Consider the following 115343-nt stretch of genomic DNA (forward strand, 5'->3'; position numbering starts at 1 on the left):
TCACTCAAACCAAAAAAGGGAATTCGAGAGAAATGGCCAATATAACACTCATTACAAAGAAGCAAACTTATACGCTTACCGTGCCTTCCGAACAAGGAAAGTGGTTGTTCGAATTGTTACCAACGCTAGGACCGGAAAAAGCAAAACAATCCTTAAAGCAAGTTCAAGACAGCTACGAGAAAAATGGATGGGACGATTTTGAACTGTTTTGGGACAACAAGCCAATGAGTGGTCTGCATAAATTTGGACTCTTGAGGATTTAAAACGGAAAAGCCGCCTTCGAAACTCAATTGAGTTCCCAAGACAGCTTTTTTAAAATACAGTACAGATTGTTTATAGGGTAATTACACTATTTGTACCACCGTAAACATTGGGTGCTTCAGCGTCCGCTTCAGGGTCGTTCAACCACTCTGATTCGTTCACGCGATACTTGAATTCATGTTTTGAATCTTTGGGAAGATTAACGTCTATTGAAAACGTACCATCCTTTTTCTTGTTCATAACAAGCGGCTGCATCCAGTCGCTGTTCAGTCCGAGGATTTCAATAGAAGAGGCGTTATCTGCAACAAATGAAAACTTTACTTTGCAGTAATCCTTGGTTTTGTAGTAGGTCTTAGTTACCATAATGCTTGGTTTATTGAAGGTTGTAAAAGCAATTGATTTTCGCCAAGCAATCGTAGATAAAGGCAAAATTACATACCTTAATACAAAAAATATTAAAAAGTAACCCAATTCATTGAATAGCAAGCTACTAACAAATGATCGTGACGGGTTTTTATTGATGAAATTTCGGTTTGCGCTTTTGAATTAATATTTGAAATATAGAGGGTTATAAAGCTTACTTATTATTTATTCAGTTTATTTAAGACATAAAAATTCATGAAAATTATTCGCAGAATTCTTTCCATTTTAGGCATTATTATTCTTGTTGCCGCTATCGGGTTTTTCTTCTTCGCTCCAAAATACATCGATCAATCGATGAACAAAACCCTCCATAAGAGTATCACTGATAGTGTACCAAAATGGTATGATTCCATTCCATTTATTGCCGATATGCACTGTGATGCTCTTTTATGGGATCGTAATATTTTGAATAAAGCGGATCACGGACATGTAGACATTCCTCGAATGCTGGAAGCCAACGAGGCTTTTCAAGTCTTTTCCATTGTGAGCAAAACTCCAAGAGGAATCAATTATGAGAAGAATACCGCAGAAACCGATCAAGTTGCCTTATTGAGTTTTGCTCAACTACGCAACTGGCACGATTGGTTCAGTATGAAGTCGAGAGCCCTTCACCAATGTGAGGCGCTACATAAAACTGCCGAATATTCAGAAGGAACGTTTCGAGTGATACAAACCAAATCCGATTTGGAGCAATTCATCAACGATAGGGCAAAGAACCGTTCCATTGCGGCCGGAATGTTGGCACTAGAAGGTGCACATTGTTTGGAAAATGATCTTACTAATTTGGACACCTTTTTTAATGCCGGAGTAAGATACATTGGGCTTACCCATTTTTTCGACAATGAATGGGGCGGCTCAGCTCATGGAGTAGACAAAGGTGGCTTAACAGAAAAAGGAAAGCAATTGATAGATGCCATGATCAAAAAGCACATCATTATAGATTTGGCTCATGCATCTCCCAAATTGATCGATGATATCTTCAAATACACATCGGTTCCTTTGTTGGTTTCACATACCGGAGTAAAAGCTACCTGCGATAATGTGAGAAATTTAAGTGACGCGCAAATTGATGAAATTGGCAAACGAAAAGGACTGATCTGTATAGGAATGTGGGAAACCGCCGTATGTGGAACTGACGCCATGGCCACTGCTAAAGCCATCAAATATGTAATGGATCGAATAGGAGTGGAGCGCGTTTCCATGGGCTCCGACTTCGATGGTGCCATTGAAGCTAGTTATGATATCAATGGTTTTAGAGAAGTAGTATCCGCATTACAAAAACTGGGCATTTCAAGAATTGATATTGAAAAGGTAATGGGAGGCAATATTCGCGATTTCTTACTTCAAAACTTACCGGAATAATGAATCAGCAACTAGGGCAATTGGCATTGGTGGTACGCGACTACAATGAAGCCATTGAATTTTATACCACTATTTTAGGCTTTGAAATTTTGGAGGATACCGAATTAAGTACCACCAAACGATGGGTGCGGGTTCGTCCCAAAGGCACCGTTGGTGCTGAACTTTTGCTGGCAAAAGCGGCGAATGAGGAGCAGCTTTCAAGAGTGGGAAATCAAACCGGAGGGCGTGTATTTTTATTTCTTTATACCGACGATTTTGACCGCGATTTTGATAACTATTCATCAAAAGGAGTTGTATTTGTAAGGCCGCCCGAAGAACAATCCTATGGAAAAGTAGCCGTATTTGAAGATTTATACGGAAACTTATGGGATTTGATACAGCCGAAATAGTAAAAAATTAATGTTGCAACACATAAAAATTACCTATGTTTGTATTGAAAATCAATTATTTGTGGTAATTTGGGTGTTGGAACTACGAAAAATGTTTAGTAAAATAGCGATGAAGTGAAATCGTGCAAAAAAAAACTCTCGTAAATACTTTTACTTACGGATTATCTTTTCTTATTTAGCACTTCCTACTCCTATCGATAGAACCTCTTTCTATCCAATTTTCCAAGAAGCCACATACTCTGTAATTTTTTAAACCACATAAAGTCATGAGAAAGCTTTTACTCATTGCTTCTATTCTTGGATTATCAACCTTGTCTTATGCCCAAGTAGGAAGCCTCGTTAACACGTACGGTACAAATGGTGCTACTAACACGCCAATTGGCCTAGGAAACGAAGAAGTTCGCAAATTTGAATTTCAAACCGACGGTAAAGTTGTAGCCGTAGGATATACAGTTGTAGGCGCAACTACAGATATTGCAGTAGTTCGTTACAACCAAAACGGTACTTTAGACAATACCTTCGGAACAGGCGGTATCGTTCAAATTGACTTGGGCGGTGGCAACGACGATGCTTTTGGTGTTGAAATTGACGGCTCAGGCAAAATCATCGTTATCGGAGAAACCAATAGTACTCCTACCTACGATTTCTTTTGTATTCGCTTAAACTCAGACGGAACTTTCGACAATACTTTTAGTGGAGATGGTATTCTTACTGTAGACATTGACGCCGGTTCGGAAGATCATGGCTCAAACGTAAAATTTACTTCTACCGGTAAAATTGTTATTGCAGGTTATAGAAACAAAGGATGTTCCGGTGACTTCGCCGTAGTGCGCATTAACACCGACGGAACGCTCGATAATACTTTCAGTGGCGATGGTATCGTTACAACCGGTATTACAGGTTGTACTGAAGACTTTATCTCAAGCCTTGTTGTGCAATCAGATGATAAAATCATCGCCTCAGGTTCTTCAAAAGACGTTGACTACGATTTCGCGATGGCTCGTTATAATACCGATGGTACTTTAGATGCAACTTTCGGTACCGGTGGTATTGTAGTAACACCGATAGGGCCTGCCGGAATTAGTGACGACCATTGCTATGGCATTGCACTGCAAGCAGATGGTAAAATTGTAAGAACAGGATGGACGCGCGCTTCTACAAGCTCTGATTTCGATTTTGCAACAGCTCGTTACAATACAGATGGTTCACTTGATAATACTTTTGGTACAGGTGGAATTGTGATCACTAATATCGGACCTGGTGCAACCGAAGATCAGGCTCGTGCAGTTGCCTTGATGAAAGATGGTCATATCATTATCGCAGGAAACAGCGATAACGGAGATTTTACCCTGGTTCGCTACAACTCTAACGGAACCTTGGATAACCTCTTCAGTGGCGACGGTATTGCTACAGCTGACTTAGCAGGAGGACAAAACGACTTCGTTCGTTATGTAAAAATGCGTGATCAATACATTTATGCAGGTGGATATATTTCAAATGCAGGTAATAAGAACTTTTCTATCGCTGCCTTCCAAAACGACGGTTTCTCCCTTCCATTCAACGATCTAGCTTTTGCTGCTCAAAGAAATGCCGTAGGTGTAGAATTAACCTGGAAAGCGCTTACAGAAAAGAGTTTGATTCAATACAATATTGAAAAGAGCACCGATGGTCGCAACTTCAAATCTCTAGGTGCCGTTGCAGCCGTTGCTAGTCAGTCTAAATTTAATTTTGTTGACAAAGAAGCGCTTCTCAATACAACCTTCTATCGATTGGCAATGGTATCTGTAGATGGTAAAATAACTTACAGTAATGCTGTTGTTGTAAGAAGCAGTGCTGTATCGTCTAATTTGGAAGTTTATCCAAGTTTGGTTACAAGTACCGTGAACTTGCAAATTCCAGCAGGAATTAAAGGACGCACTCAAATTACTGTAACTGACTTCTCAGGAAGAATTCTCAGTATGAGTACGATGGAACTCCAAGGAACGGCTATTACTACATCATTGGATGTAAATCGTTTATCGAAAGGAATGTACAATATTACCGTTTCTGCTGATGGTGGCAATGTGAAGTTGACTTCTCGTTTCGTGAAACAATAATGTCAACCCCCTAGACTTTACATATGTGGAAATGGGGCCGTATAATTACGGCCCCTTTTTTTATGGAATTTTTTAACTTAGGAATCTCAGACAGTTTAAACCCGCTGCTATGCCTTGGAGATTCCTGTTCTTAGTGTTTCTTTCTACCCCAGCTTTGGCGCAAGACCAGTTGGCTACCACCAATAGTGCACCTCCTGTAGCGTCTTATGAAAAATGCGTGATCAATGCTTCTAAACTACTTACAGAAGTGTTCGATTTAATGAAGAAGAATTATTACAAAAAAGACTTCATTGCCTGGGATTCTCTTCAATTGTTGGCTCAGCAGCAAGTGAAAGCCAGTACCACCTGCGAGGGCGCTTATGATGCCATTAATCATTGTTTTAAATTGCTCAAAGAACAACATAGTTTTGTTATGCCTGCCATAAAAGCGGCTACCTATAACAACGATACCTCTTATGTTTGTTTCTCTCAAAACTGGAAAGAACAAGTGGGGTCTTGCAGAGCGGAACTTCTTGAACCCGAAATAGGTTATTTGGAAGTACCCGCTATTAGCTCTACGGATCGATGGATTTGTGAGAAAATGTCGGATAGTTTGCAATCACTCATCGCTCATCTCGATCGATCCGGAGTTAAGCATTGGATTATTGATTTACGAAAAAATACTGGTGGGAATTGTTGGCCGATGCTCACGGGAATTGGCCCACTACTGCAAACAGATACTTGTGTTTATTTTATTAGAAATGAAGAGCGTGTTCCGGTTATCTATAAAAATGGGAAGACCTACCAAGGAAAGTACGAACGCTGTGGCACTTCTCAACCCGGCTATCAGCTTGCAAATAAACCTCTTCAAATTATCGTTTTAACAGGGAACCGAACCGCCAGCTCCGGAGAAATTGTGGCGCTCGCATTTCGAGGTATGAAAGAAACGATCATGATGGGGCTGCCTACTGCCGGACTTACAACAGCCAATGCTACCTATCAACTCTCCAATAATGCCATGTTAGTACTAAGCGTGTGTCAAGAAGCCGATCGAAAAGGAAGAATACAGGAAGGGAGAATGAAGCCTGATATCATAATAGAAAGCAAATATGGTGAAGATACGGCCCTTCAGGAAGCACTTATGAAATTGCGAGAAGTTAAAATCTTATCAAATTACTAGCCATCCCCAAAAGTTTTTTGTCAACCGAACGTCTTATACTATTATTAGTATAAAATAAGCGTTTAATATGAATTTGACCCGAATTTGGCTCTCGTCTTTCCTTATTTCGACTGCCCTCCTTGGTTTTTCAAACCCTGTAAAACCAATCAAATCTTTCCAATCGCACTATGAAAACGTACTCGGAACTTCTTTCGATCTCAAAGTTTTCACTACTTCAGAAATCAAAGCTGATATAGCAACGGATATTGCTTTGAACGAAATTGACCGACTATCGGCAATCAGTAGTTCTTATGATCCCAATAGTGAATTGAGTCTCTGGTTAAAAACGCAACAAACTCCTATTAAACTAAGTAAGGATCTATATACCTTGTTTGAATTGTTTGATTCTTGGAAACAAAAAACCAAGGGTGCTTTGAATCCCTCAATTGCACTCGCTATTGAATCTTGGAAGGATGCGCAAAAAAGCGGTATGCTTCCCTCAGCCAATGAGTTGTCTGCCATGGCATTTGAAATGCAACAGGCACAATGGGTATTAGATCCGGTGAATCAAACCGCTACTCATATAGGATCTCTGCCCCTCGTTTTCAACACTTTCGTTAAATCATATATTATCGACAAAGCAGCTACAAAAGCACTTCAAGAAACCGGAGTGCAGGGACTTGTTTTAAATATTGGGGGTGACGTGGTTGTGAAAGGGAGTCAACCTGAACTTATCGGTGTTGCTACATCAAAGCAAATAGCAGACAACGAAGTGCCCGCTATTCAGATATCCATTGAGAACAAAGCAATTGCTACTAGTGGGAACTATAAACGGGGCTTTTTGGTAAATAACAAGTGGTACTCTCATATTTTAGACCCGAGAACCGCTGCGCCTGCTCAACAAATACAAAACGCTACAGTAGTGGCCAACGACGCAACAACAGCCGGCGCATTGGCAACTGCATTCAATATTCTTTCCCTAGACGAATCGATAACGCTAGCTAGTGCTATTCCCGGAATGGCCTTCATGATTACAGATGTGAAAGGAGAAGTGCGTTACAACAGCGCTTGGAAAGCATTGGTGAAACCTGCTGAATTGGCAAAAGTTACCACTCCCAATCAAAAAACTTGGAATGAAAATTATGAAGTTTTGATCAACCTTGAATTAGCAAAATTTGAAGGTCGCTCACATCGACCCTTCGTAGCTATTTGGGTTGAAAACGACAAACAAGAAACGCAAAGAACACTCGCACTTTGGTTCAATAAGCCTCGTTGGTTACCTGACCTTAAAGAATGGTTCAGGAAAAACAATGCCCGCTATCGTGAAACGCCGGGTGCCGATATTACGACCATTAGTTCAGCTACTCGACCCGCCGGTAACTATGTGATCAAATGGGACGGAAAGAACGATGCCGGACAGTTTGTATCGCAAGGTACCTATACTATTATCATTGAAGTGGCGCGAGAACACGGTACCTATCAAATTATCAAGCAAGCAGTTGAGTGTAAAAAGAAGGAAGCTAAATTTGCATTAGAAGCCAATACAGAGGTAGCAAGTGCGTCGGTGGAATACAAAAAAGCTTCTTAAAAGAGATGGAGAAACAGCAACAACCGCTAGGTAAAAGAATCTATAAGCAAACAGCACATTGGTCGAGATGGTTTCATTTGTACTTGTCAATGGTGAGTTTTCTAATACTCCTTTTTTTTGCAATTACCGGCATTACATTGAATCATACTGAGTGGTTTGCAGACCAGCAAAAAACGACCACTTTAAAAGACACGGTACCCATGGCATGGGTAGAAGCTAAATTGGATACCATCGCAATTAAAAAGCTAGAGATCGTAGAACGATTTCGAAATAAATTTGGTATCAAAGGCGCCCTTACCGAATTTATAATAGACGAATACCAATGTACGGTTTCATTCAATGGCCCCGGCTATGCAGTAGCAGCTTTTGTTAATCGAGAGAATGGGATTGTTGAAATCAATGAAACCTATGTTGGTTGGGTGGGAGTGCTCAATGATCTACACAAAGGACGAGACACCGGTTCCAAATGGAAATGGCTGATTGATATTAGTGCCGTATTGATGATTTTAGTATCAATTACCGGACTAATGATGCTATTCTTTTTGAAGTCAAAAAGAATAGCCGGTTTGGCGGTAATCATAGTGGGAGGTATCCTTTGTTGGCTGGTATACTATTTTGGAGTGCAATAAGTTCTAGGCATTTACGGTTGCTAAACTTTGAGGTAATGGAATGCGAACAACTATTTCAGTTCCCATTGCCTCGGCTGTTCTAAGTTCAAGTTTCCCGGATACTGCAAGGGTTTTCTCTTTTATGTTTACTAAGCCTAAGCTTGTTTTCTTTTTTTCCTGTGTTTGATCAAATCCACGGCCATTGTCTTTAATTTTCAATACAAGTTCTTTGTTTTCTGTTTGAAGTGAAACGCTTACCATGCTTGCTTTTGCATGCAATTGAACATTAGACAAAGCTGCATCTAGTACTTTCAAAATAGTGACATCGATGGTAGAAGCAATATGGTTTACCTTCAAATTTGACTCAAACTGCACTTCTATGTTACATTTCTTACTAAATTCTAAGAGTTTTGAATTCACAGATTCACGGAGTCCTAAGTCGGCCAAAATAGTTTGATGCAACTCTTTTGATATTACTCTAAGTTTTTGAATGGAGTTCGATAACTGCGAAGTAGCTCGTTCAATGCTTTCTTTTGTTTGAACTTCTTTCGTTCTATCAAAAGTCATAGAAAGTAACAATTTCAATGATGCAAGTTCTTGACTTAGATCTTCGTGGATCTCTCTAGCAATCTTTTGCTTTTCTTTTTCTCTCACAGATTCTAAATGTATTGCTAAGGATCGAATTTCTTCCTGAGTTTTAAGCAATGCTTTTTCTTGTTCTTTCAAACGGGTTATATCCACCCCCATACCAACTAAACAAGGAATGCCGTCATATTCTGTTTGGATTCCGGTAAGAAAATAGACCGGACGAGCTCCTGATTTAGTTTTCATTGGAGCTTCGGCATCGGCAACCCCGTCTATAAATGTTTTCTCAATTCTGCTTTGAATATAGGCTTTGTCGCTATCGTCAAAAAAGTCTAAGGGGTGCATTTCAGAAATTTCTGATCCACTATACCCTGTTACTTTTTCAAAGTTGCTATTCCAACGGAGAATTTTCCCTGTGTGGTCAAAGAAGTAAAATATACCCGGAATACTTTGGATGATGGCTTGAATAAAATGCGTTTCTTGTGATGAATTCTCGCGAAAGAATACACAGAATATTTGTTCGTCCTCTAATTGCATGGGTATCACAGAAAAACTTACCGGAAAGATCTTTCCGGTTTTGGTTTCTGCTCGCGCAGCACCTGAAGTGGCTTTCGCATTCGTGATGATTTGTGTAACCACTTCTATGTGTTGGGCGCGGTCTTCCAAAGGGATAATTATTTCAGGTAAGAATTTACCATCAACCTCTTCAAATTTCCAACCGAATAGATCTTCCGCTGCTTTGTTCCAAAACAAACAGGTTCCATTCGATCTGATGCTGATTACAGCATCGGTCATATCATTAAAAAACGGTCTTAAATTAAACGGGGCCAAATTCATAACAATAGCTTGAGTTGGTGATTCAAATAGTGGCAAGAAAGCTTATGGTGTGTCCCCAAGGTGCATCTTTAATTTGCCTTATAAATCAGAAATTCTTTCTTGATTTTCAGCCATTTCTATTATATAAATTCATAATTTGAGAGACATACGCTGTAATTTATAACGGCTTATCCAACTATTCTGTCTTTATTTATATTGTTTTTAATAGATTTAAGTGACGACTCTTAGTTGGAAGGTAAGACTTCCATTCAACTTTAAAAGTATTATTGACTGAAGTCAAGAGCCTAAACAATGTATTAGTGTTTTTTAACATACTATCTAACATGAACAAACGTTTTTTCCTAAAATCACTTGCACTTACCGGGTTTACTTTTCCGGCATTCGAAAACATCACTGCAGCGTTGCATGATAAAAAGCATCTTCCTGCCACTCAAATAGCTCAAGATGAAAATTTTTGGGAAGCAATTCGCAAAGGATATCGGATCAAACCAGACTATATTAATTTGGAAAATGGCTACTATTGCTTTCAACCCGAAGAAATACTTGAAGCATTCATTAAGAATGTTCGTGAAGTAAACTATCAAGGGTCTTATTATATGAGAACGGTGCAATGGGATAATAAGAAAAAGGCTGCTGCAGCACTTGCTAAAATAGCAGGGTGTAACTCAGATGAAATAATCATTACAAGAAATACTACTGAATCACTTGATACCATTATAGGTGGACTTGCTTGGAAGGAAGGTGATGAAGCTGTGATGGCAGAGCAAGACTATGGAGCGATGCTTGATATGTTTAAACAAATTGCTAGGCGTCATGGAGTAGTCAACAAGATCATTTCAGTACCCAATCATCCGGCTAGCGACGAAGAGATTGTAGCCCTATATGAAGCGGCCATTACCCCGAAAACGAAACTGTTGATGGTTTGCCACATGATCAATATTACCGGTCATATTCTGCCTGTTCAAAAAATTGCAGATATGGCTCACAAACACGGTGTGAAAGTACTGGTTGAAGGAGCACATGCCTTTGCTCATATTCAATATGATATCCCAAGTTTACACTGCGACTTTTACGGAGCATCCTTACATAAATGGTTAAGTGTACCACTTGGGGCAGGTATACTATATGTGAACAAGAATAGTATTCCTGATCCTTGGCCTTTAATTGCAGACGGAGATTCTAAACCATTGACAGATATTTATCGACTCAATCATACAGGAACGCACCCTGTACATACCGACTTAACGATACTCAATGCAATCGATTTTTATTACAAGTTAGGCCCGGAAAGAAAAGAAGCTCGATTGCGGTACTTACAACAGTATTGGACTTCTAAGCTACGAAAAGTGAAAAATGTTGCAGTGAATACACCTGCAGATGTTGAGCGTTCTTGTGGTATCGCTAATGTTGGGATTATAGGAATAAAACCGGGCTTACTAGCTGAGCGCTTGTTGAAAGAATACAAAATTTATACAGTTGCAATAGACTATGCGAATGTACACGGTTGTAGAATTACTCCTAATATTTATACTACAACAGCTGAATTGGATCAACTAGTGAAAGCAATTACTGAAATGGCAAAAGCGGTTTAAATGAGATCGGTATTCTTGATAGTGATTTTTATTTCCCTGTTTGCAATTTCTTCCTATTCTCAAACAAAAAATGTGGAAGCAGTAAAAAACTGGGGGGCTGTTTTTATTCCTTCAGGCAACTATTTTTGGAATGCTGCCGAGAAACAATTACTTCAAGTGATGGATGAGCAAAAACTTGCTGAAGTTAAAACTTTTTCAGTTTTATGCAACTGGCCCTTTGGCTTGTTTGAAATTGATGACCTCTTAGACGATGAATACGAGGAGTGGGAAGCGCAAATGAGCAGACTTAATTTCGAAACTATTGCCGCCATTAGGGTAGGAGCTGCCAATTATTATTTATTGGAGCTGCCTTACCAAAAGAATTTGAATTGGGATAAGCGTTATTTTTGGAAGAAGAGCCTCTATTTTTTCTTTCAAGATAAATACCTCAAACTAAGCAATTAAAAGCGTGAGCTACAAATTATTGATCAATATAGGACAGTTGGTGGGGGTGTCTTCCACTCAAAATCCGCTTCGTGGAAATGATCTCAAGAATCTGAGTATTATAGAAAATGCTTGGCTCTTAGTTGAGAACGATCGCATTCACTCTTTTGGTTCTATGCAGCAAATGACGGTTGTTGTAAAACCGGAGCAGGTGATCGATATCAATCAGCAGACGATACTGCCTACTTGGGTAGACAGTCATACTCATTTGGTTTTTGCAGAGAGTAGAGAAGCAGAATTCGTACAAAAAATACAAGGAGCTACTTATGCAGAAATTGCAGCAAGTGGAGGAGGAATCTTGAACTCTGCGTCCAAAATCGCTCAAATTGATGAAGAAGAGCTCTATGAACGTTCGCAAATTCGGTTGAATGAATTGATCAAACTTGGTACAGGTGCAATTGAGATAAAGTCAGGATATGGTTTGAGCACTGAGGCTGAATTAAAGATGCTGCGCGTGATCAAACGTTTGAAGGAAGTGAATGATATCCCAATAAAGGCAACGTTTTTAGGTGCGCATGCTTACCCACTTAAGTTCAAAGAAAATCATTCAGCTTATATAGATCTTATTATTCACGAAATGCTTCCGGAAATTGAGCGGTTGAAATTAGCCGACTATATGGATGTTTTTTGCGAAAAAGGATTTTTTGAAATAGAGGAATCTCGCAGGCTATTAAATGCAGGGTTGAAACATGGGCTAGTTCCAAAAATTCATGCCAATCAGCTCAATTGTTTTGGTGCTGTAGAGTTGGGAGTTGAACTAGGGGCGGTATCAGTTGACCATCTTGAGTCGATGGACGATGCTTCAATTAAAACACTTGGTGGTAGTACTACTATTGGGACACTCCTTCCCGGCGCTGCCTATTTTTTACGAATGAGCTATCCACCTGCACGCGATTTGATAAATGCCGGGGCAGTGCTCGCCTTGGCATCAGATTTCAACCCGGGGTCTTGTCCAAGCGGTAATATGAACCAAATGGTGTCGATGGCTTGTATTCAAATGAAATTATTACCTTCTGAAGCCATCAATGCTGCTACCATTAATGGGGCTTTTGCTATGGGAGTTCATCAGGAAGTGGGAAGCATTGCTGTAGGCAAAAAAGCCAATCTTATTTTATATGCTAAAATGCCGTCTTTGTCGTATATTCCTTATTCATTTGGCTCTAATTTAATAGAAGCCGTCATGATTAGTGGTTCCTTCATCTAAACTCTGTTTATGCAGCACTTCAAATTCTACCAAAAAGAGGACGTTTTGTCGTTAACCAAGATCAGAAGATTTGAAACAAAATTGGGGGAACGAGTGCACACCTCACATTCCGCTGCCGAGTTTGAAGCCGCTATAAAAAACCCGGAAGTGAAATTTGTTCTTTTCGGAATTCCGGAAGACTTGGGAGTGCGAGGTAATGATGGAGTAGGGGGTGCCGATTCTGCTTGGATTCCTTTTCTGTTTTCTTTTCTAAATACACAAAGCAACGACTTTTTAGAAGGAAGCGAAATCTTAGTTGCCGGTCATTTCGACTTCGGTGATCTCAAATATTTAATAGAACAGAATGCTTCGAGTTTCGATGAAAAGAAAGACGCCTATCGTCACGCCGTTCAAACCATTGATGAAGAAGTTGAAAAACTAACAAAAACCATTACTCAGGCTCAGAAAATACCTGTTGCCATCGGTGGAGGGCACAACAACGCATACCCTCTAATTAAAGGTGCGGCTAAGGGCTGGCACAAAGCAGGTGTATTGCAACTGGCACAGTTAAATGTTGTAAACCTAGATGCTCACACTGATTTTAGACCGGCAGAAGGCCGACACAGTGGCAACCCCTTTCGTTACGCTGAAGAAGATGGATACCTCCAGAAGTATTGTGTAGTGGGCGTTCAAGAAAATTATCTTCCTCAAAATGTTTGGACAGATTTTGTGAACAATCCTTTTCTTGATATGGTGACTTTTGAAGATATTTTCCTTCATGAAAAAAGGAACTTTATTCAAGCCGTGGGGCATGCCATCAGTTTTACCGACGATAATTTGATTGGAGTGGAGCTGGATCTAGACATCGTGGAAAACACTTTAACCAGTGCTCAAACACCTTCAGGTATTTCAAGTGTTCATGCTCGTCAATACATCAATATGGTGGCCGCTCAAGCCAAGCCCGCCTATTTACACATTGCCGAAGGCGCTTCACAATTAACCGACGGACGAAAGTCGGAAACTACAGGAAAACTAATTAGTTATTTGGTAAGCGATTTTATCAAAGCCTTTGCTCACTAAAAGTTGATTCCGAAATTAATATAAGAACTGAATTTCGAAGATTGATCATTGAACTGAAAACTCAATTCTAACGGACCCAACGCCGTATTGTATCCAACACTTAAAGCGTGACCAGATAAAAACTCAGGCTTTTGCAGTAGGTTGTTTTGGCTAATGAAGTTATTGACCAAAGCATTTGTTCTCGCTGCAAAATACAAATTCGTATTCGCGTTTACTCTCAAACCTGCTTGAAGCGCTCCTACACTTGGAGTGAAAAAGCTTCCTTCTTCCAATCCAACAAAAACAATTTGATTTCTGAAGGTTCTAACCATTCCACCAATTACAAAATCATTAAAGATGTTTTGCGCATAGTTGAAGTTTACACCCCCTTGAAACATCAATGAAAATACAGATCGTTTGCCTAGAGGAGTGTACAATTCAAAATTGGCCATCAAGCGCTGGTAGTTGTTAAAGCTAATTCCTAAAGAATCTTTATTTAATGGAATTCCATTTTGTGTGATCGTAACATCCGCTCTTTGATTGAATATATAGCCAAGTTCGGTTTCCAATTTTAAACCTTTTTTAGGCAAAGTTGGTCTGTCTAAGGTATTTACATTCCAATACAAAAAGTGTGTAAAGAAGTGATTATCGCCGTTAAACTGAATGGCGGTTTCAATTGAAGGTTGTAATTCTGTTGATTCGTACCTTATGCCGGTTCCAACTGTATACGATCGATTGCGCGAATATTGAATTTTAAGATTTGACTGTGTGTAATAATTCTTGTATTCCCCCGTCTTTTTAAAATTGGTGTAGGCAGGAAAAATGAGATTTTCAAATTGAATATCAGCAATTGCAGCAACATTTTTTCCGCGACCTAAATATTGTAAATGTTCGCCTTTCAATCGAAAGCGTTCACCAAAATTTAGTGTTAAGTAAGAGCGAGAACTTGCTGTAAAAAAATTGCGTGAAGTAATGTTGGCTAAAACACTGATACCGGTAAACTTGTTGTAATGCAACCCTATTTTGGCAAAAGTTTCGGGGTTCTCTATTACGTCAAAAATGATTCGCGCGCCATGGTTTTCATCCGGATAAAGGGTATAGGTTATTTTGTTATAATAACGCGTTCCAAAAGCTTTGCGAATCATGTTGTTCAATTTCGCAGCCGTGTAATAGCGATTGTCGTAATAACCTACCATATGAGCGAAAAATGCCGGAGTTGTTCTTTCCAAGCCATGTATTTCAATGCTGGTAAGTTTTACTGAATCTGTGAACGACGGGCGAATTATCTTACTTTGTTCGGTTTCACCGTATTGCGCATTGATAGAATCGGCCAGATGTTTGAAGATCGGATACAGGCGTCGGCCTTCTTCAATTCCAAGTCGAAGAATTTCATCCGATTTATTAAAACTGGCTGTATTGTAGTTTTCAATGGGAAGCGGCAAATACAAATCACAATCCTTTATTTGTATTTTTAGGTCTTCAGCTTCTTTAAAGAAGGCGATCTGCAATAATACTTGCAAAGCGTTGTTCACGCGTTCTTTGGGCAATAGACCGGTGGAAACATTGCTTCCAATAACATAATCGGCGCCCATTTCACGAACATCCTTCACCGGAAAATTTCTGACCACTCCTCCATCAACCAATTTCTTTCCATTGTTCTCAACCGCCGTAAATACGGTAGGTATGGCCATACTGGAACGAATGGCAGTTACTATATCCCCTTTGTCTAGTACTACTGCTTCTCCTGTTGCAACATCCGCTGCAATACATTTAAAAGGAATCGGGAGCTTGCTAAAGTCTTTGATCTGATATACATGAAAAAATAATTCAGAGAACTTCAACCATAATTCTTCACTCTCTAACACGCCACTTGGTAAACGAAAACGATTGTTGATCCAAGGTAATTCCACCCCATATTTGCCGTATTCACTTTTCTCTTCCATTACTTGTGCACGAAGCGAAGAGGCATTCGTTAATAGTAATTCCCAATCTAATCTCTTGGCAATTTGTTCAAGTTGGTCGGCCGAATAGCCCGAAGCATAGAGGGCACCTACGATGCTACCCATGCTGGTACCCGTGATATAGTCGATCTTGAGCCCAGCAGAATCAATGGCTTTTAAGATACCAATATGGGCCAATCCTTTTGCTCCTCCGCCACTGAGCGTTAGCCCAATTTTAGGACGTTGCCCCATAGCTTCAAATGAAAAGAGTAGGAGCGCAGCGAAAAGGAATTGCTTCATGTGATTTTTTTAGGATTCTAGTTCCATCAACTTCTCAAATACCTGTTCGTATTCTTTTTGAGCTTTAGTTAAGTTATCTGAAACTGTTTTATAACGATTTTCTGCTTCTTGAAACTTGTTTTTATCAGCATAAATATCTGGCGATGCCAGGGCATGTTGAACAGCCTGTTGCTCTTTTTGCAGTTTTGCCACTTCTTCCTCTAATTGCTGAAATCGTTTCTGATATTTTTGCAATTCTTTCTTCTGTTCCTTGTTGATCGGACCTTGGCTTCCTTTGTCAACAGGCACTGCTACAGGCTCAGGTTGAACAGTTACTACAGGTGCTACTGCCTTCGATGATGTTTTTTCCGGTACGGCAGTCTTCGCCATTCTTTCCTTCCAAGCTACCCACTCTTCATAACCACCATTGAATTCTTTGATTTCCTGGTCTACAATTTCCCAAATTTTATTGGCGGCTTTTGAAATGAAATAGCGATCGTGACTAACAAAAATGTACGTTCCTTCATACTTCATCAAAGCGTCTGCCAAAAGTTCAACAGAGTGCATATCTAAGTGGTTCGTAGGCTCATCCAGCATCAAAAAGTTGGCTTTGCTTACAATGGTTTTTGCCAATGCCACCCTTGCTTTCTCCCCACCACTTAACACTTTAATTTTTTTATCTATATCATCTCCGCCAAACAAGAAACAGCCTAATAAATTACGCAGTTCCTGCTCCGTTAGTTGGCTTCCGCACCCTTTCATTTCATCTAAAATGGTATTGTTCAAATCCAGCGCTTCCAATTGGTGCTGTGCGTAAAAACTCTCGTCAACATTGTGCCCCCATTTACGTTCCCCCATAAATGGTTCGGCGTCTGCAATGATGCGCAATAAGGTTGATTTCCCTTTACCATTTGCTCCAATCAACGCAATTTTGTCGCCTCGGTTGATGGTCGCTTCTGTATTCGACACAATAACATTGTTACCGAATGCCTTTGTGATGTTCTTTAATTCTACAATGATTTTGCCTGGTATGGTATCTACTCTAAAATTGATCTTGATATTGGGACGCTCAATTTCTGCTTCCTCAATTCTATCCAATCGATCTAATTTTTTTTGTATACTTTGAGCTTGTGCGGCTTTACTGGCTTTCGCTTTGAAACGTTCTATGAAGCGTTCTTGCTGTCGAATATAGTCTTGTTGGTTTTCAAAAGCTTTTTGTTGCAATTCCACTCTTACTGCTTTCTCTTTTTCATAGAAATCGTAATTGCCGTTGTAAATATGAATCTGCTGCTGATACAACTCAACGATCTTATTGACCATTCTGTTTAGGAAGTACTTATCGTGACTCACAATAATCACTGAACCTTGATAGTGTTGCAAGTATTTCTCCAGCCATTCAATTGAAGGAAGGTCTAAGTGGTTCGTAGGTTCATCCAACAACAAAAGATCAGGTTGTTGTAAGATCATTTTTGCCAAGAGTACCCGCATTCTCCAACCTCCGCTGAATTCTTTATAAGGTCGGTTCAAATCGTTGTTGGTAAAGCCCAATCCCTGCAACACCTCGGCCGTTTTGTGGTGAATATTGTAACCGTCTAAGGTATCCATTTCGTGCAACCGATCTGTATAGGCGATCAGCGTTTTTTCGTCTCCCGTTTTTTCCAATTCTTTCCCTATTTCTTCAATTTCTCTTTCTAATTGAAGAACTCTTTCAAAAGCGCCTAGTGCAACTTCTAAAATAGTGCTGTTCGTGTCGAAACTGAGTAGATCTTGATGTAAATATCCAATGGTGGTGCTTCTGCTTCTCTCAACTACTCCCTCACTTGCTTGGTATTCTCCCACCAATAGTTTCAACATGGTCGACTTTCCGGTTCCATTGTATCCAATCAATCCTATCCGTTCTCCGGGCTGAATATGCCAAGTGGCTTCTGCCACAATAATTCTTGCCCCAAATTCAAAGGTTACGTTCGTTAATCCTGCTAACATGAAATAAAAATATAATTTGTTGTTTTTGCCTCTTTTTATAATAAGTTGACTATGAGACTCTTAAAATCTCCTTCATTTTAAAACCTAAAACCTTGTATTAAAACGAATTACAAATTTACAGGAAACTAGCGGGATCGATTTTATCTTTTAACTTTGCAAAAAAAATATCACATGAACCGTCGCTTTCTTTGGATCCTCCTATTACTTACCTCCGTACTTGCCGTTTATTTTTTATTCTTTAGAAGCAATTCCGGCCCGGATACACCCAAAGACAAGCCCTTGGCCATTGGTGAGAACACCGCAGGTTTTAACGCTTCATTTCAAGAGCTCTTGAAAACCTATGAGGTTTTAAAAGCAGGCTTTACGGCAAGCGATTCAAACGCTGTGAATGCAGCTGCTGCAGCTATCATTATATCTGCCGATAGCTTAAAGACAAATGAAATTCAAGGAGACAGCACAGGAAGTATTAAACTGTTAGCGATTGATTTGGTGAGCTCATTAAGAGCATCTGCAGAGGCGCTTCAGAAAGAAGCTGACTTAGAGGCTAAGAGAACAGAATTCAAAATGATCTCTGAATATCTTTGGAACCTTGCTCGTGTGGTTCAATACAAAGGAGTGAAATTATACTATATCAATTGCAGTTCGGCTTTGAATAACAATGGTGGTTCTTGGATCGCTGCCCAAAAAGAACGGTTGAATCCTTACCTCGGAAAGGAAACACCCGATTGCGCAAATGCTACCGATTCTATCGACTATTCTAAAAACTAATGTTTTTAGATCAACCTTATTCCTAATTTATTGTTTCCAATGTATATGAAGAATGGCGTGTTTGTATTGTTGCTGTTGTTGAATGGGCTGAACTTGTATTCTCAAGAAAAAGCAACGTTGAGTGGATATGTAAAAGACTCTTTGTCTGGTGAAACCCTTATCGGAGCTACCGTTACAATAGTTGGAGCTAACAAAAGCATTGGATCCAATCAATACGGGTTCTATTCCATTACACTACCAAAGGGCACTTATCAGGTGCTCGCCTCCTATACCGGTTACAATCCTCAACTCATCCAAATAAGAATCGATTCCAGCAAGTCCTTTAATTTTGAATTGAAACAGAAATCAGTTTTGCAGGAAGTGGTAGTTTCCAGCAAACGCAAGGATCTAAATGTGACCAGTTCTCAAATGGGCAAGTTTGATTTATCGATGACTCAAATAAAATCAGTTCCTGTTTTGTTTGGTGAGGTGGATATTCTAAAAACATTGCAACTATTACCCGGTATTCGAAATGCAGGTGAAGGAAATACCGGTTTGTATGTAAGGGGCGGTGGACCAGATCAAAATTTGATCCTTCTCGATGATGCAGTGGTTTACAATACCGGTCACTTATTTGGTTTCTTTTCCATTTTTAATTCGGATGCCATCAAGAATACCTCCATTATAAAAGGAGGCATGCCTGCCCAATACGGAGGCCGTATCTCCTCCGTTTTAGATGTGGCAATGAAAGATGGAAATATGAAGAAAACTGAAGTAGAGGGAGGAATTGGTGCCATTGCGTCGCGTTTGAGTATTCAAGGACCATTGAAAAAAGACAAAGCTTCCTATATCATTTCTGCCAGAAGAACATATATCGATGTACTCGCAAAACCATTCATTCCTAAAACAAGCGATTTCTACGGTTCGGGCTATTATTTCTACGATTTGAACACGAAAGTGAACTACAAATTCAGCGATAAGGACCGCTTGTTTATAAGTGGCTATTTTGGACGAGATGTGTTCACCTTCAATAATTCAGGTCAGTCGTTCAAGGCAAATATTCCTTGGGGAAATGCTACCGGTACGGTTAGATGGAATCACGTTTTCAACAAAAAGCTTTTCTCCAATACAACCTTAGTTTACAACGATTACTTTTTTACGTTCTCAGGTGCGCAGAATGATTTCAACATTAGTTTGAATTCTGGTATTCGTGATCTTTCTGGTAAAGTGGATTTTGATTATTACCCTGCACCTCAACACAAGATCAAATACGGTGTTCAGTACACCTATCATAAATTTACCCCTAATGTAGTAAGCGGTAGTCAAGGTTCCACTCAATTCACTCCGAATAATGAAGGCACGAAATATGCGGGTGAAGCAGGACTGTATATTCAACACGATTGGGATGCAACCGATAAACTAAAAGTGAGTTCGGGTCTTCGCTACAGCAGTTTCACTCAAATGGGACCTTATACGGTTTTCGAGAAAGATGTAAACGGTAACAAAACCGATAGCACCTATTATGGAAGAGGTAAGGCGATTCAACAATACGGTGGATTGGAACCTCGATTAACACTCCGCTATACACTAACTGATGAAAGCTCTATTAAGGCTTCTATTACTCGAAATCTCCAGTACATCCATTTAGTAAGCAATGCCGGTTCAACATTACCCACTGATCTTTGGGTTCCTAGTACGTATCGGGTAAAGCCTCAAATTGGATGGCTCTATGCAGCAGGCTATTTCAGGAATTTTAATAACAATATGTGGGAGACCTCTGTTGAATTGTACTATAAGAAAATGGACAATCAAATTGAATACAGGGAAGGTTACACACAAAGTTTAAAGGATCCGGAGGAAGAGTTCATATTTGGAAAGGGATGGAGCTATGGTGCTGAATTTTACATCAACAAAGCAAGAGGTAAGTTCACCGGATGGTTGGGCTATACCTTGAGTTGGACCAATCGCAAATTCGCACAATTGAATGGTGGGGCTACCTATCCGGCAAAATACGATCGTCGCCACGACCTAAGTTTGGTGACTATGTACGAAGTGAATAAAAAATGGAAATTGTCGGGAGTTTTTGTTTACGGCACTGGAAATGCTACCACGCTGCCTGAGCGATTTTATATAGTAAATGGAGTGCTTACGCAGGAATACAGTAAAGTGAATGCTTACAGACTACCGGCTTATCATCGCCTCGATTTCTCAGCAACATATACGCCTATTCCAAAGAAGAAACATTGGTATTCTCACTATTGGGTGTTCAGTGTATACAATGCCTACAATCGAATGAACCCTTATTTCATTTATTTCAATCAGTCGGGAAGTCCTTACGACGGAACATTAAAAGTAGATGCTCGTCAAGTATCCCTCTTCCCCGTAATCCCTACTGCTACACTCAACTTCAAATTCTAGTTTTAGGATTGTAAACAGATACCGGCCACATTGCTCTGAACTTGAGAGTTGTGCTCACTCTTGAGCATAATCCCCATCTCTCATCTCTAAATATTCTTTTGCTTTTCCCCCCTGTTCTTTCTCTGTATTTCATTCCCAAATTCACAAACTCCCTAATTAACCAACTATTTCCCCAGCTGTTCCATTATTAATTATTACTTATTAATTATTAATTACCCTGGCTGTTCCATTCTTAATTCTTAACTCTTAATTCTTACCTGTATTCCCCAAACACCGTCCTCAATTCATCTGCAATTTCTCCCAACGTACATTTATGCTCAACGGCTTCTAAAACAGCTGGCATGATGTTTTCTCCGCTCACAGCCTTATCATTTAGGATTTGTAACAATTGATCAATTTTTGCAGGATCACGCTGACTGCGCAAAGCCTCCAATTTCTGTATTTGAACAGTTCGAATGGAGTCGTCTACTTTTAAGATAGGAATGGGGCTTTCATCATTTACTTGAAAGGAATTCACTCCCACTATTATTTTTTCTTTTGATTCAATTTGACGTTGGTATTCATAAGCGCTTCGGGCAATTTCGTTTTGAATAAAGCCTTGCTCAATGGCGCTAACGCTGCCGCCCATTGCATCTATTTTATGGATCAGATCCCAAGCCTTTTGTGCAATTTCACTGGTCAATTGTTCAATGAAATAGCTTCCCGCTAATGGATCAACTGTATCAGGAGCCCCGCTTTCAAACGCTACAATCTGCTGCGTTCTGAGCGCAATGCGAGCAGCCTCTTCGGTAGGTAAACTGAGCGCTTCATCGTAACCATTGGTATGCAAGCTTTGCGTTCCACCCAAAACTGCTGCTAATGTTTGAATGGTTACTCTGCTGATATTGTTCAATGGCTGTTGCGCTGTTAATGTACTTCCGCCCGTTTGAGTATGAAAACGAAGCATCATGGCTTTGGGATCGGTGGCGCCTAACTCTTTCATGATTTGCGCCCACATCATTCTTGCCGCACGAAATTTTGCTACTTCCTCAAATAAATTGTTATGCGCATTAAAGAAGAAACTCAATCTTTTTCCAAACACATTAATATCCAACCCCTTTTCGAGAGCGGCTTGAACATATGCTTTTCCGTTACTGAGTGTAAAGGCGATTTCTTGAACAGCCGTACTTCCTGCTTCACGAATATGATATCCCGAAATTGAAATGGTGTTCCATTTTGGCACTTCCTGACTGCACCATTGAAAGATATCGGTAATGATGCGCATGGAGGGTTTGGGAGGATAGATATAGGTTCCTCTGGCAGCGTATTCTTTTAAGATGTCGTTTTGAATGGTTCCGCTGATCTTCTTGAGGTCAGCTCCTTGTTGTTTGGCAAGTGCTACATAGAAAGCAAGTAAAATATAACCCGTTGCATTGATGGTCATAGAAGTTGAAACTTCTTCCAGCTTGATTCCTTTGAAAAGGCGCTGCATGTCTTCAATGCTATCAATGGCAACTCCCACTTTTCCTACTTCTCCTTCGGAGAGTTCATGGTCGCTATCGTATCCTATTTGAGTAGGGAGGTCGAATGCAACACTCAGCCCGTTCACCCCTTGTTTCAAAAGGTAATGATACCGTTCATTGCTTTCTTCGGCAGTACTGAAGCCGGCGTACTGACGCATCGTCCACAGCTTCCCACGGTACATATCGGGTTGAACGCCTCTTGTATAGGGATACTGCCCCGGAGAACTGAGATAGCCCAAGTCGGGATGCTGATTGTACAATTCCTTGATTTCAATACCACTGTCCGTAAAACGTTGAGTGCCGCTCATAAACAACAATTTTGGAATGAGAATCTATTTCAAAAGCTTTTTAGCTTCAAAAGTCAATGCTTCACTTACTACTTCCTGCAAGGAAACTTTCGGATTATTCATCACCATTTCAAGAATCGCCTTGGCTAAGTCTGTTCCGCTGGCTTCTGCCGGCATAAATCCTGCCACCTGGTTGATGATCAAAATGTTTTGATCTTTCATGTTTTTTACGGCATCCCAAGCTTCTTGACTTACATAGATCTGTTGGGTAATGTTATAATCGAATTCCTGGCGAATGGTTTGAGTCAATAATAATTGCATTTCCTTTAAACTCAGCCCGGGTTGATTCACACGAGTAATGAGGTTGGGAAGTGAAATACGGTCAATCAGAAGAATCAAGCGTTCATACGCCTGTAATTGCATGTTGGAAGAGGCTTTTTCTTTAGGACTGTTCTGGGCATTCAGTTGCTCTAAATGCTCTTGTTTTAGATCTTTTCTGAGCTTCAATTGGAAGTAAAGAAACGCACCTCCAATAGCAAAAGCAATCAATATCGCCCAGATCATTTGTTCCGTGGTCATAAAATAGGATGATTTTGTATGGTAAAATTAACGATTGTAAGCGGAACTTATTGAGTATAAATCAACTAATTGACGGAAATTTAGCAGATTTTGAATCTGCGAAATACTTTGTAATTTTGTCAAAATTTGAGTGTATGGAACTTACGATGACGGCTCCGATAGCTTTTACAGAAAATGCCATCAACGAAATCAAACGTTTAATGGCGGCACCGGGCTTCAACACAACTGAATACCTCCGCGTTGGCGTAAAAGGTGGTGGTTGCTCCGGTATGACCTATGTACTAGGTTTCGATAAGAAAGAAGAAAATGACGAACAGTTCGAATTCGAAGGACTGAGTTTTATAATGAACAAGGCCCACGGAATCTATTTGATGGGAATGGAAGTTGATTGGCAAGATGGCTTGAACGCCCGCGGTTTTGTGTTCAATAACCCAAATGCCTCTAAAACCTGTGGCTGCGGTACTTCATTTGCAGTTTAAGTTAACTTCTTTTCATACAAAAAGTCCCGTTCAACGAGCGGGACTTTTTTATTTCTAGCCTAAAGCCTAAAGCCCAAAGCCTAAAGCCCAAAGCCTAATACCTAACACCCAAACCTCTACTGCACCAACCCCGATTTCTTCAATATTCTCCTGTTTTCTCTTCGGTGCATAAACCGATACACCATCGCGTAAATAATAGGTAGTATCAAAAGCGTTAAGAAAGTAGCTGTTACCAGCCCTCCAATTACTACGATCGCCAAAGGTTTTTGAGTTTCGCTTCCAATACCGGTTGAAATTGCAGCCGGCAACAAGCCAATCATCGCCATCAGTGCTGTCATGATTACCGGACGAACTCTTGAACGAACGCCTTCTTTAATGGCAGCATCTAAATGATAGCCCTCTTCCAACAATTTTCGGAATACACTGATTAGTATCACTCCATTTTGAATACATACTCCAAACAAGGCGATAAAACCAATACCGGCAGATATGCTGAAGTTCATTCCGGTTACATGCAAGGCCATGATTCCTCCAATGAGTGCAAAAGGTACGTTCATGATAGTTAGAAACGCATCTTTTACATTACCAAAAGTGATGAACAAAATGATAAAGATGGCCAGCAAACACAGGGGCACTACTCGAGCAAGTGTACCCGCGGCACGTTGCTGATTTTCGAATTCTCCATTCCAAGTAATACGATACCCTGTTTTTAAATGCACGATTTGATTCACTTTTTCTTGCGCTTCAGCAATGGTACTTCCTAAGTCGCGCTCTCGTATAGAGAATTTTACGGCAATATAACGGGTATTGTTGTCGCGATAAACGAAAGCCGGACCCGTTAGCGTTCGAATGGTAGCAATTTCTTTAAGTGGGATTTTGCTGCCATCATTGGCGGGTACCATTAACTGTTCAATGGCCTCCTGTGTATCACGGAATTCTTTCTGATACCGAAGTCGAACATCAAACTTGCGCTCTCCTTCATAAAGTTGAGTGGCAGCCTTTCCACCAATGGCCATTTCAATAACAGCATTGGCATCGGCAGTTGTGATGCCATATAAAGCCATCTTTTGCTGATCGAGTTCAATTCTAAACTCGGGTTGGCCGAGGTTTCGCAACACTCCCAAATCTTCAATGCCGCGAACTGTTTTCAATATTTTGAGTAGAGTGTCGGCTTTCTTATCCAATTCATCAAAATCGGGACCGAATACCTTCACCGCTAAAGCCGCATTCACACCTGCTACCGCTTCTTCCACATTATCACGTATCGGCTGAGAGTAATTGAATACAATACCGGGTATTTTTCGGAGCTGCTCATCCATTTCTTCAATCAATTGTTCCACACTTAAATCGCGTTTCCACTCTTTCTTTGGTTTTAAGTCTACCTGAATCTGTACGTTGAAAAATCCTTTCGGATCAGTACCGTCATTGGTACGACCAACTTGTGACAAGGTTTGTTTCACTTCCTCAAACTTCGATAGAATATCGATCATTTTATTGGAAACGCTGTTAGCTTCAGTTATGGATACACTCATAGGAAGTTCCGCTTCCACCCACAATGCACCTTCATTTAGTTCAGGCAAAAATTCCGTTCCTAGAAAGCGAGCCGAGAAAAAAGTTAATGCCATTACGCCAACTGCTATTAGCAGACTTTTCTTTTGGTTGCGGTAAATTTTATCGAGTAAATTTCCAATACCATGTTCGAAGAAATGAACAATTGGATTGTGTTTTTCCCTTACGTTTTTTCTTAACAAAATGCTCGACAAAGCGGGCACAAGAGTAAGCGTATAAATTAAGGCACCAAGCAAAGCAAAGCCCAGTGTATAGGCGAGGGGAGAGAACATTTTGCCTTCTACTTTTTGGAAAGCAAAGATGGGAACCAAGCAGGTTAAAATAATAAGCTTTGAAAAGAAAATGGCTTTTCCCATTTCTGTTCCTTTGTTTTTAAACAAACCTAGTTTGGCCAATAGATTGAATTTCTCCATGCCCACTTGTTTGGCTCTGGCATCCAATGCTACAAACAGCCCTTCTACCATTACAACTGCACCGTCAATAATGATCCCAAAGTCCACAGCCCCCATGCTTAATAGGTTTGCGCTCATTCCTTTTATACGCATACAAAAGAAGGCAAACAATAGACTCAAGGGAATAATGATGCTTACTATTAAAGTAGTTCTCCAATCGGCCATGAAGATCAAAACAATCAATGTAACCAAAAGGATCCCTTCAATTAGATTATGAATCACTGTTTCCTGAGCATAATCCATCAAATTCGTACGATCATAGAATACATCGATAGTTACTTCTTTAGGTAGCACTTGCTCATTCAACTCTTTTACTTTTTCCCGCACTCGCTCCAATACTTCACTCGGATTTTCTCCTTTTCGCATCACCACAATTCCTTCGATTACGTCCTCCTGCTTATCACGCGCAACATGCCCTAGCCGGGGCTTTCCCGATTCTTTTACTTTCGCTACATTTTTTATGAGTAGCGGTACGCCGTTGGTTTTGGTGATAATGATGTTTTCAATATCAACACTATCATTCAAAATTCCGATTCCGCGTACTACGTACGATTGACCGTTTCGTTCAATTACATCCCCTCCAACATTGATATTGCTCTTTGCAATAGCAGCATATACATCAAGCGACGTTAAATTGTATTTGGTGAGCAGTTCCGGTTGAACACTTACTTCAAAGACCTTCTCCTCCCCACCAAAACTATTCACATCTGCTATACCCGGAACTGATTTAAATTGACGATCAAGCACCCAGTTTTGAATAGTAGTGAGCTCACGAATAGATTTGGTCTTACTTTTTAGAGTGTAGCGGAATATTTCTCCTGTTGGGCCATAGGGCGGTTGCACATCGGGTTTCACTCCGTCCGGTAAATCGGCATTGCTCAATCTGCTCAATACCTGTTGGCGCGCAAAAGCATCGTCAACTCCGTCGTCAAATATGATTCGTATATAACACAACCCAAATGCAGAAGTTGTTCTAAGGTTCGATTTCTTTTGAACAGAATTCAAAACCGTTTCCATTGGAATGGTTACGAATTTCTCCACTTCTTCGGCGCTCCTTCCGGGCCATTGTGCGATAATTACTACCTGCGTATTGGTAACATCCGGAAAGGTTTCAATAGGAGTTTCTCTATAGCTCCATATCCCAATCGCCACCATAACTCCCGTTAAGAAAAAAATGAAATAGCGATGCCTCAGCGAAAAATGAATGATTTGTTTAATGAATTTTTGCATTGCAATCGCTTTTTAGTCTTCTTTGATTCCGTTGTAAATCAAAATCTGGTTCTTTGTAATGATCTTAGTTCCGGGCTCTAAGGCATCTTCCAAATACACGATTTGCGAAGTCTGTTGCTTTATTTTTACTTCTAATACCGCGATATCACAATCGGCCTTGTAAACAATAATGTAGCTTTTGCCATGGTCAGAAATAATGGCACTAGCCGAAACTGCCGCCGCCTTCTTGGTTGATTTATTCTTTACATGAATGGTAGCAAACATCTCCGGTTTTAAGAGGTGATGCGTGTTGTTGATTCGAATCCTTACTTTCATTACTTTGGTTACCGGATCCAATACTTGATTCACTTTGTCGATCACTCCAACAAAGGAAGTGTCGGGATACGCTAACGTACTTACTGAAACACTGGCGCCTTCTCTAATTTTTGCAATATCGGTCTCATACACATTGGCCCATACCCAAACTTCTTCAATGGAACCAACAGTAAACAAAGATTGACTGTTATCGTTTCTGATGAATGCGCCTTGACTGATGTCTTTTGAAACTAGGTATCCAGAAATTGGGGCACTTATCGCATAGCTACCGGAAGCATCTGTCTTTCCGTTCCCATTAATGCGAATAGATTCATTTATTTTTCGGTATTGTGTTTCAGCTTTTGATAATTCTTCTTTTGCCTCCAACATTTCCTTTTCACTGGCAATTCCGTTTTTGAATAAGCTGTTGATGTTTTCGAATTGTTTTTTAGCCAGCGTAACATCGTTACCGGCACTGTTTAAATCGGAATACAATCCGGCAATGTCAGCACTTTTGATTCTCGCCAAAACCTGACCTTTTTGAACCGGATCTCCAATACTGCCCAGCGTTTCTAAAACTTGCCCGCTACTAAAGGGATAAATTTTAACCACTTTGTTTTCATTGAAGCTAATTTCCCCCGATAGTTTCAAATCTTCATCTACGAATTGAATTGATATGGTGTCAATTGAAATCATCTTTTTGAGAGAATCAGAGAGACAATAGCGCGTTTCTGTCTTCTTTTCTTCAACTGGCTTTGATTTACAAGAATGTAGGGTAGTGGTAAATATGACAAAGGCCAAAATTCTGGTTATATTCATGACAGGCTTATTTGATAATTTGAAGGGTAGTATTTGTAGAATAGTTCAACTGAGCGAATGACTGCCACCAAAGGAGCTTTCGATCGATGATTAATTTATTGCTCTCCTTATAGGTTTGAAAGAAGTCAATGAACTCAAGAAAATTTATTTGACGATTTTGATAGCTCTCCGTCATTTTTTGCATCATCTCTTGCATGCTTGTTGATACAACAGCACCACTCATAAGTAATTTTTCAACGTTCAAATAATTGGAAAGCGATGCCCATACTTCCTTTTCTATGCTTTGCTGGAGATCTTCTGTTTGAACTTTTTGCTGTAATACCTGAGCAGAGGCTGCTTTTATATTTCCCTTGTTTTTGTTGAACAAAGGAATTGGAAGAGAAATACTCAATCCGTAATAATTAGGCAGGTAAGAGCTTAATCGATCGTATTCTACACCTGCAGTAATATCAGGATAAACCAAGGATTTCTGATAATTCAAATTGTGTAGGCTCTGTTGAGCCGATAGTTTCGCCAAATTGAGATCGGGTCTATTCTTATTGGCGCTATCCAGCAAACTATTGTAGTCTCCGAGGGTGAATTTTGAAACAGGAATAGGACTACCGGTTTCTGCAACTAAAAAGGTGTCGTTTTGAATTCTTAGTAAAGCCTTCAAGTACTGTTGTTGATTCAATACCTCAGTTTGAATATCAAACCGCTCTTTTGAATTTAGCTGCTGTAAAGCTTGTACTCTCGTTAATTCTTTCAGTGAAATGTATCCCTTTTGGTAGCGTTCTTCACTTGCTTTTACCAATGTTGAAAGAAGCTGAGCTTCATTTGAATTTAAAGTCAAATACGATTGGCTCTGTTCTAATCCCAAATACGCTTGTGTGATACTGAACTTAAGTTGACGAAGCAGCTCTTTCCAACCTTCTTTCGATTTTAGAATTTCATCTTCGTATGAGAGAAGAAGTTTGTTACGTTTACCTGCAGTTTTAATTAACTGCTGAATTTGTATAAAAATTTGCCCCCTAGTGGCAGTATGTTTAAAGAATTGACCATCGTAAATTGATTGATCGGTATTCAATACCGGATTGTCCCAATAGCTTGCCTGCTCTTTTAATGCAGTGGCGATTTCAATATTGTAATTGGCACTTATTAACTGTAGATTTCGCGGTAAAAAAAGTGCTTCTATCGACGGGAGATCCAGCTTTAATGTATCTGTTTTCGTTTGACAAATGCTGTTTTGATATGCAAGACTGCATATCAAAACTACTACGAATTTGCGCATAGTTTTGTAGGTGTTCTAGGTATGCTACAAAACTCATTATAACATTGGTTAATACGCAGATTACATATGTTATTTATCAGTTAACGGACCTGATATTACATAACGTTCGCATTGAAACGAAAGCCAACTCCATGAATGGTTTCTAGAATGATCTCCGGATCTGCTTTAAAATGCTTTCTTAATTTAGCCATGAATACGTCCATACTTCTGCCTAAGAAGTAATCGTCTTTTCCCCAAACATGTAGCAATACTTCTTCACGTTTCAATACCTTATTGGGTTGCTCACATAGAAACTTCAACAAATCGGCTTCTCTTTGCGTGAGTGAAGAAACCTGATCTCCATAACTTAATTTAAGGTCTGTAAAAGAGAAATTCATTTTACCAATAGTGAACTGCACTTTGCCATCGGAATGCAGTTTCTTCGTTCTTTTTAAAAAAACTTCAATTCTCATGATCAGTTCCTTAATACTGAATGGCTTGGCGATGTAATCATCGGCACCTGTTTGAAATCCTTTGATACGATCGTCCTCCATTGAACGAGCTGTAATAAATAGGATAGGCACTACATCACTCATCTGACGAATTTTCTTTGCTACCGCAAAGCCGTCTTTCACTGGCATCATCACATCTAGTAAACAAAGATCGATTTTGGATTTGTCGTATGAATCAATGGCCGACTGACCATCTGTACAATGAATTACTTCAAATTGTGCGTCTTCAAGACTGTCCTTAATTACATAACCAAGTTGCTCGTCGTCTTCTGCTAAAAGAATAGTTGCTCTTGCCATATGAGTTGATATTAAATAGGTAATTTAATTTTGAATTCAGTTCCAATTCCGGGGATACTGTTTAAACTGATTGATCCGTGATGGGCGTCTATCACCTTCTTTACGAAATTTAGTCCCAATCCAAATCCTTTCACATCGTGAACATCACCGGTTGGTACCCTGAAAAATTTATTGAATAGCTGTCGATGGTATTTCTTATCAATCCCGATCCCATTATCTTTCACAGAGATGGAAATATGCTCCACATCTCTTTTAGTACTCACTATAATTTTTGGATCCTTTGAATACTTAATTGAATTTTCAACAAGGTTAACAATCGATTGGGTGATGTAGATGGGGTCAATAGCTGCATTTAAAACTCCTTCTTCCAAATTCAATTCTATTCTTGCCGATTTCGAAACGGCCAAGGGCTCCAACTGCTCCACTGCCGTTCTTATAATTTGATTGATATCATTAATTGACATAGAGAGCGGCAAATGAGTGCTTTCCGTTTTTGCCATATTCAGCAATTTTTCTACTTGCTTTTCCAAGTGCTCATTTTGATTTTCAATGATATTTACATACTTATGTAATTTCTCCGGCTTAGATTCGATCCCTTCTTGTTTTAATACACCGGCTGCAATTTTTACGACTGCCAGTGGAGTTTTGAATTCGTGCGTGAAATTATTAACGAAGTCTTTCTGAATTTCAGTCAAGAACTTTTGACGGTATAAGAAGAAAATGGATACTGTTAACCCAATCAGTACTACAATCAAGGCCCCACTACTAATGATCCAAAAACGCATTTGATTCATTACATAACGCTCCCGATGTGGAAAGTATAGCATGATATAGGGGGTATTCTTTGGTAGTACATTCAGTTCATAGCTTTTTTCCTTTTTGTAACGCGATGCTACGGTAGACAAATAATAGAGCTGGTCAAATTTTTCGTCTCCAGGTGTATAAAATGCATATACAACATCTGTGAGTACATCGAAGTCTTCTAATTCTAATTTTAAGTATTCAGTTAACGTATCTCTATTGGGTAGCACTTTTACTTTAAAAAGGAAATGATCGGTTTCCGGATGTTCAACCAAGCTCTGTAGGTTTAAAGTAGGGTTGTCTACCATTGCTACATCTTCATACAAGCCTCTAATTGCTTTTACAACATTTAAGTTGAATGTTTTTTGTTCAAAAGAGTAGACCTTATTTAGCCATACAATTTGAGTAATAATAATGGCACCAATTAGTAAACTGGCACTCAATACAAACCATTTTAAATGTTGCGCTCTCATGCACTACAAAATTGCGACGTTAGCATTTGTTAACCCAGTTTTATTGGTTAATCACTTGTTAACAACTGTTAACGATTTGATTTACAATAATTAGCATTCAAATAAGGTCCGTTAATCCGCTGTTAAGCAGGATCTGTTTTCGTTTCTGAAACTATTTAATGAATAGCTTCACAATGTTAAACACATTCATATGAAAAGGATTCTTGGAACTATTGGTGTATTGTTGGTAACTATAGCCTCCGTTCAGGCTCAGACAAAGCCAATGAAAACGCCACCGAAACATGTGGCAGCAATCGCTTCTAAAAAAAATGTTGATACAGTATCAAAGAAAGGAGTGGTAGTTGTAAAAAAGGAGGAGAAGAAAGCCGTGGTACACAAACACACTCACCAGGCGAAAGTGGTGAAGTCTTAATTGTCTCTTTTCGTAACATGCGCCAATAAAAAAACCGCTCCATTTGGAGCGGTTTTTATTTTATGAATACGTTTTTACGATTTCTTTTCAGCTACTTCCTTCGATTCTCCGAGAGGCTTTTTCTTTCCGAAATCCATCAGAATTGGAGCCGCCACAAAGATAGAAGAGTAGGTACCGGTAACCACACCAATTAACATAGCGAAAGCAAATCCTTTCGTTACTTCACCACCTACTAAGAACAGGATCAAAATGGTTAAGAACACCGTTAATGAAGTCATGATCGTTCTACTTAATGTATCGTTGATCGCTTTATTAATGATAGTGCCTTTAGGTGATCCGTGCATGCTATGACTGTATTCACGTACGCGGTCGAATACAATTACAGTATCGTTCATTGAGAAACCAATTACGGTAAGAATCGCCGCAATGAAGTGTTGGTCAATTTCCAATGGGAATGGAACGATGTCTTTTAAGAAAGAGAACACCGCTAGCGTTACCAATACGTCGTGCAACAATGCGATGATCGTACCCAATGAGTATCTCCAATCGCGGAAACGAATAAAGATATATGCTGCGATAATTATTAAGCTCCAGAATGTAGCCCATTGCGCACCTGCTTTCAAGTCGTCAGAAATGGTAGGGTCAACCTTCTTCGTTCCTTGTACCCATTTGTTTGTACTCATGAATTCATCTCTTGTTGCAGAAGCAGGCAAGAATGATTTCAAACCTTCGTATAAGGTGCCACGAACTGTTGAGTCTACTGCAGGACCAACTTCAGTGATCTTGTAATCAGTAGTGATCTCCAAAGTAGTTGTAGAACCATAAGTTTTGATTACCGGGAATTTGCCGAAAGTTTTATCCAAACCATCACGAACTGCATCAACGTTTACCGGTTTCGCGAAGTTTACAACATAACTTCTACCACCACTGAATTCAACACCTTCATTAAAACCATGGAACACCGCACCTACACCCAATATCAATACCACTACCGATATAATGTAAGCTACTTTTCTGTATTCAATGAATTTGAAAGCAGCATGCTTGAAGATTGACTTTGATAAACCGGTAAAATAATTGAAGTGACGGTTTTTATTGGTCCAGAAATCTGTTACCAAACGAGATACCATGATACCGCAGAACAAGCTTAATACGATACCCAACATCTGAGTAGTAGCAAATCCTAATACTGGTCCTAGTCCGAAATAAGCTAGGATCGCAGCAGTTAAGAAAGTGGTAACGTGCGCATCTAATACCGGTGGTAATGAGCGCTTGTAACCAATTTTAACGGCTTCATTGTGAGTTAACCCTCTAGCCAATTCTTCTTTAATACGCTCAAAAATGATTACGTTGGTGTCTACTGCCATACCAATGGTCAGTACCAAACCCGCAATACCCGGAGCAGTTAAGGTGGCGTGTAATGAACTTAACACCCCAATTGTGAAGAGCAAGTTCAAGATCAATGCAATGTTAGCTACAATACCTGCTGTATTATAATATACTAACATTAGAACGAAGATCACGATAAATGAAATAGTGAAACTCATGATACCACCGTCAACAGCTGCAGCTCCCAAAGTAGGACCTACTACCTGTTCTTGAACGATTTTTGCAGGAGCTTCTAACTTACCTGACTTTAAAATATTTGCAAGGTCAACTGCTTCTTCTAAAACCAAGTTCTTTTGTTTAGAACTTCCGCTTCCCATCGTAATTTGAGAGTTCCCCCCTTCAATTTTTTGGTTAACGTTTGGTGCAGAATAAACAATGTCATCCAATACGATAGCAATTGGTTTGTTTACGTTACGACCGGTCATATCTGCCCAACGCTGGCCACCACTTGGCGTCATGCTCATTGAAACAGTGATATTTCCGAGTTGATCGTAGTCTTGTTGCGAGTTCTCAATTACATCTCCTTCAATTTCTGCCTTATCTCTACCGGGTACGGTTTTGATAGCATACAATTGTAAAACAGGAGAGAGGGCGCCGTTATCATCGCGGTTTTGCTTGCTCCACAAAAACTTAAGGTTTTGTGGGAAGTTGTTGCGAACAGCTGGGATCGCCAAGTATTGGTTTACTTTGGCGGTATCCTTGATCAAAGAATACCCCATGGCCGCACCAAAGCTTTGACGTCTTGATTCTTGATCAACATATGGTTGAGCAGGATTTAAGACGCGGAATAACGGCTGTGTTTTATTCGCAGCTAAAATGCTGTCAGCTTGCTTTTGAAGTGAATCAGCTTTAGCAATATTTACCGAATCTTTGAGGCTTTTCAAGCTGTCAATTGTTTTCTGTGTAGTAGAATCAATCTTCGTTGCTTTATCGCCATTCAGAATTTGCTCAAGGGCTTTATCAGCAGCTTGGAATCCTGAAACCAAAGCTCCGTCATTTAGGGTATATACTTCCCAGAATTGGAGGTTGGCAGTAGACTGTAAGTATTTACGTACACGCTCAGGATCAGTGGCACCGGCCAATTCTACTGTGATGATACCTTTGTTCTCATCTAGGTTGATATTAGGCTGAGCAACGCCAAATTTATCAATACGACGACGAAGAACCTGATAGGTTTGGTTCATCGCATTGTTTGCTTCTGATTTAATGTAACTCAATACATCATTATCGCTTGCATTGATATTAAGCTTGTTTCTGTTTGAATTCGCAAATTGCGGAGCCAGCTTATCTGCCGGGTTGTTTTTCTTGAATGCAGCAGCGAAAAGATCAATAAAGTTTTGATCACTGGTAACTTTAGCTGCTTGAGCATCTGCAATTGCTTTCGTAATGCGAGGATCTTGTGGATTGTTTGCCAAACCTTTGATTAAACCATCTAAAGCGATATCCATTGTTACGTTGATACCTCCTTGAAGGTCGAGACCTAACAATAACTCACTTTCTTTTGCTTTCTGATACGTGTCGCCCCACCAAGTAATCTTTTTGTCTTTCGAAGCTTCGAGCAAGCTGTCTTTGTAATCATTGGTGTAATGATCCAAAGTGTCTTGATACAATGCTTGTGCTTCTTTGTTGCCGGGATACTTTGCTTGGGCTGAAGGGTAGGTACGTTGGGTATGGCTCAATGCCTTGGCTGCAATCTCGCTTTCATGGCTGTTTACAAACCATGTGAAAGAAAGCTGGTACACTGAAATACCAATCAATAAAGCCGTAAAAATGCTTACCAGTGCTCTCATTGCGTTTTGTTTATTTTTTTAAGAGTGGGCAAAGATAGGGTTTTCGACCTATTTTGTAAATTCAAAATGGCGCTGAAAATAAGGTTTTTAGGCAGAATTTTCCTATTCGAACAAGATTCGAGCGGTTTGATAGAGGAGGCGGTTCTGGAAATTCGAGTTTTTTTCTGTAAACCCTTGTAAACCAAAGAGTCCTGCGGCATTGCCTTTATTTATGGCGATTTCAAGATAGCCGGCAGAATTGAAAAGGGCTAATTTTTCCCCCTCCGGCACATCAGCATAGGTTTCACTAATGCGGTCAATTACTTCGTCTCGCTTAAAAACGATCCGAAATGTACGTCCCTTGCGCTGTTGCTCAAATTGCTGTTGGGTGATATTGAGTACAATGTTCTCGAAACTGTCAATAAAAATGATCTGACACTCGATCCAATTGTCCCCGAATGCAGGGCGTAGCGTGTTTTTCTCATGAATCGTTATATCAGGTTCCCCAATTTGCAGCAATCCAACCCCTTCTTGCAGTTTTTGGATGGCCTCAGCCATAATCCGAGTGCAATAAAGCGTGTTTCTGGTGGTGCTCGAGTCTAAAGGCAACCCAATAACCATCTCTGGTTTCTCTTCCAAAATCATGGTGAGGATTCCATTATCTGCACACAAATAATACTGGTCTCTATGATAGGCCAGCAACAAATGATCCGGTTTGCGATCAAACAAATTCACCAAAATAAGATGATAGGTTTGCGACGGAAAATGCTTGTACGCATTCCTGCAGATATACGCCGCTTGATTGTAGTTAAACGGAGTGATGGTATGCGAAATGTCCACAATTTGAAACCCTGCATCAATTGATAGCAATTGACCTTTGATTGCTCCCGCTAAATAATCGCGAGAACCAATATCCGAACAAAGGGTTAGCAGGGCCATGTAGGTGAAATGGAGTCAGTTTAGATTGCAAATATAGCAGCAATCAACGTACCAGTTCGCCGTTTTTGAAAAAGTATTTATAAGTCAGCTTATCTGCTAACGAAGGCCATAACCTGTTCAGAAAAACTGTTCGCTTACCCGTTCCTGTCATAACAACGGTGCGTTTCCTGGCTGCAATAGCATTCAAACTGATCTGCGCACATTCTTCCGCACTCATCATTTTTGATTCATCCATTGGCGACTCACCCTGCGGACTTCCGTCTTTGCTTAAAGCAACATTCCTAATATTAGAAGCAGTAAATCCAGGGCAGATCCACAACACATTTACCCCTGTTGGTAGCAATTCAGTACGAAGCGCTTCCATCCAGCCTTGTAGGGCATACTTAGATGCAGAATATCCGCTTCTTCCGGGCAATCCACGATAGCCGGCTATTGAAGAAATGCTTACTACCGAGCCTTTGTTTTCCAGTATCGAAGGCAATGCATATTTCGTGCAGTATACAGCACCCCAAAAATTTACATCCATCAAGTTCTTCATCACACTCAAATCAACCTCATTGAACAATGCTCGCATGCTCTTCCCGGCATTGTTTATTAATATGTCAATTTTCCCAAATACCTGAATGGTAGAGTCTATAAATTTTTTGCATTCAGATTCCTTACTAACATCACATACTTCTGTGTGCAACATTACAGTTGAATTATTGAGTTGCAACTGATACAATTTGTCATAATTGCGTCCACAGGTTGCAACTTTCGCACCTTCTTTTATTAAAAGTTCAACAAAAGCTTTTCCAATCCCCTCACTACCACCGGTTACAACCACAACTTTATCCTTGAAAAACGACATGGTTAATTTATTTGCATGCAAAAATAGTCAGGTTCTATCAACATATCACCCTGATATTCACATTTGTTAGATAAATATTTTTGTAAAAATTTGGTACAAATAAAAATTGATGTATTTTTGCACTCCCAAATCAATAACGGGCATGCAAATGACCCCAAAAGATGAGGAGATTCCGTAGCTCAGTTGGTAGAGCAATACACTTTTAATGTATGGGTCCTGGGTTCGAGTCCCAGCGGGATCACAAAAAAAGCCTTTCACTTCGAAAGGCTTTTTTTTGTGCCCTTACTCCCGAAAATTAGCCTTTTTCCCGCTTTTTTTTATCCCATTAACCCTCGTTAACAATTGGTTTAAATCTTCATCGGAATCCTTTTTCTATTTTAGCGACCGATGAAATTGCTAACAAAACTGTTCTATTTACTGAGTTTTTGTTTGGTAGTACTTACCGGATGCAAACAAGCGCTTTTTGTCACTCCAGTATCCAATGTATATAATGATATACAGGTGCAAGAGTCTGTGCGCCTCATTCAAATAAGAGCAGCTCAGTTAACCAGATCCTTTTTCACACCCGCCGTTCCCCTTTCTAAAAAAGATAAAACAGAACTTATCTACGTTGAAGAATCGGAAGATGAGGATTCGGAGGCTCACATTTTCAAAAAGCAGCCCTCGAATGCTTCCCTATTTTTTGAGTTTCGTCGACCCGCTAACATTATTCCCCTCCAAAAAAATATTGACAGCCGATTCTTATCGTCTGTTTTTGATGCAAATCCTGTGTATCTGAAAGTACAGTCATTCAGGATTTGATAGCTTCTACTATTCCCGATTCTAATCAATTGTATTGCCTGCCATTTGAACAGTGCATTGTAGCACTGTAACGATCAGCTTTTGCCAAGCTGTAAACACGAAACTATTATTCGCTAAATAACAAACAATCATGAAAAAACAGTTCATGCTTTTCGGCTTATGCGCTTTACTCGTGCATACCAGCTGTAAAACAAAAAAAGAAGAAAAAGAAGAGGTATCAAAGTTGGTAGCTACGAGCCCTGTAAAAACAGATACTACTCTTACCAAAGAGTACGTGTGCCAAATTCGCTCCATTCAGCACATTGAATTAAGAGCGCAAGAAAGAGGCTATTTGCAAAAGATTTATGTAGATGAAGGACAGTTTGTTCGGAAAGGACAACTCTTATTCCAAATCATGCCTAACCTCTACGAAGCAGAAGCTCAAAAAGCCGCAGCCGAAGCCAATTTTGCTGAAGTTGAATACCAAAATACCAAACGCCTCGCCGATAGTAACATCGTATCTGCTAGTGAACTTCGAATGGCAAAAGCAAAACTCGACAAAGCAAATGCCGAACTTTCTCTAGCTAAAGTGCACCTTCAGTTCACTGAAATTCGCGCCCCCTTCGATGGCATTATCGACCGCTTCCTCGTTCGTCAAGGTAGCTTGGTAGACGAAGGTGAATTGCTCACAAGCCTTTCTGATAACAGCAAAATGTGGGTTTACTTCAATGTTCCTGAAGCTGAATATTTATTCTACGCCGCTAACCATAAAATCAACAAACAGCAAGTGCAGTTGGTTACCGCCGCCAACCAAGTATTCCCTCATCCCGGTATCGTTGAAACCATTGAAGCTGATTTCGATAACGAAACGGGTAACATCCCTTTCCGTGCTACTTTCCCCAATCCTAACGGATTGCTTCGTTTCGGTGAAACCGGAAACATCAGAATTACGGAGCCCATCAAAAATGCGATTCTCATACCTCAAAAAGCAACCTTTGAAGTATTGGATAAAAGATATGTGTATGTAATTGACAAAGAAAATCGAGTTAAAACAAGAGAGATTGGTGTTACTGCTGAAATGGAAGATTTATTCGTAGTGTCATCAGGATTAAACGAAGGTGAAAAAATTCTCCTTGAAGGTATCCGTAAAGTAAAAGAAGACGACAAAATCGCTTATGAATACCTCGACCCTAAACAAGTGATTGGTCATTTGAAAGTACACGCCGAATAATTCAGTAACTATTAAAATCGAATTTCAATGTTTTACAAATTTATTCATAGGCCTGTACTCGCCATTGTACTATCGGTGGTGATCATCTTCATGGGAGTATTGGCCATCAAAACGCTTCCGGTTTCGCAGTTCCCGTCCATCGCGCCTCCCATGGTAGTGGTGAATGTAGCTTATCCGGGTGCCAGTGCCAACGTATTGGTGAACTCGGTATTGATCCCGATGGAAAAAGCCATCAACGGTACTCCGGGTATGAAATACATGACTTCCGATGCTACCAGCGCAGGTGAAGCAACCATTCAAATTGTATTCGACCTCGGTACCGATCCCAACCAAGCGATGGTGAGTGTGAAAACGAGGATTGAACAGGTTACCAACCGCTTACCGGTGCTTGTTCAAAGAGAGGGATTGGTGGTGAGTTATACTTCCCCCAACATGTTGATGTATGTGAACCTTTATAGTAAGGACCCCAAGGCAGATGAAAACTTTCTATACAATTTCGCAGCCGTAAATATCATCAACGAATTAAGCCGTTTAAAAGGGGTGGGAAGTGCAAAGATCCTCGGTAGCCGTCAATACGCTATGCGTATTTGGTTGAAACCCGACCGGATGCGCGCCTACAACATTTCTACCGATGAAGTAATGGAAGCGCTTGCCGAACAGAGCATCATCGGTTCTCCGGGTCGTATAGGCCAGGCAACCGGTAAGCGTTCTCAATCACTTGAATATGTACTAACCTATCCGGGTCGATACAATAAACCCGAACAGTACAAAGATGTAATCGTAAAAGCCAATGCTAATGGTGAAATTCTTCACTTGGCTGATGTGGCAGATGTAGAGTTGGGTAGTGAATTTTATGATATCTATTCTAATATGGACGGACATCCCTCTGCAGCCATTACCCTAAAACAAACTTATGGTAGTAACGCAAGCGATGTTATTAAAGAGGTAAAAGAAAAGCTGAAAGAAATCAAAGAAGGTTCATTCCCTCCGGGTATGGATTACCAAATTAGTTACGATGTATCAAGCTTTCTTGATGCTTCTATTGAAAAAGTAATTCACACACTTGCAGAAGCCTTTATTCTGGTGGCCCTTGTAGTGTTTGTTTTCTTGGGCGATTGGCGCTCAACCTTAATTCCTACTTTAGCGGTACCGGTTTCTTTGGTAGGAGCCTTCGTGTTCATGCAAATGTTCGGACTTACCATTAACCTGATCACACTTTTCGCGTTGGTATTGGCCATTGGTATTGTGGTGGATAACGCCATTGTAGTAGTAGAAGCAGTACACGCAAAAATGGCAGAAGAGCACCTAACACCCTACAAGGCAGTATTGAAAGTGTTGCATGAAATCAGTGGTGCCATTATTGCCATTACCTTATTGATGACCGCCGTGTTTATTCCGGTAGCGTTCATGACCGGGCCCGTGGGAGTTTTTTACAGACAGTTTTCCATTACCATGGCAACTTCTATCGTAATCTCAGGGTTTGTGGCACTAACACTTACTCCTGTGCTATGTGCCATGATTCTTAAAAACACACATGGACAACCGAAAAAGAGAAATCCGATTGATAAGTTACTCGACTTATTCAATGGATGGTTCGAAAGAGTTACAGGTAGGTATGCCAGTCTTTTAAGGAAAATTGCTAATAGAAAGATGGTTACCTGGGGGATACTAATCGCATTCTGCGCAGGTCTTTGGTTTACCTCCGAATCACTTCCTGCCGGGTTCATTCCGAATGAAGACCAAGGTATGATTTATGCAATTATTCAAACCCCTCCTGGGTCTACATTGGAACGTACCAATGATATCTCTAAGAAGCTACAGAAAATTGCTGAAGAAGTAGAAGGGGTGCAGTCTGTATCAGCACTTGCCGGTTATGAAGTACTTACTGAAGGTCGTGGTTCTAATGCCGGTACTTGTTTGATCAACTTGAAAGATTGGTCAGAAAGAAAGAATTCGGTAGTGAAAATCATTGAAGAGTTAGAAGAAAAATCAAAAGACATTCCGGGTGCCGTAATTGAATTCTTCCAACCCCCGGCCGTTCCCGGTTATGGAGCAGCGGGTGGTTTCTCGTTGCGTTTGTTAGATAAAACAAATTCAGATGACTACAAAGCTTTCGGGCAAGTGAACGAAGAATTCATGACTGCATTGAAGAAGAGAAAAGAACTAACCGGATTGTTCACCTTTTTCGCTTCCAACTATCCTCAGTATGAATTGGAGATCGACAACAAAGCAGCCATGCAGAAAGGCGTTTCCATTGGTAAAGCCATGGACAACCTCTCTATTATGATTGGTAGTACTTATGAGTTGGGTTTTATTCGCTTCGGTAACTTCTTTAAAGTATATGTGCAAGCATCTCCCGAATACAGAGCTTTACCGGAAGATGTGTTGAAACTGTACGTGAAAAATAACCGCGATGAAATGGTGCCTTACTCTGCATTCATGAAAATGAAAAAGTCGCAAGGTTTGAATGAAATCACGCGTTACAATATGTATTTATCTTCTGCCATCAATGGTGCTCCTGCAGCAGGTTATAGTAGTGGTGAAGCCATTGCCGCTATTCAAGAAGAAGCGAAAAAACTCCCACGCGGCTATGATATCGACTGGTTGGGATTGTCAAAAGATGAAGTGGGTCGTGGGAATGAAGCACTTTACATCTTCTTAATTGTATTGGCCTTTATATACATGGTTTTGGCCGCGCAATACGAAAGCTTCTTGTTGCCATTTGCTGTGATCCTTTCACTGCCAATAGGTGTATTCGGTGCCTTCTTGCTGTTGAAATTGATGGGGCTTTCAAATGATATCTATGCACAAGTTGGTATGGTAATGTTAGTGGGCCTTTTGGGTAAAAACGCAGTATTGATTGTGGAATTCGCAGTTCAAAAACACCAACAAGGCTCAACGGTGTTGGAAGCTGCCATTGAAGGAGCGAAAGTGCGTTTCCGACCCATCTTGATGACCTCTTTTGCCTTCATCGCCGGTTTGATTCCGTTGTTGTTTGCAACCGGGCCCGGTGCCATCGGTAATAGAACCATCGGTGCTTCATCTGCGGGTGGTATGCTTCTTGGAACTTTATTTGGAGTAATCATCGTTCCGGGCTTGTACTACATTTTCGGTCGATTGTCTGAAGGCAAGAAAATGATTCGCGATGAATATGATGATCCGCTAACAGAAGGATTGGTTGGTAAAGAGGAAGTAGTAGACGATGACGATGAGCCAACAGAGAAAAAGCATTAATCAGCTACTGAATTAAAAATTAAAAAGACCATCATGTTATTGAGTAAAATAAATAGATCAATTCTTTTGATGTTACTGGTAGCAGGTATACATGCCTGTAAAACACCGGTATTGAATCAAAAGACCGAGAGCAACGGAACTCCGGCTGCCTTTGCCGGATCTTCCGATAGCGCCAATTCAGGTGCTCTTTCATGGAAAGATTATTTTAATGATCCTTTTCTTGCAGCCTTAATTGACACGGCACTTAAGAATAATCAGGAACTAAATATCGTATTGCAAGAAATCGAAATTTCAAAAAATGAGATTCAAGCCAGAAAAGGGGAGTACCTGCCCTTTGTTAATGCAGGTGGAGGTGCTGCGGTAGAGAAAGTGGGACGCTACACCAGCAAAGGCGCTAACGACGCCACTACCGAAATTAAACCCGGAAAGGAAATGCCGGATCCTTTGCCAGATTTTAAAATTGGAGCAGTAGCCACTTGGGAAGTTGATATTTGGCACAAGCTCAGAAACGCACGAAAAGCCGCTGTTTCTCGCTACTTGGCCAGCATCGAAGGAAGGAATTTCATGGTAACTCAACTTGTTGCAGAAATTGCTAACTCCTATTATGAATTGTTGGCTCTCGACAAGCAATTGGAGATTCTTAAAAATAACATTGAATTGCAAAACAATGTATTGAGAATTGTTCGACTGGAGAAAGAGTCGGCTCACGTTACGGAATTAGCTGTACGCCGATTTGAAGCTCAAGTGCTCCATACCCAGGCCATGCTTTATGGAATCCAACAGCAGATTACAGAAACAGAAAATAGGATCAATTTCTTATTAGGTCGATTCCCTCAATCGATCGTGAGAACCACGAGTGATTTCGAAACCATGAGCGTTCAAGCGATTCATGCAGGCTTGCCTTCTCAATTATTATCGAATCGCCCTGATATTAAGAAAGCAGAAAATGAATTGGCTGCGGCAAAAATTGATGTTCAAGTGGCGAAAGCAAAATTCTACCCTTCATTGGGAATTACAGCAGCCCTCGGATATCAAGCCTTCAGTCCTCGATTTCTATTCAGTACTCCCGAATCCATTCTATTCGGTTTAGCGGCAGATATGGCCGGCCCACTTGTAAACAAAAATGCAATTAAAGCGGAGTATTATAATTCCAATGCAAAACAAACACAGGCTGTTTTTAATTACGAACGTTCTATTCGAACAGCCTACATGGAAGTAATGAACCAATTGTCGATGATACAAAACTTGGAGCAGACCTTTGATAAAAAAGGCAAAGAAGTGGAAATGTTGAATCAATCGGTTACCATTTCGAACAACCTCTTTAAATCAGCTCGTGCCGACTATATGGAAGTATTGCTCACACAACGAGAAGCGTTGGATGCTCGTTTCGAACTCATTGAAACCAAGAAAAAGCAAATGAATGCAATGGTTAATATTTATCAGGCGCTTGGAGGCGGCTGGAGATAACCTAAGAAGGTCAATTTGTATTTTAGCGAATACTTTTAGTACCGGGAAGCCACTTTTCAGTGGCTTCCTTTTTGTTCACGCTCTTTATACCAATTAAAATAGTGATCAATAATTGTAGACTTGTTGGTTTGTATGTGTTTTAAAAATGCCGCAGCAGCCGGCCCAAATTTCTTATTCTTCAACCAGATCATGTGCCAAGTACTTACTAAGGGGAAGCCTCGCACAGGTATAATGGTCAATTCGTTTCTCTGCAGTTCATTTTTGATGCCAATAATTGGTAAAACAGAATAGCCCAAACCTGCAATAATTGCTTGTTTAATCGCTTCGTTCGAGCTCAGTTCTAATTTTGGATGAATGTGCAGTTCGTTTTTCTTTAAATAGCTTTCCATAGTTTGACGCGTTCCGGAACCTTCTTCCCGAAAGATCAAAGGAATAGTATTAAAGACTTTTTTATCGTTCATCTTGTTTCTCAAATGAGAATCACTTCTGCCAACTAAATAAAGTTTATTAGGAAGCAGCGGCTCTTTTTCAATTTGTAAATGCGACGGTAGAATGGATACCAAACTAAAATCAACCTCGTTTTTTTCTAAGCTTTCTATTACGGCGCCTTTATTGGTGGCATCTAATTGCAATCCAACTTCCGGATATTGATTGATGAAGTCACTTAATAAATAGGGCATGATGTATTTTCCGGTACTCACCACTGACACACGAATGGTTCCTACCAAACTTCCAGTTTTTCTGCGTTTTCTTACTTCTAATTCTTCTACCTCCATCAATACATTGTTTGCCACCTGTGCCACTTCTTTTCCAAATGGCGTTAAATACAATTGTCTACCCACCACTTCAGTTAAGGGCTGATCAAACTGATCTTGAAATTTCTTCAATTGCAAGGATACCGCAGGCTGGGTTAAAAACAACCGCTCTGCAGCTTTTGTGATGCTCAAGGTTTCAGCAACAGTTTTGAAAAGAAGCAATTGATGTATGGTATAATTCATTTATTTAAGTTTATGTAATGTATTATATATATTAATGTAAATATATGAAAATAAATTTCAAATTTTGCACCCGTTAAGGCGATGGAGTAGCAACCATCTGTTTTCAAAGTTAAGATTGATCACGTAAGAGAGAGGCTTGCCGTAAAAGGCAAGCTTTTTTAAAAAATGACAACAACCGTAGGTACCGACATTGATATTGCCGCCGCGTTCTTGCGTGCAGGAGAATTGGTAGGAATGCCTACCGAAACAGTATACGGTTTAGCGGCTTCAGTTGCTTTAGATGAGGCCATAAAGAAAGTATACCAAACGAAAAATCGTCCATTTTCCAATCCACTCATTGTTCATGTAGCCAACAAATCGGATTTGGAATGGGTTTCAGATAAACCTTTTCAACTAGCTAAAGACTTGGTCGACGAGTTTTGGCCCGGACCATTAACCATTATCTTATCCAAGTCGGATCGAATTTCAACATATGCCACTGCAGGATCGTCCAGCCTTGCGGTTCGCATGCCGGCTGCTGAGATGGCGCTTTCACTGATTCAAAAAGTGGGAGCGCCTCTAGTGGCTCCCAGTGCCAACCCATTTACCCGCATTAGTCCAACCACGGCAATTCAGGTGAAAGATTACTTCGACGGTAAAATTCCTTATGTTTTGGACGGCGGCAAATGCAGCATTGGCATCGAATCTACCATCATTAAGGTGAATGAAAATAACCTGCAAATTTTAAGAGAAGGTGCTATAACTGCACAACATTTAGCAAAATATCCAATCATTCAAAACGATTACTCGGTGCATCATCCGGGAAATTATAAAAAGCACTATGCCCCAAATACACCGTTAAGAATGGTAAGGTCGATAAAGGAAGCAATTAAAAAATTTCCATCTGAAAGTACCGTATTGATTTTGTTTGGTAAACATTCCGATTTTCGGCAATATAAGACCATCCAATTGTCAGAAGAGAAAAAATTAGAGGAAGCCGCGTCTAATCTATACAGCGCCATGTCTGAAGCAGATTCAATGGATGCTTCTGTGATTTTAATAGAGTCCTTCCCCGACCAAGGCATCGGGAAGGCTTTGAATGAACGACTCCGAAAAGCAGCAATAAACAACCTTTATGAATAGTCAATTATTGATCGAAAACTTATCCAATCCTGCGCTGCTCTTTTTTTTGTTAGGTATTATTGCAGTTCAACTGAAAAGCGATTTAGAAATCCCTGAGAGTACTTCCAAGTTCATTTCCATGTACCTGCTGTTTTCCATTGGATTTAAGGGAGGTCAGGAATTAGCGCATAGCCATCTCGATACAACAGTGCTCTGGGGAATTGTATTTGGAATAATCATAGCTATTGTTATTCCCTTGTATGCGTTCTTTATTTTAAAAAAGCGGTTTTCTATAGCCAATGCCGGTGCCGTTGCCGCAGCATATGGATCAGTGAGCGCTGTGACTTTTGTGACTGCGGTTGCTTTTTTAGATACCATGAATTTGAAATTCGGAGGTCACATGGTGGCTGTGATGGCTTTGATGGAAGCACCGGCGATAGTAGTAGGGGTATTATTGATTCATTTCTTTGACAAGGAGCGAAACAGAACCGGGCTCTTTAAAGTAACCATGAAGCACGCGTTCACCAACGGCAGCGTGTTGTTGATTGTTGGTAGTCTTTGTATTGGTTGGATTGCCAGTGATACGCAAGCACAAGGGATCAAACCTTTTACCACAGATATCTTTAAAGGATTTCTTGCGATCTTTCTACTCGATATGGGAATTGCCAGTGGGCGAAAACTGCCTGAGTTTTATAAGAATGGATGGTTTGCTTTCTTTTTTGCACTGTTGATGCCATTGGTAAATGGGTCATTGGTTGCCTTTGCTAGTCATTGGATAACTGCCATTCCCGGCGATCGGTTCATCTTTGCAGTGCTAGCCGCAAGTGCTTCTTATATTGCTGTGCCCGCTGCCATGAGAATTGTAGTACCCGAAGCCAACCCGGGATTACTCTTGCCGATGACTCTCGCCATTACTTTTCCCTTTAACATAACTTTTGGAATGCCCTTGTATTTATACATCATACAAAGTTGATTTTCACGTTTCTCTTCGATGATTTTATGTAATTTCGTTTAACAATAGCCTATTATGGAAGAAAAAATCATCGATCTCAAGCACGTCAATATATATCAAAGCGCTACACTTATTTTATCAGATGTAAATCTTACCGTTACCAAAGGGGAATTTGTTTACCTCGTTGGTAAAACCGGTACAGGTAAGTCGAGCTTGTTGAAAACCTTGTACGGTGATATACCTCTAAAAGAAGGCGAAGGATCGGTGGTGGGGTTTAACTTAAGAGATATGGACTGGAAAAAAGTACCTTTCTTAAGAAGAAACTTGGGAGTGGTGTTTCAAGATTTTCAATTGCTGACCGATCGTAATGTGAATGAAAACCTTCGATTCGTATTGAAAGCCACCGGTTGGAAAGATGAAAAGTTGATTGCTGAAAAAATTGCCGATGTGTTAGATAAAGTGGGTTTGAAATCAAAAGGTTTCAAAATGCCTTTTGAGTTGAGTGGGGGAGAACAACAACGTATCGACATTGCCCGAGCACTCTTAAATTCTCCTCGTTTAATATTGGCAGATGAGCCTACAGGTAACCTCGATCCGGAAACATCCGATGAAATCATGAACCTCCTGTTTCATATCTGTAAAGATTACGGCACTACCATTATCATGGCTACTCACGATTACATGGTGATCAATAAATACCCAGCTAGAATGCTGAGAACGGAAAAGGGGAAGGTATTGGACAATGCTTCTATAACCACCTAATCACTTGCTGAGCCAACTGTTTGGGGTTAAATTCTGCCTCCAATAAATGTTGACGAAGCTTTATTTCTTCTTCCTCAAATGGTTGATAGTAAAGCTGCATAACCAAACTCTTCATAGCTGCTGCATTGGATCCCAAATGACATGCCGATTCCAATCCGCTGCCTTCAACACCGGCTGCATTGGTGATACAATGGCGCGACTGGGACAGCGTATTGATCAACTTTAACTTGATTCCCGTTTTATTGAAACTTGGAATGATGCATAGCTGTGCTTTCTGTATCAAATCTTGCATTTCAGTTTCACCCGGATTTGATACCAAGCATGTATGAGTTTGCTTATGTGCTAAACTTTCTAAAGAAGAGGGTGGATTCTTTCCTGCTACCACAAACGGAATTTTGATATCATTGAATACTTCCTTCAACAACCATTCTGCAGCTTTCTCATTTTCCGCAACACCTAAATTCCCATGGTATAAACAGTAAGAACCAATGCCTGTTTGGCTGTTTACTTTATTGAAAGGACTAAAAACTGGCACATAGTGAATGTTTTTGGCTCCTAGTTTTGTTCGATACGTTGCAGCGTCTGTTTTGGATAAAGCAAGAATGGTAGCCATTTTTGCCAATTTTTGCTCGTACTTAAGCAACAGCCTTTTTTCGAATTGGTAGTAGATTTTTTTAAGCAAATGGCTGCTTGATTTGTAGAGGCTATCATAATATTCATGTTCGAAATTGTGCAACCTAACTACAATTTTTCTTCCCTCAAATCGAGGATCAAATACAGGATACGAACAATGTATGCCTTCAATTAAGATTGGAAAATCGTCTTGAAGTAGCCGCGTGTTCAGGCTTTCATTAATTCTGGATGCAACAATATAAGGCCATTGAAACGATATGCCTTTATGACCTGTGCCTCTTGAATAGTAATGAACAGAACTGCAATATTTCTCTAATTCAGGTTGTTCAATTCTTCCTTTAGTAAAGCAATGCAAATGAATTTTCACTCCCATTTCATGCAGTGCTTTGATTTTATAAAACACGTCAATCACCCCGCCATAATCTGCAGGATAGGGAACGTCGAAGCTAATGATGTGAATTTCTTTACTCAAGGTTTATAGGGTTTGATAGAACTGAACTAATCTTTTCTCTTCTTCTTGCCAATTATACTGCTGCTTTGCTTCAATTGTGGCGCTTTTCAATGAACGGTACAATTCTGTATTCTGAATCAGTTCATTCAAAGCTGCTGCAATTGATTCTTTATCAGGATTTCCAATAAGAACAGCAATATTACTAGAATTGTTTATTTCACGATAAACTGGATAGTCAACACATAGCTGCGGAATCTCCGCATGGATGTAATCAAAAAAGCGGTTCGCCAAGCTCCAATAGTTACTTTTCGAGTCTTTATCGAATAAGGTTATGCCTGCATAGGCAGTGGGAGTGATGATACGTAATTCTTCCGGTAAGCGTTTCCCTTTAAAAATCACTTTATGCTCTAAACCTTCTTTTATTACCAGCGCCTTTGCTTGTTCTAAATAATTGCCATCGCCGTAAATATGTAAAGGCATGTTCACTTCTTTCATTGCAGGAATCAAGGTTTCAAAACATCGTCCTTCATTCACGGCTCCCTGATATAGCAGGAAAGGCTCTGGGGAAGGGGAGGGCATTTGATCTTCTTTCAAAACCGGCAGATTACGAATGACCTCATAATTAGATCCATACATTTCATGAAAAGAGCGAGCGATGTATTGATTGACCGTGTAGCCTTTTTTAAATTTTGGAACACTGAATCGTTCAATTCGTTTCCATATCGCATAAATGGAAGGTCTACTCACCACCTCTTTCATTTCGCAAAATAGTTCGTGCGCATCGTACACCCGCTTGGTGCCTTTGAGGGCTGAAGCAACATAACAAGGCAAGATCGTATCTAAATCAATCGCACCAATAATATCAACCTTGGTAAAAAGAAGTACAAAAAACAGTTTAAGGTTGAATTCGAAATATGCCCACTTCCCGGTTCTGATGCGGCAGGTTATTCTTTTTTGCCGGAAGGGTTGAGGCAAGAGGGCAGGAGAGTTGGCAAAAGAACGGCCAATCAGGAGCACTTCAAAGCCTGCTTTTTGCAAAGTTCCGGCAATCCGGATCATGCGTTGGTCGAAATTGCAATCATTGGTAACCGTAAATACAATTCTTGTACTCATTTAGTTAATGATTGTAAATTTCTGAATTTCATTGAATTAGGTCGAAATGTGGAAAAAAACTGAGCGTTGCCTCAAATTCTAAATACTTGAACTTCAATTGCAAAGCGCTCTAAAGTCGAAAAAAAATCGCAATTTTCAATATAAAATCTAAAAAAAAGCCTAGTTTTGCCGCCGATTTAAGAAGAATAAAAATTTGGATGTTTTTTAAAAAAAATTGAGATGTCTTATTTAACTAAAGAGAAAGTATCTGAGATTTTCGCTAACTATGGTGGTAAAGCTACCAACACAGGCTCTATTGAGGGTCAGATTGCTTTGTTAACAGAGCGTATTAACGGAATTTCTGCTCACTTGCAGCAGAACAAGAAAGACTTCGGTACTCACCGTGGTTTGATGAAATTGGTAGGTCAGCGCAAACGCTTATTGACTTACTTGAGCAAGCACAACCTTCAAGGTTACCGTGCTTTGATTGAAAAATTAGGTCTAAGAAAATAATGTATATTCAAAATATCCAAACGCTTTTCCCAACTATATTTTAGTTGGGAATTGTCGTTTAATATTATCCCTGATTTTTCCCTTAAAAATTCAATTATTAACCCGGGTACGGGTATCTCTTCCTACCTTTTTAGAGTTATTCTAACCCAAACAATTCAAGCTTATGTTAACACAACCCAAAAGTGTAACGTTCGATATTGGTGGCGGTCGTGAGATCACCATTGAAACGGGCAAACTAGCCCGTCAGGCACACGGTGCCGTTACTGTTCGCCAAGGCAACAGCGTAATGTTGGCTACTGTAGTAGCTAACAAAGAACCTAAAGAAGGTCAAGATTTCTTCCCTTTGTCTGTTGACTACATGGAGAAGTTTGCTTCTGCAGGTCGTATCCCCGGATCGTTTTTCAAACGTGAAGGAAAACTGAGCGATTATGAAGTATTGGTAAGCCGCTTGGTTGACCGCGCTTTGCGCCCTTTATTCCCTGAAGATTATTTCTGCGATGTACAAGTGATCATCACCCTCATTTCTTCTGATAAAGAAGTTATGCCTGATGCGTTGGCATGTTTGGCAGCTTCTGCTGCACTCGCAGTGTCTGATATTCCCATTAAAGAAATCATCTCCGAAGTACGTGTAGCACGTATTGAAGGAAACTATGTTGTAAACCCAAGCCGCTCTGAATTGGCAAAGGCTGACATGGACTTCATCATCGGAGCTACTGAAAAGAACTTGATGATGGTGGAAGGTGAGTCGAAAGAAGCTTCTGAAGAAGATTTGATCAAAGCCCTCGAAGTAGCTCACGACGCTATTCGCATTCAAATTAAAGCGCAGGAAGAATTGCGTTCATTGGTAGGTATTTCCGCTAAGCGTGACTATACCAAACCAGTAACAAATGCTGAACTTCAAGAAAAAGTATATGCATTTGCAAAAGAGAAAGTAATGCAAATTGCTCGCGCAGCTTCTTCTAAAAATGAACGCAGCGATGCTTTCGATCAATTAAAGGTTGAATTGATTGCTAGCCTCGGCGAAGATGCTGACGATACAACAAAGAAATTAGCTAAGAAGTACTACGAAGACCTGAAATGGGAAGAAGTTCGTAACATGATCCTCGACGATCGTACGCGTTTGGATGGTCGTAAGTTAGATCAGGTTCGTCCTTTAGCAATGGAAGTTGACATCCTTCCTTCTCCACACGGAGCTGCATTGTTTACCCGCGGTGAAACCCAATCATTGACTACCGTTACACTCGGTACTCCGCTCGATGAATTGCTTATTGAAAGCGCAGCTCAGTCAGATTATTCTAAATTCATTTTACACTATAACTTCCCTGCCTTCTCTACCGGCGAAATTAAGCCGAACAGAGGACCCGGTAGAAGAGAAGTTGGTCACGGTAACTTGGCGATGCGCTCTTTGAAGCAGATGATGCCGGGTAACGAATATCCTTACACCGTTCGTGTTGTGAGTGATATTCTTGAATCTAACGGTTCCTCTTCAATGGCAACCGTATGTGCCGGTTCATTGGCGCTTATGGATGCTGGTGTGCCCATTCCAAAGCACGTTAGTGGTGTAGCAATGGGATTGATTACTCGTAGCAGCGACAACAAATACGCCATCTTAACTGATATCTTGGGTGATGAAGATCATTTGGGAGATATGGACTTCAAAGTTACCGGCACTCGTGAAGGTATCTGCGGTGTTCAAATGGACATCAAAATCGACGGATTGAGTATGGATACCATGCGCGAAGCACTTGCTCAAGCTCGTGTGGGTCGTTTGCACATCCTTGATGCGATGTACAATACCATTGGCGCAGCTCGCGAAGAAGTGAAAGCTCATGCGCCAAGAATGATCAAACTCTTCATCGACAAAGAATTCATTGGTGCTGTAATCGGACCACAAGGAAAGATCATTCAAGAAATTCAACGCGAAACCGGAACTACTATCAATATTGAAGAAGTAGGTAATCAAGGTGAAGTAAGCGTATTCTCTCCTGCGAAAGAAGGATTGGATAAAGCGGTTTCATGGATCAAAGGCATTGTAGCTGTTCCTGAAGTAGGTTCTGTTTACGAAGCGAAAGTGAAAGGAATCAAAGAATTCGGTGCCTTCGTAGAATTCCTTCCTGGTAAACAAGGTTTGTTGCACATTAGTGAAATTAGCTGGAAGCGCCTTGAATCAATGGAAGGTGTGTTGAAGGAAGGTGATGTGGTAAAAGTAAAATTGATTGGATTGGATCATAAAACAGGTAAATTTAAGCTCAGCCGCAAAGTGTTGATGCCAAAGCCTGAAGGTCAACCGGCTCGTCCTCCAAGAGAGTCAGAAGGACCGGCCAATGATCAAGCCTAATTCCAATCGGATACATATTTCAAAGGCTGCCAGTTCTATGGCAGCCTTTTTATTTAACAACCGTTTTGGTGATCCACTTAAAATCAACGAATTTCATTTTAGTAGATTATAGACAATTAAGAAGCAACAATGGAAGCACATATCAGAATTCATTTTGAAGCAGTGAGGGCAGAACAAAAAGACATTCTTGTGGCCCGGATGGATCTATTAGGTTTTGAAGGATTTGAAGAAGGGCATAATTATCTGAATGCCTACATACGGGAGTCCGGTTTCCAAGAAGAAGAATTGAAAGAATTGTCGACAGATATGAGTCTCAATTATTCGGTGGAGGTTTTACCACCCCAAAACTGGAATCAATCTTGGGAGTCGCAATTTCACCCTGTTGTAGTGGATCAATTTTGTGCCATTCGGGCAAGCTTTCATGAGCCGATCCCAGACTTAACATATGAAATTGTTATTACACCCAAAATGAGTTTTGGTACCGGCCATCACGCTACCACTTATATGATGATCCAGTGGATGTCGGAACTACAGGCATCCGGGAAAACAGTTTTGGATTTTGGAACCGGCACGGGTGTGTTGGCTATTTTGGCATCGCTGCAAGGCGCAAAAGAAATTAAGGCAATTGATAACGACGAATGGAGTATCCTGAACGCAGCCGAAAACTTTGAACTTAACAACATTCAAGGGATTGACTTGGAAAGAAAAGACAGTGTAGCATTTGCGGAACCCTTCGATATGATCTTGGCAAACATTAATAAAAACGTCTTACTTGCCTCTATGGAATCCCTTAAGCAACATTTAAAGCAAGACGGCGTTCTAATCATGAGCGGATTGTTGAAAGGCGATAGAGAGGCTATAGAAGAAAAGGCCATGCATAGCGGTTTGGTAATCAGAGGATTAAAGGAAAGAGAAGGGTGGATATCAATCGTTTGTGTGAATCCTAAGGGCTAACAATTAACTGCTCTTTTTTCCGCAAATTTTCATTAAATTTGTAATTACCACTACAACCAATTTAAACGTGAAAGAAGTTCTACTGATCGTAGCCGCTTACTTGATCGGCTCTGTGCCCACAGCAGTTTGGGTTAGCAAACTGGTTTTCGGGATTGATATCCGCGAATATGGCAGTGGAAATGCCGGTGCCACCAATTCATTTCGTGTAATGGGCTCTCGTTGGGGCACATTCGTGATGATTATTGATATGCTCAAAGGCCTCGTCGCAGTTAAATTAGCTTATCTCGTTCCTTTTTATGTTGACAATGAAACGGCCAGAACCGGGTTTCAAATTGGTTTGGGATTGGCCGCTGTGGTAGGTCATATCTTTCCAATATGGGCCGACTTTAGAGGCGGCAAAGGAGTAGCTACACTTTTTGGGTTGGTATTGGGTATTTCTCCTTGGTCGGCCATGTGCAGTGTAGGAGTCTTTCTATTGGTGTTGTATTTAACTCGTTTCGTTTCACTCAGTTCAATTTTAGCAAGCATCGCTTTCCCAATATTTATTGTAGTAGTCTTCAACTTCGACAATCATGCTTACCGCGTTTTTGCAATCGCAGTTGCCTTGCTAGTGATTCTCACCCATCAGAAAAATATTGGCCGCCTTTTGAAAGGATGTGAAAGTAAAGTTCCCATTCTCAAATACCGCGATCGCCGCAAAGAACGCCGCAAGGTCTAATACCGAAAGTTCCCCCTCAAATAATTGGTTAAAAGTTCCTTATAGTCAGTATTTTTGCACCATTGAAATACACTGGTACAAGAATTGAATTAACTATTTCAAAAGTTGACTATGAGAAATCGGATCATCGCCTTCGCCTTTATCATCCTAGCCGCAGCTTGTTCTCGAAATGCCATTACCGGCAGAAAGCAAATGGCTTTTTTCAATGAAGCCGATATTCAAAGCATGGCTTCGGATCAATACAAACAGTTTCTAACTACCAATAAAGTAATTGCAACTACTACCAGCAAAGATGCAGAAATGGTGCGCCGAGTTGGAAGTAAAATTGCAACTGCCATTACAAAATACTATACAGATCAAGGTCTTGGAAAAGAACTAGAAGGGTATAAATGGGAATACAACCTGGTTGACTCTAAAGAGGTAAATGCATGGTGTATGCCTGGCGGAAAAATTGTAGTGTATTCAGGATTATTACCCATCACTCAAAATGAAGCCGCGTTGGCCGCAGTAATGGGGCACGAAATTGCGCATGCTTTAGCCAAACACGGAAATGAACGTATGAGTCAAGCTACCGTTCAGCAAGCCGGAGGAATTGCAGTTCAAGTAGCCGTTGCCAATAAGACCCCTGAAGCTCAGAACCTTTTCTTAAACGCTTTTGGAGTAGGCTCAACTCTATTGGGAACCCTACCATTCTCTAGAAAGCATGAATTAGAGGCCGATCGATTAGGGCTAATGTATGCTGCAATGGCCGGTTATAACCCTCAGGAAGCCATCGCTTTATGGGAAAGAATGGAGAAAGCCAGTGCCGGCCAAAAGCCGCCAGAGTTTCTAAGCACGCACCCCTCTGAAGGAACTAGAATAGAACAATTGAAGAAATACATGCCGGAAGCCTTAAAGTATTACAATTCCGCAAATTCGTCTAAGAAGTAAGAACGATTTCTAATTTTAATAAAAATAGCAGCTTCTCTCTCGTTGATTTTCAGAATATTTTAACGAATAGTAGGTAAAGCCGGAGCTTTTTTGTATTTTTGTCGCCCGTTAAGTATTAACCTAAGGCATTCAACAAAAATTGCTCGCATGTCTCAAAATCTTCTCGAAAAGTTGGAGTTGCGTGATGAGAAAAATGTCCTAATTCAGGGACTTCCTTCCTCCATCGAAAAGCAGTTTGCTAAAATTTCATTTTCAAAGAATGTAACCCCTTTACTCAAGTCTCGTAAAATTGATTTCGCGTTAGTGTTCGCACTGAACGGAACTCAATTGAAAGGAATTATGAGAGATGTGTTACCTGCTTTGCACCAGCAAGCTCGTTTTTGGATCGCTATTCCCAAGTCTAGCTCTAAAATTGTAACCGATTTGCACAAAGAATGTAGCTTTAGTTGCGTTTGCGACGCCGGTTTCGAGGGTGGTGAAGAATTGAATTTGGATCATGTGTGGACAGCCATTCGATACACAAAGAAACAAGCATTAAAGGCTCAACCAAAAGCCAAAGCTGCTGTTGAAATGGCATAACGATTCGCCAAACTGATTTGAAGGCTGTCTGTTTCAGACAGCCTTTTTAATTTTCCCTACTGATGTTCGACCCCTACAGGGTCGTCTGTATTTCCTCGCTTCCTCGTTTCCTCGTTCCTCGTTTCCTCGTTCCTCGCTTCCTCGTTCCTCGCCTCCTCTCTTCTTCGTCTCCTTTTTTCTCCCTAACTTGCCCCTCCCAAATCACCCCACCATGTCTTTTCTCAACGTTGAAATCAAAGCCCGTACAAAAAACTCAGATGCTATCCGTGAATACTTGCTTAACAATGGTGCCGTTAGTAAAGGAACTGATCATCAAACGGATACCTATTTTAATGTTCCAAACGGAAGGTTGAAACTACGGGAAGGGAATATTGAAAACAATCTGATCTTTTATAATCGCTCTAATCAAGCCGGCCCTAAATCATCCCATTTCAATTTGTCGCCCGTTGCCGACCCCGCTTCCTTAAAAGCCGTTCTATCAGCCAGTTTAGGAGTGAAAGTAGCTGTAGTAAAAAAAAGGGAAATCTATTTTATCGAGAATGTAAAGTTTCATATAGATACAGTAAATGAACTTGGAAACTTTGTTGAAATAGAAGCGAGCAACTTATATGCTCCTAAAACTCAAGAAGAATTATTGACTCAATGCGAATTTTACATGAAAGCATTCGATATTGTAGAAACCGATTTGATCGCAATTTCTTATAGCGATATGTTGCTTAACGGATGATAACTGAGCCTACTGTTTTAGTGAGCTCCGTCTCCATGTCTTTCAAATGCTTATGTGTCTCTAATAATATTTTGAGCTCCTCCATAGTGTGAGGTTTCTCTAGATCGCGTTGATTCTCTTCTATCATTTTTCGAATTTTACGCAGCTTCAAGTAGAGTAGGGTAGAGAGGGTTTCTTCTTTGTACAGCGCGTCTTTCTCGGGAATCTTGCCATCGAAATGAGAAGCCCAGTTAGGACTTAACTCATACTTCATGTCTAATATTTTCAGAATCGCTTCTGAGAGCATTCTGTTTTCGGCGTATAGGAATGATTTTGAATTGGGCTCCAAGCCTTGCTCATGCCATTCTTTGTATTGTAAAAACAATTGTACCAGTTCTTGATTTTCAAACAAACCGGTATCGTCAATTTCATAAAAAATATAATCCGCTACTTTTTGTTCTTCATCCCATTCTTTTTGGCCATATTCTATTAAACACTTGATCAAACCTCTTTCTTGTAGCTCATCCTTATTTAATAGTGTAGCGGCCTCAAAATCATCAACAGGTTGCTCAAAGCCGGATGGCTCTGAATATTCATTCGAACTTGCTGCTTGTTGCTTTTGTTCTTCTTTGGTTACTTTCTCTCGAATAAATTTGTTGACCAAGTTCACCAGTCCACTTTCTTCAATTCGAAGTAGTTCGGCGCACTGTTTAATATAATCTTGTTGACGAGTAAAGTCTTCAACTTTATTGATTTTGGCAATGGTTTCAGCCATTTCATTTACGAGGGCCGCTTTTTTTGAAGAATCAGTGCCAACTTCTTTTAAGGATATTTCTAATTGAAATAGAATGATATCTTTCTTGTTCTCTTTTACAAACTCTTTGAACTGATCTGCACCTACTTTATTGACATAGCTATCCGGATCCTCATTATCCGGTATCAATACCAATTTCACTTGCAGCCCCTCTTCCAATGCCATATCCAATCCGCGTTTCGCAGCTTTGATACCTGCATTGTCTCCATCGTATACAATGGTTAAGTTATTCGTATACTTTTTAATAATCCGCAATTGATCGATGGTAAGCGAAGTACCTCCCGATGCCACTACGTTTTCAATTCCAGCCTGATGCAGTGATATAACATCAGTATAACCTTCTACCAGCAAACACTCATCATTTCGATCGATCGCTTGGCGCGCAAAGTAAGAACCGTAAAGAATCTTACTCTTGATATAAATTTCGTTTTCCGGAGTATTGATATATTTTGGAGCCTTATCTGCTTTGCCAATAACACGTGCACCAAAACCGATGATTTTTCCGGTATTGTTGTGAATGGGGAAGATGATACGACCTCGGTAGTTGTCATAAAAATTGCCATCTCTTTCTACTACCAAACCACTTTTTACTAAATACTCGGTACTGTATTGAGCTTTAATTGCAGTTTGTGCAAAGGCGTCGCGTTGAGGCAAGCAATAGCCCAATTGAAACTTCTCGATGGTAGGATTCGTAAAACCACGCTCTTTCAAATAACTCATCGCATTCGCTTGCCCATCTTCTGAATGCCACAATTGTTCTTTAAAATAGTTCCCGGCAAAACCATTCAAGATGTACAAGCTATCGGCCAATTGTTGCTGAAGTTTTACCTCAGGGCTAACTGCTGTTTCTTCGATCTCTACATTGTACTTATTGGCCAACCATTTCAGCGCTTCAACATAGGAGTATTTCTCATGCTCCATCAGAAAACCGATGGTATTCCCACTTCTTCCACAACCAAAACATTTGTAAATTTCTTTGGCCGGAGAAACCGTAAAGGAAGGCGTCTTTTCTCCGTGAAATGGACACAAGCCGAGGTAATTGGCACCGCGCTTTTTAAGTTTAATGAACTCGCCGATGATCTCAATTATATCGATCCTGCTTTGAATTTGCTGTATGGTTTGCTGACTGATCACGTAAAAAAAGTGGAGGGTAAAGATAGTTTCATTCAAGGGGTTTTAAAAATTAAATAGAGGAAGCCTGACTCTTGATTTTAGTCAATTTACATTCAATCCTTTTGTATAGATAATATACTGGTATTCAATTGTATAGGCGTATATGTGGATATCTCTTGTTTTTATCTGACTTGACTGGCACAGTTTTGGGAATTTATTGGCAAACAATTCATTTACTATGAAATTCAAAGCATGGCTTTCGGTTAGTCTACTTGCTATTACAGCAATGGTAGTGGCAGTAGCGTGTCAAAAATCTGCAGGAGAAAGTATTCCGGCAGGTCAAGCAAAATTATCTGTGTACCTGTTGGATGGCCCAACAGATTATAACAATGTGTTTATCGACATTCAGGGTCTTTTGGTTAAAGTAGATACCTGCGAACGTATCGGTGACAGCAGCCGTCATCATGACGATGATGATTACAATGATCGTTGTGAAAAAGAGTGCGAATTATGGGATACATTGAGCATCCGCCCGGGTGTTTACGATATCTTGAAATTCCAGAACGGGTTAGATACCCTGTTGGCTTCAGGTTATATTCCTAATGGTAAAATTGAAAGAATCAAGTTTGTATTAGGAACCAATAACAGTGTAGTAGTTGATTCTGTTAGCTATCCGCTGATTTTGAAAGATAACAAGAGCTATGTTTATGTTGATATCAAACATTCTGATATTGACTCTTTGACCAATTCTAGTTGGCAGTTCTTCTTAGACTTTAACTTGGGTAAATCCATTACTTATAAAAATAACAAGTACTATCTAAGACCTTACTTGAAATTCTTTGGAGCAAAAGCTACCGGAGAAATTGAAGGAAAGGTTAGACCGGTAGGCTCTCACGGAGTTGTGAAAGCATACAATTCTACCGATACTGCATTTGCTTTCCCTAGATGGAACGAAGGTGAATTCAAAATCCGTGGTTTAAAACCGGGTACTTATAGTGTATTTGTTGAAGGTAAAAATGGATACAAAGACACTACTATTGTAAATGTAGAAGTGAAGAGAGGAAGAGAAACAGAGTTAGGCACTATTACATTGCGCAAATAATCAATCCCTGATTATACAAAAAATCCCGTCTAGTTAAAACTTGACGGGATTTTTTCATTTATTGATCCTTGCTTTTAGTTAGTCGTACTTCGCGCAATTTTTAATTTCCCATTCTGAATAGGAAAGTCCTAAACGTTTCAATTCATCGTCGGGAACTCCATTCCATTTATTAGGTGAATTTCCTGCATACCCCAAATCTTTGACTCCAATTTCGCTGGTATAAAAACCGGTAGCAGTGAGATTGCGCATTAAGTTGAAGAAAGCTACTCCTTGAGCGTTTTCGGGTTTTGCTTTTTTGGGCCATGCAATGTCATCAACTATTTCCATCTGCTGTTTTTGATCACAATCTTTAAAAGGCTTATCGAATCGTTGCAGGCACTGCATGTCTAGCCAACGCAAACCACCTCTCATCGGAGTTTGATGATCGGGCATGTCAATTACGATAAAGTCGATAAATGCAGGAACGCCGGCATCAGTGGCGCTTCCGCTAACATCGTCTTTAGGGATGATAATATCTGCTAAAATAGCGATGGTTGCCATTTCATGTTCAGTGAAGAACTTTTGGCTCATCAACTTCGTATCACGTTCAATTTCTTCTTTTGCTCTATCGATAGTGAATTTCGACGCGTCGGCTGAACCGGTTTCTTTTTTGGTTTCATCCTTTTTATCGCTCAGTTTGCAGCTCTCTGCCACAACACCGGCAGCTAAAGTACCAACGGCAATGGCTTTGAGTGATTTCCTTCTATCCATGTTAGTAGTATTAAACTTGAATAAATGTTGTTGATTAGAGATTCTTCTTTTTCATTTCGTCAATAATGTACTCAGAAGCTCTCAATGAAAGGGCCAAGATTGTCCAGGTAATGTTCTTATCGGCTTGGCTCACAAAGGCGGCACCATCAACCACGAAAAGGTTTTTACAATCGTGTGCTTGGTTCCATTTGTTTAAGGCCGATTTTTTTGGATCGTTACCCATACGAGCAGTACCTGCTTCGTGAATGATCTTACCCGGAGATTCAAGGCCATAGTTGTTTTCAGGACCATCATCGCCCCCCCAAGTAATGATTGCACCCATTTCATGCATAATTTCCTTGAAGGTTTCTTTCATGTGTTTGGCTTGTTTTATTTCATGTTCACTCCATTTCACATCAAAGTTCAGAACCGGAATGCCGTATTTGTCAACAACATTCGGATCGATGGTACAACGGTTATCGTACACAGGAATGGCTTCACCTCTTCCTCCCATACCAACGCTGGCACCGTAGAAATAGCGATAGTCTTCTTTTAAAGAAGCACCGTATCCACCGGCTTCTTTTTGTTTTCCGTGTACCACATGTTTTCCGTTCATGCTTTCGATTCCGAAACCGAATCCGTAAGCCGGCTGACCCATACCACCCCAATACTCGATATGGTATCCACGTGGGAAATCTAATTTCTTATTATCTAACCACCACGGTGAATAAACGTGCATTCCACCAACGCCATCTTCATTGTATCGTTTTCTGTCGAACAATTGGGGTAAATAACCACCCAAAGCGGCACCCGTACTATCGTGTAAATAACGACCTACTACATCACTGCTGTTGGCTAGTCCATTGGCATGACGTTTCGATTTCGAGTTCAACAACAAACGTGTTGATTCGCAAGAACTGGCAGCGAGAATTACTACTCGGCCGGTAACTTGGTACTCTTGCATATCATCTTTGTTGATGTAGGCAACGCCGGTTGATATCCCCTCTGCATTCGTCAATACTTCACGCGCCATTGCATTCGGGTAAACATCAACGTTACCGGTTGCGATAGCAGGTTTAATTAAAACGGAAGAAGAGGAGAAGTCAGCGTAAGCAACACTACAAGCACGGTTACACTGTCCACAGAACATACATTCACCACGATCTTTATTATCAGGCAATGCTTTTGTAAGGATCGACAAACGTGAAGGGATCACTTTTACGCCCGCATGGGTAGCTGCTTTTTGAATGAACAACTCGTGAGCACGCGGTTTGGGAGGAGGAAGAAAGATTCCATCGGGATCATTTTCCAATCCTTCATTACTACCGAACACTCCAAGCATTCTATCGATGCGGTCGTAATAAGGTTTTATATCATCGTATGAAATAGGCCAATCATCGCCCAATCCATCGATACTTTTTCTTTTGAAATCTTTGGGACCAAATCGAAGTGAAATACGTCCCCAGTGATTGGTACGTCCGCCCAACATACGAGCGCGCCACCAATCCCATTGTGTTCCTGATTTTTTGGTATAAGGCTCTCCATCGATATCCCAACCATGATAACAAGCATCAAAGTCTCCGAAGGGTCTAAATTTAGTACTCGCGCCTCTTCGTGGCGATTCCCAAGGATTCTTAAATTGTGTTTGATTTTTGCGCGGGTCGTACATAGGCCCCGCTTCTATCAAGGCCACTTTCAATCCGGCTTTGGCTAAAGTATAAACAGCCATACCACCGCCGGCTCCCGAACCAACTACAATAGCATCATATTGCTTCGGATTCTTTTTGATCTGAAGATCTCCCATAAAACAAAATAATTAGGTGATTGATTTCAGCCTAAATGTAGGATATAATGATGTGAATGCCATCATAATTGAGGGAATTTTGAAGGATGGTAAAGCAATTCATATTTGTGCAAATCCAAGTAAGCCCGATTTACAAGTGAATTCAAATTATTTCGGTTGAAATGATTACCTTAAAATCGAGTTTTATATTCTTTTTAAAAAAATAAAAAAGGAAGTTTCATGAAACGAATCGTAAAATGCTTCGGGGCGCTTGCTTTCTTACTTATTAGTGGCACCAAATCCTTTGCTCAAGAAGATTCCACTTATGCTCAAAAGCTGGGATATCCTAAAGATGCGAAAGTAGTAATCTTGCATGTTGATGATGTAGGAATGAGCTTCGATTCCAATGAAGGCGCAATCAACGCAATTACTCAAGGTGTAGCGAATTCTTGCAGCGTTATGATGCCTTGCTCCTGGGTGCCAGCATTTGTTCATTATCTGAAACAACATCCTCAAATAGATGCCGGACTTCATCTAACGCTTACTTCTGAATGGAAAGAATACCGATGGCCACCAGTGGCGGGCGTTAAAGCAGTACCTGGCCTCGTAGACCAAGAAGGTGCTTTATGGCCCTCCGTTGAAGAGGTAGTAAAGCATGCCAGTGCCGATGAAGTAGAAATGGAGATACGAGCACAGGTTGAGAAAGCATTAAAGATGGGATTTCTTCCCACTCACTTAGACAGTCATATGGGGACTCTCTTTGGATCTCTGCCTTTTATTCAACGTTACTTGAAAGTGGGAATGGAGTACAAAATCCCAGTAATGTTTCCGGCGGGTCATGCCAGTTTAATTCAAGTTCACAACAAACTTGATCCACAGTTGGTGCAGGGAATTAGACTCTTGGGAAAACAATTGTGGGCTTCCGGTTTGCCTGTACTTGATGATCTCTACAACGCAAGTTACGGGTGGGAACCAGATGCAATAACTGCCGCAGACACTAAAAAGCTACAGGCATTTAAAACCGCTCACTATATCGAAGCCTTGAAAGAAATAAAGCCGGGTTTAACCATGATCATCATGCATTGTACTCAGCCTTCCCCCATTTTTAAAAATATTTCGGAATCGGGACCAACACGCCAAGGCGATTTACTTGCTATGATTGACCCTGCATTAAAAAAGGCCTTGGAAGATCAAAGAATAGTATTGGTAACTTGGAGAGAATTGATGGAAAGAAGAAAGGGAAGATAAAATGCTCTTCAATTAAAAGCAAGTATGTTTGATTTTCTAATCCAACTAAAAAGCTCCTTAAATGAAAAAATCTCGCATGAATGCGAGATTTTTTCTTGTTAATCCATCAAATGAAATTTGATGAGTAAAAATTTTAATTGTCTTTAGGGGCTGTAAAATATGCTTCAGAACAAAGTACATGCGCAGCCGGAATGTACTCGAAAAAGGACCTGCGGATTATGTCTTCAATTGAATGAAGATAATTAGCGCCAATTTCAGGTGTTTTCGCGGCGAACTTCCAACTTTGAATCTTTAAAAGAGCAATTTTACTGGTCGATACTTGATGATTTTCTTGCATCTTGAACTTTTCTGCCAAATAACCACATTCGTTTTTCGTGTGAATCAAACGAGAATTCATAGGGATTGTTTTCGTGATCAAATTAGGACGATATAATAAACGCCTGTTAGGTAAAAAAATTGCAGTCTTGATCAAAATCAAGTGCTTGCTATAGTGTTTGATAATCAATGCTTTATTCTTTTTTCAATTCGTTAGTCATTCATTATCAATTGCTACAAAAAATCGCTTTTTTTCGATTTTTTTATATCAACCATTAGAAGGGTTTGAAATCAATGTTTCATATTCAGGTCAATTATCGATTCTTTTTGAGTCTTAGTTCTTAATTATCATGCTGTTCAGTCGTTTAAAAGCGCTAACTTGAAAATACTAGAAGTGTTGTTATATGAAATTTAGAATGATTGTTTGCCTTATGATGGTAATTGCAACCGCCAAAAGCCAATTTAGTACCGACAAATACCCGGTTTATGAACAAGGGGATCTTGGGCTTCAATACCAACCAACAGCTTCAGTGCTGAAAGTATGGGCTCCAACGGCTTCGAAGATGGTTTTCCGGCTTTACAAAATGGGTGTTGGAGGTAGTGCTGTGAAGGAAATAAATGGCACAAAAGACCAATGGGGCGTTTATACAGCCTTTGCTGAAGGTAATTGGGAGGGGTATTTTTATTCAGTGCAAGTGCAACATGAAAAGGGGTGGAGTGAAGAGGTACCGGATCCGTATGTAAAATTGGTGGGCGTTAATGGAAAAAGAGGTTTTATTGGTGATTTAAAGCGAACCAATCCCGAAGCTTGGGAATTAGACAAAGGGGTTTCATTAAAGTATAAAACAGATGCAATTGTTTACGAATTGCACGTACGAGATGCCAGTATTGATCCTTCTTCCGGTATCAAGAGGAAGGGAAAATACCTCGGTTTAACGGAGCTAAATACGGTCAACAAACAAGGATATTCAACTGGGTTAAGTCATCTTAAGGAGCTGGGGGTTTCCCATATCCACTTGCTTCCCACCTATGATTATTTCACTGTAGATGAGTCGAAGCCGGAAAGCAAGCAATACAATTGGGGCTATGATCCTCTTAATTATAATGCAACAGAAGGCTCGTATGCTACGAAGGCCGATGATGGATACACGCGCGCCAAGGAGTTCAAACAATTGATTCAAGCTTTTCACAGGCAAAAGCTCAATGTTGTGCTGGATGCAGTTTATAACCATACGATGTTTTTGAAGGAGTCTTCTTTTGAACAATTAGTACCGGGCTATTATTATCGTCAGAATGCTGATGGATCTTTTTCAAATGCTACGGCCTGTGGGAATGAAATTGCAAGTGAACGACCGATGGTTCGAAAATTCATCATAGAATCGGCGCTGTATTGGCTAAAGGAATATCATGTTGATGGATTCCGGTTCGATTTAATGGGAGTACTGGATATAGAAACAATGAATCTATTGTCACAGGAATTGCACAAGATAAATCCTTCTGTATTGATGTACGGGGAAGGATGGACGGCCGGAGCTTCGCCTATTCCTGATAGAGCGCGTGCTTTGAAAAAAAACGTAGCGTCTCTTCAAAATATCGCAGTCTTCAGTGATGATATCCGTGATGGGATCAAGGGAAGTGTGTTTGAGTTAAAAGATGGAGGATTTGCTTCCGGTAAACCCGGAATGGAGGAAAGTATTAAGTTTGGTATTGTAGCTTCTACTTTTCATCCTCAAGTAGATTATACAAAGGTCAACTATGCAAAAGCACCTTATGCTGTTGAGCCTTATCAAACCATTACTTACTGTGAATGTCATGATAATAATGTGCTTTGGGATAAACTGCAGCTAAGCAGACCCGATGCAACTGTTTCTGATCGAATGAATATGCACCGATTGGCACTGGGAATAGTACTTACTTCACAAGGAATTAGTTTCTTGCATGCAGGAACTGAATTTTTAAGAACGAAGAAAGGAGTCGAGAATTCATTCAATTCAGGTGATTCCATCAATGCGATCGATTGGAATTTAAAGTCAATTCACAAATCAACCTTCGATTTCGTAAGTGGACTGGTAAAAATGCGGAAGGCTCACCCGGCATTTCGAATGCATACAGCCGCTCAGATTCAGAAAAATATTCAGTTTCTTACAACCGAGGCCGGAATTGTAGCGTATACCATCCAAGGGAAGGCCGTTGGAGATTCATGGAAGAAAGTGCTTGTGGTTTTTAACGGGTCAAACAGCAACAAAGTACTATCTATGCCGAAGGGGACTTGGTTTGTAAAAATTCAGGCAAATGAAATTAAAAGAAAGACATTGCAAACTAAATCCAGTCTTGAATTAGCACCTCATAGCATGTATCTTTTTTATCAAGAATAAAACAATGGAATGAAGTATCAATGGATTTTTGCAGTGTTGTTAGTTGTCGGTTCAAGTGTATCGGCGCAAACTACAGAAAGAACCGGAGTAAACTCAGATGAACCCGTGGTTCAAGAGATGCAGGGTACTTCAATGTTGTTGCGCGATTGGAGCGAGGGAGTGGTGCGGTTTTCGAGTGGGCGAATCACCAATCAGTTTAAGATCAAATTCGATTGTATTGCTAACAAATTGTTGTTGCAGTTCAATGGCAATTCCTTCTCAACGGAAAGCAAGGTTTCAACCTTCACGTTGTATCCTAATAGCAAGGATAAATCGGACTCGATGTTCTTCAAGAAAAATTTTCCTGCTACCGACATTGCCAACGAAGAAACATTTTATCAGGTGATTTATGCAAATAAAATAATGCTGGTAAAGTTGTGGGCTAAACATATAGTAGATGAGCCACAAATTGCATCAAAAGTGATTTATAGAAGGCTCACCGACGAGCCCAAAGTGTATTTGTTCTATCAACAAAAGATGATTTTACTTCCGGAACCTTTCAAAGAATTTGCTTGGAACCTCCCCTTTAAAAACGATGAAATAATGAACTATGCTACAAAGGAGAAGCTGAAATGGGATAAGAATGCAGACTATTTGAAACTGGCTTTGTTCATTGAATCAATTCTACAATAAAAAAAACTGAATAACATACTGTTTATCTAGGTGTCTACAGCTTTAACGACCCGGTTTAAAGTCGTATATAAAAAACACTTTCTTTTGTGCATAGTCTACTGTATTGTGAGTGAGAATGAATTCTTTTGAACTCACATAGGTTACTTCAAAAGTGTAATTATATACAAAGGGGATTGCTACTGATAAGTTTTTTTGTAATGAATCAAGCCCCCAACCGGTAGATCCAAATGGGCCATACAAGGAAACCAACACATCGCAGGTATTGGTGCTGTCTCTCCGCGTAAAGGAAAGGTCTTTATAAAAATAAAATCCGTCGTCTTTTTCACAATCTTTAAAATAAAGATCGGTTACATCAAATATCTGATTGTCGCCTTGTTCTCCATAATAAAGTTTGTTAATAACCCATGGTCTTCTCGTAATGAGGTCGAAATTCGGTTCTTTGAATTCAATTTCTTTTTGACAAGACCAAAACGTTAGTGACAGGAGCAATGCTGTGCAAAGTACCTTCATATTAGAGTTGTTTCAAAACGATGTTTTTCCATTGAACTTTGATGCCACCACCATCATGTATTTGCAAGGCAATAAAGCCATTTCCTTCACCTATTTTATCATCTTTTAGGTATACCATTTTATGGCCATTTAGCCAAGTGGTGACTTCATTGCCAACTACTCTAATTTTCATGGTATTCCATTTGCCCGTTTTGAGGTACTTTTCATCTTCCGGCTTGGGTTGAATTAACCATCCTCGGCCATACGATTCGTATATCCCTCCTGTATGTTGATCTTTAGGAGCAACTTCAACTTGCCAACCGCTAATTTTTACTCCTTCAATTGAGCTTCTAAAAAACACGCCGCTGTTACCATTGGCCAACTGCTTAAACTTCAAGGTGAGTTCAAAGTTTTTATAAGTAGAAGTGGTAGAAAGATAGCCATAATTGGCATCGGGGCCACTTTCACAAACTAATAAACCTTTTTCTACATACCATTTTTCTGTTCCATTGATTTTCCATCCGGTTAAATCAATACCGTTGAATAAATTAATCTTTTGAGCATGTATAACGGTAGCTGTGGAAAGCAAAAAAATCAATGCAAAAACCTGTTTCATATTCTACTGTTTTTCGAAAGATACGATAAAAAAAGAAGCGATTGTTATTCAATTTAATCGCTTATCTTCCAGTATCTATAAAAGGAAATCTGAAATTATGAGTGGCGCGCCCGAATTGGAACGGAAACTTGGAACATGGGCTTGTATTGCAATAGTTGTGGGTGCGGTTATTGGCAGTAGCATCTTTATGAAACCCGCTACCATGGCGGCTCAATTGGGATCACCGGTTCTCTTGTTGGCGGTATGGGTTGGCGCGGGAATCATTTCGCTTTTTGGTGGAATGATCAATGCAGAAGTAGGTTCTATTCTTCCTCAAACAGGTGGGCAATATGTTTACTTTCGGCATATGTATGGCGACTTCTTCGCTTTCCTCGCAGGGTGGGCAAGTTTCGTTGTTATCAATACGGCTTCAGTTGCAGCTATTGCTTACGTTTTCGCAGAATACACCGGTGTGTTTGTTCACTTACCGCGGTTTTCTGAAGCAACCGAACAGAGTTTTCGCATTGTTATCCCTTTCGTAGGTACCTTGTATCCATTGGCTTTTATTGGAACAAAGTTGCTGGCCATTGCTGTTATTTTGGGTATTACCTTTTTAAATTATTTTAGTGTAAGGGTAGGGGGCAGTTTTCAGATCTTTTTTACTGCATTGAAAGTACTGGTATTATTGATTTTAGTGGCTATAATTTTTACTTCCGGCAAAGGTGATACTGCTCATTTTACAGAACTATCGAAGGGATATCATCTAAAGGGTTGGGCCATGGTTGGAGCGATTATCGCAGCAACCAGTGGAGCTTTGGCCGCTTATGATGGTTGGAACAATTTAGGTATGATGGCTGGTGAAGTGAGAAACCCACAACGAAACATTACCAAGGGGCTTTTGTATGGATTGGGTATTTGTATTGTAATGTACGTGCTTACGAATCAGGCCTACGTATACATGCTTTCGGTTGATCAAATGGCCGCTTCACCCTTGGTTGCGTCCGATTCTTTGTTCCCGGTCATGGGTAAGCATGGCTCTGAGCTTATAGCCTTATTGGTGATGATATCAACCTTGGGAGCAATCAATGGGAACGTGATGCCCTGTGCACGGATCAGTTTTGCTATGGGGCACGAAAAGCACTTTTTTTCTTGGATTGGAAAGGTACATCCCCGTTATAAAACACCCGGTAATGCGCTGTGGTTGCATGCTGTTTGGAGTTCCTTATTTGTTCTTACCGGCAGCTTCGATATGCTAACCGATTTGTTTGTTTTCATCACTTGGATTTTTTACGGATTTGCCGGCTACGGCATTTTTATACTGAGAAGAAAAATGCCTGAAGTGCCGAGAGCCTACAAGGTATGGGGTTTCCCTTATATCCCTCTCATCTTTGTGGCTTTCACTGTTTTATACTTTGTTGTAACAGTGTACAATGACATTCAAAACTACCTAACCGGTAAAACTCCGGTAATCAATTCTGTTTTAGGGTTAATTTTAACATGTTCGGGAATACCTTTGTACTTATATTTAAAGAGAAAAAGCTCTAAAACCAATGTTTCGTAATATGAAAAGATTCTATTTTTTTGCATCGCTGCTTCTTCTTGCCTTTGATGGGTTTGCACAAAATCAACAAATTTTAAGAGACGATCTTAGTGGCAATGTTTACAAAAATGGCGGCTCAAATAGTAATATTGTAGGCAGCCCATTTTTTATGGACGAATGGACGCCCGGTGTTATTTACTTGAAAGATGGAAGCAAGGCCGATAAGTTTCAATTGAAGCTCGACATATTTAGCAATGAATTATTGTTTCTACATCAGAATAAAACCTTGGCTGTAGTGAATCCTGTGAAAGAGTTTGTATTGACTCCGGCAACAGGTATGAGATATTTGTTTCGTTGCGGATTTCTAGCAGTGGAAAGAAATACTGATGCCACCTTTTATCAAGTGTTACAAGATGGTGCTACTGCATTGTTGAAATTAAATAAGAAGAGTTTGGTGGATGTTGCTGAATACAACAAAGCTAGTACCACCAAAGAATACAGCCTCACCGAAACATACTACATTTCCAAACCGGGCGGTTATGCGATCAAAATCAAGAAAGACAGAGCGAGTTTTCTAGAAGCTATCGGCGATACCACCGGGAAATTGAAAGAGTGGTTAGACAAAAATAAAAACCGCTGTAAAACGGAAGAAGAGTTGATGGCTGCTGTAGAGGCTTTCAATAATCTATACTAATCGGTTTTTTCGCTAATCACGTGTAAGTTCTGTAATGATATTTTTATGAAGGGGAAATGCTGCAATCAGTGTTTCCCTTTTTGCTAACTCGAAATCGGCAAAATCGAATCCAGGGGCCACGGTGCAACCTACAAGTGCGTATGCTCCTTCGCCCAGTACACGAGAGCCAAACCAACTATTTGCCGGAATTACCAATTGAAATACTTGTCCTTGTTCTAAATCAGGCCCTAAAAGGTGTTGGTACAAAGTGCCATCCTCTTTGATCTCTATGATCTCAATGGGATCTCCATCATAAAAATGCCACATCTCATCACTCGCTATTTTATGAAGTGCAGAGAATTGATTTTTCTGAAGCAAGAAATAGATACCGGTTGCAGCTGGGCGTGCACCTGAATAGCTGGCCGGTAACTGGTCTTTTGAAAATAACAAAGGGGCACGATACGTTTCTTTGTATGCGCCCCCTTCAATATGAGTTAGTAAGTCTAATTTCTTAATCCAATACTCGGCAGATTTTCTCATTGTTCTATAGTTACCCTTATTTCTTTTCGGCCCCAATACCAGTAATTCAAATCTTTCTTAATTTGAGTAGTATCAGTTGCCTTACATTTCCTGTAAAGGTAAATCTTATAGGTTTCATCAGCTGATTTCTCTAAAAATAAATTCGGGTAATCAATTTTTACTTTTGCAAAATTCGAATCTGCAATGTGCTTTTTCTTAGTAGCCTGTAAAATAAACTTGTATTGCTTTTCAGAAGCGACTGTTGTATCTGGACTGGCAGCCACAGGCGCCGTATTTACAGCGGCACCAGTTGTTGAATTGGTTTGACTTTGTTGAACTGTGTCGGCATTGTTTGCTGTAAGAGCAGCTTGAATAGGAAGGTTGGTAGTATTATTTTCTGCAACATCTAATTTGCTATTCCCTTCCGAACCATTTGAACTATACAACCAATATCCACCTCCTAAAACAATCACTAAAGCAGCGAACGCGCCGGCAAGTAATAGCCCTCTTTTCAACTGAGGCGCTTCTACATTGCTTGTCTTGGGTTTCGTTATTTTTGATGCAGGTTTTAATGTTGCTTTCTTCTCAGCTTGTTTTTCAACAGGCTTTTCGGCCGGAAAAATCTCTACTTTCTCAACACCGTGTAAGCCCGGTATAAAATCCAATGCTCCGGTTTTTGTTTTCAAGATCGTACCGATTCCCTCGAGTAATACCGGTTTGCCAATATTGAGAAGAAGGATCATATCGTTTACATACGATTCAAAATCAGATTCAGCCAGAGGTCTAATTTTACCTGTTTGTTCGCGTATAAATTGAATGGTGGCTTCATCAGTTTGGTTAACACCGCCTGCCTTGAATTGAATTTGAGAAAGGAAGTCTTCAAATTCTTTTTCTTCCGGATCAGGTACTACAACTGCTGCGTCAATTGTAAAAGTGCCAATTTTGGGAATTGCCAACCTTTTGTTTTGATACAAATAATTTGTAAGTAAAGCGGATAATTTCAAGGTATTTGGATTTTGTCTGTTAACAGATAAATCTATAACGTAACAATTCCTTGTTTATTTTTGTAATTGGTCACGAATGCGTAAAAATCATGAAGTTATGTTGAGTAAGAAGGAAGCTGATTTCGTAGAATATTGGGAAAAAAACCGCCTTTTGGAAAAAAAATGGACCCGTCAATGGATTATTGGGTTGCCTGTTGGTTTGATCTTTTCTATCCCCATAATTTTAATTCTCCTGTCGGGTAAATTCTGGTACAATAGGGCAGAAGCAATGGCAAATGCCAAGCTGAACCCCTCTACTTTATTGATTTCCATAGGTTTGATTGTTTGTTTTGTTGCCATTTTCTACAAAAAACACCAGTGGGATATGAAAGAACAGTTGTATTTGGAACTGAAGGCAAAGCAAAAGCGACAGCAAGGCAATCAAGATGCAGCATCTCAGGGTTGAGTCTTGTCTTTTTGTGTATTATATTCGCCAAAAAATTTGAAAATGAGGATCTTAAGTATCGTTTTAGTGGCCGTTTCCGCACTCTTTTTGTCGGGTTGTTTGAAAAGCACAGCAGGTTGTACCTATAAAGTCAACGGTACAGTGGCGTCAAGTTCTGAAGAACAAGCAATTGTTACCTATTTAACAAGCAATGGTCTCACTGCCACCAAGCATAGTAGTAATATGTATTATCAGATTCTGGCTGATGGTACAGGAACAGCCAGCCCATCGCAGTGTTCCGCCATTTTGATCAACTATTCAGGAAAGCTAACTAATGGCACAGTGTTCGATTCTCAAACCAGCCAAGTATTCACTTTGGGAACCTTGATAGAAGGATGGAAAGTAGGCATCCCCTTAATTAAAAAAGGTGGTCAAATTCGACTCTTTATTCCTCCTAGCTTAGGTTATGGTAGCCAAGATATTAAAGACAACAGTGGCAATGTGGTGATCCCTGGAAACTCAATCCTTATTTTCGACATCACTTTAACAGACTTTCAATAATGCAGTTTTAATTGAATGAGTGTTGGTTTATTATTTTTTATCAAAGCTATTGGGTAGGCAATATCTATCCTAAGATTCAAAAATGTAAACAATACGAACAAATGATTAAGTTTGTGCCCTGTTCCACAGGGCATTTTCTTTTACATAAATCTATATTCCTTGCCACACGAAGCTATTTCTGTATTTGATATATTTAAAATTGGTGTAGGCCCTTCCAGCTCTCATACCTTAGGGCCATGGCGTGCAGCTCAGCAATTCGTTACCCGGCTTACTGATCAAAACCGATTAAATCAAGTATCTCATTTGAAAGTGCTGTTATATGGTTCTTTGGCGAAAACCGGTAAAGGACATGGTACCGATGTAGCAGTATTGCTCGGACTCTGTAACGAAGACCCTGTTACGATAGATGTAGACAGTATCGATCCCAAATTTCAATCCATCCATTCCAATCGAGTCCTCCCTTTAAATGGCACTTTGGATTTGTCTTTTGACCCTAAGAAAGATTTAGAATTCTTAATGAATGAATCTTTGCCTTTTCATCCAAATGCACTCAGCTTTTTGGTGACCTTGCACAATGGAGAGGCTTTCTCTGAAACTTTCTATTCAATTGGAGGTGGTTTTGTAGTGAAAGAAGGGGAAACGAATAATGATAAAGAACAAGTAGACTTGCCTTTCCCAATAAATACCTCTGAAGAAGTATTGCATTGGTGTAGAAAAACCGGATTACACATAAGTGATGTGGTATTAGAAAATGAACATGCTTGGCGAGAAGAATCTGCTACTAGAGCGGGTTTAACTAAGATTTGGGAGGTTATGAAAGCCTGCGTCTACAGAGGGTGTCATACCGAAGGCATCTTACCGGGAGGGTTGAATGTGCAGCGCAGAGCAGCGGCCTTGAACAAAAGATTGTTGAAAGATAGATCTTATACCAATTTTGAATCGTGGGTGAAAGCAATACGCGACGGCGGGAATGACTTCAAATACATATTGGATTGGGTTAGTTGTTTTGCTCTATCAGTGAACGAAGAGAATGCATCGTTTGGCAGAGTGGTAACCGCTCCAACCAATGGGGCCGCAGGCGTGATCCCGGCTGTGTTTCTTTACTACTACGTGTTCTGTGAAGGTGCAGACATCAATAAAATACATCAAGCCATGTTAACTGCTTCAGAAGTAGGAAGTATCTTTAAAAAAGGAGCGACTATTTCTGCAGCTATGGGTGGATGTCAGGCTGAAATTGGAGTTTCCAGCGCCATGGCGGCAGCCGGTTTAACCGAAGTGTTAGGTGGGTCGCAACGTCAATGTTTAATGGCCGCCGAAATCGCCATGGAACATCATTTAGGATTAACCTGCGATCCAATTGGGGGGCTGGTTCAGGTGCCCTGCATTGAGCGAAATACGATGGGAGCGATCAAAGCGATAACGGCTACACAACTTGCTTTACAAAGTGCGCCCGATTACGCAAAAGTTTCGCTTGATACAGTTGTAAAAACAATGTGGGATACCGCAAGAGATATGAGTTTTAAATACAAGGAAACCGCTGAAGGAGGATTAGCGGTGCATATTCCTATAAGCCTGCCGGAATGCTAATTCTATTAATAGCGAATAATTAGATACCTCTGTTGAAATGAAAAGCCTTGTGAAATCATCCTAGTGCTTGAATCTGATTGCTTTTCTGTTAAAAAAAGTTAAAGCTTCCTATTTAATCTTTTCTTAATTTCTTTTGTTATGGTTCTCAAGTAATTTTGCAAACCCAAAACCGTTATAGGTGTTGGAAGTAGCAACTTTCTTTGAATTTAACCTAATCAAATGAAAATTAACGCCTTAAGAAGGATACTGAGTATTATTACGTACGAAAAAAGAGAAATTTCGGCTATCTACTTTTATGCAGTATTCAGTGGACTTGTGCAATTGGCACTTCCATTGGGTATTCAGTCCATCATCAGTTTTGTACTCGGAGGAGCCATTTCAACTTCTTTAGTGCTGTTAATTGTATTTGTTGTTACCAGTGTTTTTTTAAACGGTCTTCTTCAAGTGAATCAAATGAAGATCATTGAAAAAATCCAGCAACAACTCTTTGTGCGGTATTCATTTCTGTATTCTCATACCATCCCTACTATTAACTTAAAAGGGGCTCAAAAATATTTCCTACCGGAATTAGTGAATCGTTTTTTTGATACAATCTCCTTACAAAAAGGGTTGGCCAAGCTTTTACTCGACATTCCTGCAGCTAGCATTCAAATTTTATTTGGCTTAATTCTATTGAGTTTCTATCATCCCGTATTCATCATCTTTGGTCTTACCTTGTTAACCATCCTTTATTTGCTATTGCGTTATTCCGGAAACCGTGGCTTGGAGACCAGCATCGAAGAAAGTGACTATAAATATAAAGTTGCAGGCTGGTTGGAAGAATTGGCGCGCGTTGTAACGCTATTCAAGTTTTCAGGATCGAAAACAATGCATATCAAAAAAACGGATGAAGGTGTTTCCGGGTACTTGGAAGCAAGAACCAATCACTTTAAAGTGCTCCTGTTTCAATATTGGTCGCTTATTGGATTCAAAATCATTATTACCGCTTCAATGCTGATAGTCGGTAGTTTTCTTTTGATTGATCAGCAATTGAACATTGGACAATTCATAGCAGCAGAAATCGTGATCCTATCTTTGATGGGCTCCGTAGAGAAATTGATTGGTAACCTCGATCAAGTATACGATGTATTAACCTCTGTTGAAAAACTGGAAAAGTTAAGTGATCTTCAAAAGGAAAGTACAGGTGCCAAGGACCTCGAAGTGCGTTCGCAAGGAATCGCTCTTAAAACAGAGGAACTTAGTTTTAGCTATGATGAAAAGCAACCTATTCTAAACGAAGTATCGTTGAGCGTTCAGCCCGGCGAAAAAGTATCAATCTATGGAAAACTTGGAGCTGGTACCAGCACCCTGTTGAAAGTACTAACAGGGGCTTACCAGCCTTATGAAGGCAAAATTTGGGTCGATCAAATTCCTTTATCACAAATCAATTTGGCATCCTATCGATTCCAAACAGGTATCCAATTCAATTATGATGAACTTTTCAATGGCACCATTCGTGAAAATTTAACCATGGGCCATGAAGACATTCATGACGATGATATCTATGACTTATTAAAAATGGTAGGCTTGGAGAAATTCGTTCGTTCATTACCAATGCAATTGGAATACTCATTAACCACCGGGGCCAAGCACCTTAGTAAGAAAACCATGCAGAAATTAGTATTGGTGCGAGCGTTGATTCACAAACCCCGACTCTTGTTAATGGATGATCCATGGAATGGCTTGAATGATGAGGAGGTAAGGCCAATACAAGAGTACATCCTTAAGTCTATGCCTAACACTACTGCAATCATTGTAACCAATGATGAATGGTTTCAGTCTCAATGCAATCAAATCATAAAACTCTAAACACTCTAGAAAATGGAAGGAATTAGAAAGCAACTTACAGATGCCGGACAGGCAAATGTTGTGAGTTCATTTTCGAAAGTGTACCGCGCGAATCGCGTGAGTAATATTCGAAAATGGTTCTTGGGAATATTAATTGGTATGGGGCTTATTTTGTTGTTGCCATGGACGCAGAACATTCGCACTCGAGGTGATGTTACGGCGCTTCGTCAAGAACAACGCCCGCAAGAATTAAACACCATTATTGCAGGAAGAATCGTGAAATGGAACGTGAAAGAAGGTGATTTTGTGAAAAAAGGAGATACCATTGCCGTGTTGGCCGAGATCAAAGATGACTACTTGGATCCTGCGTTGTTGAATAGAACAGAAGAACAATTAGAATCAAAGAAGACTGCTGTTGAAAGCTATAGAAGCAAGGTTCAAACGGTAGATGCTCAAATCAAAGCATTGGAAAACTCACTGTCGTTGAAAGTAAGTGAGATTCAAAACAAGATCTACCAGCAACGACAAAAGATTACCGCCGATAGTATGGATATGCTGGCTGCACAGAATGACTATAATTTCAAGCAGGTTCAATTCAAACGACAAAAAGCTTTGTATGATTCAGGGCTGGTTTCTTTGCTTCAATTGGAACAACGTAACCAAGCTTTTCAAGATGCACAAGCGAAAAGAACTTCGGCTGAAATCAAATTCGGAAACTCTAAACAGGAAATGATTCGCTTGCAATTAGAGTTGAACGGAGAACAACAACAATATTTGGAGAAAATATCAAAAGCGAGCGGAGATCGTTATCAGTCGCTTTCTCAGATTGCAACAGGTGCAGGTGAAATCGCAAAATTAGAAAATCAATACACAAATTATAATATTCGTAGTGGACAGTATTATATTAAAGCACCACAAGACGGGCAAGTAGTAAGAGCACGCAAAAGTGGATTGAATGAGATCGTGAAAGAAGGGGAGATGTTGGTTGAAATTGTACCTGCAAATCCGCAGCTTGCCGTTGAACTGTATGTAAAACCAGTTGACCTTCCATTGGTAGATACAGGTCAGCGCGTTCGATTCATTTTTGATGGATTTCCGGCAATCGTTTTTAGTGGTTGGCCACAGGCATCCTATGGAACTTTCTCAGGAAAAGTAGTGGTAGTAGAAAATGGATTGAATGACAATGGGCTTTTTCGTGTGTTAGTAGTTGAAGATCCCAATGAAAAGCCTTGGCCCAAGGAATTGAAAATGGGTACAGGCGCTTCCGGGTTTGCATTGTTGAAAGATGTACCTATTTGGTATGAATTGTGGCGAAACATCAATGGATTCCCACCTGAGTATTATAAAACATCCAAAGCCTCTGAAAAGACTAAGAAATAATTCATGAGAAGCAAACTATTCTTTTTATTGGTGTTGTTAAGCGCTCTGCATTGGAAAGCGCAATCTCAATATGATACAATGCCCCGTTTATCGGAGCAGGGTTTTCTTGCGATCGTAAGAGCCTACCATCCGGTTGCCAAGCAAGCTTCCAATAATGTTTTGATAGCGAAAGCAGGGGTAACCATTGCTAGAGGGGGCTTTGATCCCGTTCTTACCGATAATTTTGAACGCAAGCGTTTTGGTGGCGACCTCTACTACAGCTACTACAATCCTGAATTACAAATTCCAACTTGGTACGGAGTGGAGTTGTACACCGGTATTGAAAATATCAATGGCACGAAGCTCAATCCTGAAAGCAGCGTTGGGCAAACTAGCTATTTGGGTGCCAGTGTTCCACTATTGAAAGATTTGGTGATCGACAAAAGAAGAGCAGCGCTTCAACAAGCGAAATTATTTGTGAAACAATCGGAGGCAGAGCAACAGCTTGCTGTCAACGACCTGTTGTTTGATGCCGTTGCAGAATATTGGGAATGGTTGAGGGCATATCAAGTGTTTCAAATTTTCGATGCTTCTGAAAAAGTGAATTTGGCACGATTCGGTTTTGTAAAGCAAGAAGTGTTGCAAGGAAACCGACCTGCAATTGACACGGTGGAGGCCTTAACTCAATTGCAGCAGGTGCAGTTGATGAAAACAGACGCGTATTTGAAATTCCAGAATGAAACCATTGCTTTGTCGGCATATATGTGGAGCCAAACTGGAGAGCCTGTAGCTTTAAATGAAAACATTACTCCCGACGATAAATGGAAGGATCAATGGGTGAGTTTCCAAGCTCCTACCTATGAAGAAGCGCTTACACTTTCTGACAATCATCCTAAGTTGAAATCGTTCGGTTTCAAATTAGACGCGCTGGCTATAGAAAAGAAACTAAAGTTTCAAAGCCTATTGCCCAAGTTCGATGCTAAAATGCAACTATTGAACAAAGGATATAATGTGGTTGACAAAGTGAGTGCCGGGTTTCTAGAGAATAATTACAAATTTGGTTTTCAATTTGTAATGCCTTTACGTTTATCTGAAGCTCGTGGAGCCTATAAGCAAGCTGGATTGAAAATTCAAAATACAGTTTTAGATCAATCACTTACCCAGTTGGGTATCCGAAACAAGGTGAAGACCTATTACAATGAAGTATTTACATTGAAGCAACAGATTGTTCTTTATGAGAATGCGGTTCAGAATTATTATCGATTATTAATTGGTGAACGTCAGAAATACGAAATAGGAGAGAGCACACTCTTTGTACTCAATTCTCGTGAACAGAAATGGTTAGAAGCAAGCCAGAAATTGATTGAGCTAAAAACAAAGTACTACAAGTCGAATGCAGGGCTAGTTTGGGCTGCGGGTGGACTGAAGTAATTAAGAATTAAGAATTAATAATTAAGAATTAGTGCTTCGAGATGAATGAGTACTTTGTGAACGAGGTTATTTTGTAAGAATTTCGTTCTTGTTTTATACAATTAAATAAGTGAGCGAGTTAGACTTTCGCTTATTTACCCTATACGTGTCTCCACCGACTAGTTGCTATGGTGCCCAATTCTTAATTCTTACTTCTTAATTCTTAATTCAAAAGTGGGTTTGCATCTATCGTAGCCAACGGAACATCAGTATAATCTCTAATCTCTTTGTAGAGCGTATCTCGTTCGATGGGTTGACGTCCAACTTGTTTAATCAAGGTTACTAATTCTCCGGTGGTCATTGAAGGTGTTTGCTCTTCCGAACCTGCCATTGAGTAAATTTTGGTTGTATCGTCAATTGTTCCATCAATATCATTAACACCAAATGCCAGGGTCAATTGAGCATTTTTGCGACCGAGCATGGGCCAGTAGGCTTTTAGGTGCGGGAAATTATCCATGTACAAACGAGCGATGGCATACAATTTCAAGTCTTCAATTACACTCACTTCAGGAATATGACTCATCTCATTGTCGTGATTTCTGAACTTAAGAGGAATGAAGGTGTTGAATCCTTTGGTCTCATCCTGTAAGCTTCTTAGTTGATCCATATGGTCTACTCGATCTGCGTAAGATTCAACATGACCGTAAAGCATGGTTGCATTAGAGTGCATGCCTGCATTGTGAGCAGCTTTGTGGATTTCCAACCAGCCTTTGCCGTCTACTTTATCGTCGCAGATCTGTTGTCTTACAGCTGGTGCGAAAATCTCAGCACCACCGCCCGGTAATGAATCTAAGCCGGCTTCCTTCAGCACTTTCATCCCTTCGTCTACAGTCAGTTTCGCTTTTCTGAACATATAGTCGAGTTCCACAGCTGTAAATCCTTTGATGTGCAAATCAGGTCGGTGAGCTTTGATTTGCTTCAAAAGATCTGCGAAGAAGCTTAGTTGCATTTTAGGGTGTACGCCGCCTACAATGTGTACTTCGGTTACAGGTTGACCGTCGTATTTTTTTACAATGTGCATCATTTGATCGATGCTCAATTCCCAACCTTCTTCTTTATGAGCGTATAAACGTGAGTATGAACAAAACTTACATGTGAATACACACACATTGGTAGGTTCAATATGAAAGTTTCTGTTGAAGTATGTTTTATTGCCATGTAGTTTTTCTCTCACAAAATTCGCTAAAGCTCCTACAAAAGGAAGCGACGCTTCTTCAAATAAGAGTACTCCTTCTTCTCGGGAGAGGCGTTCGCCTTTGATTACCTTATTGCCGATTGCTCTCAAGCCGGTGTTCTTTTCGGCTGCTACAATTGCATTAATCGCAGAATGATCCATAGTCTCAAATTTCAGGTGCAAAGTTACAAATAGAAAACGGGTATGTCTACATGATTTTAAACATACCCGCTTACCAAAAGTTTAGTGAATTACGATAAAGCTCCTGCGATACAGCCGCACATTAAACAGGCAATTGTACCTCCCAATAGGGCTTTGACTCCTAATTCTGTTAGATTTTTTCGTTGATTGGGGGCCAATTGACTGATACCGCCAATTTGTATTCCTATTGAGGCAAAATTAGCGAATCCACAAAGGGCATAGGTGGCAATCAATATCGATTTTGGGTCAGCAATTTTTCCCGTCGTTTTCATGTCACCAAACGAAATATAGGCAACGAACTCATTCAAAATGGTTTTCTCGCCCAAAAGCTGCCCCACCATAACCATCTCATTGGAGTTGACCCCAATTAGCCATGCAACCGGCGCGAAAATATAGCCTAGAATCATTTGAAGTGACAAGGAATTGTATCGTCCTCCGGTTAATGAAACTATTTCATCGTTAAAACCAAATCTGTAAGAAATGGTTCCCAATACCCAGTTTCCCATATACATAAGCGCCGTGAACACGATCAACATGGCACCCACATTTACAGCTAGCTTTAAACCGTCTGTGGTACCTAGGGAAATGGCATCCAGGAAATTGTCGCCTAATTTTTCCTTTGGCACTTTTAGTTCCTGCATTACATTTTCTGTTTGCGGGAAGAGTATTTTGGAAACCACAATTGCAGCGGGAGCACTCATGATACTTTGACTCAACATGTGAAGCGCAAAATATTGTTGTTGAACCGGATCGTTTCCACCCAGAAAACCAACATAAGCGGCTAACACACTTCCTGCAGTATTGGCCATACCACCCACCATAATACACATCATTTCAGAGCGGGTAAGTTTGTCGAGAAACGGGCGAATCATTAATGGGGCCTCCGTTTGGCCCAGAAAGATATTCGCCGCAGTGGAAACGCTCTCAGGACCGGAGATGCCAATTTTCTTCAACATCCAGGCAAACACATAAACAACCTTCTGCAAAATTCCCAGGTAATAAAACATAGCCGACAATGCGGCAAAGAAAATGATATTGGGAAGTACTTGAACTCCGAAAATGTAGGCCCAAGAACCGTTAGAATCTGCCAAATTACCAAAAATGAACTCGATTCCTTTGTGGCCGATATTGATCAACTCTACAAATTTGGCACTGAGCCAAGAGAAAACGATTTTGACTACGTTAACTTTCAACACTCCAAGGGCAAAACCAATTTGAGCTGCAATGCCAATTCCAACCAACTTCCAATTAATGGCTCTTCTATTGGTACTAAAAATCCAACAAATAAATATGAGGAAAAACATGCCGAGGGCACCACGCATCAAATTTTCAATAGCAGGGTTCATGCAGTAGTTTTTGGTAATAGTAAGAAAACAGCAATATAAACGAATTTTCAATAAAATCGGGTGTTTTCAGGGGGCTTAACATGTTTTTCTAAGGCCCAATAATCCGTTATTTGTATAGGTGGTTGAAATATCGATACAAAGACTATAAAGGGATTATTCTAACATGAGTAATTATCTGTGACCTCAGATTCTCGAAAACAAAAATCCCGGTCGTTATAGCGACCGGGACCGAGTATTGTAATCCACAACAATCTGTTAAATGTGTTGCTCAATTTTCTTAACGAAATTGCCTTTAGGTTGTGCACCTACTAATTTATCAACTACCTTACCACCTTTGATAAAAAGAATCGCAGGGATTGAGGTAACACCGAAGTCGATTGACAACTTAGGGTTATGGTCAACGTTTACTTTTCCCACATTTACGCGACCATCGTATTCTTTAGATAATTCTTCGATTACGGGACCAATTGCGCGACAAGGACCACACCATTCTGCCCAAAAGTCAACTACTGTTAATTTATCAGAACTGATCACTTTCTCTTGAAAGTTGCCATCTGTGAATTCTAATGCCATAATTAATTGTTTAAAGTATTTAGATCAAATGATTTATACAAAGGAGGACAAATTTAACGCCATTATCGATAACCCGCAAAGCTGGCAGACCGTTGTGCAAAACTTGTCATTTTTCCTGTTAAAACAATCCCAATTGTCAGTTACCTCAAGGATACTCTTACTGACGCTAATATTAAATAGTCTTTGCAAGCTATTAATTACTAATTACTTGCACTTCAAGTTCGGGGCTTTCTTGTAAAAAATGAGCCATTTCTTCGTTCATTTCGAATCCACTTTCCAAACTGTATAAGGTTACTTTCTGTTGCTGTTTGGAATCTTTGATAATAAACTTCAAACCAGACTTTCCTCTAAACTGTTTTATATTCTGATCTAAGAAGTCAACTAGTTTCGGAGTAATGTGTCGAGCTTCCAAGGAAAGAATCAGTTGTTTGGTAAAACTTTGTTTGATACTTTCTAATAGGATGATGCCCGTTACTTTGAATTCAAAATCATCGTCTTTGCCCCATCGGGTTTTGAAATGTCCTAGTAAGAATAGGTTCTTTCCTTTTTCCAGATAGTTCGAATACTTCACGTAATCGTCACTCCACAACATAAATTCACTCTTGCCACTTAAATCTTCCAAAATGAATGAACCAAAATTTCTTCCGGTTTTAGTAACACGGTGCTGCGCATCTGTTACGAGTCCGGCCAGACGAATGGTTTTGCCTGAATTGCCGAGTGTTTTAATGGTGTCTTTCATTTCATTGAAATCACTCATATTGGTTATACCGTAATGTTGGATTTCAAATTTAAAATGATCGAGAGGGTGACCGCTCATGAACATTCCTGTCACTTCTTTTTCATAATTCAACAACTCGGTGAGCGTCCATGGCTCACATACAGCAAGTTTGGGAGCCGGCACTTCCATTACCGATGGCAGATCGCCGAATAAAGTATTTGAGGTTCCAGAACTTAAAGATTGTTGTGTTTGACCCCAGGTAATAATTCGTTCTAATCCGTTTTTTGATTCGCCGGGTGCCAAGTAAAAATATTGTGCTCTGTGAATGTCTTTAAAGCAATCAAATGCCCCGGCATAAACCAAGCTTTCCAATGTCTTTTTATTCACGGTGCGTTGGTTTACTCTCTTGATCATGTCGAATATGGAGGAGAAGGCTCCTTTGCATTCACGTTCTTCAATTAAGGCATCTACTGCGGCTTCGCCTACACCCTTTAATCCACCTAAGCCAAATCGAATATCACCCACTTTATTTACGGCAAATCCTTTTTTAGATTCATTGATATCGGGACCCAGTACATTCAACCCCATCCGCTTGCACTCTTCCATAAAGAAGGTGATTTTTTCAATACTACCGGCGTTGTTCAAAACTGCAGCCATGTATTCGGAAGGGTAGTGGGCTTTTAAATAAGCAGTTTGATACGCAACAAAGGCGTAACATGTTGAGTGCGATTTGTTGAAGGCATATTGAGCGAATGCCTCCCAGTCTGTCCAAATCTTCTCCAGTTTTTCTTTATCGTGTCCTTTCTTACTTGCACCATCAATAAACTGGCTTTTCATTTTGTCGAGTACGGCCTTCTGCTTTTTACCCATTGCCTTACGCAACACGTCGGCATCTCCTTTGCTAAATCCGGCCAAACTTTGCGCAAGCAACATCACCTGCTCTTGATAAACCGTAATTCCGTAAGTCTCTTCTAAGTACTCGGCCATTTCAGGCAAATCATATTGAATGGCTTGCTTTCCATGTTTACGATCAATGAAGTCGGGGATATAGGCCAATGGACCGGGACGGTACAAGGCGTTCATCGCAATCAAATCATCGAACTTATCCGGTTTCAAATCGCGCAGGTATTTCTGCATGCCGGGACTTTCAAACTGGAAGGTACCGATGGTGTCACCTTTTTGATAGATTTGAAAGGTCTTCTCGTCGTCGAGTGGAATATAATCGATGTCTATTTCTTCGCCATGATTTTCTTTGATCATGCGCAAAGCATTCTTAATGATGGTGAGGGTCTTTAAACCCAAGAAGTCCATCTTGATTACACCCGCGTCTTCAATGATACTGCCCTCAATTTGTGTTACCCAAAGCGGTGAATCTTTGGCAATACAAACCGGAATAAGTTCTGTAAGGTCTTTTGGAGCAATGATGATACCTGCAGCATGGATACCGGTGTTACGCACAGAACCTTCCAAACGTTCGGCCTCATGTAAAACCGTTCCTTCTAAGGTTTCTTCCCTTTTATAAATTTCCCTAAGCTTTTTAACCGAGTCGATTTCTTCAGGAGTGAGATTGTATTTTTCTTCTAATGAACCTTCGCCTTCCTTAGTGGTAAGCTTGGCATGCAATACTTTTCCCAATTCTATTCCGGGTTTCTCCGGAACCATCTTCGCCATAGCATTTGATTCTGCTAAAGGCAGATCCATTACACGTGCCACGTCTTTGATACTCATCTTCGCTGCCATCGTACCATAAGTAACGATTTGGGCTACCTGATTTTGACCGTATTTTCCTACTACATAATCGATTACTTTCTGACGGCCTTCATCATCGAAGTCCGTATCGATATCCGGCATTGACTTACGATCAGGATTTAAGAAACGCTCAAAAAGTAGTTTGTACTTAACAGGGTCTATATTAGTGATGCCAATACAATAAGCTACTACGCTACCGGCTGCAGAACCACGCCCCGGCCCAACAAATACTCCCAAGTTTCTTCCGGCTTTGATGAAATCACTTACAATCAAAAAGTACCCGGCAAATCCCATGGTTTTGATGGTGAACAATTCAAAGTCGATCCGCTCTTGAATATCAGGCGTGAGATCTGAGTAGCGCTCCTTCGCACCTAAGTAGGTCAAGTGCTTCAAATATTCCCACTGGTTCAAATTACTATCATCGTGAATCTGGAACTCTTTGGGAAGTGGAAAGGCAGGAAGCAAGATGTCTTTTTTAAGATTCAAGACTTCCACTCGATCCACAATCATATTGGTGTTGTCAATTGCTTCAGGTATGTCCGAAAACAATTGCTGCATTTCTTCAGGCGATTTAAAGTAGAACTGATCGTTGGGGAATTTGAAACGACGGTTTTTTAAGTTCACATCGTCGTTCACAAAATCATCGTAACCGGGCGTACTTTTCTTTTCACCGGTATTGATACAAAGCAAGATATCGTGTGCATTGTAATCGTCCTTATCTGTGTAATGACTGTCATTTGTAGCAATTACGGGCACATTGTATTTCTTCGAAAACTGAAGCAGGGTTTGATTGATGATTTCCTGCTCTTTGATATTGTGGCGCTGAATTTCGATGAAATAGTCTTCTCCAAACAAATCCAACCACCATTTGAATTCTTTTTCAGCTTCGTCGACGCCTTCGTGTAAAATTGTTTGAGGCACATAGGCACCAATACAACAGGTGGTGGCAATCAGTCCCTCATGGTACTTTTCGATCAATTGTTTATCGATACGAGGATATTTGCTATACATACCCTCAATGTACCCAAGTGAAGTAAGTTTGATAAGGTTCTGATAACCTGTTTTATTTTTTGCCAGAAGTACCTGGTGGTAGCGTTCGTCTTTTTGGTCTTTGCTGAATTGTTGACGCGTCCGATCTTTCACCACATAGAATTCGCAACCTACAATTGGCTTTACTTTCAGCGTACCGTCTTCGTTTTTATGTTTATAAGCTTCTGATACAAATTCAAAGGCACCGAACATGTTTCCGTGATCGGTGATGGCCATGGCAGGCATCTGATGCTTTACCGCCTTTTTATACAAACTTTGAATGGATGCAGCCCCATCCAGCAGTGAGAATTGAGTATGACAATGGAGATGCGAAAACTTGGGCATAGTACGAAACGATTGAGCCTGCAAATTTACGACTTCGGGGGGCAAAATAGGGGAGTTTCACAACCGATAGATGGCATAATTTATGCACATGAAGGGAATAAATTTGAATGCATTAACTTTGCAGGGCAATGAATAAGTTGTTGTTGATCATATTGTTAAGCGTATTGGCTAGTTCCTGCTCGTTTTTAAAAAAAACGACCGGAAAGCAAACAGCAGCGGCTGTTTCTAAGCCAGTAGCCGCACCTAAAAAGGAGGCCGGCTCAAAGATCATTGCGCCGCCTGTAGGTTCCGATGCATCAACGGGAATTCCCAACCCAACAGATGAGGTGACCAACGTTCCCAAGATCGCTCCGGAAATGCTCTACGATCTTCAATTCAAATACGCAATTCTGCTCGATATTCCTGTTGAGACCATGCTTAACCACAAATTCATTGAATTCATGGAAGGCTGGTACGGAACGAAATACAAAATGGGTGGACTCGATAAAAGTGGAATCGACTGTTCCGGTTTCGCATTAACCTACATGAGTTATTTCTACAATGTTTCTTTACCACGATCGAGCGTGGAGCAATACCATTTTGCTACTCCCATTTCCAAATCTGAATTAAAAGAAGGCGATCTGGTCTTCTTCAAAATAGCCCGCAAAAAAGAAGTCTCTCACGTGGGCGTGTATCTCACCAATGGCAAATTTGCACACGCTTCTACCAGCAATGGGGTTATCATTAGCGATTTGAATGAGCCCTATTATTTGCAGCATTTTGCGGGGTGCGGAAGAGCCGTGAATAGTAATTAAGAATTAATAATGGAGCAGCCGAGCTCCCTACTCGTGCTACTTTGATTTCGAGTTCCTTTAATTTTTTGGTTTGAGTCCTATTTTTTTAATAGCGGTTTGTAAAACAGGTCGGATATCGGGTGAGATGTTCAACGCAATGGTGCCCGTAACATAGATTACAAGAAAAACCGCACTTCTCAAGCAAATCCACCAAAAACCTTGTTGATCTTTGAATGCATAATAACTCACGAAATACCCTACAAGTCCAAGTAGTATAATGAACAGCGACTTTACATTGAAGGGTTGTAATTCGTATTTTCTATATAGGAAAATAAAACGAATTAAATTGTAGATCGTGAAAGAGATCAAATTTGCAATGGCCGGACCAGTTACACCCAGTTGCTTTGTTAAGAAGTAATTTAATGGAAGTGTGATCAAGATAAGTACAATGCCGGAAAGAAATTCAAATCGCCAATAGATAGACGTGGCAATTATTTGAGCATTTACGCCTGTTCCCATATCAACAATTCGCATCAAACCAATAAACAAGAATACTTGTTGAGAAGCAATGAATTCTTTCTGCAAATGGAAGGTGAATACCCCGTCAATAAAATTGATCCAAATTAGCACGAACATTCCTATTGAGAAGATCATTTGATTGATCGAAGATCGATGATAGATCGTGCTGATTTTCTTCATGTCTTTGTCTTTCCAGGCTTGGGATAGAGCTCCTATTGAAGAAGAGATAATGCCTCTTTGTGGTGCTTGAATTAGGCTGGCAATGTTTTGGGCTAGAGTGTAAATGCCACCTAAGGCCAACCCGTCTTTAAGCACTGAAGCAATAACGATGTTATCGAATGTATTAGAAATCGTATATACGAGAGTGCCACCCCAAACAAAGCTTACTAGCAATAGTATTTTCTTCTTGAAGCGGCGAGTTACATGACTAACTTTAAAATGAAAATGCACATTTCCTGCTTTCCAAAGCAGCAGAAAGAGGGTGATAAATAACAGTATATAAGTAAAAGAATAGATCTTAATAAAGAGGTCGAAATCCTTAATTAAACCAATTCCGAGCAAGACAATGAGTAGTGTTGTGAATAGCCGAAACAACACTTCCCTTAGGAAATTTACAAGCACACTTTTTCCTAAATGCCAACTATAAGCTTCAAACAACAAAAAGAAGGTTAATCCAAATCCAAAGGGGAATACCCATTTGTAATAGGTTACTAAATCAGGAGCATTGGTTCCGAATTTGCGAATCACCAATTCTTTAAAAATCCAACCACCCGAAGCAACCAAAATGAATCCAATAACGCTGATCAATAACGACCAGCTCATCATGTCATTTTTGCTTGGCTCTAAATTGTCTTTGTAATACGGGAAAAATTTATTGACATAGGCAGTCATCCCCAATCCGGCAAAACTAGCCATGATATTGGCGATAGAAATGAATGCGCCTATGAGTCCATATTCGGCTTGTGTAAAGCCACTTCCCTCACGAGTAAATAGATAGGTATTTACAAAGCCCAGCGCAAAGCCAAAATAAACAACAATGGAAGATATGATACTTTGCCGCCGGATCGTACTCATGGTTCAAAGATATTACTTCTTTTATTGAGCTGCTACCGCCGCCGTTTTGATGTAAAAATTGCGATCAATGGTAAGACTGTCAACTCCCGATTGCATTTCAGCCGACTGCCAATTCTCTGTTGGAACAATCCATTTGAATCCGTCTTTTAGCTGCATTTTAATGCGCATACTAAATTTAGGAATTGTATTTGTCCAACGATAAAATACCTTTCCTTCTTTAACATACCATTCCAAGGTTGGAATTTTAGTGGTTCTTAAGTATTGGTTGAATACTGTACTGAAGTCGATTTTGGATTGTTGCGAGAAGTATGCTTCAATATCTTTAGAGTCAACTGTTTTGTGGTACCATTTTTTCTGAATGCCTCTTAAAATGGCTCTGAAAACGGAATCGCTGCCGATCACATTTCGAATGGTATGCAAAAGGTTTCCGCCTTTGTAATACATATCACCACTGCCTTCTTGATTCACGCCAAAATAGCCGATGATGGGAATGTCATTAGAAATCAATTTGCGTGTTCCAATTACATAATCGTTGCCTGCTTCTACACCGTATTCGCTGGTAGTAAACAGTGTTTCTGAATAATTGGTAAAGCCTTCGTGCACCCACATATCAGCAATATCATTGCTGGTTACATTGTTGGCAAACCATTCGTGACCACTTTCATGGATAATAATAAAATCCCATTTCAAACCCCAGCCGGTACCGCTTAAGTCTCTTCCTCTATATCCATTTCCATAGTTGTTTCCATAGGCTACCGCACTTTGATGCTCCATTCCTAAATGTGGCGACTCTACCAATTTATACCCGTCTTCATACCAAGGGTAGGGGCCAAACCAATATTCGAAGCTTTTGAGCATTATTGGAGCTTGTTTAAACTGCTGTTGGGCTCTCTCCAGTTCATAGTCCATAACCCAATAGTCGCAATCTAAATTGCCTTTCTCACCTTTGAATTCTTCATGCCAATGTGCATATTTTCCAATGTATGGGATGATATTATAGTTGTTGATTGGGTTTACTACACTCCAAGAATAAGTAGTGGTTCTATTTGAATTTTTTACGGTAGACTTTAGACGCCCCATGGCAACGGCAACCAAGCTATCGGGTACAGTCATGCGTAAAGTAGCTCCATTGTCTGGTTCATCACTTTGGTGATCCTTGCAAGGATACCATACGCTGGCACCTAGACCTTGACAAGCCACGCTCATCCAGGGTCTGCCTTTTTTGTCTTTGGTGAAAATCCAACCTCCATCCCAAGGTGGCCGTACCGCTACTCTGGGGTTTCCTGAGAAACTGATCTCAATTTTCTCTGATTTGCCGGCAAACAATTTGGATGGGAAGCTAATATGAAAAGCATTGCCCTCTCTGGTATAGTTGAGCTTTTTGCCGTTCCAAAGAATCTGGGTGATGCTCATTGGCTCTTGCAAGTCAATTTGCATCACTTTGAAGGGCTTGATTACATTGAAACTGATGATGTTCTTTCCTTCTATTGTTTTAGCCTCATAATTAGGGGTAACAGAAACATCGTAATAAGTCACATTCCATCCGGTACGCTCGGCGTTTAAACTGCCTCTTAAGGTGTCTTGACGCGTGAATTTTGGCTTTTGATTCAGCGGCTGAGCCTGTATTGAACCAATTGCTGTTAAAACCAAGGCTCCGGCAAAAAAAAGTGACTTCATAAAAGAGATTTGTGTCTGGGTATTGTTTACTTCGCTAAAATAACTGAATGCTTTAAAAAGATGCGACCGTTGCTCCAAATTTATATTTTATTATGTTTAGCTATCATTTTAAATAGTTGTGGGCAAACTGTTTCTTCCGGAAAAGCGGTATTCCAATACAATGAACCCACCGGTATTGCGAGTCTAGATCCGGCTTTTGCAAAGAATCAATCAGTAATTTGGGCGGTTCACCAATTGTACAATACCCTTGTTGAAACTGATTCCAATTTGAACATTGTTCCCCTGATCGCAAGTTCTTGGGATATAAGCGAAGATCGCACAGCCTATACCTTCCACCTTCGTACAGATGTTTATTTTCACGATAATGATGCATTCCCCAACGGCAAGGGGCGAAAATTAACAGCTCATGATGTGGTTTATAGTTTTTCAAGAATTACAGATAAATCAGTAGCTAGCCCGGGTGCATGGATTTTTAACAATAGAGTAGACAGCGTACATCCTTTTATAGCCCTAAACGACTCTACTTTCCAACTAACACTCCAACGTCCTTTTAGCCCTATTCTTGGCGTGCTCTCAAATGTATATTGCTCTATTGTTCCGAGAGAAGTGGTGCAGAAATATGGCAAGGATTTTCGAAGTCATCCCTGCGGCACCGGACCTTTTCAATTTAAATTTTGGGACGAAGGACAAGCACTGGTGTTTTGGAAAAATCCGCATTACTTCGAAAAAGATGGGAAAGGGAATCCACTACCTTATCTAGACGCAATTAAAGTCAGTTTTTACGATAGCAGGGCAACAGAGTTTTTACAATTTCAACAAGGAAACATCGATTTCATTAACGACTTGGATCCATCCTTTAAAGACGAAGTGCTCACAAAAACTGGTCAGTTGAAAAAGCAATGGGTGGGTAAGATCGACTTGCAGAAACATGCCTATTTAAATACCGAATACCTTGGTATTCTAATGAAGCCTGATCCTACACAAAGCAACCCTCTATTGAATAAATTGGTTCGGAAGGCCATTAACCTTGGGTTTGATCGTGAAAAATTAATATTGTACTTGAGAAACTCTATTGGAAAAGCGGCCAACAGTGGATTCATCCCCGCAGGATTACCTTCCTATAATGATACTCTTGTACAAGGATATCATTACGATCCGATCAAAGCACGTCAGTTTTTAGAAGAATCGGGCTACGTTAAAACAAAGCCTCCTATCAAATTACTTACAATACCCATTTATGCTGATTTGGCAGGATACATAGCGCGACAGTTGGAGGACATTGGTTTGAATATTTCAGTAGAAGTGATTCCGAAAAGTTTATTGTTAGAACAAACAGCGCAGTCCAAAGCTCCGTTCTTCCGAGCAAGCTGGATTGCCGACTATCCGGATGCGGAGAATTATCTCAGCGTTTTTTATAGTAAGAATCCCGCACCACCGAATTACACACGTTTCAATAATGCAGCATTCGATGCACTTTATGAATTGGCAATGAATACTCCAAATGATTCTGCTCGCTTCGAACTGTATCGTAAAATGGATCGAATAATTGTGGAAGAAGCGCCACTGGTTCCTTTATGGTATGATGAGGTTATACATCTTGTGAGCCCTTCTGTAAAAGGGTTTCCGGCAAATGCGTTAAACTGGTTGGAACTAAGGCACGCCAAGAAAAACTAAAAATTTCTGAGTAGAACAAGGTTAGTTAGTGCTCTACTGGTTCATTAAGCAGCGGATTCTTAGTTAGCAAAAGTGCTAATACTATAAAGTACTAAAAATATGTAAAACAGTACGGCGCATACAACCACCGCGGGCCCATTCGATTTCATAAAAGTAGGTTTAAGATGAAAAAGGATCGAATGGTCTTTCCAGGAAACGAATTGGAGATTTTTCGAGAGGATTGGAAGTATTACGACGTAAAACTACTGTCAATTTATGGGGTTGTCAACCCTTAGAACCTTCGTAAAAGGCCGCTGTCCATGAAAATCAAGCTTTTACCAAAACAGTTTTCGATAAATCACCCATTTTTATCGAAATTTAGCCTCATCAAAACCAAGATATGAGAAAACAGATCCTATTTCTATGCTGCCTGTTCTTTTCATTCGCAGCGATAGCTCAAATTGACCCAATTCTGAGCGAGCGCAAAAGAGCAGACGTTATCGATGAATTGTTGAACGACCGATTGAACAACTTGCTTCCACAATTGATGAAGCAAAAGGATATTGATTGCTGGGTAGTAGTAAGTCGCGAATACAATGAAGACCCCATCATTAAAACCATGTTGCCGGCCACTTGGCATGCTGCCCGTAGAAGAACCATTCTCCTATTTTTTAATACTCCTGCAGGTTACGAGAAATTGGCCATTGCCCGCTACAATGTTGGCGATGGAATTCAAGCCGCTTGGGATATGCAGGCCTTTCCCGATCAGTGGGATCAATTAGTGGCGCATATCGCTAAACGGAACCCTAAGAAAATAGCACTGAACTACTCCGGTAGTTTTGGTCATGCCGACGGGCTCGACCATTCCGAGTACACTGATATTCTTCAAAAACTTCCATCTGCTTTCAAATCGCGTGTGGTTTCCTCAGAGCCCTTAGCGGTAGCTTGGTTAGAGACCCGTTCTGCAAAAGAAATGGTGATCTATCCTCAACTTATCAGCATTACCCATAAGATTATCGATCGTGGATTTTCGGAGCAGGTCATTACTCCAGGGGTTACTAGTACCGATGATGTGGTATGGTGGTTTAGAGAAGAGTTCAGACGTTTAGGACTCGATACTTGGTTTCACCCAAGTGTGGCCATTCAACGCAGCGATTCATTGAGTTTTGAGCATTTGAGAGCTTTTTCTAACAGACCCAAAGATCAAGTAATATTACCGGGCGATCTACTGCATGTTGATATCGGTATCACGTATTTGAGATTGAACACCGATGTTCAGCAACATGCTTATATGCTGAACCCCGGTGAAACGGATGCACCACAATCATTGAAAGAGGCTTTCAAAAGAGCCAACAGAGTTCAAGACATCTTAACCTCTCAATTCAAAGCCGGAAAAACGGGTAACCAAATTCTAGCCGATGCCTTGGCTCAATGCAAAGCAGAAAAGCTTGAAGGTGTTATTTATACCCACCCCATTGGCTACCATGGACATGCTGCAGGACCAACCATTGGTATGTGGGACAATCAGGGCCGAACTCCCGGTAGCGGCGACTATCCGATGTTTTACAATACGGCGTATTCTATAGAATTGAATTGTTCTTCATTCATCCCTGAGTGGAAGAAAACCATTCGAATTATGTTGGAGGAAGATGGTTATTTCGAAGAAAAAGGATTCAGATATATCAACGGCCGCCAGGAAAAACTGCTGTTAATCCCCCGTGTACAGTAATGAGAGTAGTACTCTACGATCTACAAACAAATTGTATTCTAAACTGAAAAATGGGTCGATGTTTACAAAGTTGTAAACATCGACCCATTTTGATTATTAATTAATAATTATTAATTGTTTAGTGGGTTTTCTTCAACTTATCCTTAAACACTTTTTCAAACTTCTCTAACTTAGGTCTGATAACAAAATAACAATAAGGTTGAGAGCCATTTTGATTGTAGTAATCCTGGTGGTAATTCTCAGCCGCATAGAAACTAGTGAATGGACTAATTTCTGTTACGATGGGTCGGTCGAAAGCACCGCTCTTACTTAACTCTTCTTTGTATTTTAATGCTTTTGCTTTTTGTTCCTCGTTGTGATAAAAGACTGCGCTTCTGTATTGTGGCCCTTCATCATTTCCTTGCTTGTTTAAAGTGGTTGGATCGTGCGTTTGCCAGAATACTGAGAGTAATTCGTCGAAACTGATTTTTGAAGGATCGAATACAATTTGAATGCACTCAGCGTGTCCTGTTGTTCCGGTGCATACTTCTTTATAGGTTGGGTTTACTACATGTCCGCCGCTGTATCCGGAAGTCACTTTCAACACGCCCTCCAATTGTTGGAAAATTGCCTCTGTACACCAGAAGCAACCGTTGGCTAGGGTAGCCGTGTCCATAGTGGCTGATCCGCTCGTTAAGGCTGTGGCGGTAGCCGTTGCTGTTGTTGTCATAATTTTATTAGGAGTTTCTCTTTGAGCACAAGAAACCAGTGTTGTAAAACTTGCTATAATCAGTGTTAAACCGAGGTTCATGGTACTTCTTTTTGTAGACTGAGTCATGGAATATCAAATTTCGTGTAAATTTCAATACAAAACAGGGCCAGATTCGTCGCCCAAACGACATTCGGTACGCTTTACCATGCCCTTAACAGTTTCATATACGCCTGCTGCTCAAGTTAGCGATGTTAACAATTCTGCAAATAATTTGTTTAGGCAATACGGGTGATTTGAGCGAATGAGGGCACATTTGGAGGGAACGAAAAAGCAAAAGACGAGGAGAAAATACAGGCTCAACAGAATGTCGAATCTAGTTTCTCGGTAGGATTTTCGAGTAAAATCATGCAGATTACAGGCTCTGCCTACTAATCTGAGTAAATCTAGTCCTCAATTCCTTAAAAACCTTCCTATTTTTGCGCCCTGTTAATTAAAAAGTATGAAGTTTTTTCCCGAATCGGCACTAGTGCAGTTGGAATTTGATAAGATCAAGCAATTGGTGGAAGCCCATTGTAAGACGGAGTATGCCTTGGCAAAAGTGGCCGATTTGCGCATCCATACCCGCAAAGATTATATCGATCTTGACCTCCGACAAACCAATGAATACAAGATCATTCTGGAGAGCGGCAACTATTTCCCCAATGATCATGCATTGAACATTTCAAAAGAACTGAAGCTGTTGTCAATTCCCGGAGCCGTATTGTCGGGAGAACAATTTGTGCTGATCCGAAAATTAGCGGAAAGTTTGAAGAATATATTCCGTTGGTTCGACAATGATACGCGCACAGCTTTTCCTGCCTTGGTAAAAGTGATTGAAAATACTTATTACGAAAAGGCGATTCTGGAAATGCTCAATGATATACTCGAGGACAATGGAACGGTAAAAGACAGTGCATCGGAAGAGTTGCAGCAAATTCGGATGAGTTTGTATCGAAAAAGAAATGAGCTCAGAAAAGTATTTGAGAAAGTTGTATCGAAATGGACCAAGGCGGGCTACGTTGCTGATATCGAAGAGTCTTTTTTAAATGGAAGAAGGGTAGTGGCAGTTCAAGCCGAATACAAACGTCAAGTGAAAGGGATTTTATTGGGTGAAAGCGACACACGAAAAACTTCTTTTGTTGAGCCGGAAGAAACGATTGAACTCAACAACGATGTGTTTGAACTGGAAAATGAGGAGCGACGAGAAGTGTACCGAATTTTGCGCCAACTCACTCAGCACTTATCAGTGTATGCTTCCTTGCTGAAAACCTATTTGGACATCCTTGGTGAGTATGATTTTATTCGAGCCAAAGCCAAATTTGCCGTGGAAATCAAAGGTCAAGTGCCTCAGTTAACCGACAAGGCACAAACACATTTGATCCAAGCATTCCATCCGCTTTTGTATTTATACAATCAAAAAGCAGGGAAAACAACTTACCCAACACAAATTCATCTCGACGATAAGAACCGTATCTTACTGATTTCAGGGCCCAATGCGGGTGGTAAAACAGTTACGTTAAAAACGGTGGGTCTTCTTCAATTGATGCTCCAGAGTGGCTTGTTGATTCCTGTTCATCCCAGTTCAGAAATGGGTATCTACAAACAAATCATGATTCATATTGGGGATACCCAAAGTTTGGAATTTGAACTCAGTACCTATAGTTCGCATTTGAAAAACATGAAGCATTTCGTGGAATTTTCAAATGGCAGAACCCTGTTTTTTATTGACGAATTGGGAAGTGGTAGTGATCCAAACTTGGGTGGCGCTTTTGCTGAAGTGATTATGGAAGAATTGGTTAAAAAGCATGCACAAGGAATTGTTACCACTCACTATTTGAACCTCAAAGTAATGGCCGGTAAAACACCCGGTATCATTAATGGAGCCATGGCCTTCGACGAAACCAATTTGATGCCGCTCTACAAACTTAATATCGGAAAACCGGGAAGTTCTTACACCTTCTCCATTGCCGAACGAATTGGTTTGGACAAACGCTTGATTGAACGTGCACGACAATTGGTAGACAATGATCATTTCCGATTAGACAAATTACTCACGCGAACAGAACAAGACCTTCAGTTTCTCGAGAAAAAGGAAAAGGAGCTCAATAAATTAATGCGTGAGAATGAACGATTGAAAAAGGAGATGGAGCAAACCTTGGATAAGGAAAAGCACCGTCAACAAGTTGAACTGTTGCGTCAGCAAAATAGAATTACCGAAGACCGAATTCAATATTTAAAGGATATGGAGCGAAAGCTCAAGCAAATTGTGATGGACTGGAAAAAGGCTACCGGTGAAGATAAGAAAGAGTTCATGAAGCAATTGCAGATACTCTTGTTTAAGCAGAATCAACAACAATCTACAGAAAAGGCGCAGAAAAAAGTAAATACGAAGTTTCAAGAAGTAAAGGCCGATTTGGTGATTGGACAACAGGTGCTGATAAAAAAGAATCACCAAGTAGGAGTGATCAAAGAATTGAAGGGGAAGAAAGCGATTGTTCAAGTTGGATTGATGCCGATAACCGTTGATGCGGGAGAATTAGTAGCGGTAATGAAGAAAGAAGAAGGATCCAATTAGAAATGAATTGTTGAAAAGAGAAAATCCCCAACACTGATCTGTTGGGGATTTTTTGATTATAGGCTTTTAAACAATAATTGATCTTATAAACTGGAATGTAAATAGTCTTTCAGGTGAGAAATGGTTTCTTGATGGGCAAGGATGGTTTCCTTAACAACATCATTAATAGAGATAATCCCAATCACCATTTCACTTTCAAAAACGGGTAAATAGCGAACATTTTGCTCAGACATCAATTGCATGCAATAGTCAACGAGGTCATTGGGGGTTACACGCGGAATGTCTGTTGTCATAATTTCTCCAACAGTGGAGTGAGTGGACGATTTCCCTTGGAGAATTACTTTTCGGGAATAATCGCGTTCGGTCATTACACCCATATATACGCCATCTTTCATCACCATTACGGATCCGATGTTTTGATCGGCCATAATTTTCAACGCGTCAATTACGTGGGTATCGGGTGAAACGGAAGTGATATTGCTTCCTTTGCGAAGTAGAATGTCGGCTACTTTTCTATTCATAATGGCGGTTTTGGTTAATAATCGTTGTCATAAATTAACGATTTGGCGGGACCTGGCCAATTTTTTTTATAAAATGGTAAAAATCAGCCCTTTTTTATTTGAAAAAACAATTTTCGCACCGTACATTTGCGGCGGAGAGATGGCAGAGCGGTCGAATGCGGCGGTCTTGAAAACCGTTGACTGTCACAGGTCCGGGGGTTCGAATCCCTCTCTCTCCGCTGAACCTCATAACAAGTTGAATTAAAACTGGTTGTGAGGTTTTTTTATTGCCTTTCGTATAGAATGAAAACCTATTTTACCCCAAGAGATCAGGATTTACAGGATTAGAGGATTCTCAGGATTACTTTCTGAAATCAAGCTGCCTCCAATCAAGAATAAGGGTTTTACTTTATGGGCATTTTTTTAAAAATTTTACGGCATTTTATACTGTTTTTTAAGATTCGCGTCATTCACATTAGTTTCAAATTTTGGGTCCATTTCTCATAAGCTTTCATTTTCGTTTATAAGGGTATGAATCCATCCCGTAAATCCTCTAATCCTGTAAATCCTGATTCTTATCCTGATTAATTGTAAAAATGACAATTATTCGTACATTCACTCAAACAACGATTTCATGAAACGCACGCTCTTGTCACTATCGCTTGCATTTGCACTGGTTCCTTCATTGGCTCAGAATAAAGATTACCCTATTCAGCCCGTTCCTTTTACTCAAGTGAGTGTGCGCGATAATTTCTGGTTACCCAAATTAAGAGTGAATGCAGAAGTGACCATCCCATATACCTTGGCACAGTGTTACAGAACCGGACGTATTGACAATTTCTTGCGTGCTGCCGGGAAATTACCGGCTGATACAATCACTGCCTTTACCTTCGATGATACCGATCTCTATAAACTGATTGAGGGGGCTTCTTACAGTCTCCAAAATAAACCCAATCCCAAACTCGCAAAAACCCTCGATAGCCTTATTTCTGTGATTGCTGCAGCTCAAGAACCCGATGGTTATCTCTACACTTTTCGCACCATGAAACCCAAAAAGCAACACGATTGGGTGGGATCAAAACGCTGGGAGAAAGAGGAAGACCTGAGTCATGAACTCTACAATGCAGGCCATCTGTATGAAGCGGCCGTAGCCCATTATTTGGCAACCGGCAAAAAGAACTTCTTGAACATCGCAACCAAAAATGCCGATCTTCTTGTAAAAACTTTTGGATGGGGCAAGGAAGAAAAGTTCCCCGGACACCAAGTTGTAGAAATGGGACTTGCCAAACTCTACCGCGTTACCGGAAAAAAAGCCTACCTCGATTTGGCGAAATTCTTCCTCGACTTGCGCGGCAAAGAAGGACATCTAAATCACGAATACAGTCAGGCCCACAAAAAAGTAGTGGATCAACATACAGCCGTAGGTCATGCCGTTCGCGCTACCTATATGTACACCGGAATGGCCGATGTTGCTGCCCTTACTGGCGATAAGGCTTATCTTTCTGCAATAGACGATATCTGGCACGATGCAGTGGAAAAGAAGATTTATATCACCGGTGGCATCGGAGCTACCAATAACGGAGAAGCCTTTGGCGGTGATTTTGATCTACCCAATATGACCGCCTATGCTGAAACATGCGCATCTATTGCAAATGTATATTGGAACAGTCGTATGTTCTTGTTGCACGGCGACGGACAATACATTGACGTGCTCGAAAGAATCTTATACAATGGACTGTTATCGGGTGTTTCTCTAAGTGGCGATAAATTCTTTTATCCCAATCCACTTGCATCTTTAGGGCAGCACCAAAGAAGTTCTTGGTTCGATTGTGCCTGTTGCATTTCAAATATGTCGCGTTTTCTGCCTTCAATGCCGGGTTATGTGTATGCTCAGAATAGAAACGATCTCTATGTGAATTTATATGTAGGAAGTGTTTCTACCATTAAGCTTCCGGTTAGTAAAATAAAGCTCACACAAGAAACCAATTATCCTTGGAATGGAACTATTAAACTAACCGTTGATCCGGAACAGGCGGCCAACTTTGCAGTAAAAATGAGGATCCCCGGATGGGCTCAAAACAAACCTATTCCGGGTGGATTGTATCAAGTGATGCAATCATTAAAAGCCAAGCCCGTGTTGTTATTGAACGGGAAGCCCGTTGCTTATGATATCGAGAAAGGCTACGCTACAGTGAAGCGAAGCTGGAAGAAAGGAGATCAATTGGAATTACAATTGCCTTGGGAAGTTACCAAAGTAGAAGCGCGTTCCGAAGTGGCCGCTGATCAAAAAAGATTTGCCTTGCAAATGGGCCCAATTTTATATTGTTTGGAAGGACCCGACAATAAAGATTCGGCAGTTATGAATATTGTAGTCAATAAAAATGCGCCTGTTCAAACTGTTTACAACGAACAATTATTAAATGGTGTAATGACAATACAAATGACCGGATCGGCAACCAAAAGAATGGAAAATTCAGATGCGTTGCAATTAACTGATCAAACTGTTACTGCCATTCCATACTATTCATGGGCCAATAGAGGACCCTCTGAAATGGAAGTATGGATTCCCTATGACGCCTCTGCAGCTAAACCCAAACCGGCTCCAAGTATTGCTTCCAAAAGCACAGTAAGTTCTTCAGTGAAGAACAAACGCATGTTTAGAGCGCTTAATGACCAGTACGAACCCGCTGATTCAAAAGATGGCAGTGCATCTTATTTACATTGGTGGCCTAAGAACAACACAGAAGAGTGGGTTCAATACGATTTTGATAAAGAATACACCATATCAGAATCAAGCGTGTATTGGTTCGACGACGGACCCTGGGGTGGATGTCGAATTCCTTTAGAATGGAAACTTTATTATAAGAAAGGAAGCGAATGGATACCGGTTAAAAATCTTTCGCCTTATACCATAACAAAAGACAAGTTTGATACCGTAAAGTTCGAAGCTGTAACCACAACAGCTTTGAAGTTGGTGGTGCAGTTACCGAAGGATAATTCTACGGGGATTCACGAATGGAGCGTGAAGTGAGCGAACAATTAAGAATTAAGAAGTAAGAATTAAGAATTGAGGTCATGCATTAGTTGCGGTTGTACAACTTTTGAATCAAAACTGTAGTTGTAAATTCTTTCTTTTTAGTTTAGTTGAATTTAGCTTGCAATAAAAAAAATGACCCAACGTAACATTGTGAAAGAAAAATCAATGAAGTTTTCATTGAATATAATTAGATATTGCGAGTTGCTAAATGTTCAAAAAAAATACATTATTTCAAACCAATTGTTGAGATCTGGAACGGCAATCGGAGCACTTATTCACGAATCAAAGTTCGCAGAAAGCAGAGCGGATTTTATTCATAAACTTAAAATTGCCCTTAAAGAAGCCAATGAAACCCTTTATTGGTTGGATTTATGCGAGAATTCTGAAGTGTACCCATCCGACTTTGAACTAAAACATGACGCCGATGAATTGGTTAGAATTTTAGCTTCGATTGTTAAGTCTTCTACAAAAAGTTAGCAATATGAAAATTGCGGTTAAATTCTTAATTCTTAACTCTTAATTCTTAATTCCTAATGCTGATTTGATTTCGGCCCAAATCAATCCGCTGCCGCCACCGTAATGATGTACTATGGGAATAAATGAATTCAAAGAAGCTACTTGCTGTTGAATGTTTTGTTCTTCCTCATCACTTAAACCAGAACCTACCAAAACTGCATCAATCTGCGTATTTTTTTCGAGAAGCATGGAAACCGATTCCGGGCAAGTGCATGAAATGCACGTCCAGCCTTCTTCCTGCTCTAGCAAGCGCTTCATCACCGCTCCAATTTCAGGGTCTTTGCAAATGGATACTATGTTCAAATTTCTATTCATAATAAAAATCCCGGCTGTGATTGCCCAGCCGGGATGATATATACTAAGCCTTCACCAATTGAATTTCTGCGAGTAAACGTACTTCTTCACTTACTAAAACACCGCCTGTTTCCAAAGCTGCGTTCCAGTTCAAACCCCAATCTGTGCGATTGATCTTGCCATTCAAAGTAAATCCTGCTTTCAAATTACCCCAAGGATCTTTGTTAACGCCACCAAATTCTACATTCAGAACTACTGGTTTTGTAACATCTTTAATAGTCAAATCACCTTTCAATTTGAATTCACTTGCATCTGAAGTTGCTTCAAAACCGGTGCTTTTGAAACTGATTTCAGGAAACTTTTCAGCATCAAAGAAATCTGCACTTTTCAAGTGACCATCTCTTTGCTCACTGTTAGTGTTAACACTTCCAGTTTTTGCACTGAAACTGATTGAAGATTTTGTGAAATCATCACCCTCTGTAGTGGCACTTACAGTAAAGTCAGTAAAGCTTCCGGTTACAGTAGTGATCATCAAGTGTTTCACTTTAAATTGGAGTTCGCTGTGTGAAGGGTCTAAAGCCCAAGTTGTTGTTGACATTGTGTTATGTATTTTAAAAGTTTAATTTGCGTTGGTTAATTTCATTGGTACTTCCATTAAAAGGATTCTGCTATTAGCACTGGTTGCTTTTAAGTTAAACCCTGTGCTGTCTATAATTCCCAAACCATCTCTTTTGTTCAATTGTTGACCTTCGATTTCAAAACTTCCTTCTAAAACGAATGCATATACGCCATTACCTGACTTTTTGATTTGATACTGGGTGCTTACTCCATTATCAAAATTCCCCATATGAAACCAAGCGTCTTGATAAATCCATACACCCTCGTCATCAGCATTGGGCGACAATACCTGTTGCAATTGATTGTGACCTTTTGACGGATCGAGGGTAATTTGATCGTATCTGGGACTTACATTTCTTTTATTGGGGTATACCCATATTTGAAGAAATTTTACCGCTTGGTCTTTGTTCTTGTTGTATTCACTGTGATAAATACCGGTTCCTGCACTCATTACCTGAACATCTCCGGATCTAATTACAGTGGTGTTACCCATACTGTCTTTGTGTTCCAAATCACCTTCCAATGGAATGCTGATGATTTCCATATTGTCGTGCGGGTGGGTTCCAAAGCCTTTTCCCTCAGTTACGGTGTCGTCGTTCAATACGCGTAACACTCCAAAATGCATTCTATCAGGATTGTAATAATGAGCGAAACTAAATGTGTGGTGGCTGTTCAACCAGCCTAAATCTGCGTGACCTCTCGTGTCTGCCGGATGATATATTGTTTGTGTCATATTCGTTTAATTTATACCACAAATTTGCGTTGATTTTCATGCTTGTTCCAATAATGTAGGTCAAGAAAAAAAGTTAATCTAGGTTAAGAAGGGGGGGTATAATCAAGAATTAAGAGTTAAGAATTAAGAATGAAACAGCCGATAGTACAGGAAGGAGGATGAGAGGAAACGAGGAAGGAGGAAATACAGCGTTGAATGATGGAACGAGGGAAGACAGAGAAAGAAGGGGGGGAGGAACAGGGGGAAATACAGGAGCGAGGATAAGAGGAGACGAGGAACGAGGAAATACAGAAAAACTGCCAGCGCTGCGTTTACGCTGCGACCGCTGCGCCGCTGCGGTAAAAAAGCTATGCTTAAGAATCAATTAGCAAATAATCAGGTTGATTGAATATCGGTTTCTAATCTGTGAGAATCTGTTTTAATTTGTATGGATTCTGTGGTTATAAAGGAACTTTATAAGGACAAACCCTTTGCGCTCTTTTTTAAACTTCTTTCCCTTTGCGAATCCCAAGCAGCAAAGCTGCGCAAAACTTAATAACTAATAACTCAATAACTCAAAACTTTATCTAAAGGTATTCTGTGGTAAAAAGAAGCCTAAGGCCTAAAGCCTACTATACTAATTGATCAACTAACCTTTAAGCCATTGACTTTTCATCTTACTTAGAAATTCAGGAGTTACCCCAATAAAACTTGCGATTTGTTTTTGCGGAAGTGTATTAATTAGGGTGGGGTAGATGTTGCAAAATCGCTCGTAGCGCTCTTTAGCGGTAAGACTTAAGTTTTCGACTAACCTCTGGCGACTGTTGACCAATGACTTTTCAGTCACAATTCTAAAATAGCGCTCCAGCTTTGGCAATTCATCAAACAACGCTAATTGATCTTTTCTGCTTAATAACAATAGCTCTGTGTTTTCAATGGCATCTATAAAAAGGTTTCCGGGTTGCTCACTGATAAAGCTAAACATATCTGTGATCCACCAACCCTGCGGCGCAAACTGAAGGATGTGTTCAAATCCATTATCGTCAATGGAATAAGAACGTAGGCACCCGGAAACTACAAAAGCTGCATCTTTTGCCACCTGATCAGCCTGCAAAAGGTATTGCTTCTTCTTGACCGTTTTCTTGCGCATACGATTCAGTACAACCGTAAGCTCTTGCTCCGTTATACTGATATGCTTTGAAAAAGTATGATGTAGTAATTCCATTTAAACTAGTAGACTGTCGATTGAAACTTGTGTGTAGTCATCAATATACTCAGTAATGTTTTTCAAATCGGCAAACTCTTCTTCTGTATGAATGCCTTTAATTACAATGCATTTCATGCCGGCATTTTGAGCACATAAAACACCTTTAGGAGCATCTTCAAAAACCAAACACTCTTCCGGTTCTAAACCCATTCCGGCCGCACATTTCAAAAAGGTTTCGGGGTTTGGTTTGCTCGAACTTACATCATCGGCGCTAACCAGCGTATGAAAATAAGGACGTATGTTCAATCCATCGAGTACAAAATCGATATTGAACATGATGGCAGCGGAACCGATACTCATTTTTATACCTCTATCAAAAGCTTCTTTGATAAACGATTCTAAACCTGGGAGTAATTTTAATTGAGGGCGAAAAGCGGCTTGATACGCCTTTTCTTTTTCGTAACTCATAGCGTCTTTTTCCTCATAGGTAAACCTGCCTGGAAACATGCGCTCAAGTAATTCATGATTCTTGCCATAGCATTCCTCTTTCATTCGCTCTAAACTAATTGATGCACCTAAATCATTGAGAATTCGATGCCAAGCTTTGATATGGTACTCCATATCATCGATCATAGTGCCATTGAGATCGAAAACAAATCCTTTTATCATACGGTTGCAAGGTACTATTCAAGGGGGAGAATGCCAATTTTCAGCAATGTGAAAGCATGTGATATATGTCACTGTTTTTCAGCTTCTCAATGCTGAATTTTACAGTGCTATCAATTTGGTATGTTCATTCCCGGATGCGGTTGCAAGATCAATTCCGGGAAACTTTAAAAATTATTATTATGTTCTCTATTTTAAAAAGTTTGTTTGGAAAACCGGTCGATTTTCAATCTGTATTGAACAGAGGGGCCATCATTGTAGACGTGCGTTCCAATGGCGAATTCAAATCCGGCTCTGTGAAAGGCGCAAGAAATATTCCTCTAGATCAGCTTTCATCAAAAGTAAGTGAGTTGAAAAAGACAGGCAAGCCTATTATAACTGTGTGTAGAAGCGGAGCCAGAAGTGGGATGGCAAAATCAATTCTTGCAAATGCAGGATTGGAGGTCTACAACGGTGGACCATGGATTTCACTCGCATCTAAAATTAGTTAATATGAAACAGGTACTTTTCACAGGCTGGCATTTTGCAAGAATCCTTCGGATGGCTTTGGCATTGGCGATTGCAGTTCAGGGCATTGTTCAACACGATTTTCCAGTAATTCTAATCGGGTTTCTATTAGCCGCTACCGCTTTGTTCAATATTGGATGTTGCGGCCCTTCGGGATGTTCGGTACCTACTAGAAGTGTAAAGTCGGAAGAAAAAGTGGAATTCGAGGAGCTTTGAATAGAATCAAATAGGGTACAGGCCTTTAAAAGTAAAGGCGTCGCAAACATTGGTTGATTAATAAAACCTCTTTTATACGATGACAGTAGAACAACAAATAACTTGGTTCAGCCGAATTTTACGCTGGTTGTTAGGAACGTTCTTCATAGCAACCGGAATTTGGTTTTACGAAAAGGGGGCTTGGCCCGCCATTTTATTTGGCTTGGTTATTTTTTTAACAGGTTTTTTGAAGCCAAAAAGATGTATTGAACAGGGAGATCTGTAAACATTTCTTAACTTTAGTGAACACATGAGTATCTTTGCAGAGAACTCATGGGTGTTTTTTTAAAATCGAACCGAATGAATAAGTTTACGCTCATTGCAGGCATCGCTTTGATAAGTTTGGGATCATGTAAAAGCAACACGCCCGATAGCTCGGAAGACATCGTTGTTAACGTAGATGCGTCGGCTCCTGAATTGCCTGATTTTGAAGTGAAAGATGCTAGTGGGAAAGTGGTCAATCTAAAATCACTGAAGGGTAAAAACGTGTTGGTGAATATCTGGGCGAGCTGGTGTCCACCTTGCAAAGCTGAAATGCCGTCGCTCGCATCCTTGTATTCATCTGTTGATGCATCGAAGGCAACTTTTGTCATGCTGGCAATTGATGACGACTTTATGAACTCACTTCAATGGTTGAGTGAAAAAAATATCAAAGTACCTGCGTATTATCCCATGGGAAATCTTCCCGAATTATTCAACGTACAGGGCATTCCTGCAACATTTATTTTCAATAAAGACGGAAAATTGATCAAGAAAATTGATGGAGCTGAGAACTACAACACAGGCAGTTACAAAAGGCTACTTTCAAAATAATTCAAAAAAGAAATCAATGCATAACAAAAAGAGCGTTCCAAATGAACGCTCTTTTTGTTATGTTTTCATTTTGAAAACGGATTAACTCGAGGTGGATTATTTTATAACTCTGTATGTAGAATTTTATAGGCACTCAGGGGTAGCCCGGTTGTTTTTAACTTGTTGAAACCTCCTTTAATATTGATCACTTTTTTAAACCCTCTTTCCAATAGAATAGAACAAGCGATCACGGACCTATAACCTCCGGCACAATGCACGTAATAGGTTTTTTCTGGATCAAGCTGAGAAAGATTCTGATGAATAAAATCGAGCGGAAAATTCTGAACACCAAGAATGTGTTCACGTTCGTACTCACTGTTTCTTCTAACATCAAGTACAGAAGCGCCAACAGGCAAACTTTCAAATGATTGCGCAAAGGATTCAGGAGTTATTTCTTCTAAACCGGCTATTGGTTTACCTGCTACCGTCCATGCTTCCATTCCACCTTGCAAATAACCGAGTGTATAGTCATAACCAACCCTAGCCAACCTTACAACGGCTTCCTCCTCTCTTCCAGGCTCTGTTATCAAAAGAATGGGTTGTTCCATATCAGTAATCAACGCACCGGCCCAAGGTGCAAATTGATCGTCCAATCCAATAAACCAAGATCCCGGAATATGCGCATGTGCATACGCTTCTTTGGAACGCGTATCCAACACAAGTGCATTTAAGCTTTCTTGAGCTGTCAGGAAATCAGTGATCGACAGTGGGGTAGTGCCTCGTTTTGAGATTTCTTCAATACTTAAGATTCCTCCTCTAACATTCATCAAAACGTTGGTAGGAAAGTATTGTGGAGGAGCAACCAGACCTTCTGTAACTTGTTTAACAAATTCATCCTCCGTTAAACCGGGATTCAAGGCATAATTGGTTGCCTTTTGGTGGCCAAGTGTGTCAATCGTTTCCTTGCTCATGCTTTTACCGCAGGCACTACCGGCGCCATGACCCGGATATACAATTACTTCGTTGGCCAGAGGCATTATTTGAGTGTGCAAACTGTTGTATAGTTTTCTTGCCAATAGCTCAGGGGTAATTTCTTTTTTAACCTTTTGAACAAGATCGGGTCTGCCAACATCTCCAATAAACAATGTGTCGCCGGTAAAGATGCTGTTCTCTTTCCCATTTTCATCTATTAACAGAAAGCAACTACTTTCCATGGTATGACCTGGCGTATGGAGTAGCTTAATGGAAACATCGCCTAGCTTGAACAGTTCATGATCTTCTGCGATGTGTGCCTTATAGGCCGGAGCTGCAGTAGGCCCAAACACAATAGTGGCACCAGTTTTATGTGATAATTCGAGGTGCCCACTTACAAAGTCGGCATGAAAATGAGTTTCGAAAATATACTTTATTACAGCACCTCGTTCTTCTGCTTTTTTGATATAAGGTTTGATATCTCTTAAAGGATCTATAATGGCAGCTTCGCCATTGCTTTCAATATAATAGGCTGCTTCAGCAAGGCAGCCGGTGTACATTTGTTCAACTAACATAAGAATGGTTTGGAATTAATAATAAATCGTAACCCTTCAAAAGTCGAACTTTTTAGCCCCCAGTTTTGCTGACCTGTCTCATACTATTTCTTGAACTTAGTCAAATTGGAATGATTGTAACTGATTAACAATCAGCTATATGTGATTAAAGTTACACAAACCAAGAGGAGATTTTAGTGACATCTACGTTTCCTCCACTGAAGACAATCCCCACTTTCTTATGCTCGAACAAACTTCTATTTCGTAGTACGGCTGCCAAGGGAACCACACAGCTGGGTTCCACTATGATCTTCATTCGTTCATATACGATCCTTAAAGCTGCCTTTATTTCATCTTCCGAAACCAACAATATCTCTTTTACAAACTCCCTGATAATAGGTAAATTTCGTTCTCCCAAGCTAGTAAGTAGCCCATCTGCAATGGTATTGATATAAGGAGCTTTTTCTATTTTCCCCGATTTCACAGAAAGAATCGCATCTGCCGCACCTTCCGGTTCTCCGGCATATACAGCTGTTTTAGGTGAAAAATAATGAGCACTTAACAGCGTACCACTCAACAATCCTCCGCCACCTACAGGAGCAAGAATGAAATCTAAATCAGGACTGTCTTCTATTAATTCTTTAGCCGCAGTGGCTTGTCCGGTAATCACTTCGTAATTGTCATAGGGATGTATGAAATAGGCACCTGTTTTTTCAACAATTTCATTTAACAGCGATTCTCGGGCTTGTTGATTGGGCGCACAAAAATGCACTTCAGCACCGTACCCTTTTACGGCTTCAACCTTTACCTTGGGGGAGGTTTCCGGCATTACTATATAAGCAGGCACTCCAAGCATTCTTGCAGCAAAAGCTACTGCCTGAGCATGGTTTCCGGAAGAGTGCGTGGCCAATCCGTTCTTTCGATCGGATTCAGGTATCTGGAGTGCCGCATTCATCCCGCCGCGAATTTTGAATGCTCCAATTTTTTGCAAGTTCTCGCATTTGAAATAAAACTCACAACCGGCAAAACTATTGATGGTAGAACAAGTTAATACCGGTGTGCGGTGAATAAACGGAGCAATGCGCTGGTGGGCGGCCACAATGGCCTCTTTGCTAATAGTCATACAGCCAAAATAATTAATAATTGAGAATTATAGTGTTCTTGGGCAAGAAATAAACGATCGAAGAACGACCATCTTCACAAATTTGGGTGAAATTGGAACCCTGTTCTTTTGATAAACGGCAGCCCTAAAACCCGAAAAAGCGAAGTACCTTTGCACAAATCTTTTTTGTTTGAAGCACCTAAAGCAAGTCAATAAATATTTCTGGAAATACCGCACCCGTTTTCTACTCGGAATTGTATTCATTGTTTTGTCTAACTATTTCCGAATTCTGACCCCCCAAATTACAGGGTTTGTGATTGATAATGTTCAATACACGCTCATTAAAACAAAGAAACCGGAAGCAGCAGGAACACTTGCTGAAAGCATGGGCAACAAGGAGGCCCGCTTCGACGTACTGGTGAAAAGCCTTACCCACTATTTTAAATCAAGTGATTTTGATTTGGGAGATACCGTTTTATTGTGTGGTGTTACCTTGTTGGTTTTGGCATTGCTGAGCGGATTTTTCATGTTCCTAATGCGGCAAACTATTATTGTAATGAGCCGCCATATTGAGTACGACCAAAAGAATGAAGTGTTCAATCACTACCTCATGCTCGACAGCACTTTTTATAAAAAACACAGTACCGGCGATTTGATGAATCGAATTTCAGAGGATGTGAGTAGGGTGAGAATGTACACGGGGCCTGCACTGATGTATTTTATTAACCTTGCGGCTACAATTGGTTTCAGTGTTTATTTCATGATCGCAACACAGCCCTTGCTTACGCTGTATGTTTTAGCGCCTCTTCCATTACTTGCGATCACCATTTACTACGTTAATACATTAATACATAAACAAAGTGAGAAAATCCAGGCCCATTTATCTGATCTCACTACTAATGCGCAAGAATCCTATTCCGGAATCCGCATAATCAAGAGTTTTGTTCAAGAGAAAGCCATGCAAGGCTTTTTTAACAAAAACAGCGAGGACTACAAACAACAAGCAATAGGTTTAGCGCGGATGGAGGCTATCTATTTCCCTTCAATGGGTTTGATTATTGGCATAAGCACATTATTAACTATCATGATGGGCGGACTCTATGCCATCAATCACGAACACCATGTAACTATTGGTACTATCGCCGAATTTGTACTTTATGTAAATATGTTAACCTTTCCGGTGAGTGCGATCGGTTGGACGGCCAGCATGATTCAGCGTGCCTCAGCATCGCAAAAAAGAATCAATGAATTCTTATTGCAGCAGCCCGATATTAAGTCGCCGGAAGCTCCATACAAACAGGATTTGAACGGAACCATCGAATTTAATAATGTTAGCTTTACCTATTCAAATACAGGCATTACTGCCATCAAAGACTTTTCATTAAAAATAAATAAGGGCCAAAAAATTGCTATTGTAGGTCATACCGGATCAGGAAAAACAACAGTAGCCCAACTATTACTGAGAATGTTCGATCCAAGCTCAGGTGAAATATTGATTGATAATACCCCTTTAAAGACATGGAGCTTGGAGTCGCTGCGGAATCAAATGAGTTATGTTCCTCAAGATGTGTTTTTGTTCAGTGATTCTGTAATGGGCAATATTGGATTCGGTGTAAACGCCGCAACCCAAGAACAGGTTAAAAAGGCGGCGCGATTAGCGTGTGTTGACAAAGAAATTGACCGTTTCAGCAACGGTTATGAAACCATGATTGGAGAGCGAGGAGTAACTTTGAGTGGGGGCCAAAAACAGCGAATTTCAATTGCTCGAGCATTAATCAAAAATCCCAATCTGGTCATTTTTGATGATTGTTTAAGCGCTGTAGATACCAAAACTGAAAAGGAAATCATCACTAATTTAAACGTCTTTTTGGAAAATAAAACAGCTATAATCATCACCCATCGCATTTTTTCATTGCTGCATTTTGACCAGATCATTGTGTTAGAAGAGGGCAGGATGGTAGAAAACGGCACTCACGATGAACTTATAAAAGCAGACGGATATTATAAATTTCTATACGATCAACAAAGACAAGAAAAAGAGAATTGATGCCGATTTTGGTACTATTCACACTATTTTGTGGATTTCAGGGGGTTATCTATGATAAAAAAAGAACTCAAATTTTGCTGAATCCAAAACAATATTATATTTGTAAGGTCTTTTAACAAGAAATTGTAAACCAAAAAGCAAATAACTGTGGCGTACGAAAACAACGACAAAAGAATGGAAAGTGTGTACAGCAAGAGAATTAGAGCTGGAAAACGTAGAACCTATTTTTTTGATGTAAGAGCAACAAGAGGAAATGACTACTACATCACGATCACTGAAAGCCGTAAAAAATTCAATGAAAACGGTTACGATCGTCACAAGATTTTCCTTTATAAAGAAGACTTCAACAAGTTCTTAAAAGCACTTACCGAAGCCGTTGATTATGTGAAAACTGATTTGATGCCAGATTTTGATTTTGATGCGTTCAATCACGACAATTATGAAGGTGAAGAAGGCGCTGATCATGGTTCAGATATGAATACTGACGTAGCTGATTCAGCTCCTGCAGTTACAGCCCCTGCTCCAGAACCTACCACCAGTGCAAGTACTTCTGCTAACGATACTACCGAAGAGGTAGACAAATGGTAATCCAAACTAACTGATATGCAAAAGCCCCGCAACTGCGGGGCTTTTTTGTGCTATTTTAATGCTGTATTGTAGTCTGTCGAGTTGCAATAAGTTTGCCATTGGGGTCATAAATACTCACATAGTACAATCCTGATTTTACACTAGAAGTTTCAAGATACATTTGAGATTGATTCCCGGCTATATTTAGAGTTCTTGACGCAATTAATTGACCATTGCTTGAAAACAGATTAACCAAATACTTCCCTTCAACGGCTGTTTTCAATTGGATCAACATGCGACTGTTCGCGGGATTTGGTTGAATTGAAATGGTTAGATTTTCTTCTCTCTTCAATAACACTATTTTTGAATATTCAATAGTGCCATCCATATTTTTTACTGCCAAACGATAGAAGTTGTTACCTGGCAAGGGGGTTAAATCTGTATATGTGGTTTTTGACCCAACGGAAATCGCATCGCTTTGGCCAATTTCTGAGAACAAGATTCCGTCACTACTGCGTTCAATAGCAATACCGAGTACATTTCTAGATTGATCTATAGACCAATTCAGTTGGTTGTATTTTGGCAAAACGATGCCATTGAAAAAATCAAAGTTTATCGGCAAAAGCGCCGCGCCGGTGAACGTTAGGTTGAAATTGGCCTTAGTGTTCTCGATACCATCGGCTAACAATAAATAGCTGGTATTGGCAGCTAAACCTGTGATGGTAGTCAATGCACCATCTCCATCAAATGTCAGTCGTGCAATGGGAGTGGGGAACGCTTGACCCGTTGGGCAGCTTGAAACCTGGTATAAAGCCAATTCTACCCCTTTGGTGAGGTACCCAAATGGTGTGGCACAGGAAGTTGGAGTGCTTGGGGTTGTGGTATATCCAGCAACGCTCAGGTCTAAACTACCTCCCACATTATTCGTTCTAAAAGCATAGTAAGCAGTATTGGTTACTCCCACGCCAACCCCAGTTGTGGTAACTTGAGTATAGTTGGGATCTACAAAGCGATTTGAAGTGGTATGAACCAGATCAAAGTTTACACTGGTGTTTTTCGACAAAGCTGTAACCGGAAAGCTTGCCGGGCAATCGTCTTTCGATTCAATGGTTCTGGCCAGTGTGGTCATTTCGGCTGTAGCCAACCCGCAAGGACCACCATAGGTGTTTCCTTCTTGAGTAGCCAAGTACAAGGCGCCTAAGTGTGCAGAATAGTCGGGACTAACGCGCTTCACCGAATTCACAATAGCGTAGTTCATTAATTTGCCCGGATTTCTTTGTCCATTTGTGGTTCCTTGGTGCGAATCATTGATATGCCCTAGTTGAATAGCATGCCCTAATTCGTGAAGCATCACAGTTTCCATATCATACTCAGAAGTACTACTACTCATAGGAGGGCAAGGGCCAAGATTGAACGCTACTGAACCGGTGGACACTCCCGTATTTCTTACGATAATGTCAAATTCCGTTACCTGAGGTTGAGTGCTGGCTACCGGATTACAAGCTGCATAGTAACTATAGCATACTGCCAGTACTCCATTTGGAAGCGGTGTTACTCCTGTGCCGGCATTGGTGTTATCAAAAACAGCCAGATTTACTCCGTCACTTTGTACCGTTTGAGTGGCTGTTGTAGTAGCACTAATGCTGAAATTGATGCCTGCTGTTTCTCTCCAAGTGTTTACAGCTCGTTCTAATGTTGCTTTCGCGGGTGAAGTGTCAAAGTTTACTCCTGATCCGGTAGTACTTGTGCTTAATTGAATAGAGTAACCGCCACTGCCATTATCATTCATTAAATTAGCCTCACGTATTACAGTGCCGGATGAAAAGGCAATATTCGTTACGTTGTACAAAACCGTTAAAGTACTGGGTGATGAAGTGGTTGCTCCGGATGCATCCATTACAATGAAAGAACCGGTGCCGGCGCCTCCGGGCACTCTAACTTGTATACTAGTATTTGTCCACGAAATAATATAAGGACTGGTGGCTGATACGCCTGTAAAACTTCCTCCCGCGCCGTCATTGGCATCATCAAAATACACGGCAGCAGAACCCGTGGCCGTTCCAAAATCGGTACCTGTAATAGTAAGAATATTGTTGGTGGGGTCGTTTAAGGCTCCGGCATATACGGTGCTTGGTGAAAATCCGGTGATTCCTAAAACATTCACACCTGATTTTGAAATGGGAACCACTTGACTGCTTTTCGATTCAAGTGATCTGTATTCAAGACCTGTTTGTTTGGTTACAGCTGTATATAATTCTTGTTCAATACTTGAATAATGTGCGAAAGGTGCATGAGCCGATTGATCCCATTCATTATATTTTAGAAATCCTTGCGCACTTGAATAGATGTCTAAAAGGGTGTTTCCGGTGGTAGGACTTTTCAATCTGTGTATCGTAGGCGCGCAAAAAAACATTCCGAAATCACCTTTTTCTAAATGCAATAATTCGCTGGCATGAATGGCTTGACCGTCAACAGTACCACCTACCGTCATTATTTCCACTAAATTCTTTTCTAAACTTCCTTTAAATATTTTAGAAACAACGATCGTATTGCTGGTCAAAATCATCGTATGTTCAGGGTTCCAGAAGCTGGTTTGTTCGGCAACCCTTCCTTCAACGATTAGCGACGAAGCGCCCACTTTTTCAGAAAATGTTACGGGAGTTAGACTCTGCGCATCAGCAGTTTTGATGCCAGCAAAAAGCAGTCCTATGATTAAGGACAGCAAAAGGTTTTTCTTCATAAACCGGTCGTTATATAAGTAGGTATTGGATGGTCAGGCTTTTGGCCTGATTATTAACACCTTTAAACGCTCCCGATCTACCGATATTGTGAGGGTAAATCCTTAATTGGCATTTCACTTCTAAAGCTCACGGATGGCTGTACAACTGGCATGGGAGCCAGTCCCTGTAAAGTAGGCAATACTAACGGCATGCCATCCAATTGGTTGATTAGCAACTGATACGCCGGCACCGGCAATTTTACTTCGGAACTTGGGAATAACCTAGCTTCAGGTGTCCTCTGTAATGGGTTGATTATGTTTTTGTTATGATTCGTTCGTAGAACCGAACCAGGCTTGATTTCTGTTATTATAGACAATGGATTCAGCTTTGGCTTGCGTTCCAATTGTGATTGAGCAGTTATGCCAAAACAAAGAAAACCCAACAAAAACAGATAATTTTTCATGGCAATCTTGTTTGCAGTTAAGTTACAAACTTTTTCTCAAAGACTTAAAGCTGTTGATCAAGCCATTGGTGGAACTGTCGTGCCCCGAAACAATTTCATCGGATCCCAACTCCGGTAAAATGGTATTGGCCAATTGTTTTCCTAATTCCACACCCCATTGATCGAAACTGTAAATATTCCAAATTACCCCTTGTACGAAAATTTTATGCTCGTATGCCGCCACTAATTGCCCCAAGGTAAATGGTGTTATTTTCTTGATCAAGATACTATTGCTGGGGTGGTTTCCTTCAAAAATTTTGAAAGGCACCAATGGAAGATATTTCTCTTTTGGTACACCTGCTTTCTCAAATTCTGCCACAACCGTTGCTTCGTTTTTGCCATTCATCAATGCTTCTGTTTGTGCAAAGAAGTTTGACATCAATTTGTTGTGGTGATCGCCAATTGGGTTATGACTGATAGCAGGAGCTATGAAATCGCATGGAATTAAAAGAGTGCCTTGATGAATCAACTGATAAAAAGCGTGTTGTCCGTTTGTACCCGGCTCACCCCAAATAATTGGCCCCGTTGCATAATTGACAATGTTGCCATTTCTGTCGACCGATTTACCGTTGCTCTCCATATTTCCCTGCTGAAAGTAGGCGGCAAAGCGATGTAAATATTGATCGTAAGGTAGAATAGCTTCGCTTTGTGCTCCAAAGAAATTAGTATACCATACTCCAATGAGTGCCATCAGAATAGGGACATTGTTTTCGAATGCACTTGTACGGAAATGTTCATCTGTGAAATGAGCACCTTGCAATAATTCTTCAAAATGAGTGTATCCTATGGTTAATGCAATGGATAAACCGATAGCACTCCACAAAGAATAGCGACCTCCAACCCAATCCCAGAACTGAAACATGTTGGCTTTGTCAATTCCGAACTTCACCACTTCTTTTTCATTTGTTGAAAGTGCGGCAAAATGCAGTGCAATAGCTGCTTCAGAAGCACCGGAGTTCAAAAACCAAGCTCTGGCAGTATGTGCATTGGTCATGGTTTCTTGCGTAGTAAATGTTTTTGATGCAATCAAAAACAAGGTTTCTTCAGGGTTAATTTTCTTCAATGTTTCCGCTATATGAGTGCCGTCAACATTCGAAACAAAATGAACTTGTATACCCGGAACCCAATAGGGGCGGAGGGCTTCTGTAACCATATAAGGACCTAAATCGCTTCCGCCAATTCCAATGTTTACTACAGTAGTGATTTTTTTCCCGGTATGACCTTTCCAGGCACCTGAATGAACGCTTTCGCAGAAAAGCTTCATCTGATTCAGCACCGATTTCACATCCGGCATCACATTTTTTCCATCAACAAAAATTGGACGTTCTGAAAAATTGCGAAGTGCAGTGTGCAGAACAGCCCGGTTTTCGGTTACATTAATTGCTTCGCCGGAAAACAT

95 protein-coding genes and 2 tRNA genes (2 of these 97 running past the window's edge) are annotated in these 115343 nt (G+C 40.3%); 54 read left to right on the plus strand and 43 right to left on the minus strand.

Going from position 1 to position 115343, the window contains the following annotated elements; genetic code table 11:
- Positions 1–263, plus strand: partial view of a B12-binding domain-containing radical SAM protein gene (locus tag ACQ2HE_RS13020; protein ID WP_430896193.1) — the end only. Its footprint begins 1927 nt before the window's first position; only the last 263 of its 2190 coding nucleotides appear in the window; the start codon falls outside the window, past its left edge; it ends in the stop codon at positions 261–263.
- 70 nt (positions 264–333) lie between these two features.
- On the opposite strand, the gene ACQ2HE_RS13025 is transcribed toward ACQ2HE_RS13020, so the two are convergent.
- Positions 334–624 (minus strand): isoamylase early set domain-containing protein, encoded by a 291-nt coding sequence (locus ACQ2HE_RS13025; RefSeq protein WP_430896191.1) that lies wholly within the window; start codon positions 622–624, stop codon positions 334–336.
- A 255-nt stretch (positions 625–879) separates the two neighbouring features.
- On the opposite strand from ACQ2HE_RS13025, the gene ACQ2HE_RS13030 reads away from it, so the two are divergent.
- From ACQ2HE_RS13030 to ACQ2HE_RS13055, 6 genes are all read left to right on the plus strand, one after another.
- Positions 880–2046 carry a dipeptidase gene (locus ACQ2HE_RS13030; protein ID WP_430896189.1) on the plus strand — a complete coding sequence of 389 codons (1167 nt, stop codon included), beginning with the start codon at positions 880–882 and terminating at the stop codon, positions 2044–2046.
- Entirely contained in the window at positions 2046–2435 is a 390-nt protein-coding gene (locus ACQ2HE_RS13035; protein WP_430896185.1) for a VOC family protein, read from the plus strand. Before ACQ2HE_RS13030 ends, ACQ2HE_RS13035 begins: the two co-directional genes overlap by 1 nt.
- 266 nt (positions 2436–2701) lie before the next feature.
- Positions 2702–4531 (plus strand): T9SS type A sorting domain-containing protein, encoded by a 1830-nt coding sequence (locus ACQ2HE_RS13040; protein WP_430896183.1) that lies wholly within the window; start codon positions 2702–2704, stop codon positions 4529–4531.
- Between the two features lie 109 nt (positions 4532–4640).
- Entirely contained in the window at positions 4641–5690 is a 1050-nt protein-coding gene (locus tag ACQ2HE_RS13045) for a S41 family peptidase (protein ID WP_430896181.1), read from the plus strand.
- Between the two features lie 67 nt (positions 5691–5757).
- On the plus strand, positions 5758–7257 hold the full coding sequence (locus ACQ2HE_RS13050; protein ID WP_430896179.1) for a DUF2271 domain-containing protein: 1500 nt from the start codon (positions 5758–5760) through the stop codon (positions 7255–7257).
- 5 nt (positions 7258–7262) lie between these two features.
- Complete coding sequence (locus tag ACQ2HE_RS13055) at positions 7263–7886, plus strand: PepSY-associated TM helix domain-containing protein (protein WP_430896177.1); 624 nt, start codon at positions 7263–7265, stop codon at positions 7884–7886.
- A 3-nt stretch (positions 7887–7889) separates the two neighbouring features.
- Here the strand turns inward: ACQ2HE_RS13055 and ACQ2HE_RS13060 are convergent, their stop codons facing one another.
- Positions 7890–9287 (minus strand): PAS domain-containing sensor histidine kinase, encoded by a 1398-nt coding sequence (locus ACQ2HE_RS13060; protein WP_430896174.1) that lies wholly within the window; start codon positions 9285–9287, stop codon positions 7890–7892.
- Positions 9288–9610: 323 nt separating this feature from the next.
- Between ACQ2HE_RS13060 and ACQ2HE_RS13065 the strand changes: the two genes are divergently transcribed.
- The 4 genes from ACQ2HE_RS13065 to ACQ2HE_RS13080 are packed head-to-tail and all read left to right on the plus strand — an operon-like array spanning position 9611 to position 13625.
- Entirely contained in the window at positions 9611–10879 is a 1269-nt protein-coding gene (locus tag ACQ2HE_RS13065; RefSeq protein WP_430896172.1) for an aminotransferase class V-fold PLP-dependent enzyme, read from the plus strand.
- Positions 10880–11323, plus strand: a complete 444-nt coding sequence (locus tag ACQ2HE_RS13070; protein WP_430896169.1) for a hypothetical protein — start codon at positions 10880–10882, stop codon at positions 11321–11323.
- 4 nt (positions 11324–11327) lie between these two features.
- The gene (hutI, locus tag ACQ2HE_RS13075) at positions 11328–12566 is read left to right on the plus strand and encodes an imidazolonepropionase (protein ID WP_430896166.1); all 1239 of its coding nucleotides are present in this window, start codon (positions 11328–11330) and stop codon (positions 12564–12566) included.
- A gap of 9 nt (positions 12567–12575) precedes the next feature.
- Entirely contained in the window at positions 12576–13625 is a 1050-nt protein-coding gene (locus ACQ2HE_RS13080; RefSeq protein WP_430896163.1) for a formimidoylglutamase, read from the plus strand.
- On the opposite strand, the gene ACQ2HE_RS13085 is transcribed toward ACQ2HE_RS13080, so the two are convergent.
- Positions 13622–15844, minus strand: a complete 2223-nt coding sequence (locus ACQ2HE_RS13085; protein WP_430896161.1) for a patatin-like phospholipase family protein — start codon at positions 15842–15844, stop codon at positions 13622–13624. The genes ACQ2HE_RS13080 and ACQ2HE_RS13085 overlap by 4 nt on opposite strands.
- 9 nt (positions 15845–15853) lie before the next feature.
- The gene (gene abc-f / locus ACQ2HE_RS13090) at positions 15854–17806 is read right to left on the minus strand and encodes a ribosomal protection-like ABC-F family protein (RefSeq protein ID WP_430896159.1); all 1953 of its coding nucleotides are present in this window, start codon (positions 17804–17806) and stop codon (positions 15854–15856) included.
- Between the two features lie 171 nt (positions 17807–17977).
- On the opposite strand from abc-f, the gene ACQ2HE_RS13095 reads away from it, so the two are divergent.
- Together ACQ2HE_RS13095 and ACQ2HE_RS13100 are read left to right on the plus strand one after the other, a co-directional pair.
- A complete protein-coding gene (locus ACQ2HE_RS13095) occupies positions 17978–18574 on the plus strand; it encodes a DUF3347 domain-containing protein (protein WP_430896157.1) in 597 nt (198 codons plus the stop codon).
- 39 nt (positions 18575–18613) lie between these two features.
- Positions 18614–20971 carry a TonB-dependent receptor gene (locus ACQ2HE_RS13100; protein WP_430896154.1) on the plus strand — a complete coding sequence of 786 codons (2358 nt, stop codon included), beginning with the start codon at positions 18614–18616 and terminating at the stop codon, positions 20969–20971.
- A 253-nt stretch (positions 20972–21224) separates the two neighbouring features.
- Here ACQ2HE_RS13100 and ACQ2HE_RS13105 read toward each other — a convergent pair whose 3' ends face one another.
- Both ACQ2HE_RS13105 and ACQ2HE_RS13110 read right to left on the minus strand, forming a co-directional pair.
- Positions 21225–22781 carry an acyl-CoA mutase large subunit family protein gene (locus ACQ2HE_RS13105; protein WP_430896151.1) on the minus strand — a complete coding sequence of 519 codons (1557 nt, stop codon included), beginning with the start codon at positions 22779–22781 and terminating at the stop codon, positions 21225–21227.
- 24 nt (positions 22782–22805) lie between these two features.
- Complete coding sequence (locus ACQ2HE_RS13110) at positions 22806–23339, minus strand: DUF7935 family protein (protein WP_430896149.1); 534 nt, start codon at positions 23337–23339, stop codon at positions 22806–22808.
- A gap of 134 nt (positions 23340–23473) precedes the next feature.
- Here ACQ2HE_RS13110 and ACQ2HE_RS13115 point away from each other — a divergent pair, with 134 nt between their 5' ends.
- Positions 23474–23818: a HesB/IscA family protein gene (locus ACQ2HE_RS13115; RefSeq protein ID WP_430896147.1), complete on the plus strand. Its 345-nt coding sequence runs from the start codon at positions 23474–23476 to the stop codon at positions 23816–23818.
- Between the two features lie 116 nt (positions 23819–23934).
- Here ACQ2HE_RS13115 and ACQ2HE_RS13120 read toward each other — a convergent pair whose 3' ends face one another.
- The 5 genes from ACQ2HE_RS13120 to ACQ2HE_RS13140 form a co-directional block, all read right to left on the minus strand.
- On the minus strand, positions 23935–27069 hold the full coding sequence (locus tag ACQ2HE_RS13120; RefSeq protein WP_430896144.1) for an efflux RND transporter permease subunit: 3135 nt from the start codon (positions 27067–27069) through the stop codon (positions 23935–23937).
- A gap of 12 nt (positions 27070–27081) precedes the next feature.
- The gene (locus ACQ2HE_RS13125; protein ID WP_430896141.1) at positions 27082–28182 is read right to left on the minus strand and encodes an efflux RND transporter periplasmic adaptor subunit; all 1101 of its coding nucleotides are present in this window, start codon (positions 28180–28182) and stop codon (positions 27082–27084) included.
- Between the two features lie 7 nt (positions 28183–28189).
- Positions 28190–29452 carry a TolC family protein gene (locus tag ACQ2HE_RS13130; RefSeq protein WP_430896139.1) on the minus strand — a complete coding sequence of 421 codons (1263 nt, stop codon included), beginning with the start codon at positions 29450–29452 and terminating at the stop codon, positions 28190–28192.
- Between the two features lie 95 nt (positions 29453–29547).
- Positions 29548–30240, minus strand: a complete 693-nt coding sequence (locus tag ACQ2HE_RS13135; protein WP_430896138.1) for a response regulator transcription factor — start codon at positions 30238–30240, stop codon at positions 29548–29550.
- Between the two features lie 11 nt (positions 30241–30251).
- Positions 30252–31514 (minus strand): sensor histidine kinase, encoded by a 1263-nt coding sequence (locus tag ACQ2HE_RS13140; RefSeq protein ID WP_430896137.1) that lies wholly within the window; start codon positions 31512–31514, stop codon positions 30252–30254.
- 190 nt (positions 31515–31704) lie between these two features.
- On the opposite strand from ACQ2HE_RS13140, the gene ACQ2HE_RS13145 reads away from it, so the two are divergent.
- Complete coding sequence (locus ACQ2HE_RS13145) at positions 31705–31926, plus strand: hypothetical protein (protein ID WP_430896136.1); 222 nt, start codon at positions 31705–31707, stop codon at positions 31924–31926.
- A gap of 74 nt (positions 31927–32000) precedes the next feature.
- Here the strand turns inward: ACQ2HE_RS13145 and secDF are convergent, their stop codons facing one another.
- From secDF to ACQ2HE_RS13160, 3 genes are all read right to left on the minus strand, one after another.
- A complete protein-coding gene (secDF, locus tag ACQ2HE_RS13150) occupies positions 32001–35105 on the minus strand; it encodes a protein translocase subunit SecDF (RefSeq protein WP_430896134.1) in 3105 nt (1034 codons plus the stop codon).
- A 102-nt stretch (positions 35106–35207) separates the two neighbouring features.
- On the minus strand, positions 35208–36023 hold the full coding sequence (locus ACQ2HE_RS13155; RefSeq protein WP_430896132.1) for an SAM hydrolase/SAM-dependent halogenase family protein: 816 nt from the start codon (positions 36021–36023) through the stop codon (positions 35208–35210).
- Between the two features lie 43 nt (positions 36024–36066).
- On the minus strand, positions 36067–36873 hold the full coding sequence (locus ACQ2HE_RS13160; protein ID WP_430896130.1) for an SDR family oxidoreductase: 807 nt from the start codon (positions 36871–36873) through the stop codon (positions 36067–36069).
- A 168-nt stretch (positions 36874–37041) separates the two neighbouring features.
- On the opposite strand from ACQ2HE_RS13160, the gene ACQ2HE_RS13165 reads away from it, so the two are divergent.
- The 5 genes from ACQ2HE_RS13165 (at position 37042) to ACQ2HE_RS13185 (ending at position 43585) form a co-directional block, all read left to right on the plus strand.
- Positions 37042–37114: transfer RNA gene (locus ACQ2HE_RS13165), tRNA-Lys, on the plus strand.
- Positions 37115–37260: 146 nt separating this feature from the next.
- On the plus strand, positions 37261–37674 hold the full coding sequence (locus ACQ2HE_RS13170) for a hypothetical protein (RefSeq protein ID WP_430896127.1): 414 nt from the start codon (positions 37261–37263) through the stop codon (positions 37672–37674).
- A gap of 130 nt (positions 37675–37804) precedes the next feature.
- On the plus strand, positions 37805–38884 hold the full coding sequence (locus ACQ2HE_RS13175; protein WP_430896124.1) for an efflux RND transporter periplasmic adaptor subunit: 1080 nt from the start codon (positions 37805–37807) through the stop codon (positions 38882–38884).
- Between the two features lie 27 nt (positions 38885–38911).
- Positions 38912–42118, plus strand: a complete 3207-nt coding sequence (locus ACQ2HE_RS13180) for an efflux RND transporter permease subunit (protein WP_430896122.1) — start codon at positions 38912–38914, stop codon at positions 42116–42118.
- 33 nt (positions 42119–42151) lie between these two features.
- Positions 42152–43585 (plus strand): TolC family protein, encoded by a 1434-nt coding sequence (locus tag ACQ2HE_RS13185; RefSeq protein WP_430896119.1) that lies wholly within the window; start codon positions 42152–42154, stop codon positions 43583–43585.
- A gap of 56 nt (positions 43586–43641) precedes the next feature.
- Here ACQ2HE_RS13185 and ACQ2HE_RS13190 read toward each other — a convergent pair whose 3' ends face one another.
- Positions 43642–44583, minus strand: coding sequence for a LysR family transcriptional regulator (locus ACQ2HE_RS13190; protein WP_430896117.1), 942 nt, complete (start codon positions 44581–44583; stop codon positions 43642–43644).
- 165 nt (positions 44584–44748) lie between these two features.
- Here ACQ2HE_RS13190 and ACQ2HE_RS13195 point away from each other — a divergent pair, with 165 nt between their 5' ends.
- From ACQ2HE_RS13195 to ACQ2HE_RS13205, 3 genes are read left to right on the plus strand one after another with little or no spacing between them, the layout of a single operon-like run.
- Positions 44749–45705 (plus strand): L-threonylcarbamoyladenylate synthase, encoded by a 957-nt coding sequence (locus ACQ2HE_RS13195; protein WP_430896115.1) that lies wholly within the window; start codon positions 44749–44751, stop codon positions 45703–45705.
- Complete coding sequence (locus ACQ2HE_RS13200) at positions 45698–46657, plus strand: sodium-dependent bicarbonate transport family permease (RefSeq protein WP_430896113.1); 960 nt, start codon at positions 45698–45700, stop codon at positions 46655–46657. Before ACQ2HE_RS13195 ends, ACQ2HE_RS13200 begins: the two co-directional genes overlap by 8 nt.
- A gap of 54 nt (positions 46658–46711) precedes the next feature.
- A complete protein-coding gene (locus ACQ2HE_RS13205) occupies positions 46712–47398 on the plus strand; it encodes a cell division ATP-binding protein FtsE (RefSeq protein ID WP_430896111.1) in 687 nt (228 codons plus the stop codon).
- On the opposite strand, the gene ACQ2HE_RS13210 is transcribed toward ACQ2HE_RS13205, so the two are convergent.
- Both ACQ2HE_RS13210 and ACQ2HE_RS13215 read right to left on the minus strand, forming a co-directional pair.
- The gene (locus ACQ2HE_RS13210; protein ID WP_430896109.1) at positions 47385–48503 is read right to left on the minus strand and encodes a glycosyltransferase; all 1119 of its coding nucleotides are present in this window, start codon (positions 48501–48503) and stop codon (positions 47385–47387) included. The two genes, ACQ2HE_RS13205 and ACQ2HE_RS13210, sit on opposite strands and share 14 nt — an antisense overlap.
- A gap of 3 nt (positions 48504–48506) precedes the next feature.
- Complete coding sequence (locus ACQ2HE_RS13215; RefSeq protein WP_430896107.1) at positions 48507–49595, minus strand: glycosyltransferase; 1089 nt, start codon at positions 49593–49595, stop codon at positions 48507–48509.
- A 219-nt stretch (positions 49596–49814) separates the two neighbouring features.
- Between ACQ2HE_RS13215 and rpsO the strand changes: the two genes are divergently transcribed.
- The 7 genes from rpsO to ACQ2HE_RS13250 all read left to right on the plus strand — a co-directional run bounded on the left by rpsO (position 49815) and on the right by ACQ2HE_RS13250 (position 56333).
- On the plus strand, positions 49815–50087 hold the full coding sequence (gene rpsO / locus ACQ2HE_RS13220) for a 30S ribosomal protein S15 (RefSeq protein ID WP_430896105.1): 273 nt from the start codon (positions 49815–49817) through the stop codon (positions 50085–50087).
- 163 nt (positions 50088–50250) lie between these two features.
- Positions 50251–52425: a polyribonucleotide nucleotidyltransferase gene (gene pnp / locus ACQ2HE_RS13225; RefSeq protein ID WP_430896103.1), complete on the plus strand. Its 2175-nt coding sequence runs from the start codon at positions 50251–50253 to the stop codon at positions 52423–52425.
- 129 nt (positions 52426–52554) lie between these two features.
- Complete coding sequence (gene prmA / locus ACQ2HE_RS13230) at positions 52555–53379, plus strand: 50S ribosomal protein L11 methyltransferase (protein WP_430896101.1); 825 nt, start codon at positions 52555–52557, stop codon at positions 53377–53379.
- 67 nt (positions 53380–53446) lie between these two features.
- Entirely contained in the window at positions 53447–54097 is a 651-nt protein-coding gene (plsY, locus tag ACQ2HE_RS13235; protein WP_430896099.1) for a glycerol-3-phosphate 1-O-acyltransferase PlsY, read from the plus strand.
- A gap of 111 nt (positions 54098–54208) precedes the next feature.
- Complete coding sequence (locus ACQ2HE_RS13240; protein ID WP_430896097.1) at positions 54209–55027, plus strand: M48 family metallopeptidase; 819 nt, start codon at positions 54209–54211, stop codon at positions 55025–55027.
- A 147-nt stretch (positions 55028–55174) separates the two neighbouring features.
- Positions 55175–55606: a hypothetical protein gene (locus tag ACQ2HE_RS13245; protein WP_430896095.1), complete on the plus strand. Its 432-nt coding sequence runs from the start codon at positions 55175–55177 to the stop codon at positions 55604–55606.
- Between the two features lie 211 nt (positions 55607–55817).
- Positions 55818–56333 carry a class IV adenylate cyclase gene (locus ACQ2HE_RS13250; protein WP_430896093.1) on the plus strand — a complete coding sequence of 172 codons (516 nt, stop codon included), beginning with the start codon at positions 55818–55820 and terminating at the stop codon, positions 56331–56333.
- On the opposite strand, the gene dnaG is transcribed toward ACQ2HE_RS13250, so the two are convergent.
- On the minus strand, positions 56323–58296 hold the full coding sequence (gene dnaG / locus ACQ2HE_RS13255) for a DNA primase (protein WP_430896091.1): 1974 nt from the start codon (positions 58294–58296) through the stop codon (positions 56323–56325). The two genes, ACQ2HE_RS13250 and dnaG, sit on opposite strands and share 11 nt — an antisense overlap.
- A gap of 181 nt (positions 58297–58477) precedes the next feature.
- Here dnaG and ACQ2HE_RS13260 point away from each other — a divergent pair, with 181 nt between their 5' ends.
- Positions 58478–59341, plus strand: coding sequence for a DUF4382 domain-containing protein (locus ACQ2HE_RS13260; protein WP_430896089.1), 864 nt, complete (start codon positions 58478–58480; stop codon positions 59339–59341).
- Positions 59342–59419: 78 nt separating this feature from the next.
- Here ACQ2HE_RS13260 and ACQ2HE_RS13265 read toward each other — a convergent pair whose 3' ends face one another.
- Together ACQ2HE_RS13265 and ACQ2HE_RS13270 are read right to left on the minus strand one after the other, a co-directional pair.
- Positions 59420–60091 carry a gluconate 2-dehydrogenase subunit 3 family protein gene (locus ACQ2HE_RS13265; protein WP_430896087.1) on the minus strand — a complete coding sequence of 224 codons (672 nt, stop codon included), beginning with the start codon at positions 60089–60091 and terminating at the stop codon, positions 59420–59422.
- Positions 60092–60125: 34 nt separating this feature from the next.
- A complete protein-coding gene (locus ACQ2HE_RS13270; RefSeq protein WP_430896085.1) occupies positions 60126–61874 on the minus strand; it encodes a GMC family oxidoreductase in 1749 nt (582 codons plus the stop codon).
- Positions 61875–62093: 219 nt separating this feature from the next.
- Here ACQ2HE_RS13270 and ACQ2HE_RS13275 point away from each other — a divergent pair, with 219 nt between their 5' ends.
- Positions 62094–63101: a polysaccharide deacetylase family protein gene (locus tag ACQ2HE_RS13275; RefSeq protein WP_430896083.1), complete on the plus strand. Its 1008-nt coding sequence runs from the start codon at positions 62094–62096 to the stop codon at positions 63099–63101.
- Positions 63102–63234: 133 nt separating this feature from the next.
- Here ACQ2HE_RS13275 and ACQ2HE_RS13280 read toward each other — a convergent pair whose 3' ends face one another.
- Positions 63235–63498 (minus strand): hypothetical protein, encoded by a 264-nt coding sequence (locus tag ACQ2HE_RS13280; protein WP_430896081.1) that lies wholly within the window; start codon positions 63496–63498, stop codon positions 63235–63237.
- Between the two features lie 322 nt (positions 63499–63820).
- Here ACQ2HE_RS13280 and pulA point away from each other — a divergent pair, with 322 nt between their 5' ends.
- Positions 63821–65791, plus strand: a complete 1971-nt coding sequence (gene pulA / locus ACQ2HE_RS13285; RefSeq protein WP_430896079.1) for a type I pullulanase — start codon at positions 63821–63823, stop codon at positions 65789–65791.
- 9 nt (positions 65792–65800) lie between these two features.
- Positions 65801–66463 (plus strand): hypothetical protein, encoded by a 663-nt coding sequence (locus ACQ2HE_RS13290; RefSeq protein ID WP_430896077.1) that lies wholly within the window; start codon positions 65801–65803, stop codon positions 66461–66463.
- A gap of 42 nt (positions 66464–66505) precedes the next feature.
- Here the strand turns inward: ACQ2HE_RS13290 and ACQ2HE_RS13295 are convergent, their stop codons facing one another.
- Both ACQ2HE_RS13295 and ACQ2HE_RS13300 read right to left on the minus strand, forming a co-directional pair.
- Positions 66506–66973: a hypothetical protein gene (locus ACQ2HE_RS13295; RefSeq protein ID WP_430896075.1), complete on the minus strand. Its 468-nt coding sequence runs from the start codon at positions 66971–66973 to the stop codon at positions 66506–66508.
- A 1-nt stretch (position 66974) separates the two neighbouring features.
- Positions 66975–67568 (minus strand): 3-keto-disaccharide hydrolase, encoded by a 594-nt coding sequence (locus tag ACQ2HE_RS13300; protein WP_430896073.1) that lies wholly within the window; start codon positions 67566–67568, stop codon positions 66975–66977.
- Between the two features lie 97 nt (positions 67569–67665).
- Here ACQ2HE_RS13300 and ACQ2HE_RS13305 point away from each other — a divergent pair, with 97 nt between their 5' ends.
- Positions 67666–69108, plus strand: a complete 1443-nt coding sequence (locus tag ACQ2HE_RS13305; protein WP_430896072.1) for an APC family permease — start codon at positions 67666–67668, stop codon at positions 69106–69108.
- Position 69109: 1 nt separating this feature from the next.
- Complete coding sequence (locus ACQ2HE_RS13310) at positions 69110–69781, plus strand: hypothetical protein (RefSeq protein WP_430896070.1); 672 nt, start codon at positions 69110–69112, stop codon at positions 69779–69781.
- Between the two features lie 12 nt (positions 69782–69793).
- Here the strand turns inward: ACQ2HE_RS13310 and ACQ2HE_RS13315 are convergent, their stop codons facing one another.
- Complete coding sequence (locus ACQ2HE_RS13315; RefSeq protein WP_430896068.1) at positions 69794–70300, minus strand: cupin domain-containing protein; 507 nt, start codon at positions 70298–70300, stop codon at positions 69794–69796.
- Positions 70297–71235, minus strand: coding sequence for a hypothetical protein (locus ACQ2HE_RS13320; RefSeq protein WP_430896066.1), 939 nt, complete (start codon positions 71233–71235; stop codon positions 70297–70299). The genes ACQ2HE_RS13315 and ACQ2HE_RS13320 overlap by 4 nt, the downstream gene beginning before the upstream one ends.
- 124 nt (positions 71236–71359) lie before the next feature.
- Here ACQ2HE_RS13320 and ACQ2HE_RS13325 point away from each other — a divergent pair, with 124 nt between their 5' ends.
- The 6 genes from ACQ2HE_RS13325 to ACQ2HE_RS13350 all read left to right on the plus strand — a co-directional run bounded on the left by ACQ2HE_RS13325 (position 71360) and on the right by ACQ2HE_RS13350 (position 78472).
- Positions 71360–71728, plus strand: a complete 369-nt coding sequence (locus ACQ2HE_RS13325; RefSeq protein ID WP_430902458.1) for a hypothetical protein — start codon at positions 71360–71362, stop codon at positions 71726–71728.
- A 42-nt stretch (positions 71729–71770) separates the two neighbouring features.
- Positions 71771–72268 (plus strand): FKBP-type peptidyl-prolyl cis-trans isomerase, encoded by a 498-nt coding sequence (locus ACQ2HE_RS13330; protein WP_430896062.1) that lies wholly within the window; start codon positions 71771–71773, stop codon positions 72266–72268.
- Positions 72269–72427: 159 nt separating this feature from the next.
- The gene (locus ACQ2HE_RS13335) at positions 72428–73855 is read left to right on the plus strand and encodes an L-serine ammonia-lyase (protein ID WP_430896060.1); all 1428 of its coding nucleotides are present in this window, start codon (positions 72428–72430) and stop codon (positions 73853–73855) included.
- Positions 73856–74074: 219 nt separating this feature from the next.
- The gene (locus ACQ2HE_RS13340; RefSeq protein WP_430896058.1) at positions 74075–75703 is read left to right on the plus strand and encodes a peptidase domain-containing ABC transporter; all 1629 of its coding nucleotides are present in this window, start codon (positions 74075–74077) and stop codon (positions 75701–75703) included.
- A gap of 12 nt (positions 75704–75715) precedes the next feature.
- The gene (locus ACQ2HE_RS13345) at positions 75716–77062 is read left to right on the plus strand and encodes an HlyD family secretion protein (RefSeq protein ID WP_430896056.1); all 1347 of its coding nucleotides are present in this window, start codon (positions 75716–75718) and stop codon (positions 77060–77062) included.
- 3 nt (positions 77063–77065) lie between these two features.
- Positions 77066–78472, plus strand: a complete 1407-nt coding sequence (locus ACQ2HE_RS13350) for a TolC family protein (protein ID WP_430896054.1) — start codon at positions 77066–77068, stop codon at positions 78470–78472.
- 202 nt (positions 78473–78674) lie between these two features.
- On the opposite strand, the gene mqnE is transcribed toward ACQ2HE_RS13350, so the two are convergent.
- The 4 genes from mqnE to dnaE form a co-directional block, all read right to left on the minus strand.
- A complete protein-coding gene (mqnE, locus tag ACQ2HE_RS13355; protein WP_430896052.1) occupies positions 78675–79847 on the minus strand; it encodes an aminofutalosine synthase MqnE in 1173 nt (390 codons plus the stop codon).
- An 89-nt stretch (positions 79848–79936) separates the two neighbouring features.
- On the minus strand, positions 79937–81232 hold the full coding sequence (locus ACQ2HE_RS13360) for a NupC/NupG family nucleoside CNT transporter (RefSeq protein WP_430896050.1): 1296 nt from the start codon (positions 81230–81232) through the stop codon (positions 79937–79939).
- A gap of 255 nt (positions 81233–81487) precedes the next feature.
- Positions 81488–81805: a thioredoxin gene (gene trxA, locus ACQ2HE_RS13365; protein ID WP_430896048.1), complete on the minus strand. Its 318-nt coding sequence runs from the start codon at positions 81803–81805 to the stop codon at positions 81488–81490.
- A 193-nt stretch (positions 81806–81998) separates the two neighbouring features.
- Positions 81999–85646 (minus strand): DNA polymerase III subunit alpha, encoded by a 3648-nt coding sequence (dnaE, locus tag ACQ2HE_RS13370; RefSeq protein WP_430896046.1) that lies wholly within the window; start codon positions 85644–85646, stop codon positions 81999–82001.
- 128 nt (positions 85647–85774) lie between these two features.
- Here dnaE and ACQ2HE_RS13375 point away from each other — a divergent pair, with 128 nt between their 5' ends.
- Positions 85775–86440: a C40 family peptidase gene (locus ACQ2HE_RS13375; protein ID WP_430896044.1), complete on the plus strand. Its 666-nt coding sequence runs from the start codon at positions 85775–85777 to the stop codon at positions 86438–86440.
- A gap of 57 nt (positions 86441–86497) precedes the next feature.
- On the opposite strand, the gene ACQ2HE_RS13380 is transcribed toward ACQ2HE_RS13375, so the two are convergent.
- Positions 86498–88012 carry a polysaccharide biosynthesis C-terminal domain-containing protein gene (locus ACQ2HE_RS13380; protein WP_430896042.1) on the minus strand — a complete coding sequence of 505 codons (1515 nt, stop codon included), beginning with the start codon at positions 88010–88012 and terminating at the stop codon, positions 86498–86500.
- A gap of 21 nt (positions 88013–88033) precedes the next feature.
- Positions 88034–89689, minus strand: coding sequence for a M1 family metallopeptidase (locus ACQ2HE_RS13385; RefSeq protein ID WP_430896040.1), 1656 nt, complete (start codon positions 89687–89689; stop codon positions 88034–88036).
- A 60-nt stretch (positions 89690–89749) separates the two neighbouring features.
- On the opposite strand from ACQ2HE_RS13385, the gene ACQ2HE_RS13390 reads away from it, so the two are divergent.
- Positions 89750–91363, plus strand: coding sequence for an ABC transporter substrate-binding protein (locus ACQ2HE_RS13390; protein WP_430896038.1), 1614 nt, complete (start codon positions 89750–89752; stop codon positions 91361–91363).
- 379 nt (positions 91364–91742) lie between these two features.
- Positions 91743–93071, plus strand: coding sequence for a M24 family metallopeptidase (locus ACQ2HE_RS13395; RefSeq protein WP_430896037.1), 1329 nt, complete (start codon positions 91743–91745; stop codon positions 93069–93071).
- Positions 93072–93189: 118 nt separating this feature from the next.
- Here ACQ2HE_RS13395 and msrA read toward each other — a convergent pair whose 3' ends face one another.
- The gene (gene msrA, locus ACQ2HE_RS13400; RefSeq protein WP_430896035.1) at positions 93190–93888 is read right to left on the minus strand and encodes a peptide-methionine (S)-S-oxide reductase MsrA; all 699 of its coding nucleotides are present in this window, start codon (positions 93886–93888) and stop codon (positions 93190–93192) included.
- A gap of 373 nt (positions 93889–94261) precedes the next feature.
- On the opposite strand from msrA, the gene ACQ2HE_RS13405 reads away from it, so the two are divergent.
- Entirely contained in the window at positions 94262–96376 is a 2115-nt protein-coding gene (locus tag ACQ2HE_RS13405; RefSeq protein WP_430896033.1) for an endonuclease MutS2, read from the plus strand.
- An 83-nt stretch (positions 96377–96459) separates the two neighbouring features.
- Here the strand turns inward: ACQ2HE_RS13405 and ACQ2HE_RS13410 are convergent, their stop codons facing one another.
- Positions 96460–96897 (minus strand): CBS domain-containing protein, encoded by a 438-nt coding sequence (locus ACQ2HE_RS13410; RefSeq protein WP_430896031.1) that lies wholly within the window; start codon positions 96895–96897, stop codon positions 96460–96462.
- 133 nt (positions 96898–97030) lie between these two features.
- Here ACQ2HE_RS13410 and ACQ2HE_RS13415 point away from each other — a divergent pair.
- The 3 genes from ACQ2HE_RS13415 (at position 97031) to ACQ2HE_RS13425 (ending at position 100390) form a co-directional block, all read left to right on the plus strand.
- Positions 97031–97115: transfer RNA gene (locus ACQ2HE_RS13415), tRNA-Ser, on the plus strand.
- Positions 97116–97510: 395 nt separating this feature from the next.
- The gene (locus ACQ2HE_RS13420) at positions 97511–99907 is read left to right on the plus strand and encodes a glycoside hydrolase family 127 protein (protein WP_430896029.1); all 2397 of its coding nucleotides are present in this window, start codon (positions 97511–97513) and stop codon (positions 99905–99907) included.
- 156 nt (positions 99908–100063) lie between these two features.
- Positions 100064–100390 (plus strand): four helix bundle protein, encoded by a 327-nt coding sequence (locus ACQ2HE_RS13425; RefSeq protein ID WP_430896027.1) that lies wholly within the window; start codon positions 100064–100066, stop codon positions 100388–100390.
- Positions 100391–100429: 39 nt separating this feature from the next.
- Here ACQ2HE_RS13425 and ACQ2HE_RS13430 read toward each other — a convergent pair whose 3' ends face one another.
- The 5 genes from ACQ2HE_RS13430 to ACQ2HE_RS13450 all read right to left on the minus strand — a co-directional run bounded on the left by ACQ2HE_RS13430 (position 100430) and on the right by ACQ2HE_RS13450 (position 103929).
- Positions 100430–100744, minus strand: a complete 315-nt coding sequence (locus ACQ2HE_RS13430; RefSeq protein ID WP_430896026.1) for a hypothetical protein — start codon at positions 100742–100744, stop codon at positions 100430–100432.
- A 43-nt stretch (positions 100745–100787) separates the two neighbouring features.
- Positions 100788–101321, minus strand: a complete 534-nt coding sequence (locus tag ACQ2HE_RS13435) for a YceI family protein (RefSeq protein ID WP_430896024.1) — start codon at positions 101319–101321, stop codon at positions 100788–100790.
- Positions 101322–101342: 21 nt separating this feature from the next.
- Positions 101343–102074 (minus strand): pirin family protein, encoded by a 732-nt coding sequence (locus ACQ2HE_RS13440; protein ID WP_430896022.1) that lies wholly within the window; start codon positions 102072–102074, stop codon positions 101343–101345.
- A gap of 628 nt (positions 102075–102702) precedes the next feature.
- Positions 102703–103278 carry a Crp/Fnr family transcriptional regulator gene (locus tag ACQ2HE_RS13445; RefSeq protein WP_430896020.1) on the minus strand — a complete coding sequence of 192 codons (576 nt, stop codon included), beginning with the start codon at positions 103276–103278 and terminating at the stop codon, positions 102703–102705.
- The gene (locus ACQ2HE_RS13450; protein ID WP_430896018.1) at positions 103279–103929 is read right to left on the minus strand and encodes an HAD family hydrolase; all 651 of its coding nucleotides are present in this window, start codon (positions 103927–103929) and stop codon (positions 103279–103281) included.
- 179 nt (positions 103930–104108) lie between these two features.
- Here ACQ2HE_RS13450 and ACQ2HE_RS13455 point away from each other — a divergent pair, with 179 nt between their 5' ends.
- From ACQ2HE_RS13455 to ACQ2HE_RS13465, 3 genes are all read left to right on the plus strand, one after another.
- The gene (locus ACQ2HE_RS13455) at positions 104109–104417 is read left to right on the plus strand and encodes a rhodanese-like domain-containing protein (protein ID WP_430896016.1); all 309 of its coding nucleotides are present in this window, start codon (positions 104109–104111) and stop codon (positions 104415–104417) included.
- 1 nt (position 104418) lies between these two features.
- On the plus strand, positions 104419–104649 hold the full coding sequence (locus ACQ2HE_RS13460; protein ID WP_430896014.1) for a hypothetical protein: 231 nt from the start codon (positions 104419–104421) through the stop codon (positions 104647–104649).
- 339 nt (positions 104650–104988) lie between these two features.
- Positions 104989–105501 (plus strand): TlpA family protein disulfide reductase, encoded by a 513-nt coding sequence (locus ACQ2HE_RS13465; protein WP_430896012.1) that lies wholly within the window; start codon positions 104989–104991, stop codon positions 105499–105501.
- 101 nt (positions 105502–105602) lie between these two features.
- Here the strand turns inward: ACQ2HE_RS13465 and ACQ2HE_RS13470 are convergent, their stop codons facing one another.
- Positions 105603–107027 (minus strand): MBL fold metallo-hydrolase, encoded by a 1425-nt coding sequence (locus tag ACQ2HE_RS13470; RefSeq protein WP_430896010.1) that lies wholly within the window; start codon positions 107025–107027, stop codon positions 105603–105605.
- Positions 107028–107178: 151 nt separating this feature from the next.
- The gene (locus ACQ2HE_RS13475; protein WP_430896008.1) at positions 107179–108129 is read right to left on the minus strand and encodes a threonine ammonia-lyase; all 951 of its coding nucleotides are present in this window, start codon (positions 108127–108129) and stop codon (positions 107179–107181) included.
- 169 nt (positions 108130–108298) lie between these two features.
- Between ACQ2HE_RS13475 and ACQ2HE_RS13480 the strand changes: the two genes are divergently transcribed.
- Together ACQ2HE_RS13480 and ACQ2HE_RS13485 are read left to right on the plus strand one after the other, a co-directional pair.
- On the plus strand, positions 108299–110155 hold the full coding sequence (locus ACQ2HE_RS13480) for an ABC transporter ATP-binding protein (protein ID WP_430896006.1): 1857 nt from the start codon (positions 108299–108301) through the stop codon (positions 110153–110155).
- A gap of 147 nt (positions 110156–110302) precedes the next feature.
- Positions 110303–110743, plus strand: a complete 441-nt coding sequence (locus tag ACQ2HE_RS13485) for a DUF3276 family protein (RefSeq protein WP_430896004.1) — start codon at positions 110303–110305, stop codon at positions 110741–110743.
- Between the two features lie 55 nt (positions 110744–110798).
- Here ACQ2HE_RS13485 and ACQ2HE_RS13490 read toward each other — a convergent pair whose 3' ends face one another.
- From ACQ2HE_RS13490 to pgi, 3 genes are all read right to left on the minus strand, one after another.
- A complete protein-coding gene (locus ACQ2HE_RS13490) occupies positions 110799–113462 on the minus strand; it encodes a T9SS type A sorting domain-containing protein (RefSeq protein WP_430896002.1) in 2664 nt (887 codons plus the stop codon).
- A gap of 77 nt (positions 113463–113539) precedes the next feature.
- Positions 113540–113905: a hypothetical protein gene (locus tag ACQ2HE_RS13495; protein WP_430896000.1), complete on the minus strand. Its 366-nt coding sequence runs from the start codon at positions 113903–113905 to the stop codon at positions 113540–113542.
- Positions 113906–113927: 22 nt separating this feature from the next.
- Positions 113928–115343, minus strand: partial view of a glucose-6-phosphate isomerase gene (gene pgi, locus ACQ2HE_RS13500; protein WP_430895998.1) — the 3' portion only. 243 nt of this gene lie beyond the right edge of the window; only the last 1416 of its 1659 coding nucleotides appear in the window; the start codon falls outside the window, past its right edge — the gene reads right to left on this strand; it ends in the stop codon at positions 113928–113930.

Source organism: Endoryza foliicola, from assembly GCF_050589245.1.
Lineage (GTDB): Bacteria > Bacteroidota > Bacteroidia > Chitinophagales > Chitinophagaceae > Endoryza > Endoryza foliicola.

Bases quoted from the DNA above. Each gene is read 5' to 3' on its own strand.
- ACQ2HE_RS13025 (WP_430896191.1), bottom strand. From the start codon at position 624: ATGGTAACTAAGACCTACTACAAAACCAAGGATTACTGCAAAGTAAAG.
- ACQ2HE_RS13030 (WP_430896189.1), top strand. From the start codon at position 880: ATGAAAATTATTCGCAGAATTCTTTCCATTTTAGGCATTATTATTCTT.
- ACQ2HE_RS13035 (WP_430896185.1), top strand. From the start codon at position 2,046: ATGAATCAGCAACTAGGGCAATTGGCATTGGTGGTACGCGACTACAAT.
- ACQ2HE_RS13040 (WP_430896183.1), top strand. From the start codon at position 2,702: ATGAGAAAGCTTTTACTCATTGCTTCTATTCTTGGATTATCAACCTTG.
- ACQ2HE_RS13045 (WP_430896181.1), top strand. From the start codon at position 4,641: ATGCCTTGGAGATTCCTGTTCTTAGTGTTTCTTTCTACCCCAGCTTTG.
- ACQ2HE_RS13050 (WP_430896179.1), top strand. From the start codon at position 5,758: ATGAATTTGACCCGAATTTGGCTCTCGTCTTTCCTTATTTCGACTGCC.
- ACQ2HE_RS13055 (WP_430896177.1), top strand. From the start codon at position 7,263: ATGGAGAAACAGCAACAACCGCTAGGTAAAAGAATCTATAAGCAAACA.
- ACQ2HE_RS13060 (WP_430896174.1), bottom strand. From the start codon at position 9,287: ATGAATTTGGCCCCGTTTAATTTAAGACCGTTTTTTAATGATATGACC.
- ACQ2HE_RS13065 (WP_430896172.1), top strand. From the start codon at position 9,611: ATGAACAAACGTTTTTTCCTAAAATCACTTGCACTTACCGGGTTTACT.
- ACQ2HE_RS13070 (WP_430896169.1), top strand. From the start codon at position 10,880: ATGAGATCGGTATTCTTGATAGTGATTTTTATTTCCCTGTTTGCAATT.
- ACQ2HE_RS13080 (WP_430896163.1), top strand. From the start codon at position 12,576: ATGCAGCACTTCAAATTCTACCAAAAAGAGGACGTTTTGTCGTTAACC.
- ACQ2HE_RS13085 (WP_430896161.1), bottom strand. From the start codon at position 15,844: ATGAAGCAATTCCTTTTCGCTGCGCTCCTACTCTTTTCATTTGAAGCT.
- abc-f (WP_430896159.1), bottom strand. From the start codon at position 17,806: ATGTTAGCAGGATTAACGAACGTAACCTTTGAATTTGGGGCAAGAATT.
- ACQ2HE_RS13095 (WP_430896157.1), top strand. From the start codon at position 17,978: ATGAACCGTCGCTTTCTTTGGATCCTCCTATTACTTACCTCCGTACTT.
- ACQ2HE_RS13100 (WP_430896154.1), top strand. From the start codon at position 18,614: ATGTATATGAAGAATGGCGTGTTTGTATTGTTGCTGTTGTTGAATGGG.
- ACQ2HE_RS13105 (WP_430896151.1), bottom strand. From the start codon at position 22,781: ATGAGCGGCACTCAACGTTTTACGGACAGTGGTATTGAAATCAAGGAA.
- ACQ2HE_RS13110 (WP_430896149.1), bottom strand. From the start codon at position 23,339: ATGACCACGGAACAAATGATCTGGGCGATATTGATTGCTTTTGCTATT.
- ACQ2HE_RS13115 (WP_430896147.1), top strand. From the start codon at position 23,474: ATGGAACTTACGATGACGGCTCCGATAGCTTTTACAGAAAATGCCATC.
- ACQ2HE_RS13120 (WP_430896144.1), bottom strand. From the start codon at position 27,069: ATGCAAAAATTCATTAAACAAATCATTCATTTTTCGCTGAGGCATCGC.
- ACQ2HE_RS13125 (WP_430896141.1), bottom strand. From the start codon at position 28,182: ATGAATATAACCAGAATTTTGGCCTTTGTCATATTTACCACTACCCTA.
- ACQ2HE_RS13130 (WP_430896139.1), bottom strand. From the start codon at position 29,452: ATGCGCAAATTCGTAGTAGTTTTGATATGCAGTCTTGCATATCAAAAC.
- ACQ2HE_RS13135 (WP_430896138.1), bottom strand. From the start codon at position 30,240: ATGGCAAGAGCAACTATTCTTTTAGCAGAAGACGACGAGCAACTTGGT.
- ACQ2HE_RS13140 (WP_430896137.1), bottom strand. From the start codon at position 31,514: ATGAGAGCGCAACATTTAAAATGGTTTGTATTGAGTGCCAGTTTACTA.
- ACQ2HE_RS13145 (WP_430896136.1), top strand. From the start codon at position 31,705: ATGAAAAGGATTCTTGGAACTATTGGTGTATTGTTGGTAACTATAGCC.
- secDF (WP_430896134.1), bottom strand. From the start codon at position 35,105: ATGAGAGCACTGGTAAGCATTTTTACGGCTTTATTGATTGGTATTTCA.
- ACQ2HE_RS13155 (WP_430896132.1), bottom strand. From the start codon at position 36,023: ATGGCCCTGCTAACCCTTTGTTCGGATATTGGTTCTCGCGATTATTTA.
- ACQ2HE_RS13160 (WP_430896130.1), bottom strand. From the start codon at position 36,873: ATGTCGTTTTTCAAGGATAAAGTTGTGGTTGTAACCGGTGGTAGTGAG.
- ACQ2HE_RS13170 (WP_430896127.1), top strand. From the start codon at position 37,261: ATGAAATTGCTAACAAAACTGTTCTATTTACTGAGTTTTTGTTTGGTA.
- ACQ2HE_RS13175 (WP_430896124.1), top strand. From the start codon at position 37,805: ATGAAAAAACAGTTCATGCTTTTCGGCTTATGCGCTTTACTCGTGCAT.
- ACQ2HE_RS13180 (WP_430896122.1), top strand. From the start codon at position 38,912: ATGTTTTACAAATTTATTCATAGGCCTGTACTCGCCATTGTACTATCG.
- ACQ2HE_RS13185 (WP_430896119.1), top strand. From the start codon at position 42,152: ATGTTATTGAGTAAAATAAATAGATCAATTCTTTTGATGTTACTGGTA.
- ACQ2HE_RS13190 (WP_430896117.1), bottom strand. From the start codon at position 44,583: ATGAATTATACCATACATCAATTGCTTCTTTTCAAAACTGTTGCTGAA.
- ACQ2HE_RS13195 (WP_430896115.1), top strand. From the start codon at position 44,749: ATGACAACAACCGTAGGTACCGACATTGATATTGCCGCCGCGTTCTTG.
- ACQ2HE_RS13200 (WP_430896113.1), top strand. From the start codon at position 45,698: ATGAATAGTCAATTATTGATCGAAAACTTATCCAATCCTGCGCTGCTC.
- ACQ2HE_RS13205 (WP_430896111.1), top strand. From the start codon at position 46,712: ATGGAAGAAAAAATCATCGATCTCAAGCACGTCAATATATATCAAAGC.
- ACQ2HE_RS13215 (WP_430896107.1), bottom strand. From the start codon at position 49,595: ATGAGTACAAGAATTGTATTTACGGTTACCAATGATTGCAATTTCGAC.
- rpsO (WP_430896105.1), top strand. From the start codon at position 49,815: ATGTCTTATTTAACTAAAGAGAAAGTATCTGAGATTTTCGCTAACTAT.
- pnp (WP_430896103.1), top strand. From the start codon at position 50,251: ATGTTAACACAACCCAAAAGTGTAACGTTCGATATTGGTGGCGGTCGT.
- prmA (WP_430896101.1), top strand. From the start codon at position 52,555: ATGGAAGCACATATCAGAATTCATTTTGAAGCAGTGAGGGCAGAACAA.
- ACQ2HE_RS13240 (WP_430896097.1), top strand. From the start codon at position 54,209: ATGAGAAATCGGATCATCGCCTTCGCCTTTATCATCCTAGCCGCAGCT.
- ACQ2HE_RS13245 (WP_430896095.1), top strand. From the start codon at position 55,175: ATGTCTCAAAATCTTCTCGAAAAGTTGGAGTTGCGTGATGAGAAAAAT.
- ACQ2HE_RS13250 (WP_430896093.1), top strand. From the start codon at position 55,818: ATGTCTTTTCTCAACGTTGAAATCAAAGCCCGTACAAAAAACTCAGAT.
- ACQ2HE_RS13260 (WP_430896089.1), top strand. From the start codon at position 58,478: ATGAAATTCAAAGCATGGCTTTCGGTTAGTCTACTTGCTATTACAGCA.
- ACQ2HE_RS13265 (WP_430896087.1), bottom strand. From the start codon at position 60,091: ATGGATAGAAGGAAATCACTCAAAGCCATTGCCGTTGGTACTTTAGCT.
- ACQ2HE_RS13270 (WP_430896085.1), bottom strand. From the start codon at position 61,874: ATGGGAGATCTTCAGATCAAAAAGAATCCGAAGCAATATGATGCTATT.
- ACQ2HE_RS13275 (WP_430896083.1), top strand. From the start codon at position 62,094: ATGAAACGAATCGTAAAATGCTTCGGGGCGCTTGCTTTCTTACTTATT.
- ACQ2HE_RS13280 (WP_430896081.1), bottom strand. From the start codon at position 63,498: ATGAATTCTCGTTTGATTCACACGAAAAACGAATGTGGTTATTTGGCA.
- pulA (WP_430896079.1), top strand. From the start codon at position 63,821: ATGAAATTTAGAATGATTGTTTGCCTTATGATGGTAATTGCAACCGCC.
- ACQ2HE_RS13290 (WP_430896077.1), top strand. From the start codon at position 65,801: ATGAAGTATCAATGGATTTTTGCAGTGTTGTTAGTTGTCGGTTCAAGT.
- ACQ2HE_RS13295 (WP_430896075.1), bottom strand. From the start codon at position 66,973: ATGAAGGTACTTTGCACAGCATTGCTCCTGTCACTAACGTTTTGGTCT.
- ACQ2HE_RS13300 (WP_430896073.1), bottom strand. From the start codon at position 67,568: ATGAAACAGGTTTTTGCATTGATTTTTTTGCTTTCCACAGCTACCGTT.
- ACQ2HE_RS13305 (WP_430896072.1), top strand. From the start codon at position 67,666: ATGAGTGGCGCGCCCGAATTGGAACGGAAACTTGGAACATGGGCTTGT.
- ACQ2HE_RS13310 (WP_430896070.1), top strand. From the start codon at position 69,110: ATGAAAAGATTCTATTTTTTTGCATCGCTGCTTCTTCTTGCCTTTGAT.
- ACQ2HE_RS13315 (WP_430896068.1), bottom strand. From the start codon at position 70,300: ATGAGAAAATCTGCCGAGTATTGGATTAAGAAATTAGACTTACTAACT.
- ACQ2HE_RS13325 (WP_430902458.1), top strand. From the start codon at position 71,360: ATGCGTAAAAATCATGAAGTTATGTTGAGTAAGAAGGAAGCTGATTTC.
- ACQ2HE_RS13330 (WP_430896062.1), top strand. From the start codon at position 71,771: ATGAGGATCTTAAGTATCGTTTTAGTGGCCGTTTCCGCACTCTTTTTG.
- ACQ2HE_RS13340 (WP_430896058.1), top strand. From the start codon at position 74,075: ATGAAAATTAACGCCTTAAGAAGGATACTGAGTATTATTACGTACGAA.
- ACQ2HE_RS13345 (WP_430896056.1), top strand. From the start codon at position 75,716: ATGGAAGGAATTAGAAAGCAACTTACAGATGCCGGACAGGCAAATGTT.
- ACQ2HE_RS13350 (WP_430896054.1), top strand. From the start codon at position 77,066: ATGAGAAGCAAACTATTCTTTTTATTGGTGTTGTTAAGCGCTCTGCAT.
- mqnE (WP_430896052.1), bottom strand. From the start codon at position 79,847: ATGGATCATTCTGCGATTAATGCAATTGTAGCAGCCGAAAAGAACACC.
- ACQ2HE_RS13360 (WP_430896050.1), bottom strand. From the start codon at position 81,232: ATGAACCCTGCTATTGAAAATTTGATGCGTGGTGCCCTCGGCATGTTT.
- trxA (WP_430896048.1), bottom strand. From the start codon at position 81,805: ATGGCATTAGAATTCACAGATGGCAACTTTCAAGAGAAAGTGATCAGT.
- dnaE (WP_430896046.1), bottom strand. From the start codon at position 85,646: ATGCCCAAGTTTTCGCATCTCCATTGTCATACTCAATTCTCACTGCTG.
- ACQ2HE_RS13375 (WP_430896044.1), top strand. From the start codon at position 85,775: ATGAATAAGTTGTTGTTGATCATATTGTTAAGCGTATTGGCTAGTTCC.
- ACQ2HE_RS13380 (WP_430896042.1), bottom strand. From the start codon at position 88,012: ATGAGTACGATCCGGCGGCAAAGTATCATATCTTCCATTGTTGTTTAT.
- ACQ2HE_RS13385 (WP_430896040.1), bottom strand. From the start codon at position 89,689: ATGAAGTCACTTTTTTTTGCCGGAGCCTTGGTTTTAACAGCAATTGGT.
- ACQ2HE_RS13390 (WP_430896038.1), top strand. From the start codon at position 89,750: ATGCGACCGTTGCTCCAAATTTATATTTTATTATGTTTAGCTATCATT.
- ACQ2HE_RS13395 (WP_430896037.1), top strand. From the start codon at position 91,743: ATGAGAAAACAGATCCTATTTCTATGCTGCCTGTTCTTTTCATTCGCA.
- msrA (WP_430896035.1), bottom strand. From the start codon at position 93,888: ATGACTCAGTCTACAAAAAGAAGTACCATGAACCTCGGTTTAACACTG.
- ACQ2HE_RS13405 (WP_430896033.1), top strand. From the start codon at position 94,262: ATGAAGTTTTTTCCCGAATCGGCACTAGTGCAGTTGGAATTTGATAAG.
- ACQ2HE_RS13410 (WP_430896031.1), bottom strand. From the start codon at position 96,897: ATGAATAGAAAAGTAGCCGACATTCTACTTCGCAAAGGAAGCAATATC.
- ACQ2HE_RS13420 (WP_430896029.1), top strand. From the start codon at position 97,511: ATGAAACGCACGCTCTTGTCACTATCGCTTGCATTTGCACTGGTTCCT.
- ACQ2HE_RS13430 (WP_430896026.1), bottom strand. From the start codon at position 100,744: ATGAATAGAAATTTGAACATAGTATCCATTTGCAAAGACCCTGAAATT.
- ACQ2HE_RS13435 (WP_430896024.1), bottom strand. From the start codon at position 101,321: ATGTCAACAACAACTTGGGCTTTAGACCCTTCACACAGCGAACTCCAA.
- ACQ2HE_RS13440 (WP_430896022.1), bottom strand. From the start codon at position 102,074: ATGACACAAACAATATATCATCCGGCAGACACGAGAGGTCACGCAGAT.
- ACQ2HE_RS13445 (WP_430896020.1), bottom strand. From the start codon at position 103,278: ATGGAATTACTACATCATACTTTTTCAAAGCATATCAGTATAACGGAG.
- ACQ2HE_RS13450 (WP_430896018.1), bottom strand. From the start codon at position 103,929: ATGATAAAAGGATTTGTTTTCGATCTCAATGGCACTATGATCGATGAT.
- ACQ2HE_RS13455 (WP_430896016.1), top strand. From the start codon at position 104,109: ATGTTCTCTATTTTAAAAAGTTTGTTTGGAAAACCGGTCGATTTTCAA.
- ACQ2HE_RS13460 (WP_430896014.1), top strand. From the start codon at position 104,419: ATGAAACAGGTACTTTTCACAGGCTGGCATTTTGCAAGAATCCTTCGG.
- ACQ2HE_RS13465 (WP_430896012.1), top strand. From the start codon at position 104,989: ATGAATAAGTTTACGCTCATTGCAGGCATCGCTTTGATAAGTTTGGGA.
- ACQ2HE_RS13470 (WP_430896010.1), bottom strand. From the start codon at position 107,027: ATGTTAGTTGAACAAATGTACACCGGCTGCCTTGCTGAAGCAGCCTAT.
- ACQ2HE_RS13475 (WP_430896008.1), bottom strand. From the start codon at position 108,129: ATGACTATTAGCAAAGAGGCCATTGTGGCCGCCCACCAGCGCATTGCT.
- ACQ2HE_RS13490 (WP_430896002.1), bottom strand. From the start codon at position 113,462: ATGAAGAAAAACCTTTTGCTGTCCTTAATCATAGGACTGCTTTTTGCT.
- ACQ2HE_RS13495 (WP_430896000.1), bottom strand. From the start codon at position 113,905: ATGAAAAATTATCTGTTTTTGTTGGGTTTTCTTTGTTTTGGCATAACT.